Origin of the sequence: Tunturibacter psychrotolerans, assembly GCF_040359615.1 — a bacterium.
Classification (GTDB): domain Bacteria; phylum Acidobacteriota; class Terriglobia; order Terriglobales; family Acidobacteriaceae; genus Edaphobacter; species Edaphobacter psychrotolerans.
This window is the reverse complement of record NZ_CP132942.1, coordinates 2,475,928-2,591,270: the sequence shown is the minus strand read 5'-3', so window position 1 is coordinate 2,591,270 and position 115,343 is coordinate 2,475,928. Positions and strand designations below refer to the sequence as shown.

General features: G+C 56.3%; 92 protein-coding genes, 1 tRNA gene and 2 pseudogenes (2 of these 95 only partly in view). 44 read left to right on the top strand and 51 right to left on the bottom strand.

The features are described from left to right. The 6 genes from RBB77_RS10775 to RBB77_RS10750 all read right to left on the bottom strand — a co-directional run. Positions 1-44 carry the 5' end (the start) of a WD40/YVTN/BNR-like repeat-containing protein gene (locus tag RBB77_RS10775; protein WP_353067254.1) on the bottom strand. It extends 1,984 nt beyond the left edge of the window, so the window shows 44 of its 2,028 coding nt (coding positions 1-44); the start codon lies at positions 42-44; its stop codon lies off the left edge, out of view. A gap of 117 nt (positions 45-161) precedes the next feature. Next, a complete protein-coding gene (locus RBB77_RS10770; RefSeq protein ID WP_353067252.1) occupies positions 162-1,787 on the bottom strand; it encodes an OmpA family protein in 1,626 nt (541 codons plus the stop codon). A gap of 224 nt (positions 1,788-2,011) precedes the next feature. After that, a complete protein-coding gene (locus tag RBB77_RS10765) occupies positions 2,012-2,629 on the bottom strand; it encodes an NADH-quinone oxidoreductase subunit B (RefSeq protein WP_353067250.1) in 618 nt (205 codons plus the stop codon). Between the two features lie 47 nt (positions 2,630-2,676). After that, entirely contained in the window at positions 2,677-5,325 is a 2,649-nt protein-coding gene (gene glnD / locus RBB77_RS10760) for a [protein-PII] uridylyltransferase (protein WP_353067248.1), read from the bottom strand. 188 nt (positions 5,326-5,513) lie between these two features. After that, positions 5,514-5,852 (bottom strand): P-II family nitrogen regulator, encoded by a 339-nt coding sequence (locus RBB77_RS10755; protein ID WP_353067246.1) that lies wholly within the window; start codon positions 5,850-5,852, stop codon positions 5,514-5,516. Positions 5,853-5,891: 39 nt separating this feature from the next. After that, positions 5,892-7,343 carry an ammonium transporter gene (locus RBB77_RS10750; protein WP_353067245.1) on the bottom strand — a complete coding sequence of 484 codons (1,452 nt, stop codon included), beginning with the start codon at positions 7,341-7,343 and terminating at the stop codon, positions 5,892-5,894. 231 nt (positions 7,344-7,574) lie between these two features. Here RBB77_RS10750 and RBB77_RS10745 point away from each other — a divergent pair, with 231 nt between their 5' ends. After that, on the top strand, positions 7,575-7,934 hold the full coding sequence (locus RBB77_RS10745; protein ID WP_353067243.1) for a cupin domain-containing protein: 360 nt from the start codon (positions 7,575-7,577) through the stop codon (positions 7,932-7,934). 209 nt (positions 7,935-8,143) lie between these two features. Then, positions 8,144-8,755 carry a D-sedoheptulose 7-phosphate isomerase gene (locus RBB77_RS10740; protein WP_353067241.1) on the top strand — a complete coding sequence of 204 codons (612 nt, stop codon included), beginning with the start codon at positions 8,144-8,146 and terminating at the stop codon, positions 8,753-8,755. A gap of 3 nt (positions 8,756-8,758) precedes the next feature. Here RBB77_RS10740 and RBB77_RS10735 read toward each other — a convergent pair whose 3' ends face one another. Next, a complete protein-coding gene (locus RBB77_RS10735; protein ID WP_353067240.1) occupies positions 8,759-9,079 on the bottom strand; it encodes an ArsR/SmtB family transcription factor in 321 nt (106 codons plus the stop codon). 55 nt (positions 9,080-9,134) lie between these two features. On the opposite strand from RBB77_RS10735, the gene RBB77_RS10730 reads away from it, so the two are divergent. Next, positions 9,135-9,605, top strand: coding sequence for an SRPBCC family protein (locus RBB77_RS10730; RefSeq protein ID WP_353067238.1), 471 nt, complete (start codon positions 9,135-9,137; stop codon positions 9,603-9,605). A 49-nt stretch (positions 9,606-9,654) separates the two neighbouring features. Here RBB77_RS10730 and RBB77_RS10725 read toward each other — a convergent pair whose 3' ends face one another. Together RBB77_RS10725 and RBB77_RS10720 are read right to left on the bottom strand one after the other, a co-directional pair. Then, positions 9,655-10,314 carry a cysteine hydrolase gene (locus tag RBB77_RS10725; protein ID WP_353067236.1) on the bottom strand — a complete coding sequence of 220 codons (660 nt, stop codon included), beginning with the start codon at positions 10,312-10,314 and terminating at the stop codon, positions 9,655-9,657. Positions 10,315-10,525: 211 nt separating this feature from the next. Continuing rightward, positions 10,526-11,083 carry a TlpA family protein disulfide reductase gene (locus RBB77_RS10720; RefSeq protein WP_353067235.1) on the bottom strand — a complete coding sequence of 186 codons (558 nt, stop codon included), beginning with the start codon at positions 11,081-11,083 and terminating at the stop codon, positions 10,526-10,528. Between the two features lie 55 nt (positions 11,084-11,138). On the opposite strand from RBB77_RS10720, the gene RBB77_RS10715 reads away from it, so the two are divergent. Together RBB77_RS10715 and RBB77_RS10710 are read left to right on the top strand one after the other, a co-directional pair. After that, complete coding sequence (locus tag RBB77_RS10715; RefSeq protein ID WP_353067233.1) at positions 11,139-12,479, top strand: zinc dependent phospholipase C family protein; 1,341 nt, start codon at positions 11,139-11,141, stop codon at positions 12,477-12,479. A 105-nt stretch (positions 12,480-12,584) separates the two neighbouring features. Further along, entirely contained in the window at positions 12,585-13,148 is a 564-nt protein-coding gene (locus tag RBB77_RS10710) for a hypothetical protein (protein WP_353067231.1), read from the top strand. On the opposite strand, the gene RBB77_RS10705 is transcribed toward RBB77_RS10710, so the two are convergent. Further along, the gene (locus tag RBB77_RS10705) at positions 13,105-14,085 is read right to left on the bottom strand and encodes an alpha/beta fold hydrolase (protein ID WP_353067229.1); all 981 of its coding nucleotides are present in this window, start codon (positions 14,083-14,085) and stop codon (positions 13,105-13,107) included. The genes RBB77_RS10710 and RBB77_RS10705 overlap by 44 nt on opposite strands. A gap of 62 nt (positions 14,086-14,147) precedes the next feature. Between RBB77_RS10705 and RBB77_RS10700 the strand changes: the two genes are divergently transcribed. Both RBB77_RS10700 and RBB77_RS10695 read left to right on the top strand, forming a co-directional pair. Continuing rightward, on the top strand, positions 14,148-15,935 hold the full coding sequence (locus RBB77_RS10700) for an amidase (RefSeq protein WP_353067227.1): 1,788 nt from the start codon (positions 14,148-14,150) through the stop codon (positions 15,933-15,935). Positions 15,936-16,089: 154 nt separating this feature from the next. After that, complete coding sequence (locus tag RBB77_RS10695; protein WP_353067225.1) at positions 16,090-18,249, top strand: M28 family metallopeptidase; 2,160 nt, start codon at positions 16,090-16,092, stop codon at positions 18,247-18,249. 607 nt (positions 18,250-18,856) lie between these two features. Here the strand turns inward: RBB77_RS10695 and thiC are convergent. Further along, positions 18,857-20,353 carry a phosphomethylpyrimidine synthase ThiC gene (gene thiC, locus RBB77_RS10690; RefSeq protein ID WP_353067223.1) on the bottom strand — a complete coding sequence of 499 codons (1,497 nt, stop codon included), beginning with the start codon at positions 20,351-20,353 and terminating at the stop codon, positions 18,857-18,859. Positions 20,354-20,721: 368 nt separating this feature from the next. Between thiC and RBB77_RS10685 the strand changes: the two genes are divergently transcribed. Then, the gene (locus RBB77_RS10685; protein ID WP_353067221.1) at positions 20,722-21,255 is read left to right on the top strand and encodes a ferritin-like domain-containing protein; all 534 of its coding nucleotides are present in this window, start codon (positions 20,722-20,724) and stop codon (positions 21,253-21,255) included. A gap of 110 nt (positions 21,256-21,365) precedes the next feature. Here RBB77_RS10685 and RBB77_RS10680 read toward each other — a convergent pair whose 3' ends face one another. Next, positions 21,366-22,334, bottom strand: coding sequence for a hypothetical protein (locus tag RBB77_RS10680; protein WP_353067219.1), 969 nt, complete (start codon positions 22,332-22,334; stop codon positions 21,366-21,368). A gap of 21 nt (positions 22,335-22,355) precedes the next feature. Next, positions 22,356-23,075, bottom strand: coding sequence for a hypothetical protein (locus RBB77_RS10675; protein ID WP_353067216.1), 720 nt, complete (start codon positions 23,073-23,075; stop codon positions 22,356-22,358). A gap of 109 nt (positions 23,076-23,184) precedes the next feature. On the opposite strand from RBB77_RS10675, the gene RBB77_RS10670 reads away from it, so the two are divergent. After that, positions 23,185-23,763, top strand: coding sequence for a TetR/AcrR family transcriptional regulator (locus RBB77_RS10670; protein ID WP_353067214.1), 579 nt, complete (start codon positions 23,185-23,187; stop codon positions 23,761-23,763). A gap of 107 nt (positions 23,764-23,870) precedes the next feature. Then, complete coding sequence (locus RBB77_RS10665; protein ID WP_353067212.1) at positions 23,871-24,656, top strand: alpha/beta fold hydrolase; 786 nt, start codon at positions 23,871-23,873, stop codon at positions 24,654-24,656. 74 nt (positions 24,657-24,730) lie between these two features. On the opposite strand, the gene RBB77_RS10660 is transcribed toward RBB77_RS10665, so the two are convergent. Further along, positions 24,731-25,366 carry a hypothetical protein gene (locus tag RBB77_RS10660; RefSeq protein ID WP_353067210.1) on the bottom strand — a complete coding sequence of 212 codons (636 nt, stop codon included), beginning with the start codon at positions 25,364-25,366 and terminating at the stop codon, positions 24,731-24,733. Positions 25,367-25,777: 411 nt separating this feature from the next. On the opposite strand from RBB77_RS10660, the gene RBB77_RS10655 reads away from it, so the two are divergent. From RBB77_RS10655 to RBB77_RS10630, 6 genes are all read left to right on the top strand, one after another. Beyond that, positions 25,778-26,233, top strand: coding sequence for a cytochrome c maturation protein CcmE (locus RBB77_RS10655; RefSeq protein WP_353067208.1), 456 nt, complete (start codon positions 25,778-25,780; stop codon positions 26,231-26,233). A gap of 16 nt (positions 26,234-26,249) precedes the next feature. Further along, positions 26,250-26,999 (top strand): ABC transporter ATP-binding protein, encoded by a 750-nt coding sequence (locus tag RBB77_RS10650; RefSeq protein ID WP_353067206.1) that lies wholly within the window; start codon positions 26,250-26,252, stop codon positions 26,997-26,999. Further along, complete coding sequence (gene ybaK, locus RBB77_RS10645) at positions 26,996-27,496, top strand: Cys-tRNA(Pro) deacylase (protein WP_353067203.1); 501 nt, start codon at positions 26,996-26,998, stop codon at positions 27,494-27,496. Before RBB77_RS10650 ends, ybaK begins: the two co-directional genes overlap by 4 nt. Next, a complete protein-coding gene (locus tag RBB77_RS10640; RefSeq protein ID WP_353067201.1) occupies positions 27,493-28,182 on the top strand; it encodes a heme exporter protein CcmB in 690 nt (229 codons plus the stop codon). Before ybaK ends, RBB77_RS10640 begins: the two co-directional genes overlap by 4 nt. Positions 28,183-28,206: 24 nt before the next feature. Beyond that, the gene (ccsA, locus tag RBB77_RS10635) at positions 28,207-28,944 is read left to right on the top strand and encodes a cytochrome c biogenesis protein CcsA (protein ID WP_353067199.1); all 738 of its coding nucleotides are present in this window, start codon (positions 28,207-28,209) and stop codon (positions 28,942-28,944) included. Between the two features lie 329 nt (positions 28,945-29,273). Next, positions 29,274-30,494, top strand: a complete 1,221-nt coding sequence (locus tag RBB77_RS10630; RefSeq protein ID WP_353067197.1) for a beta-propeller fold lactonase family protein — start codon at positions 29,274-29,276, stop codon at positions 30,492-30,494. 317 nt (positions 30,495-30,811) lie between these two features. On the opposite strand, the gene RBB77_RS10625 is transcribed toward RBB77_RS10630, so the two are convergent. The 3 genes from RBB77_RS10625 to queG form a co-directional block, all read right to left on the bottom strand. After that, positions 30,812-33,049: a PP2C family protein-serine/threonine phosphatase gene (locus tag RBB77_RS10625; protein WP_353067195.1), complete on the bottom strand. Its 2,238-nt coding sequence runs from the start codon at positions 33,047-33,049 to the stop codon at positions 30,812-30,814. Then, complete coding sequence (locus RBB77_RS10620; RefSeq protein ID WP_353067194.1) at positions 33,033-33,998, bottom strand: YihY/virulence factor BrkB family protein; 966 nt, start codon at positions 33,996-33,998, stop codon at positions 33,033-33,035. The genes RBB77_RS10625 and RBB77_RS10620 overlap by 17 nt, the downstream gene beginning before the upstream one ends. 81 nt (positions 33,999-34,079) lie before the next feature. Then, positions 34,080-35,270: a tRNA epoxyqueuosine(34) reductase QueG gene (gene queG, locus RBB77_RS10615; protein ID WP_353067192.1), complete on the bottom strand. Its 1,191-nt coding sequence runs from the start codon at positions 35,268-35,270 to the stop codon at positions 34,080-34,082. 369 nt (positions 35,271-35,639) lie between these two features. Between queG and RBB77_RS10610 the strand changes: the two genes are divergently transcribed. From RBB77_RS10610 to RBB77_RS10585, 6 genes are all read left to right on the top strand, one after another. Then, positions 35,640-35,731: transfer RNA gene (locus RBB77_RS10610), tRNA-Ser, on the top strand. Between the two features lie 371 nt (positions 35,732-36,102). Next, the gene (locus RBB77_RS10605) at positions 36,103-36,267 is read left to right on the top strand and encodes a hypothetical protein (RefSeq protein ID WP_353067190.1); all 165 of its coding nucleotides are present in this window, start codon (positions 36,103-36,105) and stop codon (positions 36,265-36,267) included. Continuing rightward, positions 36,260-36,460 carry a hypothetical protein gene (locus RBB77_RS10600; protein WP_353067188.1) on the top strand — a complete coding sequence of 67 codons (201 nt, stop codon included), beginning with the start codon at positions 36,260-36,262 and terminating at the stop codon, positions 36,458-36,460. The genes RBB77_RS10605 and RBB77_RS10600 overlap by 8 nt, the downstream gene beginning before the upstream one ends. A gap of 719 nt (positions 36,461-37,179) precedes the next feature. After that, entirely contained in the window at positions 37,180-37,713 is a 534-nt protein-coding gene (locus tag RBB77_RS10595; protein ID WP_353067186.1) for a fibronectin type III domain-containing protein, read from the top strand. After that, positions 37,713-38,060 carry a hypothetical protein gene (locus RBB77_RS10590; RefSeq protein ID WP_353067184.1) on the top strand — a complete coding sequence of 116 codons (348 nt, stop codon included), beginning with the start codon at positions 37,713-37,715 and terminating at the stop codon, positions 38,058-38,060. Before RBB77_RS10595 ends, RBB77_RS10590 begins: the two co-directional genes overlap by 1 nt. Positions 38,061-38,603: 543 nt before the next feature. After that, positions 38,604-38,999 carry a hypothetical protein gene (locus tag RBB77_RS10585; RefSeq protein ID WP_353067182.1) on the top strand — a complete coding sequence of 132 codons (396 nt, stop codon included), beginning with the start codon at positions 38,604-38,606 and terminating at the stop codon, positions 38,997-38,999. 175 nt (positions 39,000-39,174) lie between these two features. Here the strand turns inward: RBB77_RS10585 and RBB77_RS10580 are convergent, their stop codons facing one another. The 5 genes and pseudogenes from RBB77_RS10580 to RBB77_RS10560 all read right to left on the bottom strand — a co-directional run bounded on the left by RBB77_RS10580 (position 39,175) and on the right by RBB77_RS10560 (position 43,894). After that, entirely contained in the window at positions 39,175-39,951 is a 777-nt protein-coding gene (locus tag RBB77_RS10580) for a sensor histidine kinase (RefSeq protein WP_353067180.1), read from the bottom strand. A gap of 182 nt (positions 39,952-40,133) precedes the next feature. Continuing rightward, positions 40,134-40,367, bottom strand: a pseudogene (locus RBB77_RS10575) (transposase); the annotation flags it as partial. A 264-nt stretch (positions 40,368-40,631) separates the two neighbouring features. After that, on the bottom strand, positions 40,632-41,927 hold the full coding sequence (locus tag RBB77_RS10570) for an RNA polymerase sigma factor (RefSeq protein ID WP_353067178.1): 1,296 nt from the start codon (positions 41,925-41,927) through the stop codon (positions 40,632-40,634). 43 nt (positions 41,928-41,970) lie between these two features. Further along, a complete protein-coding gene (locus tag RBB77_RS10565; protein ID WP_353067176.1) occupies positions 41,971-42,411 on the bottom strand; it encodes a YciI family protein in 441 nt (146 codons plus the stop codon). A gap of 526 nt (positions 42,412-42,937) precedes the next feature. Then, a complete protein-coding gene (locus RBB77_RS10560; RefSeq protein WP_353067174.1) occupies positions 42,938-43,894 on the bottom strand; it encodes a hypothetical protein in 957 nt (318 codons plus the stop codon). A gap of 223 nt (positions 43,895-44,117) precedes the next feature. On the opposite strand from RBB77_RS10560, the gene RBB77_RS10555 reads away from it, so the two are divergent. From RBB77_RS10555 to RBB77_RS10545, 3 genes are all read left to right on the top strand, one after another. Beyond that, positions 44,118-45,044, top strand: coding sequence for a cupin-like domain-containing protein (locus RBB77_RS10555; protein WP_353067172.1), 927 nt, complete (start codon positions 44,118-44,120; stop codon positions 45,042-45,044). A 51-nt stretch (positions 45,045-45,095) separates the two neighbouring features. Continuing rightward, the gene (locus RBB77_RS10550; protein WP_353067170.1) at positions 45,096-46,907 is read left to right on the top strand and encodes an ABC transporter ATP-binding protein; all 1,812 of its coding nucleotides are present in this window, start codon (positions 45,096-45,098) and stop codon (positions 46,905-46,907) included. Between the two features lie 506 nt (positions 46,908-47,413). Further along, positions 47,414-48,490, top strand: coding sequence for a hypothetical protein (locus RBB77_RS10545; RefSeq protein ID WP_353067168.1), 1,077 nt, complete (start codon positions 47,414-47,416; stop codon positions 48,488-48,490). A gap of 122 nt (positions 48,491-48,612) precedes the next feature. Here RBB77_RS10545 and RBB77_RS10540 read toward each other — a convergent pair whose 3' ends face one another. From RBB77_RS10540 to RBB77_RS10525, 4 genes are all read right to left on the bottom strand, one after another. Further along, a complete protein-coding gene (locus RBB77_RS10540; protein WP_353067166.1) occupies positions 48,613-50,283 on the bottom strand; it encodes a hypothetical protein in 1,671 nt (556 codons plus the stop codon). A gap of 152 nt (positions 50,284-50,435) precedes the next feature. Continuing rightward, complete coding sequence (locus RBB77_RS10535; RefSeq protein ID WP_353067164.1) at positions 50,436-53,027, bottom strand: beta-glucosidase; 2,592 nt, start codon at positions 53,025-53,027, stop codon at positions 50,436-50,438. A 196-nt stretch (positions 53,028-53,223) separates the two neighbouring features. Continuing rightward, positions 53,224-53,787, bottom strand: coding sequence for a dihydrofolate reductase family protein (locus RBB77_RS10530; RefSeq protein WP_353067162.1), 564 nt, complete (start codon positions 53,785-53,787; stop codon positions 53,224-53,226). Between the two features lie 243 nt (positions 53,788-54,030). Beyond that, positions 54,031-55,401: a glycerate kinase type-2 family protein gene (locus RBB77_RS10525; protein WP_353067160.1), complete on the bottom strand. Its 1,371-nt coding sequence runs from the start codon at positions 55,399-55,401 to the stop codon at positions 54,031-54,033. Between the two features lie 192 nt (positions 55,402-55,593). Between RBB77_RS10525 and RBB77_RS10520 the strand changes: the two genes are divergently transcribed. The 3 genes from RBB77_RS10520 to RBB77_RS10510 all read left to right on the top strand — a co-directional run bounded on the left by RBB77_RS10520 (position 55,594) and on the right by RBB77_RS10510 (position 60,048). Beyond that, positions 55,594-56,493, top strand: a complete 900-nt coding sequence (locus tag RBB77_RS10520) for an NAD(P)-dependent oxidoreductase (protein ID WP_353067158.1) — start codon at positions 55,594-55,596, stop codon at positions 56,491-56,493. Positions 56,494-56,601: 108 nt separating this feature from the next. After that, on the top strand, positions 56,602-57,948 hold the full coding sequence (locus RBB77_RS10515) for a Gfo/Idh/MocA family protein (RefSeq protein ID WP_353067156.1): 1,347 nt from the start codon (positions 56,602-56,604) through the stop codon (positions 57,946-57,948). Between the two features lie 246 nt (positions 57,949-58,194). Beyond that, positions 58,195-60,048, top strand: coding sequence for a hypothetical protein (locus RBB77_RS10510; protein ID WP_353067154.1), 1,854 nt, complete (start codon positions 58,195-58,197; stop codon positions 60,046-60,048). Positions 60,049-60,169: 121 nt separating this feature from the next. Here the strand turns inward: RBB77_RS10510 and RBB77_RS10505 are convergent, their stop codons facing one another. Together RBB77_RS10505 and RBB77_RS10500 are read right to left on the bottom strand one after the other, a co-directional pair. Next, entirely contained in the window at positions 60,170-61,225 is a 1,056-nt protein-coding gene (locus RBB77_RS10505) for a HoxN/HupN/NixA family nickel/cobalt transporter (RefSeq protein WP_353067152.1), read from the bottom strand. Positions 61,226-61,345: 120 nt separating this feature from the next. Further along, on the bottom strand, positions 61,346-61,858 hold the full coding sequence (locus RBB77_RS10500; RefSeq protein ID WP_353067150.1) for a cupin domain-containing protein: 513 nt from the start codon (positions 61,856-61,858) through the stop codon (positions 61,346-61,348). 70 nt (positions 61,859-61,928) lie between these two features. Here RBB77_RS10500 and RBB77_RS10495 point away from each other — a divergent pair, with 70 nt between their 5' ends. Then, positions 61,929-63,242: an NCS2 family permease gene (locus RBB77_RS10495; RefSeq protein ID WP_353067148.1), complete on the top strand. Its 1,314-nt coding sequence runs from the start codon at positions 61,929-61,931 to the stop codon at positions 63,240-63,242. 24 nt (positions 63,243-63,266) lie between these two features. Here the strand turns inward: RBB77_RS10495 and RBB77_RS10490 are convergent, their stop codons facing one another. Further along, complete coding sequence (locus tag RBB77_RS10490) at positions 63,267-66,365, bottom strand: sensor histidine kinase (protein ID WP_353067146.1); 3,099 nt, start codon at positions 66,363-66,365, stop codon at positions 63,267-63,269. A 37-nt stretch (positions 66,366-66,402) separates the two neighbouring features. Then, positions 66,403-67,488 carry a hypothetical protein gene (locus tag RBB77_RS10485; RefSeq protein WP_353067144.1) on the bottom strand — a complete coding sequence of 362 codons (1,086 nt, stop codon included), beginning with the start codon at positions 67,486-67,488 and terminating at the stop codon, positions 66,403-66,405. A 461-nt stretch (positions 67,489-67,949) separates the two neighbouring features. Here RBB77_RS10485 and RBB77_RS10480 point away from each other — a divergent pair, with 461 nt between their 5' ends. After that, positions 67,950-68,414, top strand: coding sequence for a single-stranded DNA-binding protein (locus RBB77_RS10480; RefSeq protein WP_353067143.1), 465 nt, complete (start codon positions 67,950-67,952; stop codon positions 68,412-68,414). A 282-nt stretch (positions 68,415-68,696) separates the two neighbouring features. On the opposite strand, the gene rbsK is transcribed toward RBB77_RS10480, so the two are convergent. The 5 genes from rbsK to RBB77_RS10455 all read right to left on the bottom strand — a co-directional run bounded on the left by rbsK (position 68,697) and on the right by RBB77_RS10455 (position 74,784). Next, the gene (gene rbsK, locus RBB77_RS10475) at positions 68,697-69,641 is read right to left on the bottom strand and encodes a ribokinase (RefSeq protein WP_353067141.1); all 945 of its coding nucleotides are present in this window, start codon (positions 69,639-69,641) and stop codon (positions 68,697-68,699) included. Between the two features lie 25 nt (positions 69,642-69,666). After that, positions 69,667-70,656 (bottom strand): GRP family sugar transporter, encoded by a 990-nt coding sequence (locus tag RBB77_RS10470; RefSeq protein ID WP_353067139.1) that lies wholly within the window; start codon positions 70,654-70,656, stop codon positions 69,667-69,669. Positions 70,657-70,821: 165 nt separating this feature from the next. Then, positions 70,822-72,429, bottom strand: a complete 1,608-nt coding sequence (locus RBB77_RS10465; RefSeq protein WP_353067138.1) for a glycerol-3-phosphate dehydrogenase/oxidase — start codon at positions 72,427-72,429, stop codon at positions 70,822-70,824. Continuing rightward, positions 72,426-73,922, bottom strand: coding sequence for a glycerol kinase GlpK (gene glpK / locus RBB77_RS10460; RefSeq protein WP_353067136.1), 1,497 nt, complete (start codon positions 73,920-73,922; stop codon positions 72,426-72,428). The genes RBB77_RS10465 and glpK overlap by 4 nt, the downstream gene beginning before the upstream one ends. A gap of 52 nt (positions 73,923-73,974) precedes the next feature. Beyond that, entirely contained in the window at positions 73,975-74,784 is an 810-nt protein-coding gene (locus tag RBB77_RS10455; RefSeq protein ID WP_353067134.1) for an MIP/aquaporin family protein, read from the bottom strand. A gap of 230 nt (positions 74,785-75,014) precedes the next feature. On the opposite strand from RBB77_RS10455, the gene RBB77_RS10450 reads away from it, so the two are divergent. Both RBB77_RS10450 and RBB77_RS10445 read left to right on the top strand, forming a co-directional pair. Further along, the gene (locus RBB77_RS10450) at positions 75,015-75,656 is read left to right on the top strand and encodes an O-methyltransferase (RefSeq protein ID WP_353067132.1); all 642 of its coding nucleotides are present in this window, start codon (positions 75,015-75,017) and stop codon (positions 75,654-75,656) included. Between the two features lie 15 nt (positions 75,657-75,671). Next, positions 75,672-76,991 (top strand): ArnT family glycosyltransferase, encoded by a 1,320-nt coding sequence (locus RBB77_RS10445; RefSeq protein WP_353067130.1) that lies wholly within the window; start codon positions 75,672-75,674, stop codon positions 76,989-76,991. Positions 76,992-77,018: 27 nt separating this feature from the next. Here RBB77_RS10445 and RBB77_RS10440 read toward each other — a convergent pair whose 3' ends face one another. Then, positions 77,019-77,822: a glycosyltransferase family 2 protein gene (locus tag RBB77_RS10440; RefSeq protein WP_353067128.1), complete on the bottom strand. Its 804-nt coding sequence runs from the start codon at positions 77,820-77,822 to the stop codon at positions 77,019-77,021. A gap of 163 nt (positions 77,823-77,985) precedes the next feature. On the opposite strand from RBB77_RS10440, the gene RBB77_RS10435 reads away from it, so the two are divergent. The 3 genes from RBB77_RS10435 (at position 77,986) to RBB77_RS10425 (ending at position 83,055) form a co-directional block, all read left to right on the top strand. After that, positions 77,986-79,701, top strand: a complete 1,716-nt coding sequence (locus tag RBB77_RS10435) for a multicopper oxidase family protein (protein WP_353067126.1) — start codon at positions 77,986-77,988, stop codon at positions 79,699-79,701. A 231-nt stretch (positions 79,702-79,932) separates the two neighbouring features. Continuing rightward, positions 79,933-81,876: an alkaline phosphatase family protein gene (locus RBB77_RS10430; RefSeq protein WP_353067124.1), complete on the top strand. Its 1,944-nt coding sequence runs from the start codon at positions 79,933-79,935 to the stop codon at positions 81,874-81,876. Positions 81,877-81,966: 90 nt separating this feature from the next. Continuing rightward, positions 81,967-83,055 carry a YncE family protein gene (locus RBB77_RS10425; RefSeq protein WP_353067122.1) on the top strand — a complete coding sequence of 363 codons (1,089 nt, stop codon included), beginning with the start codon at positions 81,967-81,969 and terminating at the stop codon, positions 83,053-83,055. A 59-nt stretch (positions 83,056-83,114) separates the two neighbouring features. Here RBB77_RS10425 and RBB77_RS10420 read toward each other — a convergent pair whose 3' ends face one another. From RBB77_RS10420 to RBB77_RS10375, 10 genes are all read right to left on the bottom strand, one after another. Next, positions 83,115-84,215, bottom strand: coding sequence for a radical SAM protein (locus RBB77_RS10420; RefSeq protein ID WP_353067120.1), 1,101 nt, complete (start codon positions 84,213-84,215; stop codon positions 83,115-83,117). 130 nt (positions 84,216-84,345) lie between these two features. Next, positions 84,346-85,470 (bottom strand): alkene reductase, encoded by a 1,125-nt coding sequence (locus RBB77_RS10415; protein WP_353067118.1) that lies wholly within the window; start codon positions 85,468-85,470, stop codon positions 84,346-84,348. Between the two features lie 215 nt (positions 85,471-85,685). After that, positions 85,686-87,263 (bottom strand): lipase maturation factor family protein, encoded by a 1,578-nt coding sequence (locus RBB77_RS10410; RefSeq protein WP_353067116.1) that lies wholly within the window; start codon positions 87,261-87,263, stop codon positions 85,686-85,688. Between the two features lie 387 nt (positions 87,264-87,650). Beyond that, a complete protein-coding gene (locus tag RBB77_RS10405; protein ID WP_353067114.1) occupies positions 87,651-90,290 on the bottom strand; it encodes an ABC transporter permease in 2,640 nt (879 codons plus the stop codon). A gap of 22 nt (positions 90,291-90,312) precedes the next feature. Further along, positions 90,313-90,651 (bottom strand): PadR family transcriptional regulator, encoded by a 339-nt coding sequence (locus tag RBB77_RS10400; protein WP_353067112.1) that lies wholly within the window; start codon positions 90,649-90,651, stop codon positions 90,313-90,315. A gap of 230 nt (positions 90,652-90,881) precedes the next feature. Continuing rightward, positions 90,882-92,012 carry an NAD(P)H-dependent flavin oxidoreductase gene (locus tag RBB77_RS10395; RefSeq protein WP_353067110.1) on the bottom strand — a complete coding sequence of 377 codons (1,131 nt, stop codon included), beginning with the start codon at positions 92,010-92,012 and terminating at the stop codon, positions 90,882-90,884. Between the two features lie 57 nt (positions 92,013-92,069). Beyond that, positions 92,070-92,558, bottom strand: a complete 489-nt coding sequence (locus RBB77_RS10390) for a RidA family protein (RefSeq protein ID WP_353067108.1) — start codon at positions 92,556-92,558, stop codon at positions 92,070-92,072. Further along, positions 92,552-93,274, bottom strand: a complete 723-nt coding sequence (locus RBB77_RS10385; protein WP_353067106.1) for an SDR family NAD(P)-dependent oxidoreductase — start codon at positions 93,272-93,274, stop codon at positions 92,552-92,554. Before RBB77_RS10385 ends, RBB77_RS10390 begins: the two co-directional genes overlap by 7 nt. 228 nt (positions 93,275-93,502) lie before the next feature. Continuing rightward, positions 93,503-94,747 (bottom strand): alpha-amylase family glycosyl hydrolase, encoded by a 1,245-nt coding sequence (locus RBB77_RS10380; RefSeq protein ID WP_353067104.1) that lies wholly within the window; start codon positions 94,745-94,747, stop codon positions 93,503-93,505. Positions 94,748-94,758: 11 nt separating this feature from the next. Continuing rightward, positions 94,759-95,616 (bottom strand): alpha-amylase family glycosyl hydrolase, encoded by an 858-nt coding sequence (locus tag RBB77_RS10375; protein ID WP_353067102.1) that lies wholly within the window; start codon positions 95,614-95,616, stop codon positions 94,759-94,761. A 158-nt stretch (positions 95,617-95,774) separates the two neighbouring features. Here RBB77_RS10375 and RBB77_RS10370 point away from each other — a divergent pair, with 158 nt between their 5' ends. The 6 genes and pseudogenes from RBB77_RS10370 to RBB77_RS10345 all read left to right on the top strand — a co-directional run bounded on the left by RBB77_RS10370 (position 95,775) and on the right by RBB77_RS10345 (position 99,181). Then, positions 95,775-96,143, top strand: a complete 369-nt coding sequence (locus tag RBB77_RS10370) for an ArsR/SmtB family transcription factor (RefSeq protein WP_353067100.1) — start codon at positions 95,775-95,777, stop codon at positions 96,141-96,143. Then, complete coding sequence (locus RBB77_RS10365; RefSeq protein ID WP_353067098.1) at positions 96,143-96,598, top strand: SRPBCC family protein; 456 nt, start codon at positions 96,143-96,145, stop codon at positions 96,596-96,598. Before RBB77_RS10370 ends, RBB77_RS10365 begins: the two co-directional genes overlap by 1 nt. A gap of 141 nt (positions 96,599-96,739) precedes the next feature. Further along, entirely contained in the window at positions 96,740-97,498 is a 759-nt protein-coding gene (locus tag RBB77_RS10360; RefSeq protein WP_353067096.1) for a DUF899 domain-containing protein, read from the top strand. Positions 97,499-97,952: 454 nt separating this feature from the next. Next, positions 97,953-98,225, top strand: a pseudogene (locus RBB77_RS10355) (amidase family protein); the annotation flags it as partial. A gap of 163 nt (positions 98,226-98,388) precedes the next feature. Next, positions 98,389-98,514, top strand: a complete 126-nt coding sequence (locus RBB77_RS10350) for an amidase family protein (RefSeq protein WP_353067611.1) — start codon at positions 98,389-98,391, stop codon at positions 98,512-98,514. A gap of 124 nt (positions 98,515-98,638) precedes the next feature. After that, a complete protein-coding gene (locus RBB77_RS10345) occupies positions 98,639-99,181 on the top strand; it encodes a hypothetical protein (protein ID WP_353067094.1) in 543 nt (180 codons plus the stop codon). A 570-nt stretch (positions 99,182-99,751) separates the two neighbouring features. Here RBB77_RS10345 and RBB77_RS10340 read toward each other — a convergent pair. Continuing rightward, complete coding sequence (locus tag RBB77_RS10340) at positions 99,752-109,063, bottom strand: immunoglobulin domain-containing protein (RefSeq protein WP_353067092.1); 9,312 nt, start codon at positions 109,061-109,063, stop codon at positions 99,752-99,754. A gap of 1,159 nt (positions 109,064-110,222) precedes the next feature. Between RBB77_RS10340 and RBB77_RS10335 the strand changes: the two genes are divergently transcribed. The 3 genes from RBB77_RS10335 to RBB77_RS10325 all read left to right on the top strand — a co-directional run bounded on the left by RBB77_RS10335 (position 110,223) and on the right by RBB77_RS10325 (position 111,043). Beyond that, a complete protein-coding gene (locus tag RBB77_RS10335) occupies positions 110,223-110,543 on the top strand; it encodes a hypothetical protein (RefSeq protein ID WP_353067091.1) in 321 nt (106 codons plus the stop codon). Between the two features lie 179 nt (positions 110,544-110,722). Next, the gene (locus tag RBB77_RS10330) at positions 110,723-110,851 is read left to right on the top strand and encodes a hypothetical protein (RefSeq protein WP_353067089.1); all 129 of its coding nucleotides are present in this window, start codon (positions 110,723-110,725) and stop codon (positions 110,849-110,851) included. 12 nt (positions 110,852-110,863) lie between these two features. Further along, positions 110,864-111,043, top strand: coding sequence for a transposase (locus RBB77_RS10325; protein WP_353067610.1), 180 nt, complete (start codon positions 110,864-110,866; stop codon positions 111,041-111,043). Between the two features lie 59 nt (positions 111,044-111,102). Here RBB77_RS10325 and RBB77_RS10320 read toward each other — a convergent pair whose 3' ends face one another. The 4 genes from RBB77_RS10320 to RBB77_RS10305 form a co-directional block, all read right to left on the bottom strand. Continuing rightward, entirely contained in the window at positions 111,103-111,240 is a 138-nt protein-coding gene (locus tag RBB77_RS10320; protein WP_353067087.1) for a hypothetical protein, read from the bottom strand. Positions 111,241-112,486: 1,246 nt separating this feature from the next. After that, on the bottom strand, positions 112,487-113,299 hold the full coding sequence (locus tag RBB77_RS10315; protein WP_353067085.1) for a family 1 encapsulin nanocompartment shell protein: 813 nt from the start codon (positions 113,297-113,299) through the stop codon (positions 112,487-112,489). After that, complete coding sequence (locus tag RBB77_RS10310; protein WP_353067083.1) at positions 113,292-114,377, bottom strand: Dyp-type peroxidase; 1,086 nt, start codon at positions 114,375-114,377, stop codon at positions 113,292-113,294. The genes RBB77_RS10315 and RBB77_RS10310 overlap by 8 nt, the downstream gene beginning before the upstream one ends. A 76-nt stretch (positions 114,378-114,453) precedes the next feature. Beyond that, a protein-coding gene (locus RBB77_RS10305; protein WP_353067081.1) for a tetratricopeptide repeat protein crosses the window boundary here: on the bottom strand, positions 114,454-115,343 show its 3' portion. 904 nt of this gene lie beyond the right edge of the window; 890 of the gene's 1,794 nt are visible here — the last part of the coding sequence; its start codon lies off the right edge, out of view — the gene reads right to left on this strand; the stop codon is at positions 114,454-114,456.

Genomic DNA, 115,343 nt, shown 5'->3' with positions numbered 1-115,343 from the left:
ACAAGAGTAACGAGCCTGACGGATAAACGAAGAGATCTGTTCAAGGGAGGGTTCCTATTCTGTACGGATTATCGAACTTACACACGAGGTTGTCCATAACACAAAGGGCTGACTGGGAAGGTTCCCAGTCAGCCCTTGTGCAGGACTACGGCTAATCGTTACTACTTCTTCTTGTGGTGTGTGGCTGGCGCCGTCCTTGGCTTGGCGGTTACTGCACTTTCATCCACGGGGGTGAGGCCAGTGTTACTCAGGGTTGCGCCGGCTGGGATCAACGTCGTCGTCACAGTCTTGCCGTTGTCAGTACCGGTGTAGACCGAGATACGGCTGGCATCAATGCCCTTCTCCGTAACCAGGTATGCCTTGGCGTTGACGGCACGCTCAGCAGCGAGCTGATCGCCCTTCTTCTCTGCGCTGTCCTTATCGCCAACCACAGCCAGCTTCGCATCAGAGGTGCGCTGCAGGTTGAGAGCGATATCGTCCAGGCAGGCCTTGGCTTCGTTATCAACGCGAGCCGGCCGCTTCTTATCGCGATCGAAGTTGATCGAGCAGAGTTGGCTGGTTGTCGGTGCTGGCGGCGGCGGCGGTGCATTCACCGTAACCGTCGTCGTGCACGAAGCACTCTGGCCCTTGTCATCAACCACATTTGCAGTCACCGTTATCGTTCCTGGCGCTGCGCCTGTCGTGGTCAACGTGGCGGTCGAGGTGTTTCCAGTGACCGAGCCGGCCGTCGCGCTGTAGCTATAAGTCAGAGGACGATTCTGCGGGCTCACACCAGTTGCGGTGATGGTCGAAGAATCTCCAGGAGCAACCGTGGAGGGGTTCGCCGAGCAGCTTACCGTCGGAGGATCAAACTGCTTCACGGTGTAGCTGGCCGAGCAGTCTGCCATCTCGCCAGGCTTCGCACCTTCCGTGACGTGGCCCTTTACCGTGTAGGTGCCGGGATTCGCCGACTTCGTGTCGATGTTGGCTGTCGTCGATGTTCCCGAGATCGTGCCACCATCAGCTGTCCAGGAGTAGGTCGCCGTCTTCTTCGGGTTCAGGTTCAACGGTGTTCCTGTGACCGTAATCGGATCCCCGGGGTAGACCGTGGCAGGAGAGACTGCGCAGGAGTAGGTCACCGGCGGAGGCGGAATGATATGACCGAAGTGAGCCACAATGCCTGTGCTCAACTCAGCTCCGCCCAGGTTCGTTCGTCCACCGATCGCTCCACCAGTCGGAGGGAATACTGGTGGGCCGTAATCCGCATGAACGTAGCGATAGTCTGCCTGGAACAACCGCAGAGAAAACTTATTGTCGAAGAATGGCAGATCATAGTCCATACCGCCGCCGACCGTCAGGGTTGGTCCCCACTGATAGGGGTTGTGATACCCACCCGTTTCAGAGTTGGGTCCGCCCAACCGAGCGCCGCCCGCATGGGCGTGCGCAAACAGCGTGAAGTTCTGCAGCGGTGCACGGAAGATTGGTCCCGCGGACGCCGCGTACAAGCCATCATTATTCCCGTCAGGATGGGCCGCGAACATGATCTCGCCGCCAACCCACTTGTTAAAGTAGTACGCGCCGCTGCCGATCGCACCTATATCGATTGACGAATAGTTGATGTCTTGCGGCTTTACCGAGCCGTGAGCGCCGAAGTACGAATAGCCAAGAAATACATCGACGCGTGAAGGGTTCGGCCCCACCGGGGCGGCTGTGCTGGAAGTCTGCGCGCTGAGACTGGCAGCTCCGAGGCCGACTGCACATGCAGCCAGTACAAACCGGCGTGTACTACGAAACGGGCGATAAACCATACGAGTTCCTCCACTCAAGTCTTACGTTCTACGAGCCTTCACGTCATCTACAGGGATCGTTTTGTTGGTTCGATTCCTTACAGCTTACTTCAGTTGCTAATGCATCCGGGAAAAAAAATACTCTTTGGTGACACTATTTTCAATAGGTTACCAGCGAGAAAAGCAAAACGCCCTTAAGGCGGGCAAGAGGAACCCATCCAGTAAACCGCACTTTTCTTGGTGCGTTAACTCAAATTCAGGGTTTTTCGCATACTGCCGCGCTCTTGCTGGATCTTTTCCTGCAAAAGAGTGATCGCGTAGAGCAACTGCTCCGGGCGAGGCGGGCACCCCGGAACGTACACATCGACCGGAATGACCTGGTTGACCCCCTGAAGCAGGGCATAGTTGTTGAAAACCCCGCCCGAGGTCGCACAGGCACCCATCGAAATCACCCACTTCGGCTCCGGCATCTGCTCATACAGCCGGCGGATCACAGGCGCCATCTTCTGCGAAACCCGCCCGGCAATAATCATCAGATCGCTCTGCCGAGGCGACGGCCGAAAGACCTCCGCCCCAAACCTCGCAATGTCGTACCGCGACCCCCCCATCGACATCATCTCGATCGCGCAGCATGCCAAACCAAAGGTCATCGGCCAGATAGAGTTCTTTCGCACCCAGTTGATCGCAGCGTCCATCGAAGCCAACACGATGCCCTCTGGCTGCTGTTCCCCCCAGCTCACCTCGGTCACCTTCTCATGGTTTTTGGCGGAGCTGTCGAGGGTCCCAAAGATATAACGATCGTTCCTCTGCGGAGTCCCTGTCGGACGGCCGTTGCTCGTGTTTTCGCTGCTAGGTGTGCTCATACCGTTAATATAAAACTCCTCACAGCAGTCCGCGCAGCTTATTTCATCTAGCGCGCGTTATCCTCTATCGCCCGCAACATGGCTTCGAGCAACTGCTTCTCCTCGCCTCTATCCAGTTTTGCGCCATTTCGCGTCAGGTAAAAGACGTCGATCGCCGTCTCACCCTCCGTATCCACCAGAGCCACCTCAATATTGCAGCCCTGCGCCGCCAGCGTCAGGCTCAAAGCACGCAGCAACCCCGTCGTGTCCTGCGCCACCACCTCCAGCAGCGTACTGTGCGACGAAGCCTCGTCGTCGAACTCCACCCGCGTCTCCACCACCACGAGTGGCGCCTTCCGCCTACCTCTCCGTCTTCCGCTCAGCAGCTTCTCCACCGACACCGCCCCGGTCATCACATCATGCACGCTCTTCACAAACGCCTCATGTTCTGAAGCGTTCATCTCCAGCGTCCGAAAGCTGTCCGTGAACCGGAACGTGTCCACCACAACGCCCTGCCGGTTCGAGAATGCATCCGCGGTAACGATGTTCATCCCCCACGCCGCCAGCACCCCCGCCATGGTTGCAAACAGCTGCGGCCTGTCCCGCGTCACCAGCGTCAACTCGCTCACCGCAGGCGCATAACGAAAATCCAGCTGCACCGGATCGCTCGCAAATCCCATCGCCATCTTGAAGTGCGTTCGCACCTGCTCAGGAGTTCTGGTCAACACATAGCGTTCAGGAAAACCCTCCAGATACTCCAGAACCGCGGCCTTCTGCCCTGGCAGCAGCGCCACCACCCGATGCACCAGCTCGCGCTCCTCCTGGGCTCCCAACCGCTCATCATCCACGCTCCGGTCCAGATAATTCGCCGTCGCGATATAGAGCCGCCAGAGATTTTCCGCCTTCCACGGAGTCAGCGCATCCGGATGAACCGCATTGATATCCGCATACGTAAACAACGTCAGCATCCGCAGAGCCTCAGGCGTCTGCATCTTCCCCGCGAACGCGCTCACCGTCTCCTCGTCAAAGATATCTCTCCGCAGCGCAGCAGACATCTCCAGGTGATTCGCGATCAGATTCACCACCAGCCCGCTCTCATAGGTATCCAACTCCAGCCGCTCCAGAACACTCTCGGCCATCCGCGCGCTCTCCCGCGTATGATCGCCCGTGCTCCGTCCCTTGCCGGTGTCATGCAGCAACGCCGCCAGATACAGCAGCTCCGGATGCGGCAGCTCCCTCAGCACGCCGCCAAAACGCGTCGCCCACTCCGCCATCCCACCCGACTGCGCACTCTCCAGTCCATGCAGCGTATCGATCAGCACAAACGTATGTTCATCGACCGTGTAGCGGTGATAAGCATCCCGAATCACCAGCGCATCGATGCCATGAAACTCTGGAATCAGCAGCTCGAGCACGCCCAGCGCATGCATCGACCGCAGCGCATCCCCAGCATAGCCACCCTTCAAAACTCCCTGCAGATGATGCCAGAGCGCAGGCCCTTCCTCCAGATGTGCCGACAGCAACGGCAGCCCCTGTGAGAGACGCTCTTCCGCATCTCTTCCCAACGTCACTCCCGTTCGCGCCATCGCCGCAAATACCTGCAACACTACATCCGGATCCTCAGCCGGATCATGGCCAAACTCGGCCGCAGTCTCCAGCACGACCCGCCCGCGCTCCAAACGAAACCCGTGCTGCACAACCTCCACCTTCCGGTCGCGCTTCGATCCAAGCAGTCTGGAGGATGAAGACGCCGGCAGTTCCTCCAGCATCTGCCTCACCCGCCGCTCCACGCTTCGCGCATGTCGAAAGTAAAGTCGCATCCAATACGCCGCATCCGCCTTCTTCGGTTTGCGCCCCGTCATTCCAACCATCGTCTGCGCTGCGGCATCCTGAGCCTGCCAGTCCAGCGTATTGTCATCGCGTTCATGCCGATAGTGCAGGAAACACCGCACCAGCCAAAGAAAATCCACCGCCTTGCGAAACTCACCCACATCCACCAAAGGCGTTCCGTCGGCCCCTAAAGCGCCCTTCTTCTGCGCCGATGCCGCGACCTCACGCAGCTTCGTCATCCATCCAAAAACATGCACATCCCGCAGCCCACCCGGACAATCCTTGATATTCGGCTCCAGGTGAAACAGCGTATCTCCGTACTTCGCATAGCGCGACCGCGTCAGCTCCAATAGTCGAACCATCATTGCCTTGTGCTCCCGCTGCAGCAGCTTAGGCACACACTGTTCCGACAACCCGTCGTACAGCGCCGCGTCCCCCGTCACCCAGCGATGATCCATCAAGGACAGCGCAAACTCAGCATTCTCCGGATCGAACTTCTCGCACTCCGACAATCTCCGCGTCGCCGGCGAGACACGAATCCCACAATCCCACATCTCCTGGTTCACTCTCCGGAGTGCGTCTTTGACGTCCTTCTCCGGCAGCTTTTCGTTCAGCAAAAAAAGCAGATCAACATCCGAATAAGGGAACGACTCCCGCCGTCCGTATCCACCGATCGCGACCAGCGCGATCCCTGTCGCAAGTCTCGAATCCCGCTCCACCGCCTGCGCCCACAGACCACGCACCAACTCATCGAGAGCCGCGGCCCGAGCCGCAATCGTCACTGCCCCCGACGCGCCTCCCGCCTCGAACGCACCACGAATCCCCAGCATCTTCCGCTGGTACGCCGCGCGCCCTCCGCTGCTCCCTGTGGATTCTGTCTCCTGCATGGCCATTTTTGCTCGAAAGAACCTTAAGCATACAGCCAGATCACTTCAGGACTTCGCCCTGGGCCTCCCCATGGGTGGTGGAAAGATCTTTCATCGCGACCAACGGGAGCGTCGACCGAAGGGGTACACAAGTCACGATGTGACCGCAAGGCGCGTAGCGGGCCCGTCCGGCAGGACCTATCTTTACCCTAAAGCGCAATCTCGCCACGCTCATCGTTACGAATCCGAATCGCCTCATCGATCTTCGAGATAAAGATCTTTCCATCCCCGATCGCCCCAGTCCGCGCCGCACCCGTAATCGCCAGAATTGCCTTATCCAGCATCTCGTCCGCGACCACAACTTCGAGCTTCACCTTCGGCAGCAGATCAACCGAGTACTCCCGTCCACGGTAGAACTCCGTATGCCCCTTCTGCCGGCCGTGTCCCCGAGCCTCGGTGATCGTCATCCCTTCAACGCCAATCTCCACCAACGCATCCTTCACCGCGTCCAGCTTCGACGGCTGAATCACCGCTTCGATCTTCTGCATATCTCTCTTCCTCTCAACCCGTCGTTCTACTGGCCAATTTTAGTGCGCCCAATCGTATCCTTCTTCGCCGTGCTGCGAAAGATCCAATCCCTCGCGCTCATCTTCCTCGCTCACTCTAAGCCCGATCAGTTTATCGACGATAAACAGAATCACCAGCGTCCCCACAATCGACAGAACCCACGCAATCACCACACCAACCAACTGATTCAGCAACTGGTGACCATTCCCCTCAAGCAACCCCGTCGGCTTTCCCGCCCCAAAGATCGGATTGACCACGCTGCTCGCGAACACCCCAGTCAAGAGTGCTCCCATCGTCCCGCCTGCACCATGCACACCAAACGCGTCCAGCGAATCGTCATACCCAAACGCCGCCTTCACCTTCACCACCATGAAATAGCAAAACACCCCAGCGATCAGCCCAATCCATAGCGCCGACATCGGCGTAACAAATCCCGAAGCCGGAGTAATCGCCACCAGCCCCGCCACTGCGCCCGAAATCGCACCCAGCGCCGAGGGCTTACCCTGTCGCATCCACTCCGCCACGCTCCAGCCAATCGCTGCTGCAGCCGCGCCAAAATGCGTCGCCACAAACGCCGAAGTCGCCAGTGTCCCCGAGCTCAGCGCCGAACCCGCATTAAACCCAAACCAACCCACCCACAACAAACACGCCCCAATAAAACTCAACACCACCGAGTGCGGCGGCATCGGCACCTTTGGATACCCCAGCCTCTTGCCCAGATAAAGCGCAGTCACCAGCGCCGAAACCCCTGACGTCACATGCACCACTGTCCCGCCCGCAAAGTCGAGACAAGGAAACCGTCCGCCCAGCGAAGCATTCAACAACCCACCCTTACCCCACACCATATGCGCCATCGGGCTATACACAATTACCGCCCACAGCACCATGAACACCAGCATCGCCGAAAACTTCATCCGCTCCGCAAACGCGCCTGTAATCAGCGCCGGCGTAATAATCGCAAACATCAACTGATACACCATGAACGTCTGCAGCGGAATCGTCGCCGCGTATTTCACATCCGGCGCCAGTCCCACCCCACGCAGAAACACATTGTGCAATCCGCCGATGAACGCATTCCCCTCGCCAAACGCCAGCGAATACGTCACCAGCGCCCACAGCACCGTAATCACCGCCATCATGGCGAAGGTCTGCATCATCGTGCCTAGAATATTTTTCTTCCTGACCAACCCGCCGTAAAACAACGCCAGCCCAGGCCCGCTCATCATCAACACCAGCGCCGCCGAAACCAGCATCCACGCGTTGTCGCCCGAGGTCTGCGCCGCCGCAATCAGCGCCGCATTGTCCGCATTCTGCTTCTCGAGCGCCGCAATCCTGTCGGTCTGGCTCAACGTCGCAGTCGACGCCGCAGCAGGAGCCGTTTGCGCCATCACCCGCACTCCACCCAACACCGATCCGCCCACTATCAGCGCAAACAGAAACGCCAGAAACACCTTCGCTACTGGAAGACGCATGGTTCAATCACCCGTTTCAAAGTTAGTCATTTCAAAATAAACGAAAGTAGCAGGAGAGAAGAGATACGCCGTCAATTCGCCAAGCTGGCAGCCTACGACTCAATCTTCACACATCAAAAGAAGCGAGGCACCTCTGCACCGCTCCGGTTCGCTTTACTCTACACAAGGCAGCGCGCAACACAAAGCAAGAAATTCATCCGCAGCAGTCACTTCTTTCGAAAGGCACTCACCATGTCGACCGCAACCCTACACAGCTGGAGCAAAATAGAACCCGAACAACTCAATCCACTCCTCACCCGTCAGTTCGTCACCGGCAACCTCGCCATGTTCGCCCGCATCATTCTCAAAAAAGGCTGCGTCGTCCCGCGCCACTCTCATCCGAACGAACAGATCACCTTTATCACCGAAGGCGCACTCCGCTTCGACTACGACGACGGCACCTCACACACCGTCAAAGCAGGCGAGATCCTCGTCATTCCCGGCGACCTCCACCACTCCGCCACCGCCCTCGAAGACACCATCGACTTCGACATCTTTGCCCCGCCCCGCCGGGACTGGATCGACAAAGACGACAGCTACCTCCGCAGATAAAGCTCTGCGAAAGACTCCACCGGTTACAACAAATAAATCGTCATCTCGACCGAAGCGACTCACAGTCTCATCGTGAGTCGCGAAGTCGAGAGCCCCCGTATTTCCTCTTCGTCGGATTCGCCGCGCCCAACTCGTCCAGACTCCATCTTCGACATCTTCACCACCAATCCCGTACCCTTGATCAGCTTTCAACGCGCATCGGAGACTTCATGAAGGACCTGGTCCAAAAGCAACTCGCTCAATCCATTGCAACCCTGCAAGCTGTCCTCGCCGACGAAACCATCTCCCACACTCTCGTCTCCATCGCCAAACTCACCGCCGAAGCCATGCAATCCGGCCACAAGCTACTTGTCGCTGGCAATGGTGGCTCCGCAGCCGACGCCCAGCACCTCGTCGCCGAGTTCGTCGTCCGCCTCACCGTCAACCGCGCCGCCCTCCGCGCCATCGCCCTCACCACCGACACCTCCATTCTCACTGCCGCCGGCAATGACTACGGCTTCGACCATCTCTTCTCCCGCCAGATCGAAGCCATCGGTCAGCGCGGCGACGTCTTCCTCGCCATCTCCACCTCCGGCAACTCGAAGAACATCGTCAAAGCCCTCCACCAGGCCAAAATGATCGGCATCGCCACCATCGGCTTCTCCGGCAACGACGGCGGCCTCATGACCCCACTCTGCGACTACAACATCGTCATCCCCTCAGCCGTCACCCAAAACATCCAGGAGTCGCACCTGGCGCTCGAGCACATCTTCTGCATGCTCGTCGAACGCTTCACCTTCGGCCACGACCTCGACAAGAAGCCCCAAATCCTCAGCGAATAAGCTCTACTCCAGATCCCGCTTCAGCCGCGTCAGCAACTCCACCGAGGGCCGCGCATACTGGCTGATCCAGCGGTCATAGATCTCCTGCACGGGAACCACATTCAGATAATTCCACCGGTTACGCCCACTCCTCTTCACGATCACCAGATCCGCACCCTCCAGCACCCCCAAGTGCTGCATCACCGTGCAACGGTCCACCCGCTTGAAGCACCCACAAAGCTCCCCCGTCGTCTTCGGCCCATCCTTCAGCAGATCCAGAATCTCCCGCCTCCGGTCATCGGCCAGCGCTTTGAACACCACGCCCTGAGAGTCTTTTCTTGACATGTTACAAAAGCATAACATATAAATATCGCCAATCCACCACGAGGTGAACCAACCCATGCAACTCAAATTTCAAGTCCAGACCAAGATCCAGAAGCCCCTCGCCGAGGTCTTCGACGCCGTCTACAACCCCACCAAACTCAGCGCCTACTTCACCACCGGCGGTGCCAGCGCACCACTCGACGAAGGCACCACCGTCATATGGCGCTTCGCCGACTATCCCGGCGACTGTCCCGTCACTGTAAAGAAAGTCACTCCCAACCAGCAGATCATCTTCGAATGGCCCGCGTACGAGCCGCCCACCGAAAACAAGCTCCCTCCCCCAGCCGACTACAAGACCACCGTCGAGATGACCTTCGAATCCCTGGGCCCTGCCAACACTCTCGTTCGCATCTCCGAATCCGGTTGGCGCGAAACCCAGCAGGGTCTCGACGGCTCTTACGGCAACTGCCACGGATGGACCCAGATGAGCTGCGCCCTGAAAGGCTTTCTCGAGTACGGCATCAACCTCCGCAAAGGCGCCTACTAAACTTCAGCATTTAGCTTGCTCAGCGATCTTCCGACTCGAACCCTCCGAACTATTGCGGACCGCGCTCCATGGCCTTTACTGCTTCGTCCGTCGTCGGAACCGCATGTGCAATAAACGCATAATTGATGAGTGCCGCCGTGTACCCATAGCCCCACTCCGGGTGCTTCGGCCCTGCCGTAGCGTCTTTCACCACGGCAACCTCGAAGCCTTGTTCGACCAACTCTCGAAGGTGAGATTCTACGCACATATTAGCCAGCATTCCGCCCAGAATGATCTTGCTGATCCTGCGTTTGCGCAGCTGTAGAACAAGGTCATTACTCTCCGGACCCCACACGCGATGTGGCGATGCTACGATGGTTTTGCCATCCTCGATGTAAGGCTTGAATCGCTCCAGCCAGTCTGCACCCGATCCTTTGAAGCCCTCGAGAGTCAAGACCCCTTTGCGACCAAACTCGTTATGAATAACCTCATCGGTTTCGAGTGGACCGTTGAACTTCCATCCTCTATCGGTCGGATAAAAATAGTGTGGAGAGATGAAGACCTCGTATCCATAGGCCTTCGCGGCCTTGAAGATACGTTCCATATTCTCAATCGTGTTGTTCTCTTTGAGACTTTCATGGAGCAGCGGCCAACTAAGTCCCGTTTCACTCAACACGTCATTCTGTGGGTCGATAAAAACTACCGCGGTGTCGTTCTTGTCGAAGTTCATGGTTCGCCTCTTTGCATGAAAGATGTCCGTCGGACGGCCCGCCACGAATCGAATCGTGTCATGGCGTCCACCGGTGGGAATCTGTGCATGGGCCCATAGGAGGAATCTATGATCTCGTTGACTCGATACCAACCTGGTCAACTTACTTTTTCTGGCAATCTTGCCACAGTACGCCTTCTTGCCTCAGATAACGGTTAAAAACTATCGCCGTCTATCGCCCAATCGACGAGACAACCTTCGTCTCGCCTTCCCTCAATAACTCCTGCACGTCCTTCTCGAAGTCGTCCTGCCGCACCGCTCCAACATAAGTCTTCGCCACTCGACCCATCCGGTCTATCAAAATTGTCGTAGGCACACCCGCCATTCCATAGGCCATCTGCGATCCCGGCTCCGGCAACGCCACTGGATACGGCACGCGAAACTCCTCCACAAACTTCTTCACCTTCGCCGTCCCACCTTCATCCACCGCCACGCCCACCACTGCCAACCCCTGCGGCCCCAGTTCCTTCGACAACCGAATCAACCCCGGCGTCTCCTCCCAGCAAGGCCCGCACCAGCTCGCCCAATAGTTCACCAGCACCACCTGCCCCCGATGCTCCGCCATCCTCCACGTACCGCCATCGAGCTGTCTCATCACCAGCTCCGGCATCACCCTCCTCTCAGCCGCAGGCGCGATCTCGCCCGACCGCCCCGTCGCGAAGTACCACGCCCAGCTCACCCCCGCGAACGCAACCACTCCCATCACATACCGGATCCACCTCGACCGCATCCTGACTCCCCCAGCCAGCCTACCTCTTTCCTCTCCACGCCGAGCTATGTACAGTGTGAGTGCAGCACAACAGCAAGAAGGGACAGACATCATCCGCACCCATCCCCGCAGCGCTTTCTTCAAAACGATAGCTCTACTGACCCTGTTCTTTACGGCCATCCCTGCCGTCCCCTACTCCGTCCAGACCCACCAGGAGCTCATCGATCTCGCCTGGAAGCAGACCATCCGCCCTCTCCTGCTCAAAAAATTTCCCAACCTGACCGAAGCCCAACTTCAAGAGGCCCACGCCTACGCCTACGGTGGCAGCGCCATTCAGGACTTCGGCTACTACCCATTCGGCAACGCCTTCTTCTCTAACCTCACCCACTACGTCCGCTCCGGCGACTTCGTCCTCTCCCTTCTCCACAACGCCCAGACGCCAGACGAACTAGCCTTCGCCATCGGCTCCCTCTCCCACTACATCGGCGACAACTTCGGCCACAAGTACGCCGTCAACCAGTCCGTCCCCGTCGAGTTCCCCAAGCTCGAAAAGAAATACGGCCCCTCGGTCAACTACGCCGAAAACCCACACGCCCACGTCCAAACCGAATTCGCCTTCGACATCAACCAGCTCAGCAAGCTCCGTTTCGCGCCCTCCGACTACACCAAATTCGTCGGCCTCGAAGTCCCCGCCCCACTGCTCCGCAAAGCCTTCTTCGAAACCTACGGCCTCCGCCTCCCCGACATCATCGGCAGCAAAGAAACCTCCATCCGCATCTATCGATACGCCGTCCGCCGCTTCCTCCCCAACATCGCCCGCGCCGAAACCATCCTTCACAAAAAGGACTTCCCAACCGATCTCCCCAGCCCCGATCTGGACACACTCGCAGCCGATCTCCGCCAGGCCTCCGCCGACAACAACTGGGAGGCATACCGCAAAAAGCCTGGCGTCCGCAGCCACCTTTACGCCGGCTTCATCTACATCCTGCCCAAAGTCGGCACTCTCAAGCTCCTCGCCATCAAAGGCCCCACCCAGCAAACCGAAGACCTCTACATTAAGAGCGTGAACCATTCCATCCAGGCCATGCGCCTGGTCCTCACCAACTACGACACCATCGACCACTACATCGCCAACCGCGATCTCGACACCGGCGACGTCGTCAAGCCGGGCGCATACCGCCTCACCGACGAGACCTACGCCAAACTCCTCGCCACCATCACCAAAAACCCCGCCAACGTCGTCCCCTTCCAACTCAAGCACGACCTCGTCGCCTACTACGCCGACCCTCAATCCCCAATCGAGACAAAGAAAAATCCGGAAAAATGGGCGCAGGTCCAGATCAACCTCCAGACCCTCGCCACCATGAAGACCATCGGAGAGCTCGACCCCGTCCCCGACGAAGTCCTCACCGACTAGCTTTCCTCCCCCGCGATCGAAAAAGAAAACAACTGCAACATCCACAGATACAAACACTCATCCACGGCAACTGCATCCAACTAGCTAGACCAAATAGGAGAAGCGATGAAAATCGTTCAAAGCAAGCCAGCCCTTACTACCCTCGCAGCCGCTGCTCTAACCTTCGCCTCCCTCGTCTTTACAGGCTGCAACGATACCGGCAAAGCTGCCGCCACCCCCGCCAACTTCACCATCGGCATCAACAACCACTACCTTGACCACCCCGAGTGCCTGTTCACCGACACGCGCTTCCCTTTCGAAACCGGTGACGCCGAAAAAACAAAGCAAATGGACACACTCGTCAAAAGTCTTCTTCTCGAGAAGTCTGTTGAGACCAGCATCCACGTCAGCCGCTATACCGTAGCTACTGCCGGAACTCGCTACGCACCACGCTTCTGCTACGGCCACCGTGAAGTCACCGGCATCAACAGCTTCACTCCCGTCGAAGTCACCAACGGCTTCAAAGAAACAAAAGTCACCTACAGCTACACGATGAAGGAAGTCCCCGTCTGGGCCGAGAGCCACGACGTTCAGGCCGCCTTCCCAGCGATGGCCCGTGCCACCACCAGCCAGGCCACCGACACCATCACCCTCGCCCAAAGCCCCGTAGGCTGGCAGGTCCCCGACTAGGGGACAACCTGTTCATCCAGGTCGCACTCACCCTTGCGACGAAAAAAATTGTGCCAAAACAGGTGCCAACACCGTTGGATTCGCCCCATGCATCTGCCCCTCGAGTACGTGAAGCCGCGCCCGCGGCATTACCTTGCTCAATCTCCGCGCCGTCTCCGCCATATACGGATAACTCGCCCCGCCATACATCACCAGTGCAGGAGCTTCGAGCAGCACGCTCCACCGGCACGCGACCCGTCTCGCCCAAAACATCCGCATCATAAGCTAGCGTAGGTGCGGCTGCCTTGAACTCGTCCCATAGAGGCAGCCCACGCATCATCTCCACCTGCGGCGCCGGTATCTGCAGGTGTCCCAGAAAGAGCAGCACCGCATCTTCTCTGCGCCCGTCGGCCAACAGAATCTCAAGCTCACTCACATACTTTTTCCGTCTCTGTTGCCCCGCCTCATCGTCATTGAAAGGAGCCTCATACATCGCCAGCGCCTTCACCTTTCGACCTAGTGCCAGCGCCGCCTCCAGCCCAAGCGCCGCACCCGAAGAGTGACCATACATAAACGCCGTTCCACCCGCTGCCACAATCAGAGCCTCAATATCCTCCACCTCCCGCACCACAGCATACGGTCCGGTGTCTCCGCTCTCCCCGCGTCCTCTGCGGTCATAGTTGTAGACCGTAAACCTGTGCCCCAACAACCTCATCAGCTCCGGCTTCGTAAAAGTCGAGCGTGTACCCAGAGCGCCATCAACCAACACCACTGCCGCCCCCGCCCCCTCGCGGTCATACACAATCTCCGTCCCGTCCTTCGACACAACCATCGACATAGCTAACCCACCCCGCCTTGTTCGGTTTCGCACCACCAGCAGCAAGAAGAGCCAGTGTATGACGCTGCCTGCGGTCTCGCCACCCGCCGCTCTTTCCCGAAACCCACAATCGAACGTCATCGGCTCTTGCTCATGACATCTCCTCGCAACTCTCCCGTTACAATTCCTCACCAGAGGAACCAATGTCGAAATCACGCCGGGAATTCCTGACTCAAAGCACCCTCACTCTGCTCGCCTCCGCCTCCGCACTCGCCCAAACTCCCGTCACACCCCCAACTCCCGGCGCACCACCCGCATTCGGCACCTCTCCCTCTGTCGGCCCCGAGGTCTCTCCCGCCACCGTCGCCGAAGCTGAAAAGCTAGTCCAGTTCCCTCTCACCGAAAAAGATCGCGCCCAGGCCGCCGGCAATTGGCGCGCCGCCATGGCTCCCCTCTACGAACGCCGCACCGGCCCCCGCAAAGTCGCCATCCCCAACACCACCGCACCGTACTCTCTCATCAACTCCATCCTCCCCGGCCAGCCCACGCTTCCGCCAAAAAACGAATTCATCCGCACCAAATCCGAAGCCCCACTCCCCACCACTGACGAAGCCATCGCCTTCGCTCCCGTCCACCAACTTTCCCGCTGGATCGAGACCCGCAAGCTAACCAGCACCCGCCTCACCGAGATCTACCTCGCACGCATCGAGCGCCTCAATCCCAAGATCAACTGCATCATCACCCTCACTCGCGATCACGCCCTCGCCCAAGCCAAAGCCGCCGACGCCGAAATCGCCGCCGGCCACTACCGCGGTCCGCTCCACGGCATCCCCTGGGGCGCAAAAGATCTCCTCGACACCGCCAGCATCGCCACCACCTACGGCGCCGAGCCCTTCCAGCACCGCATCCCCACCGCCGACGCCACCGTCGCCGAACGCCTCAACGCCGCGGGCGCAGTCCTCATCGCAAAACTCTCTCTCGGCGCACTCGCCCTCAACGACGTCTGGTTCGGCGGCCAGACCATGAACCCCTGGCTCCTCGAAGAAGGCTCCAGCGGCAGCAGCGCAGGCCCTGGCGCCGCCACCGCCGCAGGCCTCGTAGCCTTCGCCATCGGCTCCGAAACCGGAGGCAGCATCGTCAGCCCGTCCATGCGTTGCGGAGTCACCGGCCTTCGCCCCACTTACGGTCGCGTCCCGCGCACCGGAGCCATGACCCTCTGCTGGTCTCTCGACAAACTCGGCCCCATGGCTCGCAGCGTCGAAGACACCATGCTCGTCCTCAACACCATCACCGGCCCTGACGGCCACGACGTAGCCTGCGTCCCCAGCAAACTCGACTTCGACGCACAGTCCTCAATAAAAAATCTAAAAGTAGGCTACTTCCCCCAGTGGATGAAAGAAGCCCCCGCCACCGACGTCGACCGCGCCGCCCTAGCCGCCATCTCCACCCTCGGCATGACGCCAGTCGAAGTCACTCTCCCCGACTGGCCCTACGACAACCTCGACCTCATCCTCTTCGCCGAAGCCGCCGCCGCCTTTGAAGAGATCACCCTCAACCACCAGCTCGACCAGCTCAAAGCGCAAGTCCCCGACGCCTGGCCCAACACCTTCCGCCAGTCCCGCTTCCTCTCCGCAGTCGACTACGTCCAGGCCGACCGCCTCCGCCGCATGGTCGCCCTCGAGATGGCCCGCATCATGTCCGAAGTCGATCTCCTCCTCGTCCCCTCGCTCCGCGACGAGATTCTCACCATCACCAACTTCACCGGCCACCCTTCTCTCACCCTCCGCGCCGGCTTCGTCGAAGTCTCCGAGGCCCGCAGCGATTGGGCTCCCGACCCCGCCAAGCCGCTCCCGAAATTCAACCCCGCCCGCCGCGTCCCCCACGGCGTCACCCTCATCGGCCGCCTCTTCGACGAAGGCACCATCGCCAGCGCAGGCCTCGCATTCGAGCGCCACTTCAACGTAGCCCAGGAAAATCCACCCGGCTTCTAGTGTCGATAGAAAACTTTTCGCCGACCATCGGGAGGCCCAGTGGCGAAACCGGTATACAAGTCACGAAGTGACCGCCGCCCGCGCAGGGCGCACCCAAGCAATTTGCGATACCCTGTCTGATATCTCAATCACTCAACCTCTGAGGCCCCGCGACTTGATCCGTCTCCGCACCGTAGCCTGCTTGCTTCCTCTCGCCGCCCTCACTCTCGCCCAGTCCCCCGCCCCACAGGTCTTCGGCTACCGCGACTTCTCGCAGCAAGCCAAATTGGACAAAGCCTTCATGGCCGTCCCGGACGCCGCCCTCGCCGGCCAGCATCTCAAGACCCTCACCGCCGCGCCCCACTGGGCTAGCTCGCCCGAGGACTACGCCACCGCCGTCTACGTCGCCGACAAGTTCAAAGCCGCCGGCCTCGAAACCGAGATCGTTCCGTACAAAGTCCTCCTCACCAAGCCCATCAAAATCGAGATCGAAGCCTTTGACGCCGACGGCAAAAAGCTCATGTCCGGCCCCACGCCAGAGCACGTCGACCCTAACAAATTCGGTGGCGACCCCTTCCAGGACGATCCCCGCATCCTCCCCGCCTTCAACGGCTCCTCCCCCTCCGGCGACGTCACCGCCGAAGTCGTCTACGCCAACTACGGCACCCTGGCCGACTTCCAACAGCTCGCCAAACTAGGCATCAGCGTCAAAGGAAAGATCGTCATCGTCCGCTACGGCGAAAACTTCCGCGGCATCAAGACCTACATCGCCCAGCAGTACGGAGCCGTCGGCGTCATCATCTACTCCGACCCCGCCGATGACGGCTACTTCCGCGGCGACATGTACCCCAAAGGCCCCTACCGCCCCGAAACCGGCGTCCAGCGTGGCTCCGTCCAGTTCCTCCCCATCTATCCCGGCGACCCCACCACTCCCGGCACCGCCTCCACCCCCGACCTACCCGACTCCAAACGCATCCCCGCCGATAAACTGCAAAACAATCAGCCCAGTATCCCCACCAATCCGCTCTCCTACCACGACGCCGCCCCCATCCTCAAAGCCCTCGGTGGCGAAGAGTCTCCCCGCGACTGGCAAGGCGCCCTTCCCTTCACCTACCACCTCGGCGCAGGCGGCAATCACCCCGACGCCAACAAAGTCACCGTCCACATGCACCTGGATCAGGACATCGCCCTCCGCACCATCTGGGACGTCACGGGCACCATCAACGGAACCGACGCCTCTCAGAAAGACAACTGGGTAGTAGCCGGCAACCACCGCGACGCCTGGGTCTACGGCGCCGTCGATCCCAACTCCGGCACCGCAGCCATGCTCGAAACCGTCCACGGACTAGGCCAACTCCTCAAGCAGGGCTGGAAACCAAAGCGCACCATCGTCATCGGCAGTTGGGATGCCGAAGAAGAAGGCCTCATCGGCTCAACCGAATGGGCGGAGCAACACGAAAAAATCCTCGCCCACGCCGTCGCCTACTTCAACACCGACGTAGGTGTGGCCGGCCCCAACTTCGACGCCGCCTCCGTCCCCTCCCTCAAACAATTCGTCCGCGAGGTCACCAAAGAAGTCCCCAGCCCCAAGGGCGGCACCGTCTACGACCAGTGGAAGGCCGACCAGAACGCCCCTTCCCCCACCCGCAAGCGCAACCGCTCCTCCGAATCCACCGACTCCGACGTCCGCATCGGCACCCTCGGCTCCGGCTCCGACTACACCCCCTTCATCCAGCACCTCGGCGTCCCCTCCACCGACATCGGCTCGGAAGGCCCCTACGGCGTCTATCACTCCGTCTTCGACAACTACAACTGGTTCACCAAATTCGCCGACCCCAGCTTCGTCTACGAACAGCAACAAGCCCGCGTCTTCGGCCTTGAGATCCTCCATATGGCCGACGCCGACGTCCTCCCCTACGACTACCAGCTCTACGGCAAAGAGATCGTAGGCTACCTGGAGGCGGCGCAAAAACTAGCCACCACCAAAGCCCTCACCCTTGACTTCACCGCCGCCGTCGCTGCCTCCAACCGCTTCGCCGCCGCCGGCACAGCCATCCGGGCCGTCCAGTCCGCGCCACCCTCCAACCCCACCTCCCTGAACGAGGCCCTTCGCAACGCTGAAGAAGCCCTCCTAAACCCCGAAGGCCTTCCCAAACGCCCCTGGTACAAACACACCATCTACGCCCCCGGCGAGTTCACCGGTTACGCCGCGGTCGTCATCCCCGGCGTCAACGAGGGTATCGACGCCCCCGACGCCCCCCGCGCCCAGGCCCAGCTAGCCGCCCTCACCGCAGCCCTAAACCGCTCGGCCGCCATCCTCGAAGCCGCCAAATAACCAGACTCCGACCAACGGGAGGACCACCCTAAGGGATACAAAAGTCACGAAGTGACCGCCCTCCGCGCAGGAGGCCCGTCCGGCAGGACAGCCTGAAGAGAGAACATCCCCCAAAGGATGTATCTTTCAGTGCCGAAGTGGGATATTCCCAGTTAGTTACCTGCCGCATGATTACTCTCAAGACGGTCAAAGCCGCCAAAAGGAGACTCCCCAATGGTCCATGATCTGGTTTTAGCTTTGGTATTTCTCGCAATGATTATTGCTCCTGCACTTCTTGCCATGCGATCCGACAAAGAGGGGAACGATATTCTCTAGCCTCACCCCTGTGCTGCCGCCCCACGGGGTCCGTTGTTGCCAGCCCACACCAACCCGAATCCTCCACCGCATTGCGGGCCTGGCCTTCAACTTCAGCGCTGACCAATTCGAGCCGTCCTTCGAACCCAGCTCCGAACCACCCCTTGCCGCCCCACAGCTCAGTCTCGTTCGCCCCCGCCGCAATAAACTCTCAGCCAACGCTAAGAGCCAACCCAACAAGAAACCCTCCCCGCAAAAATAAAGGCCGACTCTCAAACCAGAGATGCGGCCTTCATCCTTTAGCGTAGAAACCCTACCCGCGCAACGCCATCTGCTCCGTCACAATCTGGGTCAGATCCTGCTTATGCAGTCCATGCTCCTTCGCATTGAACTCATCCACCTTGCTCGACCAGTTCATGCTGCAGAACTTCGGCCCGCACATACTGCAGAACGCCGCTTCCTTGTAGTAATCATCCGGCAGCGTCTCATCGTGCATCCCACGCGCCGTCTCCGGATCCAGCGACAACGCAAACTGCTTATCCCAATCGAACGTGTACCGCGCATGCGAGATCGCATCATCCCGATCCCGCGCCCCCGGCCGGTGCCTCGCCACATCCGCCGCATGAGCAGCAATCTTGTAAGCGATAATCCCGTCCTTCACATCCTTTTCATTCGGCAGCCCCAGGTGCTCCTTCGGCGTCACATAGCAAAGCATCGCCGCACCATGCCAACCAATCATCGCCGCGCCAATCGCCGACGTAATGTGGTCATAGCCCGGAGCAATATCGGTCACCAGCGGCCCCAGCACATAGAACGGAGCCCCATCGCAAAGCTCGACTTCCTTATCCACCTGCAGCTTGATCTGGTCCATCGGAATATGTCCCGGCCCCTCGATCATCACCTGCACATCGCTCTTCCACGCCTGCCGCGTCAACTCACCCAGCGTCTTCAACTCCGCAAACTGAGCCTCATCGCTGGCATCCGCCAGACAACCCGGCCGCAGCCCATCCCCCAGCGAATAGCTAACGTCATACTTCGCCATCACCTTCGTGATCCGGTCAAAGTTCTCATACAAAAAGTTCTGTTTATGGTGCGAGGTCATCCACTGCGCAAGAATCGCCCCGCCCCGGCTCACAATCCCCGTAATCCGCTTGGCCACCAGCGGCACATATTCAATCAGCACACCCGCATGAATCGTAAAGTAGTCAACTCCCTGCTGTGCCTGCTCCTCAATCACCTCAAGATAAAGATCAATATTCAGATCCTCCACCCTCTTCACCCGGCTCAGCGCCTCATACAACGGCACCGTCCCGATCGGCACCGGCGAATGCCGCAAAATCTGCTCCCGAATCATCGGAATATCGCCGCCCGTCGAGAGATCCATTACGGTATCCGCGCCAAAGTGCACCGCAGTATGCAGCTTCCGGAGCTCTTCATCCACATTCGACACCAGCGCCGAGTTCCCGATATTCGCATTGATCTTGCACAGCGACTCCACCCCGATCGCCATCGGCTCCAGCTCAACGTGATTGATGTTCGCAGGGATAATCATCGTCCCCTTCGCCACCTCGCTCCTCACCAGCTCTGCCGAAATCTTCTCCCGCTGGGCGACGTAAGCCATCTCCTCGGTAATCATGCCATTCCGCGCAAAGTGCATCTGGCTCATATTCGTGTCGCCAGTCCGCGCCGCCTCGGCCTTGCGCTTCACAATCCACTCCGCACGCCCGGTCGGCACCTTGTAGTCGTTACCGTGCGAATGCGCCCCATTGCCGTTGCCATTTGAAGCTGCGCCGTTCCCGTTTTCGCTCATGTCTCTCCCCTGCCGTCTTACAGTGTTATCGAGTAAGTATACGATGCACGCGCAGTCGATTTGATGTGCACCTTTCAGCCATCCGGACTCCAGCCATCCACCAGACCGCAGGAAATCTGCCATTGCACCTCCTCTTACTTCAATCAACGCAACACTCCACACCGACACAGTGCATCGCTCCCACGACACATCCGCCGAGCAGCCAACCATCCTCACAACACCGCATCCAATCCATCAGCAAGCAGAACGACCGTGAGCCCCCCGGCTGGAACGTTCGCCGCTCTCACCCACATCCAAGGTACCCATCACACCACGGCGTAATCTACGCCGGCGGGACAACGCGCAAATTTTTCAAGGAGAACCTCCCCATGAAGTTTTTTTCCGAAAATATCGAAGACCTCCGCACCCTCTACATCGCCAATCTCAGGAAGGCGCTCGACATGGAGCAGAAGATCACCAAGGCTCTGCCCACCATGATTGAAAAAGCGACCGACCCCCAACTCGCCTCCGCCTTCAGCAACCACCTCACCGAAACCCAGGGCCATCTCGCCAAGGTCGAAAGCCTTCTCCGCAACGTCAACAACGGCGAAGCCGACACCTCCACCTGCAAAGCCATCTCCGCCCTCGTCACCGAAGCCGAAGACAACATCAAGGACGCCGCTGACACCACCATCCGCGACATCACCCTCATCGCCAGCGCCCAGCAGGTCGAGCATCACGAGATCGCCGTCTACGGCACCCTCCGCACCTGGGCCGAGCTCCTAGGTGAAGACGAAGCCGCCGAGATCCTCGACAGCATCCTCGACGAAGAGAAGAACGCCGACGAACTCCTCACCGCCATCGCCGACGGCGTCAACACTGCCGCCGCAAACACAACGAACGCTGTCCCCACTCACGTTTAGGCTGCGAGCGTTCACGCGCAATGATCTTTCTACTCGGCTGAGATCTCTTTGGGATCTCAGCCTCATTTTTTGCCACCACACTCCACGGCCACAAACCCGCAAGTGAATCACTACGGCTTCTCTCCCACAGGCAAGAAAGCCGATTCATCCACCTCAGGTAACGAAGCCAGCAGGTTCCCCAGATCCCTCTTCAAAAACGAGATCCGCGCACGCACATCCTGCAACATCGCCGCCCGGTCCTCCAGATCGTCGATGCTCAGCTTCAACATCTCCGACGGCTGGCTCGTCACCCTGTCAATCTTGTCCACGTTCGACAACGACCCGATCCGCTGCACCACGACCCACGTCTTCAACAACTGCGCCTTGCGCGTCAGATGTTCCGGGCTGGTCGGCGAAGGCTCATTCAGAAACGCCCACACCGTGGCAGGATACTGACTCGTCGGCAACGTAGGCCGGTCGAAGAACTCCGCAAGCATGTTCGAGTTGAAATCGAACCGCGAGCTCCCTCCCTTTTGCGCATGAATCCCCATCAGCGCAAAGCCCACCGAGGCCGAACCACCAGCAATATCGAGCGCAGACGAAACCGTATCCAGATTCGTCGAAAGCTGCAACACGGAGCTCGTCGCGCTTAGCCCTCCGCCCAGCAGAATGCCAAACAGATTCGCACGATTCACCGTCTTGTCACGACGGTCCGAAAGGTAACCGTGCACCTCATCCGCAGTAGCAATCTCATTATCGATCTGCGCAATCGTCGCATCCACCTGCAGCGACGCAGCCATAATCCGCTCCGAGATGTGCTGATGCAGCCAGAGAATCTCCCAACGATCCACATGGCCACCGACAGAACCGCGATTCGTCGCAAGTTCCCTCAGTCGCGAAACCTCCGACGAAACCCCCACCAGACCTTCCACGCTCTCCATGTCCGGTTGCTTCGTCTGCACCTCTTTCGGAGCGACCTGCGCAGCCACCGTCACCGAGAAAGCAACCACACCCGCAGCACACGAACAACGAATCCAACCCGCCCAACGGCACGCACGCCATCCGACCAGCCCCAGCACGCGTTCGTCTGCTCTGTTCATCGCAGCGATTGTAAACGTCACTCAGAAATTGAGTGTGATCTCGCCCATGTCGATCGCAACCAGCAGGGGCTCCTTCACCACCTGGTAGTCCCCTTCATACGCATACACCCGCCGCTTTGTCGGAAAGACAATCCCGTCAACATTCCGGTAATCAGACGCATAATTTAGTCCCGTCGCGCCCCCAAGAACATCCACCGTATAGTCGTGTCGCCGCAGCAGGCCATCCGGACCGAAGCAGGAAATCTGCTCTCGCGTATGGCTCTTCACAGAATCCGGGAAGCTCACCTTCAGCCGCCTCCACGTCTCGCCCTCTACCTCAATCGACGCGATCTCCTCGCTCTTGAAACCCGCATAGGTATAGAGAAAAGGAGTAGTCAAGTAAGTCCACAAAGCCTCGCCGCTGAAGTATGCAACATGAATATCGTCCCACGGCTTCTCTCGCTGATCCCCCTCAAAGGCCTTCTCCGGATCATCGCGAGCCTCGATCAACGTCCCGTCCGCCTTCTCCATCACGATCCGCTCCGGCTCAAACACCGACCGCTTATCCTGCCCCGGAAAATCCATCACCAGCCGTTCAACCTTCGCGTCGCACGTCACGACGACGTTCTTCAGATAGTCAAGCTTCCCCTTCACATACCAAAGCCCACCGCCAATCGAAGCCGCAACCTTCACCGACTTCACTTTGTTCCAACGCTCAAGCCCACCATGTGCTCTTACAGCCAAATCCAAAAGTTCGCTCATAACCCGACCTTACTCCAACCACCCCACCGTGAGAAGTGCACCAAAGCAAAAGCAAGCCTCCGTTTTTCTTTTAGTTGCATCGATATCTACTAGTTGGTAGTATCCCGCCGTGCAAGGTGATACCGCAGACCGAATCCTGGAATCCGCTCACGCCCTCCTCGCCGATCGCGGCTACTCGGCGTTCAGTTATGCGGATATCGCGGAGATGGTCAAAATCCGTAAGCCAAGCATCCATCACCACTTTCCTACCAAAGAGATTCTGGTCACTGCCGTCCTCAAACAGCATCGCAACAAGCTCGTCGCAGCCCTCAGCGATCTCACCCGGCGCGTTGACAGTCCGCTCAAGCGCCTCGACGCCTACGTTCTCCATTGGGAAAAATGCATTCGCGACAAAACCGAGCCCATCTGCATCGCCGCCCTGCTGGGCGCAGAACTTCCCACACTTCCGGAAGAGGTAAAGCTTGAAGTCAAGCGTTACTTCCGCGAACTCAAAGTGTGGATCCAGCAAACCATGGAAGAAGGCCGCGCCAAAGGCATCATTCAGCTCGAACAATCAGCCTCGACCGAAGCCGAAACATTCATCGCGCTGATCAACGGTGCCATGATCTCGGCCCGCACCTATGGGACGAGCAAAGTCTATACATCGGTCATGCAAGGCGCCCTGCGCAAGCTCTCCGCACAACTCTAAATTCAGATAAAGATAGTCAGGCGCTGACAATCACCTTAACCTTTTAGCGTAGTCTACCAACTAGAAGGTAGCCTACTTCCAATGCAACGCAACTCGAAAGGACCACTATGAAGTTCAGTCTCTTATCCACCCTCAGCGCCGCGCTCCTCTTTTCCGCAGCAGCCACACCCACCCCAGCCCAAACCCCATCGGCAACCGGCCCCACTCACAACGTGATCCTCGTGCATGGTGCCTGGGCAAACGGCGCGAGCTGGTCCAAGGTCATCCCTCTGCTCGAAGCCAAGGGCCTCAACGTCGTCGCCGTAGAGCTTCCCCTCACCTCACTCGAAGACGATGTCGCCACCGTCAAACGGGCCATCGCCATTGAAGATGGGCCGGTGCTTCTCGTCGGCCACTCCTACGGCGGCGTCGTCATCACCGAAGCAGGCAATGACCCCAAAGTCTCCGGCCTCGTCTATGTCGCCGCCTTCGCACCCGGCGACAACGGATCCATCAATCAGCTGAGCCAGGGCGGTACACCACCTCCCGGCATCGCAGAGCTTCGTCCCGACGCACAGGGCTTTCTCAAGCTCACGCAGAAAGGTGTCTCCGAGGACTTCGCTCAGGACCTCACCGCTGCGGAAAAGGCCAACATCACCGCCACCCAGGGCCCAACCAACGCCAAAGTGTTGAATGGAACCATCACCACTGCAGCCTGGCATCAAAAGCCCACCTGGTACGTCGTCTCCGCCAACGATCGCATGATCCCACCCGACGCCGAGCGCGCCATGGCCAAGGCAATGCATGCCGAAACCATCACGCTCCCCTCCAGCCACGTCGCCATGCTGTCGCATCCCGCACCCGTCGCCGCCCTCATCGAGAAGGCCGCAGCGTCCACTGGATCCGCCAAATAACCGTCTCTACCAACCGCAGGGCTGTCTCGCAACTCAAACGAGTCAGCCCTGCAAAAAATGAGCTCGTTCGATACTCAATGTTTCGTGCCGATACAACCTGCATAGGTGGAAAGAAATCGATCTCTCGCCACGCGATATCCCTCAATCGTCTGATAGCTTCGGTCCTTCGGCTCCTGATTCAAAAAATAAATCGTAGTCACCATCCTCGAGGCATCGTTCAACAGCACATAGATGCCTAAGACGCCACCTTCCAAGTTGTCTTTATCCAAACCACGAATATCGAGACCGTTAAGCTTCGGCTTCAACTCATAGTTTCGTGTGCTGTCCTTACTCGTCGCCAGCATATAGTCGAAGTTTTCGACCAAAATCTGCCTCATCTCCGCATAGTCCTTCTCCGGCAGAATCTCCACCTTCACGTTCGCGTAGAAGTCCTTTCCTGGATAGGCGAACATCACCCTTCGTCCCTCCACCATCCCTACCTGTTTTGGCCCCTTCGAGGTCTGAACCGTGCGCTCATGAACGCCTGGCGCAAGCGGCGATGTCTCCACAACCGACAACTCATCACTGAACTTGCAGCCGGTGTAACGATCGAATGTCGAACTGTCCGAGCGTGCGCTACCCTGCGCCACAAACTTGCTCTGCGCCGCCAACAAAGACAAAACCGAAAACAACATCAACCCGCTGCGAACCAGGATCGCCCTTTTGCTCATGGGCGAACCATATCTCGAATACACCCTTGAGCGGGCAAATATTCGACGTCTCGAAAAGCTAATTGTCAAAATCCTGTCAAGGCCCTCCCATGCGAAAACCCGCGCCCAGTAAGGCTTTTGTCGTGGCGTATTACCCCCAGTCAAACGTCTAAAATAGAAGAGGGAGCCAAATTTAGGACGCGCAAAACTCATCGAAACATATAGAGATCACAGGGTATCGCAACTACAACAAAACAAGTATTTTGCACGCAAGCCCTTTGAATAGAATATTTTACAGACACACCCTGTCCATAAACTAATCATTCTAAGCAACTTAGGCGCAAGATACCCCACAGGGGGGGAGGGGGGGTATCCCACAAAGGGATGGCTACCCAAATCGAACCCGTAACCGTAGACTGAAAGACGAAGAACATGGCAAATGCTTCTCAGAAGAGCCCGATCAAATTCATCGTCGCCACCGTCATCATCGTGGCCACGATCGCCTATCTCTCGTTCACCGGCGGACGCGACAACAAGAGCTACTACGTCACCATCGGCGAGCTGCAGGGCATGGGAAACAAGGCCTACGTCCGCCATCTCCGCGTAGCCGGGAACGTAGCCCCCGGTAGCATCCACCGCGTAGGCACCAACGCCACCTTTGATCTTCTCGAACAAGGCCACAAACTCTCAGTGGTCTATCAGGGCTCCGAGCCGCCACCCGACACCTTCAAGGATGACGCCCAGGCCCTCGCCGTCGGCACCTACGGCCACGACGGAGTCTTCCACGCCACTCAACTCCAGGCCAAATGCGCCTCCAAATACGCTCCCGCCCCAGCCTCTACAACCCCAGCCACCACCGCTGCCGCCACACTGCCTGCAATCAAATAACGCGAAGCGCAAAGATATGACGCAGACGGCAGAGACAACTCGTATCAGTGCTCCTCCATCCGCCGCCAGCACGGACTGCATCTCGCTCGAGTCAGTCTCTAAGATCTATGGCCGCTTCGCCGCGCTCCGCAACATCACCACCAGCTTCTGCACCGGCTCCTGCACCATCATCCTCGGCGAAAACGGCGCGGGAAAATCCACTCTCCTCCGCATGATCGCAGGCCTCATCACCCCCACTCGCGGCCGCGTCACCGTCTTCTCCGAAGCCCCGCACCAGCAGCGCCGCCGCGTAGCCTACATGAGCCACTCGCCCATGCTCTACGACGAGCTCACCGCGATGGAGAACCTCAACTACTTCTCCTCTCTCCATCGTGATGGAGGTTGCGCCTGCGTCGGCAACCCCGAGATGGCCCTCCGCGCAGTAGGCCTCGACCCCAAACTCGACCGCCCCGTAGGTCAATACTCCCAGGGCATGCGCCAACGCACCTCCCTCGCCCGCGTTCTCCAGACCGACCCAGAGATTCTCCTCCTCGACGAGCCATTCTCCAACCTAGACGCCGCCTCCGCACGCCACATGGTCGAACTCCTCGCCGACTTCCGCACCTGGCCCGTAGCTCCCGTCAACGGAGTAATGGGCGCCCGCACCCTCCTCCTCACCACCCATCAGTCCTCCCTCGCCGAACCCCTCGCGACCCGCACCCTGACCATGCGCAACGGCGAGATCGTAGACTCCCACTCGGACTCCAGCACCGAGGCCGCCGGGTGAAGCCCCCCGCCGCCGCCAAAACCAACGCCGCCCGCCTCCTCGACACCCTCGGCATCCCCTACGAGCTGCGTACCTACGAAGTCGATCCCGAGGATCTCACCGCCATCTCGGTAGCCCGCAAGATAGGCCTCCCCCCCGAACAGGTCTTCAAAACCCTCCTAGCCCACACGAACACGGGCGAACACGTCTTCGCCATCATCCCGGGCGACGCCGAACTGGACCTCAAAAAACTTGCCCAAGCCGCGAAGGCAAAAAAGACCGAACTAGCCTCCCTCAAAGAAGTAGAGCCGCTCACGGGCTACATCCGAGGCGGAGTCACCGTGATGGGAGCGAAGAAGACCTTCCCTGCCTACGCGGACGAGACCATCGAACTCTTCGACCAGATCTCCGTCTCCGCCGGTCAGCGCGGTCTCCAACTCCTGCTCGCACCCTCCGACTACATCCGGGCCGCCGACGCTACCCTCGCAGATCTCACCAAGGACATCGCGAAGGCATGAAGTATCTCCGGCACGTCTGGGACCACCTCCGCAAAGACCTCCGCCTCGAGTGGCGCTCCCGCGACTCCATCAACGGCATGCTCTTCTTCGCCCTGCTGGTAGTCGTGGTCTTCGGCCTCGCCTTCGACCCCACCAGCTACCCCACCATGACCCGCCAGATCTCCGGTGGCATCCTCTGGGTGGCCCTCCTCTTCGCCTCCATCACCGCCCTCAACCAATCCTGGGCACGCGAGCAACGCAACAACGTCCTCGAGGCCCAGCGTATGGCCCCCTCGCCCGCCTCCGCCCTCTTCCTCGGCAAAGCCCTCGCCAACATGCTCTTCGTCCTCGTTGTAGAGGCGGTGCTGGCCCCCATCTTCATCGTATTTTTCAATCTCCACGCCCTCGGCAACGTCTGGCTCCTCGCTCTGATCCTGCCTCTTGGTACCTGGGCTCTCGTCGTCAACGGCACCTTCTTCGCTGCTCTCGGCCTTCGCGCTCGCAACCGCGAACTTCTCCTCCCGCTCCTGCTCCTGCCCATCTCCCTCCCGGCTCTGCTGGCCATGGTCCAAGCCACCACCGGAGTCCTGACCGCCGACCTGGACCCGATCCAGATCGGCACCTGGATCAAGCAACTCCTCGGTTACGACATCATCTTCACCACGGTCTGCATTCTGCTCTTCGAGACCGTCCTGAACGCCGAATGACGACATTCGGGATAAACTAGGTCTATGGAGCAGCGCACCCCCACTCTCCGCAATGTCGCCTGGCTCTGGTTCGGGATCAGCGTCGCCGTGCTCGCTTTCGGCTTCCGCCAAGCCATCTTCCTTGTCCCAACGGATGCGGCGCAAGGCAACGTCGGACGCATCTTCTATTACCACGTTCCGATCGCGATGTTGAGTCTGATCTTTCCCTACGTCAACTTCGCGGCCTCACTCTTCTACCTTTACTGGCGACGTCGAGACCCCTTGAAGGCTCTTATGGCGGACGCCTTGGCTCTCGCTACTGCCGAAGTGACGGTCGTCTATTCGAGCATCTGTCTGCTTACCGGCATGCTCTGGGCACGCGCAACTTGGGGCATCTGGTGGACGTGGGATCCACGCCTTACCAGCATGCTTTTGCTGTGGCTCCTCTATGTCAGCTATCTGATGCTGCGCAGATTTTCCTCTGCCGGCCAGACCCACACTCTTGCTGCCGTCCTCTCCGTCTTTGCCGCGGTAGACGTCCCCATTGTCTACATGTCCATCCGCTGGTGGCGCACCCAACACCCAGCCCCAGTATTCGGTGGTGGCCCTGACTCCGGCGTTGACCCCTCAATGCTTCCCGCTTTCTATTGGAATCTTGCCGGCTGGACTATATGGGGAATTTGTATCGTCTTATTCCGTTTCGCACTTGAGCGCCGCCGCCAATTCGCAGAGCAGGAAGCCGCTCTGCAGGCCATCGAAGCTTCTTTGGAGATTCCACAATGACCTGGCGTTCTTTTTTTGACACGAGCACAATGCCTCATCGGCATTTGCTCTTCGCTTACATCGCTGTGTGGGTTATTCAGGGTGGGTACTTCGCATGGACTGCGTGGAATTGGGTTCATGTTCGGCGAGTCCGCCGCTAAAAAATCAACGAAGCCGCAGGGGGACCGCAGCTTCGTTGTCCGAGTAGGAATTGCACGTGATGCTATCGACCATCAGCATCGATCCCATAAACACTGGATGACGCATAAAAGTTTCGGAGACGTAATTTAGAATTCTCACGATCGCACTTCCTCTTGCCGCCCTTGCACCACCTCGATAGACTCCGAACAGTGCCAACGCCCCGCCGCTCTTCATTTCGGATCTCAATCGTCGCAGCATTCGCGATCCTCCTCGCCCTCTTCGGCTGCCATAGGAACCGTTTTCCTGACGTTCCAGCGGGTTATCGGGAGTACGCATACGTCAGCAATGCGGGATCGAATACGGTCACCGTACTTGATCTTGTCTACCTTCGTCAGGACCGCACGCTCCAGGTGGGCACGGACCCAACCAAGATGGCCGTCAATCCAACTCGAAATGAGGTTTATGTCGCCAATGCTCAGTCGGGCACGATTTCAGTCATCAACGCCGACGCGAATCGTGTTGTTGCGACGATCGCGGTCCGTCATCGGCCATCTTTCATCACCGTTGAACCTACCGGACACCGTGCTTATGTTGCCAACTACGGCTCAAACAGCGTCAGCATCGTTGACCTTGACCTCCGGCGCGAAGTCTCCGTCGCAGGGGCTGGCGAACAACCCGTTCAGGTGCATATCTCTCCTGATGGCCGCACTCTCGTGGTCACGAATCATGGGAGCAACAGCGTGTCCGTCTTCGATCTGATTCCCTATAGCGCCGGTTCCCCAGCGTCTGCTTCAGTTACACATCTTCGCTCGACATTTTCCGGCTGTCCGGGAGCCGCAGACACGGTAATTTTGCCCGACTCCTCAAAGGCCTTCGTGGCCTGCTCCGCAGGGCATCAGGTGATGGCGCTGGGTCTGGCGGCAGCGCCTGGATCGTGGGCTGCCAAACAAAATCCTTCGCTTACGGCGGACCGCATGCTTGCGTTGCTGGACGTTGGGAAAATGCCGGTTCATCTTGCGATGAAGCCGGATGGCGGTGAAATTTTCGTCTCAAACTTCGATTCCGACAGCTTCTCGGAGATTGCTACCTGGACCAATGAAGTTGGGGGAACTTACTCGATTGGTAACAAGCCGGTGCGGGGGATCGTCAGCCGCGACAACAGCACGCTATGGGTCGCGAACTCGGGTGCTGATTCGATTGGGCTTTATAGCATTGACGATGGGAAGCTGGCTGGCAGCGTTCGTACGGGATCTTCGCCGGATGCGCTTGCGTTTTCGGCGGATGAGCATCTTTTGCTGGTTGCAGATACACATTCCGGGGATATTGCGGTGATTCGGACGGAAGGAAAGCAGGGGCCAGCGCTTTTTACTATTCTTCCGGCTGGAATTTCTCCCAACGACATCGTGGTTAAAGCGCTTCGAGAAAAATAGTAATTTCAAGAAAAAAAATCTGGTGTGGTGGAGTCTGGTTTTTTGTTGTTTTGCTGGTTTTTTGAGGGGTGTTTTGCGAAAAGCGGGTGTTTGGCCGTGGTGTTTTGATGGTGTGATCGTGGTGGGATGCGTGGTTGAGATGGTGTTCTGACAGCGTGTTTTTGGGCGCTGAAAAATACGCCACGGTTTTGAATTATTTTTTATCGGGTCTGGTCTCTGACGCGTAAACAGGCAAAGACAAAATACAGGGATCCTTCCCCCTTCGACTTCGCTCAGGGTCAGGATGACGACTCCTTTCTATTTGGAAAGGGTTGATGTCAGACCTGGCGGGCTAGTACGAGGGTGATGTCGTCGGGTTGCTCGTCGGCACCGATCCAGGCGTCGAGGGCGAGCATGACCTGGCCGGAGATTACGTGCAGGGGCTGATCGCGGTAACGGGCGACCACCTCCATCATGCGTTCCTCGCCGAACTCGCCGAAGTCGTTCTCGGGTTCGGTGACGCCGTCTGAGTAGGCGACGAGAATATCTCCCGACTTCATTTGGAAGCGGTCCTCCTCGTACTGCATGCCGTCCATGAGCCCGACGACTGTTCCCCCTTTGTCGAGCCGTCTGATGTGTCCGTCCCGGCTCAGAACGAGGGGTGGAAGTTGTCCTGCGTTGGAGTAGGTCAGCATGGAGGAGGCGACGTCGTAGTGGGCGAGAAACAAAGTTGCATACTTTTCAGGCTGCGTACTTCGGTAGAGGTGACGATTGAGAAGGGAAAGAATGCGTCCCGGGGACTGGAAGAGCTCGTCGCAGTCTCCGCCACGGCCTTCCCTGCTGGCTGTGAGTCCTGCCACCGTGGACTCGCTGTAGACAAGCTCCTCACTTGCGAAGCGGTAAGCTCGCACGGCCGAGTGAAGGGTTGCCATGAGCAGGGCGGCTGAGATTCCCTTCCCGCTGATATCGCCGATGGCGATGCCTACGCCGGTCTCACGCCGGTCGACCATGCCGGCATGGGCTTCTTCGTGGAAGACGAGAAAGTCGTAGTAGTCGCCGCTTACGGATCGGGCTGGGCGACAGATTCCGTGCAGATCGAGGGTCGCGAGTCCCTGCGCGTGTAGCGGGAAGAGATTGGCCTGAACCTCCTGGGCGATGGAGATCTCGTTCTGCAGACGCTCCTTCTCCTTCTGTTCTTCGAGGAGCCGCTGCAGGGATCCAGACATGGTGTTGAAGGAGCTGCTTAGCTCGGCAAGCTGGTCATCACTCTTAACGCCGATACGGTAGTTGAAGTCGCCGCGGTCGATGTGCTCGGTTGCGCTGTAGAGATCAGCCACGGACGAGGTGATGGAGCGGCTGAGGCCGATGGCCATCCACAGCGCCAGCAGCTCAATGAGGGCAAAGACAACGCAGAGGAGGATGATGCCAATGCGCAGAACGCTGGTTACGATTCCGCCTAGCGAGGAGCCGAATAGCTGGTTATAGAGGAGAGAGGGCCGGGATTGGACCGCGATGAGAACGTTGTCCCGCTCTCCTGTGTCCCAGTCGGTGATCGGTTCGGTCGAAGTAAAACTGACGCGGGTGTCTGCGACGTTGACGGCTGGGGGCTCGGTTCCACCGACGATCCAGGACGACCCTGCATCGATCCCATCGGCTCCGACCGCGAATCTGACCTTCTGACGCGATTTCTGGGAGGGAGCGGGCGTTCCCGCATTGTTCTCTCTGCTGATCTCATTGGCGGTTCTTCCGGCGCGCTGGGGCAGCAGGCTGGCCTGTCCAAGTCCCTCCGAGATCAGTTTGAGAACAGCGCTGTCAACCGGCAGGCTCGACATAAGAGTGAAGACGCGTCCGTCGTTCCACTTTTTCTGATGAAGGGTCACGAGATAGAGTTCGCGTCCGTCGAGAACGAGACCTGAGAACTCCCCTCCCGGCAGTTCGGTCGCCCAGGGAGGAAGACCGAAGGGAGCTTTGCCACGAATTGGACCGATGTCGACTGCGGCGCCGTTAAGAAAGGCGCGGATTACGCGATGCAAGTGCAAGCGAGGCATATCCAGTCGTGTGACCTCTCCGGCCTGTTCGATGGTCTGGATCTCGCTACCGATTTGTTGCCCGCTGTCCTTTGGACGTTCGGCGACGAGCGCAGTGGTGAGATCGGCGCGATGTCCGGTCTCGTTTCTCATTTGGATCAACTCAGCCTGTAGCCGGGAGTCTGTGAGGTGAATGGCGAATTGACCTGCTGCTACGTAGGCCAGGACGCCCACCAGGGTGAGAAACAGAATCACCGGGGCAAGACCGATGAGGAGATAAGTGAGGATCAGCTTGTTGCGAAGGCTCCAGAGGAGATGCTTGCGTATGAGCTGCCAGGCTAGGGGGATGGCGACGGAGACGAGAGCGATTCCAACAAAGAACTGGAGGATCCCTAAAAAGGTTCTGAATCCGCCTGAGAACAAGTGGCGAACAAACAACACGCAGAACCACAAGCCAAGCCAGACCGCTGCGCCGGCAAGTCCTGTCGGAATCCGTTCTCTGAGCTTGGTGAGAACGCGCGGCCCGGTAGGGCTATTCGCGTCTTGCATCGTTCGCCGCCTCCAGCTCCGCCTGACTTGCCAGCTTTAAGGTATAACGCGTTGCCGAAAAATGTGCCCCGGCCAGCAGGAGCAGACCGGAGAGAAACGCCCACATCATCAACCCTACCGAAATATAAAACGGCCCATAGACGGACTGGAAGTCCAGCCAGGGGAGCGCCCTGATATAGAGATACTTCGCCGCTTGCCATAGCAGACCGATCACGATGGCGGTTGGCAGCACGGCGCGCGCCGGAATCTTTCTGTAGGGCAATACCCAATAGATTAGAAAGAAGAGCAGTATGCTGGCAAACCCGGCGCAGAGCTTGAGAAAGCCGTAGGAGACGAAGTGATAGACGACGTTTTCGGTATGGCCGAAGAAGAGCCAGGAGAGAATCGTCTGCTGGCTTGCGGTGGAGGCGACCGACGCCATGGCCAGGACACCAACGGCGAATGCGAGTCCCAGAGATACAGCCTGGTTGTGGAGGTAGTTTCGGTTCTGGCGAACTCCCCAGACCCGGTTTAACGCTACCTCCAGAGGAAGAAAGACGCCGGTTGAGGTGACGAGTAGCATGACGAGCGAAAACAGCTGGGTTCCTTTGTGAGGGTGGGCCAGCAGCTGCATGTTTCGCATGACGAAGTCCTGACCGACCGGCAGGAGATTCTTCATCATGTCACCGACGATCGCCTCCATGGAACGGGAGTGAAAGACGCTGCGGGACAGAGTCAAGAGCAGTACGATGAAGGGGAAGAGCGAAAGGATCACGTTGGCCGCGACGCTGAACGCGTAGGTATGGACCTCAGTCCGGGCCATGTAGCGGGCCAGGGCGGCGATCTGCGCCGCCAAACCATACTCCCGAACGACGGGGGCAACGTCTTCGATCGGCTTTGGCGGCAGATCGTGCTGATCGGTCTTCGACGACGCGGCTGCTTCGTGTTTACCAGGGAGAATCGATGGCATAGGAGAATTCGATGCAATATCGGCGAGGGGCGACCGGTGACGCACTCCGATGCTAGCAGAGGGTGTCTGCTTTGGTGGTAGCTAATCTTTGCTTATGATTGCTGGCCGTTCTGGAGCGGTTGTAAGGGTGTGGATACGCGCCAGGGCCCACTGGGATGACTCCGCGAGGACGGGATCTTCGGCGGTGCTCCATTGCTGGAGTTGGGGGATGAACTGCGTTTCGCCACTGTTTCCCATTGCGATGGCGACGTTGCGGTGCAGTCGCTTTAGACGGGTTCGTTCCAGGGGCGAGCCTTTGAACCATTGCTTAAATGTTGCGGAGTCCATCTCTGCGAGCCACGCCAAGGGTGGATTGATCAACTGTTTTCGTGCGAGCATGCCCTCGTTTTGAGAGGTTGGAGCGCGGCGGTTCCAGGGACAGACGTCCTGGCAGATATCGCAGCCGAAGACCTGGCGGCCCATGGGTTCGCGCAGCTCCTCTGCGATAACACCTTTTTTTTCGATTGTGAGATAGGCGATGCAGCGTGACGCATCCATCTCGCGCGGCGCCACCAGTGCGTTTGTGGGGCAGGCGTCGATGCAGCGGGTACAGCTTCCGCAGCGGTCCGCAGGGAGTTCGAAGGCGAGCTCGGACGACACGGGAATGGAGGTGACGATGACGCCGAGGAGAAGCCATGAGCCTAGTTTTTGATCGAGGACGCAGGTGTTCTTGCCGATCCAGCCTATGCCGGCTTTCGCAGCGGCGGCGCGCTCGACGAGGGGGCCAGTGTCTACGTAACAGCGTGTCTGGCAGGCGAAACGCTCTTGAAGGTTCGACTCGATTTTTCGGAGGCGGCTTAGGAGTTCGTCGTGATAGTCGGTGGGGATTAGGTCGTCGGTGTCTGTGGAGCTGTTGCGTCCGCTCCAGGCATAGCGGGCGATCCATCCGGTTCCGGGGCCGGATTGGTCGATGGATAGTGGGGCGGCTACGTTATAGTTCAGGGCGCAGACGATGACCGATCGCGCCCAGGGCATCGCGATCTGGACGTGACTGCGTAGCAGAACTCCTTGCTCGTTGCGGCGCTTGAGATAGTCCATCTCACCGGCTCTGCCGGCTGCGATCCAGGCTTCGAATCGATTCGCGTCGAGATGCGGCTGCGTGATTTCGGGGTCTGGGGAGGCGACGGCTGCTACTCCTGCAGTGTCGAAGCCGGAGCGCAGGGCCAACTCACTCAGCCAGAGCTTGAGGTCGGAGGTCCATGCCGCAGCGTTTTGTGCTGGCTCTACGAACAAACCCGTTTCCTCGAGGATGACTTTTGTCTGCTTGCGTCTAGAGTAATTCGCGGAGGGTGTTGCAGAGAATACTTGGCTCGAGATCAAACTGTTTCATCGTCGCGTGGATCGGCGGGGATAGATGGCATTGCACCAGACACACCTTTGCCGGTAAACTTGTCATAGCTGGGGAGGGCTTTCGAATCATCGGAAGACTACTCGGTCACAAGTCACTATCAACGGACGTGCGCCATTCGGATCTTGCGACTGCTGGTAATGCAGCTGCCGTCGATAGGTTAGTTACAGTTTCCTCAGACTGGAATTAACACCACAACTGGCGCCGCTGCTTCGGTCAAGCTGAAGAGTGGTCCAGGTGATTGATGAAAATGCGGAGAGTTGGCAGAGCCCGGTTGAATGCACCTGACTCGAAATCAGACATAGGCGTAAGTCTATCGGGGGTTCGAATCCCTCACTCTCCGCCATTCCTTTTCTAAACCCTTATCTTCCAACGCTATCCGGTAAACAACCCCAATGAAATCTTGGATATAGCGGCTTCGGCTTTAAGTCTTCTTAAGCCACCTTAAGCGTTCGTTATACCTCACCGAGCCAAAAAACGGGTACGAAAACGGGTACGAGACGTGGAAAAGTTTCGCTTTTATTTCGCCTGCACTATTCCCATGCCCGTCGTGCGGATGTTCTATTCGGAGATGGCGTTCACGTACAACGTCTGCTTCCTTCAGGGACAGACCCTAAGGACGGTGTCTCTAACTGGGTCAGCTTCTGGGACCTCGCTCGTAAGAAGAACTGGCCGAAGAAGTATGGCTCGTCCACCGTCACTCGCATCAGGAAGGCGATGGTTGAGGACAAGACTTTGATGGAAGAGGTCTACATCTCGGATGAGAAGAAGAAAAAGCCTCCTGGCTATGTCCGTCTTCCGAACAAGGCTGGTGTCCGGGTTGAAACCTCAGCGAAGTACAAGAAGTTCGAGGGTGCTGCTAAGGAAGTGGACTGTGAATAACCCACCTGACATAGACACCCTCAACCTCGATGAAGTGGTGTCGTTCCCTGTGGACGGCTCTCCTTCTTCACTCCCTGACCTACCAAAGAGACTCCGTCTGCGTGGACTCATCATGACTGACGACTCTATTACCGAGGTTGACCTCACCCGCAAGCGCACAGCTAACAGTCTTCAGGACAGCAGGCAAACTTAGCCATCCTGAAGACAAATCATTCATTCATTAGTTATGCATATATGGGTTCTGGTGCCTCTTCGAAAACTAGTTTCTTTGAAGCATTGACTCGTGGGGTGATAGTTGCCGTCAATCGCACCACGTAAGCACCGGGACCCGGCTGAGGGTCATGGTAAACGAGCGCGAGCATACCGTTTCCATCCATAGGAGCCAAGTTCACAGGATTACGACCGCCGAGCAATAGAGCTGAGTACTGAACGTCTTGAGTATTGTTAGGTCTCTGAAACGCAAAACTTGCAGGGAGAGCAAATGAGTCCGACCCATTCCAGTCATTTGGGGCCGAAGCTCCAGTGAAGGCTGGGTTCCAAGTAAATATTTGGCTGGGACTAGGTAGGTCATTGTCTTGCTGAACGCTAATGTTGAATGTTGTGGTTTTGGGTAACCCAGCTGTGGCGTTTCCCCACTGAGCGATGTTGTTTTGAAGATAAAGGTTTCAAGCTTCATCAACCTCGGCAACAGATATTTCATAAATGATTCTAGTGACTGACATCTTGTTATTCCTCTGCTTTTGAATTGTTGTTACTGGCCCGTGTGCTTTTTGACTCTGCGCGTGAGGAAAGTTAGCGAGATTTGTAAATTTAATTTCGTCTCTTTTTGATGATCAAACTCCACTACTGAAGAGGGGTAGATTAACTCGAAAGTATTAACGACTGTTGCCCTGAAGGTAGGACAAGAAAAATATGAGCACCAAGTTCCAAATCAATCTAGACATCAGCAGCACCGCAGTGCTAACCGACGCTCTCGGCATCATCCGTAAGTTTGAGACGGATTCCAAGTTTGACCCTTGGGGTATTTTCATCGACGCTCGTGGCCAGCGTGATCCAGCCGTAGTTCATGCTGCGGTGACGGGATGTCTCGCTCCCCATAACAAACCTGCAACACCAACTAACCTTTCGCTTACGTCTGGACCAAACGTGGCTCAGATTAACCCTGATGGAACAGTCAACAATCTCATCGTGGTTGAGTGGGACTCTCCGAAGGACAAACTCTCTGTCGGTGTTGACGTTCAGTATCAGCTATGCGGGACAACATACTGGATATCGGTTGCTCGTACCTCACCTTACCAGAACCTCCAGTGGATCGGTAACACTGTCCCGGGTAAAAGCTACGACGTCCGCATTCGTTCCGCTCGTGCTGATGGATCAACTTCCTCATGGCTCACCTTCCATAACTACACCGTGTCTGGTGTCCAGAAGTCCGCAGGAGGCAAATAATGTCTGACTCGCGACACACCGACTTCACACTCGATGATGAGAGCCGCTACCACCTAGCAGCTTTCTTTCTGCTCGTCCGTAAAATCTCGGAAATATTCCAAGCCGCGTTCCCGCTGGAGATTACGAATTGGGACCCACTTGGATATGCGGAAGAGTTGAAGCGATATACCGATTACTCCAAGTATTCCCGCAAGCTGGCATTCATCGCAACAGAGGCTAACAAGAATTTCAGCGACCTGACCTTCGGAGACACACCTCCCACCGACCCGCTCTCCGACTTCATGGACACACTCCTCCCTCATCAACAGAGCGAACTGAAGCGCATCTTGGCTGGTGAGCAGAGCTAATGGGCGGCGCTCAGCACACCTTACTGCTGTTCTGGAATTGTCATGAAAGCAGGTGGTGCGTGGCCACCCGATACACACAAGACAGAAGCCGTTGAGCCATTGGGCACATCGGAATTCACAGTGAAAATCTCACGGTCATAAGCATTCGCATACTGATCCGTTGGTGTTATCACCCAAATTCTCGGGCCTATGGCAAGTTCGAACTTATACTGACCCGACCCCGTCAGCAGTGTCTGTACTTCGGTTTTACGAGGTACTCGCCACTTAACTCCGTCTGCATTGAGATGGTATTACGTTCTGGTGAGCCAACTCATATATCGGTTTCTGATCGGCATCAGCCCCTGGAAGTGGTGTCTTTGGATATATTTTCTCTTCCGTCTCTCGCGACTTGGGTTGGAGCTTATTCCGACAGATCCCGATCAGCACGGCGGAGTCGGCTTTTTGGGGATGTCTCCCCTGGCGATCGCCCCTACCGCATTCGTTGTTTGTGGGTCGATCGGATCAACGTGGCGAACTGAAATTCTGCATCACGGAGCGCATCTGATGAATTTCAAAATCGACGCGATCGTGCTGCTGGCAATCGTGCTTATAGGCGCTATGGGACCGCTTATCCTGTTCGTTCCAAAGTTTGGGCGCCTTCATCGTCAGGGCATTCTGCAATATGGAACCCTCGGTCAACTTCACAGCGTCGATTTTCACAAAAAGTGGATTCTCAATCGAAAAGGACACGACGAGGAGTTTTTGACTGCGCCTGAGATAAGCACTCTCACCGATTACGACAGTAGCTATGAGAATGTCGAGAAGCTTCAGCCGTTTCCAGTCGACCGCGGCGCGACGGTCGGCCTCGTCTTGGCAATCGTAATCCCACTTCTCCCGGTGGTCCTCGCCGAGATCCCTTTCGTAACGGTCGTGAAAGGACTTTTAGCCGCGGTAAAGTAGTGGTCCCTCACGGAGACAGTTGGAAACTCGCACCCGGCCTTTCGGCGTTGAAGGTCATCCTTACAACAATCCGGTTTAGCCCGGCGCTCTCCGGGTTGCCCGTCACTCGGACGCAATCTCGAGACGGCCGTGGCAATCTGCGCGCTTCCAACCGGAAGACTTCCGTTGAATTCTCCTAACACTCTGCGAATTTCTCGACCATTGGGGATTCGAAGGCGATGGAATTGGGGACGGACAACGCGGCTTCTGTTCCCGCCGCGGCGCGGCTCCAAACTCTGAGCCCGGCGCCAACTCTTTCTGCCCGTTCGCACATCCGAGGGAACCCCCAACGTTCCTCGCGTCCCGTACGCAGCACTTGAGGATCGATCCCGCAACCGTCGTCGCGGACGACTATCCTGAAGCGCTTGGATGCATACTCAAGCTCGACTTCGATGCGCCTGGCTCGGGAGTGGCGGAACGCATTCACCAATAGTTCCCGGCCGATGCGATAGACCTCGTCGCGAATGAGCGGATGTAGTTTTCGGGCCGCACCTAACACGATGACCTGAAAATCAATTTGCAGTTCGATGCCCAAATCTTGCGAGATTCGGAAAAATGCCTGCCCTAAGTCGTCGAAGTCTGAATCGGAGTCTGAATTAGATGAGCGGAGTCCTCGAAGGGCGTTGCGGCCTTCTTCCATGACGTGTCTCATCAATTCGAGAACGCTTGACGGCAGCTTCGCGGGCGAATTCGCGGGTAGCTGGTCCACTGCAACATCTAGCTGCATAGCTGCGCTGACAATATCTTGCTGCACGGTATCGCGCAGGTCTTGGGCAATTCTCTTACGCTCAGCTGCGCGTCTCTCGAGACGGGCACCCATCTCCCCGAACGTTGGCCCCAAACTAAACGCATAGGGGCTTCTATACGCAAGAGATAATCCATCGAGCCGCATGACAGATTCTCCTTTTTTCAAGTGAAGGCCGACTTCCTGACTTTCTTACGCTCATCAGCCTGGGACCCGGGTGCAGCATGAAGCTATCAAGAACGCCCGTGTTCGAGCTTTGACTGGATCGTAGCGGCGAGGGATGCTCGTGTCCATTACATGTTCCTGCTAGGAGGCGATCGCAGGCCATCACTCGGAATGGCAGAAAAAATTTAATGGACGCTCAATCTAAGGTTCACTAGATTCAACGTCAGAACGTGGAAGCAAGAAGCGTTCCGGGCGCCATGGATCAGTATCTTGCGTAAGTAGACGTTGCTACGCTTGCTGCGAAGCAACTTGGCCTTGCCGCCGGTCGAGCACTGTCCCGGCACGATGCCGAGCCATGCGGCAAACTCTCGGCCTTTACGGAATGCAGCACCGTTGCCGATAGCGGCAACGATATTCGTCTGCCCCATTTTCATGGTGATGCTTTTGCCAAAGGAAGCGTCAAAAGGAACTTTGTCAAAGAGACCGTAAACGCCAGGAATGGAAAGAGTCCCACCCTTGCGGACGGCCTGAATCGCCTGTCGAAGCACGCTGGGCCTGTCCGTTTTCAGGGTAAGCGCGGGGTCTTAGCCGTGTGTACGGGGAAGATGGCGTCTTAATATAGGATTCCAATTCGTTTGCGGCGTCGGGAAATCGGCCGGCATGTCTGCGGGATGAGCCGTTTGTTATTTTCCCTTAGGGTCAGTTGGGTCAGTTTTGCAAGATGCTGCGCGGGCGAGCAGGAGGTCGCGCTCTCGAGTGTTGCGGGTAAGTGCGGCGGCGCGTTCGAACTCGATGCGGGCTTCGGCGCGGCGGCCTAGTTTGTAGAGGAGGTCGGCGCGGACGCTGGGGAGAAGATGGTAGCGCGAAAGAGAGGTTTCGGAAGCGAGGTCGTCTACGAGTGTGAGGCCGGCCTGGGGGCCGTGGGCCATGGAGACGGCTACGGCACGGTTGAGTTCGATGACGGGGGATGGAGTGAGGTGGGCAAGCTCGGTGTAGAGTACGACGATGCGGTTCCAGTCGGTTTCGGATGGCGTGCGGGCGCGGGCGTGGCAGGCAGCTATCTCGGCTTGGAGGAGATAGGGGCCACGGGTGGTGTTGATTTTGTGAGCGCGTTCGATTGCGGTTAGCCCGCGATGGATGAGGAGTTGATCCCATTGGGTGCGGTTTTGATCGAAGAGTAAGACCGGTTCGCCGGTGGAGGTGATGCGGGCGCGGGTGCGGGAGGCCTGGATCTCCATGAGGGCGACCAGGCCGTGGACTTCCGGTTCGGTGGTAGTTAGTTCAGCGAGGATGCGCCCGAGGCGGAGCGCGTCTTCGCAGAGGCTGGGGCGCATGAGGTCGTCGCCGGTGGTGGCGGAGTAGCCCTCGTTGAAGATGAGGTATATGACTTCGAGGACTGAGGAGAGGCGAGCGGCGAGTTCGGGGCCGTGGGGGACTTCGAAGGGGATGTGCTTGTCGGCGAGGGTGCGTTTGGCGCGGACGATGCGCTGGGCGATGGTGGGTTCGAGGGTGAGGAAGGCGCGGGCGATCTCGTCGGTGGTAAGGCCCCCGAGGAGACGGAGGGTGAGGGCGGCGCGGGACTCGGTGGGGAGGATGGGATGGCAGGCGATGAAGACGAGGCGGAGGAGGTCGTCGCTGATGGTGTTGTCGAGAGTGGAGTCGAGGTCGGGCGAGGTTTGTTCGAGGGCTTCGAGTTCGCGGGCGAGCACTTCGTGTTTGCGCTCGGCGACGGCGTTGCGGCGGAAGAGATCAATGGCGCGGCGTTTGGCGGTTGCGGTGAGCCATGCCGCGGGATTATCGGGTACGCCAGATTGCGGCCACTGTTCGAGTGCGGCGACAAGTGCCTCTTGCGCGAGGTCTTCAGCGAGGCCGACGTCGCGGGTGAGGCGCGTGAGTCCGGCGATGACGTGCGCGGACTCGATGCGCCATACGGCTTCGATGGTGCGATTTGTGGCGTGATGTGGATCGGCAGCGGACACTGCTACCGATCACACCAGCTTCGTTCTGTGGATGCAAGGGTGGTTATTTGTTGGCGGTCTGATTCGGCAGCTCAGCCCGTTTCGCTACTTTATGCTGGATCTGCTCTTCGGACAGGACAGATGCCAAGTCTTCCATCTCAAAGATCTGGCGGATTTCGACTTCGGAGTCGCTGCCCGGGTTGCAGTTGGGCGCACGCTTGACCCACTCAATGGCCTCTTCGAGGGACTTGACTTGCAAGATCGAGAAGCCGGCGATGAGCTCCTTGGCCTCGGTGAAGGGGCCGTCGACGACGGTACGAGACTTGCCGGAGAATTTGACTCGTGCGCCTTTGGAGCTGGGATGGAGGCCATCGAGGGCGAGCAGCACGCCAGCCTTGCTGAGCTCTTCGTTGTACTTGCCCATCTCGAGCAGGAGCTGTGGATCGGGGAGGGCGCCTTCTTTTTCTGACTCCGGGGTTGCTTTGACGATGACCATGAATCGCATTGCGAAATCTCCTTTGGGTTGAGCGATGGTGTGGCTTGTTTTCGGGTTAGCAATTCGTGAACTAACCGGTGACTCAGATCAAGAGCCCAGATGGATCGCTGTTGGTCGCTATCGTACTGGCTCTCTGCTGATACGTCGAACGGGGTGTGGCCGAATCGACATGAGAACGGAATTTTAATTAATTATTTTTCGGGGAGACGAAGGGTGGCCCAAATTACGGATTTTGTTGAGGCAGCCTTCGCGGCTGGGGCTTGGCCTGAACTGTCCGAACTCATCGGTCAAATTCTGCATGAGGTAGCCACTGTGTCGCATCCTGATTGGTTGAGGCATTACTAGACATCCGTCATCCCCCCAAAAAACGATACTTCAGTCGGCCAATGACAAACTGCACGGCTAGATATACGGCCCGGTGCTGATCCGCCTGCGTCGGTTGTGCGCATCGCAGAACCGACCAGGTCTCCCCAGAGGACTCTCCACGGCCTTCTGCGGATATTGCAGAGAAGACAGGCAACTGCCCGGGCTCGTCTTAGCGCGAGCCCACAATTTCCGCAATGCGGTAATACTGCCGCCGAGCCTCGTTGTGCGAAAAAATAACCGGGTTATGTTTGACCTTGCGCCGGATGTCTTGAACAGCCGTATAAGCATATTTTTTGAAACGGTCCGCGACCGGGTGCTTGCCGGGAGAAGAGGGTGTAATTCCCGCCCGGCGCAGGTAGTAGTTAGCTTTAAAAAGATTCTCCCAGACGCGTTCATGAAACTGGAAATTGATATTTAGGCTTATAGAGACGTTGTCTCCGTTTTGGAGCCAGTGCGGTGTGTTGACAGGGCTGTGTACTCCGACGCCCGGGCGCAGATGGTAAACCATGGCGCGCGGTTCATACTGTGGTTTGTATACCGCCGAAAGGTTGTCGACCATCCAATATTTTTCCAGTTCGGCATCCGGGAGCACGTCCTTGTCGGCGCGATCGAAAAAGTGAATATCCTTGTCGCCCTTGATTTGAAACAGCCATGAGCATTCACGGTCGATGTGGTATTCGGTGACTCGGTTAGGTGAAGTGATAAAGAGAATTGCTTCAAACCACTTGATTTGTTCAAGGATCTCTTTGCCAGCAAGATCCAGGATTTCGCAGATGCAGTTTTCGAAGACTTCACGGTAACCAGGTTCGCGCTCAATGTGCTTTAGGATGATCCAGGTTTGCCCCGTTTCAATCTCATGTATCAGACTGTTGAGATCAATCTTTGCCCAATCGTGCAGATCAAGCCTGGAATTCCCCACTGACGCGCCACGCTCGACGTGAATGTCGCCCTTCGGATGATGCGGCTTTTCGCGCGTGGCTATTCGCTGGGATAACTCGGCCAGCGCACCAAGTTCAAATAGTGGATTCCCGGAGAGAGTGTGCTGAACTTCATGGGGAAGTCGATTGAAATTCTGCGAAAACACGTCGCGATCACAACGAACGATAGATTCTTGCTGAACCAGCATTGGACATCCTCTCTTGAGCTAACTCGCACGAATCGCGACCTAGTCCTAAGGCAAAACAGCTACTACAGGATCAATCATCTACCCCCACATCACTGCCTGTCATTGCTTCCGATCCCGTTGGACATCATTTGACAATCGGATGACAAGCCAATGACAACTGTGGACTGCAGACGGGGTCTCCTTATCGGTAGGGATAAGATCATCTCGTTTCAGAAGGGAGTTTATGTCAGCCCAGAGTGCTATCACCTCGGACCTGAAATCGGAAGGCACAGTTTTCGGCTTTGACACGCCTCGATTCCGAGAGGACTTTGACGAAAAGTCATTCGAGTTTAGACATATCTTTAGCGTCGGACATCCCCTCTTTACTCGGGAACGCATGCGTCATCTGCTGACCAATCCCGCAACAAAGAACAATGTTTATTACAATGCTGGCGACATTCGTGTCGACCAGCGCTGGGATTCTGTGCCCGCGCGAACAAAGCCGGTGGAAGAGGTCTTCGATTCAGTCCACAACTCGGGTGCATGGATCGCACTGTTACGCGTGAACGAGGATCCTGAATATAATTCGCTGCTAGCAGATTGCTTAAATGAGCTGAAAAAGCTGAGCGGACGGCCTATCGACGATGACAAAAAAACTCAGGAAGCAGATATTTACATCACCTCACCGCGACGAGTGACCATGTATCACATCGACCCTATCTGCAATTTCTTGATGCAGATCAGCGGAGAAAAACAAATCCACATCTTCGATCGTAGGGACCGAGACGTATTGCCCGAAGAAGAGTTGGAACGATATTGGTCGCTGAGCGACTACTCAGTCACTTATCCACGGGAGCTGGAAGATCGCGCAGAAGTGTTCACTCTACGTCCCGGCACAGGTGTTCATATCCCCTTGAACAACCCGCATTGGGTGCAGAACGGTGATGAAATCTCCGTCTCACTAAGTATCAACTACCAATATAAAGATGATCGACGCAAAAATATTTACTTGGCCAATTACTATCTACGGCAAGCGGGCCTAAAACCGAAGCCTCCAGGAAGCTCGAAAATAACAGACCACATAAAAGCTTCCGCCGTAGCTGTGGGTCGAAAAATAGACAATCAATTAAAAAAGCTGAAACCGACAAATCAGAGTGCAGCGAAGATCTGATCCTCCGACTCTGCGGTCCAGGCATTTTCCATCACACCTGACATCAAGAAGATGAAGACACAAGAATTCATTTCGCGCCCAGAACCACGCCGACGCAAAATGATCACCGAGGTATGGGCACTGGTCCGACCGCGCCAATGGCCTCTTGCAGGCACATTTTTCTTGATGATTGTGGAACGATGCTGCAGTTTTTTTGTACCCGTCTCGTCTCGCTTTCTGATTAACGATGTCATGTACAGGCATCAGACCAGTCGACTACCTCTGATCCTCGGAGCCGTTGTCACCTCTACCTGTATCAGCGCTACCATAACCTACTTCTTAGATCGATATCTTGGTGTTACCGGCCAGCGCCTTATCGCAGAACTGCGGGCTCAGGTTCAGGCTCATGTCGGGCGCCTGCCTATTTCCTTCTATGATAAAAACCGCACCGGTACCCTGGTCGCCCGCATCATGACAGACGTTGAGAGCGTCCGCAACTTGGTTGGCGCCGGCCTGCTGGACTTTGTGGGGGGAATCCTCACAGCTGTCATCGCTCTAGCGATATTGATCCACATCAGCACTCTTATGACCGCGCTCACAATTGGTCTCTTGATTTCTTTTGGTTGGTTTTTGAAGAGGGCCCTTGGGGTAACGCGCCCCCTCTTTCGTGAACGTTCTCGCATTAGTGCAGAGGTCACGGGTCGACTTACCGAATCGCTCAACGGGATAAGGGTTGTTAAGGGCTATCACGCCGAAGCCAGCGAGGCCCGAATTTTTGTGGAAGGTGCAAATCGCATCCTCAAAAACATCACTCTTTCGATTACTTCTCAAGCCTTTTTGTCGCTTTGTAAAACCATGGTCCTAGGGGCTGTTGGTGCGCTCATCATGTATCTCGGAGCAAGGGAGGTCAATACGCATCGCCTCGACGTTGGCGGCTACGTAGAATTCACCATGCTTCTGGCTTTTATGGTCGCGCCTATCGCGATGTCAGTCAGCATTGGTACTCAACTGACAGAAGCTTTCGCCGGACTCGACCGCACCCTAGAAGTCCTCAACGAACCTGAAGAAGACGAAGGGGCCGGTCGCACCGCGGTACTCGAACCGATCATAGGGCACATCACATTCAAGAACGTAGCCTTTGCTTATACTCCGGGTGAGCCTGTGTTGCATGGCCTCACCTTCGACTCTGAGCCTGGCACGGTCACTGCTCTAGTGGGTTCATCCGGATCGGGGAAATCAACTGTCATTTCGCTCATCTGCGGTTTCCACACTGCAGGCTCGGGCCAGGTTTCAATCGACAATGTGGACCTCAGCACGATCCGACTTAGCAATCTTCGCCAACAGCTCGGCGTTGTGCTCCAGGAAACTTTTTTGTTCGATGGCACCATCCGAGAAAATATTCTCTTTAGCCGTCCGAACGCGACCGACGAGCAACTGTACCAAGCCTGCCGAATAGCCCGGGTGGACCAATTCACTGAGTGTTTTCCCGGGCGATACGAAACTATCGTTGGTGAGCGAGGTATCAGATTGTCTGGCGGCCAGCGCCAGCGGATCTCCATCGCTCGTGCAATCCTCGCCAACCCTCGTATCCTAATTCTAGATGAGGCCACCAGTTCCCTCGACTCAGAATCCGAAGCCCTGATCCAGAGCGGCTTGGACTATCTCATGCAAGGTCGCACGACTTTTGTTATTGCCCATCGCCTCTCAACCATTCGGCGTGCCGACCAGATCCTCGTGCTGGAGAAGGGACGCATAGTCGAGCGTGGCAACCACGAATCGCTCTACCGGCGCCATGGGCGCTACTTCGATCTTTACACTCGTCAACATGGCCTCGAGGCCAATCTTTTTTTGGCGCCCGGTGAAGGCGACAAGGTGCTTCAATGAGCCAGCAAGCTGCGGACATGTCAGACTCAAGGGTTGAAAGCGCAATGGGCGAATTCAACATGACTACCGCAAAGTCACAGTTTCGGTCGAGTCCTCCCATACCACGATGGGCTCTATTATTGTTTTTTGTTTCGGCAGTATTTCTTTACCTAAGAACCTTTCTTCTTCCCACCGTTCCCCTTCTTACAGTGGGCGACGAGTCACACTACTTTCTTCACGCTCTTCGCATGATGCATGGACAGTTGCCTTACAGAGACTACTTCACATTTGTCCCTCCAGGGACCGATCTACTCTATGCTGGGATCTTCCGGCTTTTGGGGGTTCATCAATGGGTAGTACAAGGCCTGCTAATCCTTTTGGGCCTCCTTCTTAGTTCGATCGTAATGTGGGACGCCCAAAAACTGCTGCGTACCTCTTCCGTAATTCTGGCAACCCTCATATTTCTCGTATTCGACATCAACAGTGCTCTCGATGCGACGCACCATTGGTGGAGCGTTCTTCTCGTGATGGCGGCGATTGGCATGTTGCTTGGCGGAAGATCGTCGGCAAGAATCGTTCTGGCAGGATCTCTGTGCGGCTTTGCCACGCTGTTTACGCAGACGTACGGTTGCCTCAGCCTGCTTGCAATCGCTCTCTATCTTTTTTTGACAACCGACGGCGATGGACGACATAAACCGAATTGGTTTCGCGAACTCCTCTTGCTGTTCCTACCTTTTGCCTCTGTCGTGATTCCTGTCATTGGGTATTATGCTCATCTCATCGGATTCCGAACACTTACATACTGGACAATCTACTATCCATTAGTTTTTTTTCGCGCACAAGAAAACAATCCCCTGGCATTCTTCAGAGCGCCAAGGGTCCATGGAATCAGTGGCATTCATCTCCTTATTTCCTTCATCTTCATGCATACCGCCGCGCCACTTATCTACATTCTGTGTACAATTCGCCTAGCTCGAGAAAAACGAGGAATGGACTCACTCCAGTGGAGAAAAATTCTTCTTCTCACTCTCGTGGGTTCGGCGCTCTTCGTCTCGATTGTGAGTGCGCCCACATTCCTTCGTCTATGTGCAGTGGGGCCTCCCGCCATCATTTTGTTCGTCTGGTATCTCGATGGATCTTCCAGACTGCACTACTGGTCAACCATTGCACTATGGACTGCAGCGACTACTTCCATTTTGTACCTGCCCATTAGTCGTCAATTACATCAACATGTCACAGTCAACCTCCCGACGGGGCGAGTTGCGTTTATCAACGACAAGCAATATGACAAGGTGCTGTGGCTCGCCCAACACACACATCCAGGTGAGACTTTTCTAAACGACACTAATGCCGCTTTTGCTCTATCCCTGGAGAGTCCGGGCCCTTTAGATTTTGTTACGACGACAGAATTTACCCGACCACAGCAGGTTGACGCACTGCTTTTATCGATGACAAATCATCGAACGCGTTACATCTACCTCTACCCCTCGCTAACTGCTCCCATCCTTACGAAAAATAATCTGGAGCCATTTCTCAAATACCTGGGCCAGAACTATCATTTGGTTGAAGTCTTCTCTGATGGGCAAATCCTGGAACGGAACTGAAGAGGATACCGAACGGCTAAAGATTGTTGGTGAAAAAGTTCGCGGCGAGAAGGAGTCTTCCCGCCGCGAGTTCGTAGCAAATGATGTAACCGGTCGTTTCGTACGTCGAGTCGGTCGACTCGCTACTTGGATCCGGGCGCGAAGGAGACGCCGCGGAGCACCTCCGCAAATTCGGCCTTGTGCACAACGGTAAACTTCTCCTTGGCCGCCTTTGTCGGATCGGTGTTGCTGAGTGTGTCGGTTATGGCGATAAGGCGGTTTGGATCTGCACCTTGATCTCCACCACCGCTGATGGTTGAAGTGATTCCGTAGATTGTGGCTTTACCGTATCTGTCTACGGCTCCAGTAATGTTGCGGATTCCATCGGTCGCAGGCGCCCACGGGAGGTTCGTGGCTGAGTTGTTTCCGGTGGGATAGCGATTCACCGTATATGGAACACCGAGCTCCAGGCCAGTCTGCAGCGTGTAGGCCAGGTTCCACGTCTGGGTGGAGGCGTTGAAGATCCACTTCTGAATACCGGCGGCGGTTTGTGCAGCGGCGTGAGTGTAGAGGGTGGTGTCGCTGGCGAAACCGTCGCCTTCATCCGCGACGTAGAGGGTGTCGGCGTTGGCGAACCAGATGCCGAAGGGAGCGGCGACCGGGTTGGCGGACTTCGCCAGCGCGGTTGGGAAGCCTGCGAGTATGCACATGTTGCTCGACAGGCCCGTGGTTTGCAGTGTGCTCAGATTGACGGGGAGAGGAGAGATTGGGAGGGGTGCTCCAACGGCCGGGACGCCTACGCCCTTGGGGCAGGCGGTGCCGGTGGTGTCAACGAAGTAGACGGTGTCAACGCCATTGCTGCCGCTTCCCTTTGTGAAGTAAACGACGTTGTTGAAGATAGTCAGGCCACGGAAGTTGTCATCCTTGCCGATCTTGTCGGCTTTGTCGCCAAGTTGGGTGACGGAAAAGCTGGCGAGCGGCGTGGGCACTACGGGTGTCTGGAAGCTCTCGTGTGCGGTCGAAGGCTCGATGAACTGCGCGCCCGCGCCCAGAACGACGCCGCTAGGCTGCGGGTTCGAACCATTGCCTGCATTCCCTGCGGTATAGAAGAAATTCTCGCCATTACTGTTGTTGAGAATTGCGGCGCGGCCATTATTGCCACTATAAGCGTTGGTCTCGGTGAAGGTGAACTTGCCATTGCGGCTGACGGTGGCAACGGCGCGGTAGAAGTTGATTCCGACGGGATTGGTGGGATCAATCGCGCCGGGAGTGTTGGAGTTCGAGGCGTCGATGGTGTCGATCGGGGCGACGTAGCCCATGAAGGTAAGGAACTTGCCGTCGGTGGAAAGGTTGAGCGCGATCTCGGACTTGGAGCTGAAGCTTGTGACGACCTGGTCGCTCTCGGTGCGGATATTTCTCAGGGAGCTATTGGGGACTTCAAGACTGTCCAGAACGAATCCGGAAGGAGTGAGCTGGTCGAGGAAGATCTTCGCCGTGACTCCAAAAGACGGGTCAGGAATGACGTTGTTAAAGACGAAGGGGTACTTTCCGTTGTTGGTTGCGGCGGCGCAGGGTCCAACGGTGTTGGCGCAGTTCGGCGGAAGCAAAGCCCCGACTTTTACGTTGTTAGCATTGTCGTCGTAGACACTGCGGCTGACGACCAGATTGCCCGGAAAGAAATGAATACCGGCTTCTAGCTCCGGCTCTTGGGCAGCGGCAGAAATGCTAACCGCGGTTGCGCCGAGAGAGAGCGTGGCCAATACTTTTAGGAAGAGGTGTTGTGAGTTGCAGACCTTTGAAAAGGAAAATCGCATTGTGTCTCCGGTGAGTTGAAATACGTCGTTCGAGGTACCAGACGACTCTATGCCCGGAGTATTAGAAGCTTGTAAATTCATCAGTTACTGTTGTAAGTAACATCTATCTGCTATTTCATAGCTGCACGATAGTATCTTGTTTCATTAACCTATCAGTTGCCATTGACTTTTAAATTCACATCCGTCTTCAACGGAAGCGACTCCACCGAATCGCCCACGGAAACCGTGAATCGATTCGATCCTATCGCCCACCTCTTGGCCGCGACGTCGTAGTAAGAAAACGATCGCGCATCCAGCGGAATCTCCACACGCTTCGTCTCGCCTGGCGACAGTTCTATCCGCTCGAAGCCTTTCAGTTCGTGCTCTGGCCGCGGCACCTTAGGATGCTCTTCTGTTACATACAGTTGAACGACTTCAGCCCCTTTACGTGCGCCTGTATTGGTCACATCGAAGCCGGCAACCGCGTGAATCTCGCCGCCTTCATTCTTCTGATCGACCGTCAGGTTTGCAAATTTGAATGTCGTATAAGAGAGGCCAAATCCAAAAGGAAACAACGGCTTGATCTGGTTCCTTTCATAACCTCGATATCCGACGAAGATGCCTTCTCTATAGTCAACACGCTGGGAGTCGCCTTCAGGGTAGTAATTAGCAAACGTCGGATTATCCGCTTCTTTTCGCTCAAACGTTGCCGGTAGATGTCCGGAGGGGTTAACGTCACCGAATAAAATCTCTGCTAACGCCTGGCCGCCCGCCTGCCCTGCATACCATGTCTCCAACACCGCGGGCACGCTATCAATCCACTTTGTGAAATCCACATTTCCGCCCGATGTGATCGCGACCACGACCTTTGGGTTCGCTGCGGCCATCTCACGAATCAGTTCACTCTGTCCGTAGGGCAGCGAAAATGTCCTGTCGCCGCCTTCGCTCTCACTTTCCTGCTGAAACCCAGCCGTGACGAGCACGACATCAGCTTTTGCAGCAAGCTTCACAGCTTCCGGATTCACCACCTTGTTTTCCGGTACGATCGCAAGCGCCACATGCCCGCCAATGGGAGTTTTCTGCCACTCCTCTACAACTACTTTATGTGGACCAGCCGGAAGGTCCAACGTCACATGCGGCTGAAACGCGCGCACGATCTTCCAGTTGTCGATCACGAGCTTGTCATCCACATACATGCGATTTCCGGAACCCTCGCCAGAATCCTCCAAAGCAAAGATGTATTTAGTCGCAGTAGCGGCGTTATAAAAACCAGTGAGGCGATGCGAGATCTGCGCTGGCGGCGAGTTGAAGAGCATCTCCATCACAGCATCAATATCTGCGATGGCCTGTTTGATGGTGAGCCCGGCCAACACAGCATGGCGCGTAACTGTCGTTGATGTGGGAGATCCGGAAAGGTCAAGATTATTGAAGCTTTCAAGCGAGAGCCCCGCTTTGCCGCCCTTTGCCTCTGTCGTAAACTCTGTAGCGCTCGCCAAAGATGACAACGTAGGAACACCGCTGTCGTACAGCACAGTCGCCGACGCGCCAAGCTCATTGGAGATGCCCTCAAGCGCGCTCACTTGGTGGAATGGAACCACACCCGCGCTTCCTCCGCCTACAGGAACGCCCGGATAACCATCTGGCCCAACAATCAAAATCGTCTTCACCGCCAACTTATCCAGTGGCAGCAGATTGCCCGAGTTTTTCAACAGCACCGCTCCCTCGCGAGCCGAATCGAGCGCAATCGTATTATTCTTCGCATCGACAAACGAGATGGATGTATCGCGCTGATCGCGAGTTAGCCATCCATACGAAACTGCCGTCTCGAGAATACGTCGCACCTTTTCGTCGATCGTCGCCTCGGACACCTTCCCTGCTTGAATCGCCGGTGCAAGGTTCGCGTTGTTCATGAACTTCCCAGTCGGCTCCTCGATATCGAGCCCGCCATTTGCTGCTCCAACCGCGTCGTAGGTGGCGTCCCAGTCCGACATCATCACGCCTTTAAATCCCCACTCCTTGCGCATGATCTCGGTATTGAAGTATCCGTTCTGTGTTGCATGCAGCCCATTGATCAGGTTGTAAGAATCCATCACCGCGCTCACGTGCCCTTCCTTTACCGCCGCCTCAAATCCGGGCAGATAGATCTCGCGCAGCGCTCGTTCGTCGATCTCCGAATCTGAGTCATGACGTAGAAACTCGCTGTTATTGCCCAGATAATGCTTCACAGTGGCACTGACACCCTGCTCCTGCATCCCGGTGATGTAACCTACGGCAATCTTCCCCGTAAGAAACGGGTCTTCGCCGAAGTATTCGAAGTTACGTCCATTGTGCGGAGAACGATAGATGTTAATTCCGGGCCCAAGCATAAAATGAACACCACGGGCACGCGCATCCCGTCCAATTCCCGCTCCTATCCGCGCCGCCAGCGTTGGGTCCCACGAAGCCGCCATGTTGATTCCGGCCGCGTACGTAGTAGATGGAAACCCAGAGTTCGATCGCGTGCCGTAGGGGCCGTCTGACATCTCCAGCGGTGGAATTCCAAGCGACGGAACACCTCGCACCCCGAAGCCTGTCCCACCGATGTAGTCGAGCTTTTGCCGAAGCGTCATCTGCTTCACCAAAGAATCCACCTTCTGTTCTTCAGCCGCATCGAGCGTATGAGGAGCCTGGGCGAATCCTGGACGGTAAGCGACCAAAACAGCCGCACTCAGAGTAAGCCTCATTAGAAGATAAGAACGAAACGGGCCGACGCGCTTTGAGTTCATAGAAGTGTCTTCCTTTTTGTTGCCAAATTGTAAATGCAACATTGGGTGTCCCATCCAGCCTCGCCACATGGGTAAGCATTCGAGTCATGCACGAATGTCCCTTTTCACCGGGTTGACTCCGCTCAACCGTGAAATTCTACCGAACGTGCGCCAGCATGCGCAGTCGGATGCTTCACGCCTTTTGTAACGCGAACAACTATACTGCCTTTAACCAGCCCCCGTCCGTGTTGTGCGGATCGCGGTCAAGCTCGTATTCACTCTGCACCAGGTCACCCTTATAGCAGCGCGTCGCAACGTGGCGGAGACTGATGTCGCGTGGCACCGGACCGAACAACGGGATACCTGCACCAATCAATAATGGTACCCGTGTGATCACCATTCGGTCGACCAGGCCGGCCACTAGAAACCGCTGAATAGTGATGCCGCCATCTACGTAAGCGTGTTTGAAGCCGCGATCTTGGAGCTTCGCCACGATTTCGGCGGGTTCACCCGACATCTGTTCGACCACTCCGCCTTTGACGGATGAGAAATTGAGCATGCCGCTGCTAAGCACGACTACTGGCTTGTTCCCGTAAGACCATCCGCCAAATGTCAGCACCACTTCGAGAGTTTTGCGGCCGATAACAACCACATCGACGCTGCCATAGAATTCTTCGAAACCGTGCGGCTCCTGTCCCCCAGTATCCAAAAAATCGAGCGTGTGATCAGGTCGAGCCAGAAAGCCATCTACGCTCACTCCGCAGAATACCGAGATCTTCACGGTGCACCTCCCGATTCAAATAGATGAGTCTAGTTATCCGAATTTGGCTCCGTCAACATAGCGCTTCGTCAGTCCGCACAGTCTCGGTCCTTACTTCTTCGGAGGTCGCGCTGCAGGAGTAACTTCTGATTGCTCGCTTTCGCGTAGAGTTCTCCGAGTTACATGCTTGAGGCACCGTTACAGTCTGCCTATAGCAAGCATCAAGTGAACACCTGACAAAGGTCTCCGTCATTTCTTCAATATTTAGCAGTCGGCCGACAACAAAATGCGCAGATCACGCAGATTGTTTCCAGTTACGCCTATTACGATGCACAAGCCAGCTTTCTCTAAAAAAGTACCAGAGTCGAATCGTTGTAAAGCATCCTGAGCCTGTGACAACCGTCTCTCCTCACCAAAAAGAGTCTTCTCGTCGACAACTGCACCCGCGGCGAAGCTGTTTCCATCGATGCCGTCTGTACCTGCGGAGAGAACGGCAACGGAAGCATCCGACGACCTCAACAAAGTTGCCGCATAAAGCGCGAAGTGCTGATTGCGTCCGCCGGTTCCTAATCTCAGGTCAGATTCCTCTGGCAGCTCAACCGTCACCTCTCCTGACGAGATTAGGCAGGCGCGACTGTGTTGTCGCCTGAGCTCCTGCAGGCGCCTAAATAAATATTCCGCGGCATCTTTGTAGTTCCAATCATCACAGGCATTGTCCACGACTGCATAAAATCCAAGATCCCCCGCACGTTGTCTCACGATCGCTGACAGATCATCGGGCGATAGGAGCGTCACCGCCTTTGAGACGAGATATCCGGGTTTAGGAGTTTCAACAAGTTGGGCCGATGAAAAAAATTGCTTCACCGAGGCCGGAAATCTCTCCATCAACTGATAGCGCGCCAGAATCTCCTTACACTGATCGACGGTAGAAGTATCAGGCAGCGTAGGCCCGGACCCTAAGGCGTCCAGATGGCCCAATGGCACATCTGAGATAAGCAGGGAGTAACTCAGAATCCCCTTAGCCTCGAGGGCCAGCCGGCCCCCCTTTACTGCGGAAAAATGTTTGCGAACACAATTTATCTCAGCAATCGAACCGCCGCAATGTACCAGTTCTCGATGGAACTTCACCGTATCTTCAAGCGAGATCCGGGTATCAAGTGGCAACTCCATCATCGCAGAGGCGCCGCCGCTTATAAGAAACAGACACAGCGAGTCGTCGGTCATCGCAGCCTTTGATCGTAGCGACCGGACCAGCGCCAGCACCGCTTCCGCTCCATCGAACGATGCTTGATTCGGTGTCGGGTGACCTCCAACAAAAAACTGAAAGCCCGGAGGAAGATCCGGCTGCTCATCGTTTGTAATCACTACTCCAGACAGATCACATTGAGTCAGCCCCCGCAGCGATGGCAGCAATGCTTTGAGCATCGCAGACGCGGCTTTACCCACAACCACCACTCCAATACGGCGAACGCAGTCAAGGTCAATCGCATCGTCGCCAACAGTTAAAAATGCCTTACCTGCTCTTGCCTCTCGTTTCACCCAATGATTAAATGCCTGTTCGACGCTGCAATCCCCGAGAGACTGCAGGAAGAGACTATAAGCAACTTCTCGTAACCCCGACTCAGTCGTTATCATGCAGCGACACTCCAGCACCTCGACCGTAGTAGAACAGCACTCGAATTGATTCCCAAATGAAGACGCAGCTGCGTCACTCTAGATGCTCACAAAATTTGCTGCATTATGGAGCAAAGCTGGCGACGTAGACGATACTAGTCAGAGGTCACACTATCGTCAAAACTTCTCCATCTTCAAGAGGATCAAAAACCGATGGCAAAACTTGGATTTCTTGGTTTGGGCATTATGGGTGGCCCAATGGCCCTTCATCTCATTGAAGCGGGGCATCAGGTCGCTCTATGGTCGTTCAGCAAAGCAAAAGTCGAGACGCTCGCAGCCAAAGGTGGCATTACGTGTGCTACGCCCGCAGAAGTAGCACGGCAAAGTGACTTCATCTTCCTCTGTGTCGGCAACACGGAAATGTCGCGAAAAGTAATCCTCGGCAAAGATGGCCTTGCGGAAACCGCCGCCAAAGGGTCCATCATTGTGGACTGCAGCACAGTCTCGCCGTCTGCCAGCCGCACCATCGCGGCTGAACTCGCCGAGAAAGGCATCCCATTCCTCGACGCTCCCTGCACCGGATCAAAAGGCGGAGCGGAAGCAGGCACCCTCACCTTCATGGTCGGAGGACCAAAAGACGTATTCGAAAAGGTGCGCCCGTACTTCGAGGCTATGGGCAAGCAGCTATATTATTGCGGCGCGTCCGGCAAGGGGCTCCACGCCAAACTCTCTCAGAATATGATCCTCGGCAATCTCCTTCAGGCCTTCAACGAGAGCCTGATCCTCAGCACCAAAGCCGGGGTGGATCCCGAGATGATGCTCGACATCCTCAACAACAGCGCCGCCAAATCAGGCTTGATCTCCATCAAAGCGCCTCTGGTGTTCGCCCGAGACTTCACTACGAACTTCTCCGTAAAGTGGCTTGAAAAAGACATGGAGTTGATGCTGGAATCCGCAGCAGAACTGAACGTCCCCGCGCCGCTCACAGCACTTTCACAACAGCTCTTTCGTGCAGCGATCGCAAAAGGCTACGGCGAAGAAGACATCTGCGGCTCCATCCGTGTCATGGAAGAAATCGTCGGCTGCACCGTCGCCAGCAAACCAAAGGTGTAGCAAGCCTGGTCGCCAAGAGCTGTGATATCTGAAAAACAAGACAAACTTTCTGACTAAGAATATGGTTGCAGACAGCGGTTTAATTTCATGACACTAGGATCGGTACACGTGCTGAATCGTAGAAACTTCCTGAAAGTAGCGGGAACAGCAACCGCGGAAACATTGCTGGGGCCAAAGATCTACGCTCTTGCTGCAGTCCAAACCACACCTCCCGCGCCCATTACGACAAACGATCATATACAGTTCGCACTCATTGGAGCCGGCATTCAGGGCCAAGCCGATACGAAGGTCGCCGTTCAAGTTCCAGGCGTGAAGCTGGTGGCGGTGGCAGACTGCTACGACGGCCGACTCGAACGCAGTAAGGAGCTCTGGGGCAACGACATCTTCACTACTCGCGACTATAAAGAGATCCTCGCTCGCAAGGATATCGACGCTGTCCTCATTGCCACGCCGGACCACTGGCACAAGCAGGCGGCCATCGACGCAATGAACGCCGGCAAGGACGTCTACTGCGAGAAACCGATGATCCATCTCTATTCCGACGGCCCTGAAATTATCGAAACAGCCCACGCTACTAACCGTATCATCCAGGTCGGAAGCCAGCGTGTAAGCTCGATGATCTACGCGAAGGCGAAGGAACTCCTCGCATCCGGCGCCATCGGCCAACTCAACATGGTGACAGCGCGCTGGGATCGCAACTCGTCGCTAGGCGCATGGAACTACACCGTCCCTCTGGACGCGTCCACTGAAACCTGCGACTGGCCACGTTTCCAGGGATCTGCGCCCAAAATTCCGTTCGACGCAGATCACTTCTTTCAATGGCGCAAGTGGAAGGCTTACGGCAGCGGCGTAGCCGGAGATCTCTTTGTGCACCTCTTCAGCGGCACGCACTTCATTACCGGAGCAAGCGGCCCGACGCGGGCTATGGCAACTGGAGGCCTCCGCTTCTGGAAGGATGGGCGCGATGTCCCAGACGTAATGCTGGGCCTCTTCGACTACCGGGAAGGATTTAACCTCAGCCTGCGCGTCAACTTCGTCGATGGTGGCGAAGAGAGTGAAGGTCTCATCTTTACCGGATCGGAAGGCACCATGGAGATTGGCGGCAACGCAGTCAGCGTTAGCCGAACGCCGCTCCAGAAAGAACCTGGCTACATCCTTGGGACATTTACCGAAGCTATGCAAAAGCGCATTTATGAAACTTACCGAGAGAAGTACCCAGTCTCACATCCCTCGGGAGCCCCGTCACCTGGGTACGAAAAATATGTGGCCCCCGCCGGCTATAGCGACAGCTACGACCACTTCACCAATTTTTTTTCATCTGTTCGCACACGACGGCCCGTAGTAGAAGACTCAGTGTTCGGTTTCCGCGCCGCCGGAGCTGCCCTGCTGAGCAATCTAAGCATGGAACGTGGAGGAGTAGTGAAGTGGGATCCGGATTCAATGAAACTAGTGTGACGCAAGATATTCTCTGCAGCCGCAAGAGATGGAGAATCACGTGCATTCAACCCAAGTGCCGATGCACATTCGCCAACCCCGTTCAAGGAAAAGTCAATCTGGATTCTACAAAATATTTGGAAAAAAACAGACGAGACAACGTTCGCTCGTGACCGAAAGTTACAAGCATTCGCTGTTTGACAAGCCAATAGAACGCGGCATATCGTTTCCGGCGCAATCCACCCCACGCGTACCGGAGTTGCAAACGTGAAAAATAAAACCAACGCCTCTCTCTCTGCGAGACCAGCCTTCGCGCGTCTCGTCGGAACACTTCTCTTAGCAATAGCTGCTCTGAGCGCTTCAGCCAACGCTCAGAGCCCTGCCGATCTTGCATCGCAACTTGGCCCCAACGTCTACATCTTCGATCCGGGCATGTCGACAAGCCAAATCCAGGCAACTGTCGACTCCATCGCCAACCAGCAAGTAAGCAACCAGTTCGGCACACAGCGATACGCTCTGCTCTTCAAACCTGGTACCTACGGCAGCGCAGCCACCCCACTCGATTTCCAGGTAGGCTATTACACGGAAGTGGCCGGCCTGGGCGCGTCACCAGCCGACGTCACCATCAACGGGCACGTCGATGTGTACAACCAGTGTTTCGCCGCCGATAACTGCATCGCGCTCGATAACTTCTGGCGCTCGCTGTCGAATCTGACGATCAACGTCATGGGTCTCTCCGGTTGTCAGTCTTCAGCCGACTTCTGGGCTGTCTCGCAAGCGGCACCCATGCGGCGTGTAAACATCACCGGCGCCAACCTCTCCCTCCAGGACTACTGCAGTGCCGGTCCGCAATTCGCAAGCGGGGGCTTCATCGCCGATTCACAAACCGGCTTCGTCATTAACGGATCTCAGCAACAGTTTTACGTTCGCAACAGCAGCGTCGGCGGATGGTCCAACGGAGTCTGGAATCAGGTCTTCACCGGCGTCGTAGGTGCTCCTGCGCAGAGCTATCCAAGTCCGACCTACACCACCCTCCCCAGCACGCCGGTAAGTCGCGAGCGGCCGTTCCTCTATACCGACGCCAACGGCAACTACAGCGTATTTGTACCCACGCTCCAGAAGAACTCCTCAGGCGTCAGTTGGTCCAGCGGCAATACACCCGGTCGTTCGAAATCAATCAACGACTTCTTTATCGCGAAACCGACAACCAATGTGGAAGTAATCAATCTCGCGCTACTCCTGGGCAAGAACCTCATCCTCACCCCAGGCGTCTACCAACTCAAAGACTCCATCCGCGTCCTCTACCCCAACACGATCGTGATGGGACTCGGCTTCGCGACGCTGGTTCCGCAAACCGGAAGGCCCGCTCTCACCGTAACGGATGTAGATGGAGTGCAGATCACCGGCCTGATCGTCGATGCAGGCCCCATCAACTCTTCGACGCTGGTTCAACTTGGCAACTCGAGGTTGAGAAGCTTGGCTGATCGCTTCGGAATCAACCTCTTCGGTAATCACGCCTCGAATCCGTCCTCCCTCAGCGACGTCTTCTTCCGCATCGGCGGCGCCACCGCTGGAAGCGCAACGACCAGCCTCGAAATCAACAGCAACGACGTCCTGCTCGACGACATCTGGGCGTGGCGCGCCGACCATGGCGCCGGAGTCGGCTGGATAATAAATACAGCGGATCACGGCCTGGTCGTCAACGGCGACGATGTCACCGCGCTTGGTCTCTTCGTCGAGCACTATCAGAAAGAACAGGTGCTGTGGAACGGCAACGGCGGCGAAACCATCTTCTATCAAAGCGAGCTGCCTTACGATCCACCCAGCCAGAATGCATGGACGGACGGGAAAGCCAACGGTTATCCATCCTACGTGGTATCGAATTCAGCGACCACGCACCAAGCCTATGGCTTCGGTATCTACTCCTTCTTCAACCAGGGGATCAACATCATTGAAGATAACGCGATGACCGTTCCCACCACCAAGGGAATCCAAATCAACGACGTTGGCACAGTCTTCCTCAATGGCAGCGGTCAGATCACACACGTCATCAACGGACAAGGTACAACAGCAAGCGTCGCTAACGGCGGTTCATTGAATCCCGTTGTGCTCTACCCATAGACCTGCATCTTCAACCACAGCAAACTAAGAGGGCAGCGAAATTCAAGCTGCCCTCTTAGTTTGCCTAAGTCATCTCAAGAATCGGAAGACGAATCGCAACTTCAGCCACTAATATTCTCGATCAGGTTCTCACTTCCAATTCGTCGAAGCGACGCCATTTGTAAAACCAGATCGAGGCGATCCAGCTCATAGCAAAGAGTCCAATGATTGCGTAGCCTAATGTCCCAAAATTCTCGTTGAGAGTTTCAATCAAATCCCAAAAAGTTCCATGAAAATGGAACTGATCTGCGATTAATCCAAGCGCTTCAATCCCTCCGACCAACACCGCGACAACCACCGATATCAAAGTAATTGTCATGTTGTAGTAAATCTTGCGGATCGGTTTCACAAAGGCCCACCCATACGCACCAAGCATCAAAACATTGTCCGTGGTGTCGACCAAGGACATCCCCGCCGCGAACAGCACTGGAAAAACCAGAACCGACCAAAGCGACAATCCCCGGGCAGCCTCTGAGGCCGAGAGGCCGAGCACCCCAATCTCCGTCGCTGTATCGAATCCAAGTCCAAACAGAATTCCAAGCGGATACATATGCCAGCTCTGACGGATCAATGCGAACATCGGACGAAACAGACGAGAGAGAAATCCTCGGCTACCCAGCAGCAAGTCAAAGTCTTCCTCAACGTAGCGCTCCCCACGACGAACGCGTCGGAAGGCAAGATACACCGATCGCAAAACGATCATATTTACGATGGCGATTCCAAAAAGAAAAAGTGTTGAGACTAAGGTCCCCACCACCCCTCCGATATGTTTCGCTGCATTCAGGCGATGTTGCAGCGACAGCGCCGTAGCAGAGAGAGCAATAGACCCTAACACCACGATCGTCGAGTGCCCAAGGGAAAACATCAATCCCACTGCAACCGGACGCTTCCCTTCCTGCATCAATTTTCGCGTCACATTATCGATAGCTGCGATGTGATCGGCATCCACCGCATGCCGAAGACCAAAACTGTAAGCCAGAAATGCAGTACCCAGTAAAACCGGATAATGTCGAAATGCGATAAGCGCCCACCCCCAGGCGGACACATTCATCATCAGCAAAACCACGTAAATAGCCACGACCCTGCGCCTCGTATCGGACGCGACATGGTTAAGCGCACTACTCAGCAGACGTTTCATCTAATCTTTGACGTAACCTGCACGTATCCAGTTCTGAATCACAGTACAACATTCTATCGAGCGACGTTGATAGTTCCCTTTCGCGGTCACAATATCCTTCAATACGCAGCTTCCGACGTCTTAGGAATTCTCCCTAGTCAAAGCCGTAATCTCCGGCGCAAACTCGGGCCACGCTCCACACAGCCCCTCTCGCATACCGGCCTCATAATCCTCAAACTCAAATCCCGGACTGACCGTACATCCCAACAGCGCCCAACGTCCTCCCTCCACCAAACGCGATCCCTGCCACACTCCCCGCTCCACAGTCACCTGTGGCCGTTGTCCGTGCAAGAGATCGTTCCCAATCACCACCATCGCGCCCTTCCCGCTCTCGGTTAACTGCAGCATCTCCACCGCGTCCCCCGCATAAAAATGAAATACTTCATCCGACTTCAGACGGTGCATCTCACTGAACGTATCTGGCTCCAACAGGTAGTAAATTGCAGTCCCAGTCCGCCGCGCTCCTTCATATCTCTTATCCTCAAAGGCCTCAATCCCGACCTTCTCGGCGGCCTCATACGTCCTCAAGAACCACCCGCCCTCTCGAGGATGCGGCTGCAACCCGAGTATTTTTTTGATATCCTCTGCCGTCATCGACGTCCTCTCACGCTATTCTGAATTACTCCACCCATTCTAGTTTCTCGCCTCACAGGAGCCTGACCTGATGCCCATTCGCACTCGCCTGGAGCACTACTTCGGCTTCTCCTCCCACGCCACGAACTGGCGCACAGAAATCCTCGCCGGCTTCACCACCTTCATCACGATGGCGTACATCATCTTCGTGAACCCTTCGCTCCTCAGCAAAACCGGCATGCCCCTCGCCGCCATCACCACCGCCACCTGTCTCTGCGCGGCCTTCGGCAGCATTCTCATGGGAGCGCTCGCCAACTATCCCCTCGCCCTCGCTCCAGGCATGGGCCTCAACGCCTATTTCACCTACACCGTCGTCCTCGGAATGGGCGTCCCCTGGCAAACGGCACTGGGCGCCGTCTTTCTCTCTGGAATCATCTTTCTCGCCCTCACCTTCACCGGCATTCGCCAGCGCCTCGTCGCGGCCATTCCTCACCAACTCCACGCGGCAGTCGGCGGAGGCATCGGCCTCTTCATCGCCTTCATCGGCTTCCGTAACGCAGGCATCATCGTTCCCAGTGCCGCCACCACCGTCACCCTCGGCAACGTCCGCGCGCCGCAAACTGCACTCGCGATATTCGGCCTCTTACTCATCGCGCTCCTGCAAGTCCTCCGTGTCAGAGCCTCCATGCTCATCGGCGTCCTCACTATCATGTTCGTAGGCGTACTCTGCCACCAGGTCCATTGGCAACCCGCCACCTACGATCTCACTGCCATCAAGGCAACAGCCTTCCACCTCGACATCCTCGGCGCGCTCCACGTCGGCGCCTTAGAGATCATCTTCGTCTTCCTCTTTGTCGACCTCTTCGACAACATCGGCACGCTCGTCGCAGTCACCCAGCGCGCCGGACTCATCGCGCCCGACCACACGATCCCTCGCCTCAACCGCATCTTCTTCGCGGACGCATCCTCCACCATCCTCGGCTCACTCGCTGGAACTAGCACCGTCACCAGCTACGTCGAATCCTCCGCCGGTGTCGCCGCAGGAGGCCGCACAGGCGTCACCGCCATCGTCACCGGAATCCTCTTCTTCCTCTCCCTCTTCATCGCGCCCTTCGTCGGAGCAATCCCCACCTTCGCTACCGCACCCGCTCTCATCCTGGTCGGTGGCCTTATGCTCACCGGACTCGGCGAAATCAACTGGGACGATCCGCAGATTGGCATCCCCGCCTTCCTCACCGTCGCGACCATCCCCCTAACCTGGTCCATCGCCGACGGCCTCAGCTTCGGCCTCACCAGCTATGCTCTCCTTCAACTCCTCACAGGCCGCGCCCATCGCCGTGATTGGATGCTCTATCTCCTAGCGGCCCTCTTCCTTCTTCGTTTTATCTATCTCGTTCGCAAATAGCCCAGCAGCCGCGCCAATCCATCACTAGCTTTTATCCCTGGTTCCGTTCCTGCGGAAGAATCGAAGCAGAAGTTGAGAGGAAGCCGATTCGTAAACAAGCGACCCAGGAAGATTTAACTCAACCTCGGTTCCCACTCCGGGCTCGCTCCACACCGCCAGCTGTCCACTAATCCGTTTGGCGCGCTCCCGCATCCCAGGCAGTCCCCAATGCCCGGCACGCTCTCCTTCCTCAAGAACCTTTCGATCAATGCCCTTGCCATCATCCCGGATTCGCACGCGAAGCAGCCTCTTCCCATACGTAATCTCCGCTTCGATATTCTGCGCTTCACTATGCTTGAAGGAATTTCGCAGCGCCTCCCGAACAATGTGATAAACATCGTCTCGAAAGATCGGATCCAGCGGCTTCGCTGTGCCTTCTTCAACAACAGAGAAGTTCGGCGAAATCGCTCCTGCCCGGCTAGCCCTAAGTTCATCCCCAAGAGAGGTGATCGTATGAGCAAGATCGTCATCGACCAGCGTAGACCCTCGTATGTCATAGATCGCGTTCCGTCCTTCCACCATCGCCTGATCCGCGCTCTCCAAAGCGGTGTCGAGACTCTTTCCAGCCTCCGCGGGATCTTTGGGAAGCATATCCCGGGCTGTCTGAAAATGAAGAATCAATCCTTGGAAGCTCTGCAACAGCGTGTCGTGTAGCTCTCGAGCGATCCGCGTTCGTTCCGAGAGACGCTCAATAAACTGAATGTCCATGCGAGCCGTAACCTGTCCGACATGCCACTGATACACAGCCCATGCAACAGTCGCCACCACTGCCGCGCATAGCAAAAGAAACCAGTTCGTCTGGTAAAACGCGGGAACGATTGTCAGGTTCAAGGAGGGTCCGTCCCGATTCCAAACTCCTTCGCTATTACTCGCAATCACGCGGAACGTATACGAACCAGGGTCGAGATTCGTATACACCGCTTCCCGCGCCGCAACCGGTGCACTCCAGCCTCGATCGAAACCATCTAGATGATATCGATACAGCACCCGCTCAGGCATCGAAAGGCTCACACCCGAAAAGTCAAACGTAACTCGCTGACGAACAGACGGAATACGAACAGACTCGGCTACGTCGATCGGAACACCATCCACAGAGACAGCATCGATCTTCGCAAGAACGGGCGCTCCGCCCTTCGCAGCTCGAGTGGGATCTACAACCGATATGCCATGATTCATGGAAAACCAGATGCGCCCTGACGGATCCGCAATAACGGATCGCTGCCTCTTGATGCCCTCGACACCATCCAATCCATCGGCTAGCCCATACTCTCGTACATCCTCCTCCTGGATCTTGCCGCTCAGAACACTGTCGCGCTTCACTCGTAGGACATGATTGGACGTTGCAACCCAAAGCCAGCCAATCCTGTCCTCTGCAATGCCGAAGACCTGCTCCTGTAGCGATGGGGGTACGTCACGTGGAACATGCACGGCATTGGAGACGAGAAACGCAAGACCAGACGTCGTTCCGATCCACAGCACGTGGGTCGAGTCTTCAAACAGGCAATTTATATCGCGCGACGGCAGCCCTTCGGTCTCGGTATAGTTTCGCCATCGCCCACCAGACAACGAAGTCAGACCGACCGGCGTTGCAAACCACATGGTCTCGTCAGAACCTTCCGCCATCGATGTCACATTATTCGACGGCAGCCCATTCGCGGTCGTGTACGAAGTGAATTTACCACCTCTCAACTCACTTACGCCGCCGCTCAGTGTTCCGGCCCAAACCGATCCGTCCCGATTCCGATTAACAGCGTACACACTGTCCTGAGGCAGCCCCTCCGCTTGAGTATAAGTTTTAGTCTCCAAGCCACCATTGCGAATGCGCAACTGCGTGAGGCCGCCTCTTTGTCGCCCGACCCACACCTCATCGCCGCTTCCCGTGATGGAGTAGACCACATCCTTATCCAGACCAGCTGCACTCACGCTCTCGATATGTCCATCCTTCAGCCAGTGCAACCCACCATCAAGAGGAGCGAACCAGGTGCGTCCCTCCCCATCGACATACACAGGTCCACCACTCTCCTGCGGCGAACCCTTCGCGATCGCATAGCTCACAAAGGGACTGTCTCGTAGTCGTTCAATACCTTGCGTCGTTCCAATCCAGATATCTCCCTCTCGATCCTCAAAAAGAGAGTTCACTGCGAGCCCTGACTGAACCGTCGCCCCATTGTCGTACGAAACACCATGCGAATTGAGCCGGACTAGCCCATGACCGGTCCCCATCCAGATGTTTCCGTCTCGGTCGCGAATCCCCGAAAGTATCTGTGTATTCCGGATCTCAGAGGGCATGCCTTCACGAGTGAGCGTCGATCCCGCCCAACGTAAAACGCCTTTGTCGGTGCCAATCCACAATTCGCCATTCTCCATCGGAAGTAGACAGTTGATCCTCCCGTCGTCTACTCCCTGCGGAACGTGGTAAACCCGTCCCCCCTTTAGGTAGAAGAGACCTCTATCGCTTGTCCCCAGCCATATGAGCCCATCCGTAGTCTCCACCACTGCGACCACCGCTGTACTCGGTTTGGCTAGGCGGTGTGTAGCCACGCCGGTGGCCCAGCTCAGGCGGCTGGAGAGTTCATCATTGGTCACCGATGGCGAAGCAGGACCCGAACTCGCTTCCGGAGTCGAGAGAACCTTAAAGCTTCCAGCACCATAGCCCAGAGGACCAAGTGTCAGCGAGGAGAGGAGCGCAGAGCCATCTCTTGCTCGTCCGAGTGAGGTAATTCCGACCTCTGCTTCATTGCGGCCCTGATCGAACTTCCCATCGTGATATCGCAGAATCTTCGTGTTCTCCAGAAGAATCCACAAATTCGATTGAGAGTCAGCAACCAAACCCTGCACCGGTCCAATCGGGATTGACATTGGGCTCTGCTGATAGATACGAAAGCCCATTCCATCGAAACGAATCAAGCCCTTCGCAGTCCCAATCCATAGATACCCATCAGCGGTCTGAGCAATCGAGCTCACAGCGCCGCCCACAAAACCCCTTTCAAGACCCCAACTCTCCCGCCTGTACTGCGAAATAGTCCGATTCGGGTCGACCGCATGCAGCTCCTGAGCAAAGCAGATCGCGATAAACACGGCCATCAAATTTCGAACGAGCCGATCTACTCTCATAGCCCCATCACGGAAGATACTCAAACTTATCTAAGACGACTTCGCTATCTTTCTGCAGAGGAGACTTATCGCTGGCGACCACGTAAAACAGAAACTGCATCTTCTCATGTCCGGAGGAAGGTACTCCCGACGTGAAGACGTGTTGCGACACAACAGGCGCGCCCGCGTGCATTGAGCTTCCCCGAACCGCAACAAACTCCGCGCGTCCCGGCTCCCAATGAAACGAGTAAGTCATCGTGCCCGCAGGCGCGGTAAACCGGGCCACGTTTCCAGGAACATAAAAAGGCTGAATCCCGAATTGAGCGTTGTATTTACTGTCTGCATCGCCCCATTTACTCAGCTCGACATCCACCTCGCGGTAGTTTTGCTCCCCTCCAAAATCGTCAAAGGTGTTCAGACTTAGAACTGCGGCCGGCTCCAGATGCGATGTGTCAGCCACCGTAACAATGTAGGTCCCGTATCCCAGGCTACGATCCATCACGACCTCTGCGCAGGCCCACTTGTTCCCTTTTTTCTTGATGCGAAGATGTAGCGCGCCCTTTGCATCGGTCCATCCATTATCACCGTCATAGGGAGAGTTCAGTCCCCCGCGATCCCCTGCAATCGTGCGAATCCCCCAATCATATCCACTGAATTTAATCGGCACCGTAGGCGCGATCTGAGGCTTGCCAACACCATCAACGATCTTCACCGCGGCAACTGCACCGCCCGGTACGGGCGCAACATCCATGGTCGCCGGCGGTTGATACCCTGGGTCAACCAGCAAAGCAGCGTACTTAAATCCGAGGTGGCTGGTCGTACTCCAGCTCGAATCCGGCTGTATGGAAAGGAAGGGCTGGTCGGGCCACGGCTGAACCCACCACGGCCCGCTCATCGCATAAATCACAACTCGCTGGCCCGGCTTCGCGCCCGTGACACGCCCCGAAATCGTATCCACTCGCTCACGACCGCCCTGCGCGGCCGGAGGAATCTTCGTAAATTCAACTATCGGACCAGTCACCGCCTGCTTGGCGTGGCAGCCGGCAAGCCAAAACAGAGATACGGTAAGACAAACCGCAAGTCCAGTCGAACCCAACGAGGCAGCTTTCCACATCGGCCGCAATCCACACCCCAGTCGATGACGAAGTCGGAAGCCGTTCGTTGAAGCAGTCGCGTGATCTTGCACCACAGAAACCCTCCGGAACTATTGCAGTCTTCTACGTTGAGATAGCAATCATAGTCCATCCAACCCCCCTCCCATCAACAAGTGCGGCCGTCGTTAAGTCCACTTCCAGCAAAAGAAAAACTCCGGACCTCTGCCTCTCCCGATGCGCGAACTTCATCTGCAGCAACGAATCCAATCCATCGAAAAGCCATGCTCCTCATGGTGTAAGATATGGTCTTCCGCCAGCAAAGATGCGGCTGGATCTTTGCAACATAGATCTGAAGCAGCGGAGTTTAAGCACCGAAGTCCCTGCGGACAACGTTCCAGGGGGCCGAACCTGAGGCAGTCCAACCAGCCCACCTTGGGCAGCGACACCACTTTCGTAAAGCAACACCACCGGAGTTCTTCACATGGCAAAGGGCGTCAATAAAGTCTTCCTCCTCGGCAACGTCGGCAAAGACCCCGAGATTCGTTCCACCACCGGCGGCATGACCGTCGCCAGCTTCTCTCTGGCCACCGCCGACCGGCAGAAAGATGCTCAGGGCAACTGGGCAGACAAGACCGAGTGGCACAATATCGTCTGCTTCCAGCGCACCGCCGAGGTCGTCCGCGACTACGTCAAAAAGGGCTCGCAGATCCTCGTCGAAGGCAAGATCCAGACCCGCTCCTGGGACGACAAAACCAGCGGCGAGAAGAAGTACAAGACCGAGATCCTCGTCAACGAACTCACCCTCCTCGGCGGAAAACCGGCTGGCGAAGGCGCCTCCAGCGGCGGCTACTCCAAATCCAACACGGCCAGCTACGACCAGCGCGCCCCATCCAGCCAGCCCGACTACGCAGACGTAGGCATCACTGACGACGACATCCCCTTCTAGAATCGGACCTTGCATTCGGTGTCCATTTACTCCGATACAACGGCTTGTACGCGGGGGACGAGGTGTGGAGAAGCGGGTTGCAGCCCCTTTCTCCACCCCGCCTAAAGAGACCTTGAGCTCTCTTTAGGCTCCCAATCTCTTCGTGCTGGATGAAACTCCATTGAGCACACTGCAGCGCGTGAAGTTCATACCATGATCCGTCGTAACCGACGCGATTGCTTCCTTCTCGTCAAAATATCCACTGTTACGCCTCGACCTTGCGTCCGGCTGGTTGTCTTCGTCCTATAACTTGTTCGCTCCGAAGACCGCCAGTATCTGTTCTACTTCGGCCATTCGCGGCATGGAGGTTTGAGCTCCTGGCCGCGTCACCGAAAGTGCTGCGGCAGCGGTTGCGAAGCGTGCGCTTTCGACCGGATCTTTTTTCATCAGCAGAGCCGTCGCGAACGCACCATTGAAAGCGTCTCCCGCAGCCGTTGTATCCACCGCCTGAACCGTGAAGGGCTCGAGGCGAGCACCTAGTCCGTCGGCCGATGCAAGATAGGCGCCACGAGATCCGAGCTTTAGGACTACTCCTCTAGTACCCTTGGCCAATAAAGTCTGCGCCATCACCGCAGGTTCGTTAAGGTTGGCCGCTCCGTTCCCGATGAAGAATGTGGCCTCCGTCTCATTCGGAGTAAACCAATCCACCTTGTCGAGAAGTCCTTCTGGCAATTGCGTCGCAGGCGCCGGATCGAGAATCAGCGGCACGCCCTCACGCTCGCAGATCGTCGCCAGATGTTGAACTGTCTCGGTCGGAATCTCCAATTGAGTCAGCACGATCCCGGCGCCTCTCAGGACCTCGATGTTCGCATCCAAATCTTCAGGCGTCAGCAGTGCATTTGCGCCCGGGGTGATCACGATGCAGTTCTCCCCCGCTTCAGACACTACGATCACGGCAACACCCGAGCTGCATCGAGAAGTCGAGACACCGTCGACATTCACGCCCGCATCTTCTAGGTGCTCCCTCAGCTGCACACCGAAGACATCATCTCCGATTCGTCCAATCATCGCGACCGGAGACCCCAGACGCGCTACAGCAACCGCTTGATTTGCCCCTTTCCCTCCGTGATGAGTCTGGAAGGATGTTCCGATGACGGTCTCTCCCTCGGTGGGAATCCGCGCTGTGTACGCGACGAGATCCATGTTGATGCTCCCCACCACGACTACTCCCCTCTTTTCAACGGACATAGACCTCCTAAGCTCGTAAACACGATCAATAAATAGGAGCGAGCGCAATCGCACTCAATCCGCAGAGGAACAGAACAAACATCCAAAACAAGTATGTTTTGGCTCGAGCGGGCGCGGTTGCAAATTCCTTCCAGATGAATACTCCCCAAGCGGCAGAGATCATAGTTGCCCCCTGACCGATCGAATAAGAAACCGCTGGCCCTACGATATGTGCACGCGACGCCACAAAGTTGAAGGTTGCACCCGTACACCAGATCACTCCGCCGAGGATCCCCCAAAGATGCCACGATCCGCGCGCCGCAGAGTACCCACTCATCGAAACCGGCTCGCTTTTATCCAGCGGTTTGCGCATCAATAGGTAGTTGAAGGGAACCGCGCAAAGCGCTACGCCGATCGTGAAGAAGATGGCCACAGCATAGGGGCCAGGAGCGCCCTCGCCCAACATGGATCGTGAGACAAAGGGATAGAAGCTCCCCATCAAGAGGCCCGCAGCCACGCAGATGATGAACCCGCGCATGCTCAGTGATCTCCTCTCCGTCTCGCGCATCCGGTACGCCATCGCGTCAAGAACAATCGCTCCCACGACGAGCGCGATGCCGCCAAAGAGCATCAACGCATTGCCGCTTGGCGAAATGATGTAACTGCTGATAGCCCCTACAACAAGTGCAAGCCCGATTCCAACGGGAAATGCAACGGCCAGACCGGCGATCTCAATGGCGGCGACCAGCAGCAAATTGGCAACATTAAAGAGAATCCCTCCGGTCACCGCAAGCGCGATGTGGGAGGAATCCGCAGCCAGTAGGTCGGCGACGAAGGGCCTGCCGACGCCTCCCATACTTCCCAGCGTAAAGCCCCAAATCAGTGCGGCCAGGATCAACCCGATCACATAGTCCCAGTAGAAGAGTTGGAACCGGTAGCCCGGACACAATTTCATTGTGTTGGCCCACGAACCCCAGCAGACCATTGTGACGAGCATCAACGAAAGAGCAACCGCATAAGTTTGGGGCTGAAACAATGGTTGGGCTCCTTCTAAATCTCTGCAATCATCGGCTAACCTCTCCAGCCGCTCCAAGTGTGCGGAGGCATTTATCTACATCAAAATAAGATACTTACGTCCAGATATAAATCCTTACTCAACATTTGAAATGTCGGTACGAGCGTCAAGGGAAGCCTGAAATTACTAAGCTGAGACCAAAGGGCGGATGGCCGGATATTTTGTACCCTGTGGTATGTACTGAGCGGCCATCGCGCTAAAGATTTTCACCTGCTCCGCGGCCCACGTGGCGTCCTTTCCGAGTTCCGTGGCGAGTAGAGACGCGACCACAGGCGCTACCTGGATTGCAGCGCGTGCGTTCAACAGGAGAGCACGAGTGCGCCGCGCCAAAGCGTCATCCAGGGTGCGAGACATCTCGTTGCGTGCGGCCCAGACGACCTCTGCCGCAATGTAGGGCAGATCAGAATGCAGGGGTTTGGCGAGTTCAGGATTCTCTTTGGACAGTTGTTGAATCGCTGCAGCATCTGCACCATACACGGATAGACTTCCGAGTTCTTCAGGGTGTTGATGGTAGCCGTGAATGTGCATGGTAGCCGTGACACAGGGTTTCTCCTCAAGTCGGCCAAGGGTGGTGGCATGGTCGACGCAATCCTCTGCCATATGCCGATAGGTAGTCCACTTGCCTCCAACGATCGTGAGAAGACCGGAGTGGTCAATGTGAATCGTGTAGTCGCGCGAGAGAGAGGAGGTTTTTCCATCGCCGGCTCCGGCGGCCTTGACCAGCGGCCGGATTCCTACATATACGCTGAGAATATCTTCGCGGGTGGGCTTGTGGCTAAGATAGCGACCGGCGGTCTCGAGGACGAATTCGATTTCTTCTTCGAAGGGGAGCGGTTCATAGGAGACCGATTCGATCGGTGTGTCGGTAGTGCCGACTAGAGTTCGGTTGTGCCAGGGAACGGCGAACAGGACACGGCCATCATCGGTCTGAGGCACGAGAAGCGCCGTGTCGCCGACTAAGAAAGAGCGGTCGAACACGAGATGAATGCCCTGGCTGGGAACCATCATCTGTTGGACCGTCGGCTCGGCGAGTCGACGGATTTCGTCGGTGAAGATGCCTGTCGCATTCACCACTGAACGGGCCGCGATTTCAAAACGCTCTCCGCTTTCGCCATCAATCGCAGCTACCCCTTGAATGAAGCCACCATCATCCTTCTTCAACTCAACGACACCTGCATAGTTCAACAGGGTCGCCCCGTGTTCGGCGGCGGTCGTCATCAGATTGATCAGCAGGCGTGTGTCATCAAACTGCCCATCGTGATACATCACACCACCGCGCAGGCCGTCCTGACGGATCGTTGGCAGCAGCTTCAGCGTCTCTTCGAGAGAGAGCACTTTGGATGCACCAAAGCTGTATTTGCCTGCGAGGAAGTCGTACACTTTCATCCCGATTCCGTAGAAGGGAGCTTCCCACCATGAATAGTTTGGGACGATGAATTTTAGGTCCTTCACGATGTGCGGAGCATTTCGGAGGAGAATCCCCCGCTCTTTTAGGGCCTCCATCACGAGCGAGACGTTTCCCTGCTCGAGATAGCGGACACCACCGTGAACCAGCTTTGTGGCACGGCTGGAGGTCCCTTTGCCGAAGTCTTCACGCTCCAGGAGCAGTACATCGTAGCCACGTGACGCTGCGTCGACGGCAACTCCGGCACCCGTCGCTCCTCCTCCGATCACGACAATGTCCCACGGTTCTTTCCGATTGCGTACACGAGCCACCATATCATCGCGATTCATTTGCTCTCCTTGTTCCAATGGCGAGAACGTTCGACGGCTTCTCTCCAATTCTCCTGTAGCTTTTGCATCTGTTTTTTGTCTGTCTTTGGCTCGAAGATGGTGTCAGCTTTGCGATGTGCCTTCAACTCGTCGATGCTACTCCAGAATCCGCTGGAGAGACCGGCTAGATAGGCGGCGCCGAGGGCAGTAGTTTCGAGGACAGCAGGACGGCGAACCGGTACGCCCAGCAGGTCTGCCTGAAATTGCATTAGATCGTCGTTGGCGGCGGCGCCTCCGTCGACACGAAGTTCGGTGAATGGATCTTTTGTATCGGAGTCCATTACCTGAAGAACGTCCGCAACCTGAAAGGCAATGCTCTCTATTGCCGCCCGGGCGATATGGGCGATTTGAGTGCCTCGTTGTAGACCGATGATCAGACCTCTTGCCTGCGCATCCCAGTATGGAGCGCCAAGACCTGTAAACGCAGGGACGAAGACCACGCCATCGGAATCGGGCACTGAGGCGGCAATTGCCTCGACCTCGGACGACCTGCGGAAAAACTTCATGTTGTCCCGAAGCCACTGCACCACAGCTCCGCCGATGAAGATGCTGCCTTCGAGGGCGTAGGCAAGTTTTCTTTCCGTGCTGCATGCCAGCGTTGTGATCAAACGGTGGCTTGAAAGCGTAAAACTGCCGCCCGCGTGCTGCAGCAAAAAACAACCCGTCCCGTAGGTGTTTTTCGCGTCGCCGGGAGAGACGCAGAGTTGTCCGAACAGCGCCGATTGCTGATCCCCTGCGATGCCCGTGATCTCCACTTCGCCAAGGCCAAGCGAGGTTGTCACCTGTCCGACCTCTTCGTTAGACCAGACGACTTCGGGCAAAAGACTTTTCGGAATGTTGAAGAGCTTCAGCAGATCGTCGTCCCATCGGTCTTCAACGATGTTGTAGAGCAGAGTGCGCGAAGCGTTTGTGCGATCCGTAATGTGCCGCTTTCCGCTGGTCAGATTCCACACAAGCCAGCTATCGACGGTCCCGAAGGCCAGTTTTCCTGCCTCGGCCCGAGAGCGCGCTCCGGCGACGTTCTCGAGAATCCATGCGACCTTACTTGCGGAGAAGTACGGGCTCAACAGAAGTCCGGTCTTCTGACGAACGGTCTCTTCAACGCCATCGTTGGCGAGTCTTTTCATCAGGGCACCAGTACGGCTGTCCTGCCAGACGATAGCGTTGTAAACGGGCTTGCCCGTCTCGCGGTCCCATATGATCGTAGTCTCCCGCTGGTTGGTGATACCGAGCGAGATTACGTCTCGCGGACGGACCACCGCTTTGCCTAGTACTTCGACTGCTGAACTGAGCTGCGAGGTGAGAATGTCGAAGGGATCGTGTTCAACCCAACCACTGTTGGGGTAGATCTGCGGAAATTCGTGCGAAGCAGTCCCCGCGATTTGCCCGTCATGGTCGAAAAGGATGGCGCGGGAACTCGTCGTTCCTTGGTCAAGCGAGAGTACGTACTTCATCTTGTCTCCTTAGATGCTCAGGACTTGAAAGATGATTTATTTGCGTCGAACACTACGCCTTCGCTGCTTCGAGCAGGGCTTTTTCTCGGGCCGGCAAGAAGGGCCGGATAAGAGTTTGATAGGCTCCGCCCCCAACGATTGCGCCTAACAGCGGTGCGACAATAGGTATCCACCAGTAGCTCTGTGGCGAAGGCAGCGCTGCGGGACCCCAGCCAGCAAGAAAGCAGAACAGCCTGGGTCCAAAGTCGCGCGCGGGATTCAGAGCCCATGCCTCCAGATAGCCCATCGATGCGCCAATGAGAGCGACCAGGAAGCCGATCATCAATGCTCCGAAGTTGGCGCCCGGGGCCATCTCGTTGTACTGTTCGGTGATCGCGAAGATACCGAAGATCAGGAATGCGGTGAGAATGATCTCGTCGCCAAAGGCATGCATCGGCGTAACTGCGAGGCCGGGGTGTGTGAAAAAGACCCCCGCAGCGCCACCGGCGGCTCGGGTGAGATGGTTGGTCAAGTTGAAGTTGTCGATTACGGGGGCGAACAGCGTATACACAACGCCTGCGCCGAGAAAGGCTCCGGTAATTTGCGCGAGACAATATGGAAGCACCTTGCGCCAGGAGAATCCACGATATACCGCGAGCGCGAGTGTAACCGCCGGATTGCCGTGGCAGCCACTCACCGACGCGGTTGTGTAGATCGATATCGTGACGGCCAATCCCCACGCGATGCAGACTCCCCAATACGCCTGCTGGTAGGGGCTCGGGCTATAGAGCGTGTACATTGCCGCGACCGAGTCGCCGAACGCAATGACAATAAACATCGCCATTGCTTCTGATATCAGTTGCCCCACAAACGTCTTGCTCATGCAGCTCTTTTCTCCCGGTTGCCGTTCGGTTTGACTTGCTCGTTCGAGGGCCAACGCGATCGGGACTACAGCAGTTCACTCGTTCGCCATTATCTACATTTTTTTCATTTCGTGGAGCGTTTCGTCAGACGAGCGATATATTTCGCAGATCAGGTGGAATTCCCCGCCATATCTGGCGCGGACTCCGCGGTCCATCGATATCCCTCATAATGGAAGATTAGGAGTTTTGCATGGGATTATTCAGTAAGAAACTAAAACAGGAACATAAGGTCATGCTCCAGCATGATCGCGCCGCCGGTACACTTCAACCTGAATCGCACCGCGCCACTCCAGAATGCCCCCATCCCGAGCATTGGAGCATGATCGATTCGATGACTGCCGAACTCGAGGTTCTTGAATTCCTTGCGACGCTTGTGACAACCATTAAGCCGCGCCTGGTCGTTGAAACTGGCTCTTTTCTCGGAGTTTCCACCGAATGGATCGCGAGGGGTCTCGAGCGCAACGGCTTCGGCAAGGTTATCAGCTGCGAGTTCGACCCGGTCGTCTATGCGCGCGCAAAAGAACGTCTCGAAGCGTCTCCGCTCAGGCCGTGGGTTGAGCTCCGCAATGAGTCCAGCCTCGAGATGAAGGTCAATGGCCGCATTGATCTTTTTTTCTCCGACTCCGATATGCCGATTCGCGAACAAGAGGTCAAACGCTTCCTTCCTCAGATCAACCCGGACGGCCTCATCCTGATGCATGACGCCAGTTCGCACCACAAGGTCGTCCGTGACGCGGCGAAATCGATGGAGTCGGAGGGCCTTCTCTCGGTCGTTTTTCTGCCTACACCCCGAGGGCTTGTCGTTGCCCAGCCTCGCGCCGGCCGCAGCTAAGCGCAGGAATAACGAATGACAGGTTTTCATGACCAGGAGAAAAATTCTTCCTTTCGCGCGCCGTGGTCTATCTTCTGGATCGGGTCGCTGATTCGCGTCGCTTATATTACGTTGGCCCACACTTATCGCATTCGCGTCTCGGAAGATCACCTGCAGTTCGGCTGGGAGATGGGACGCATCGCGCGCGCGCTGGTGACTGGCTTCGGCTACGCGGACCCCTTCACGGGTCACTCCGGACCGACCGCGTGGGTACCGCCCCTGTATCCGCTGTTGCTTGCTGGCGTCTTCAAGGTGTTCGGTGTCTACACGGCGAAGTCAGCTTGGGTGATCCTTAGTATCAACAGCATCTTCTCTGCTGCGACTTCCCTTCTGATTTATGAGATCGCTGCCAGATGTTTTCAGACTAGCGGTCGAGCACATAAGATCGCCATTTGGTCGGCGTGGCTCTGGGCTCTCTATCCTGCGGCGATGCAATATGCGGTTCACTGGGTTTGGGACATGGCCCTTACGGCGTTTCTGTTCTCGGCTGTCATTGTTCTTGCCCTGCGTGTGCGAAGCATCGGGGAAGACCATCCGGGGGCTAATCCTCAGACTCTTCTTCGGTGGTCGCTCTTTGGGCTGTTCTGGGGCATGATTGCTTTACTCAACTCGACGATTCTTCTCTTTCTTCCAGTCTGTGGCGTCTGGATGTTGCTGGGGGTTGCAAAGGAAAAGGGTGCACTCAGTCCTGCCATCGGCAAATCAATCCTTGCCGCAATTATTTTCCTCGCCTGCCTCATCCCGTGGATGGTGCGAAATGAGAAGGTCTTTCACGCGTTCATTCCGATTCGCGGAAACCTGGGCGCGGAGCTGCACGACTCCGTGCTTGACTCCTATAACGGATTCACCGTTGGTACTCGGGTGCCTGTCTGCGATGTTTGCCCCGATTATCTCGAATACAAGAGTATGGGCGAGTATGCCTACGTCCGGCGTGAAGGCGAGCTTGCGCGCGAACACATCCGTACTCACAAACTGCGTTTCTTCGAGCTTGCCCTGAAGCGCTTCTACTTCTACTGGGTCAGCGTCCCCAAGCCGGTCGAAAAAGGGGTCCTGAACGAAGCTTTCCGTGTTCTCAACTACAGCTTCGTGAGTTTCGCTGCACTTCTCGGACTTGCGCTTGCGCTAAAGCAAAGGATCCCAGGTGCCAACCTCTTTGCCTGGGCCTTCGTGCTTCTCCCACTTACTTATTACTTTGTTACTGTTCAGGCCCGCTTTCGCCATCCGCTCGAGCCCCTGATGACCATCCTAGCGGTCTATCTCTTTCAATCTGCTACACGCTCCAGCCCTGTAACTTGAGTTCCACGTTAAGATCGCGAAGAGGGATTACATTCTGACGGCGCGGCTCCCACGCTGCCATGCCTTCGCATATTTCCAGCTGATGTAGGCCGAATGATAAAGGTGGAGCAACAGCCCTTCACGTCCATCCAGAAATCCGAGACGAAAGATAAAGTTCCAGACAAATGTCAGAATCGGAACCAGAAGGATGTTCCAGCAGAAAGCCGGCCACGAACGACTAGCTTTCCCTTTGGCGGCGGCGATTTGACCACCGAGGCTGCTGTATCGGTTCATATGCTCCAGATAAATATTCAGGTCAGGATAGCCGTGATGGAGGAAGTCATTTTTCAATGTCTCCACCCTTCCCGCGACCTGAACCGATTCGTGCACCGGTCGATCAGTAAAGCAAGCAGTGCCAGAAGAAGTCAGGTGGCGAAACAAGCGCAGCTTCAGATCTGGGTAGTAACCTCCGTGCCGCATCCAGCGTCCGAGAAAGACATGCCTCAGCCGAAGCCGATAGCCATCTATTGGGGGCACGTTCGTAGCATCGGCTTCAAGCATAAGGCTAATCTCTCTCTGAAGCTCGGCCGTTAACTCTTCATCCGCGTCCAGGGAAAGAACCCAGGTGCCGACGCATTTTTCGATAGCAGAGTTCTTCTGCCTTGCAAACCCTTTCCACGGCTCTGCGAAAACTTTTGCGCCGAACGACTTCGCAATCTCCAACGTACGGTCCGTAGAGCCTGAATCGACCACAACCAGTTCATCCGCAAACCGCACACTGGCCAGGGTCCGCGAGAGATTCGCCTCTTCATTGAGCGTGATGATGGCTACGGAAAGTGTCGTCCTCGGCATGCCTCTTCATTCTATTTGTCCTAATGCCTAATCCGACCTCTTCATCGTGTCGTAACAAGATCAGACTAGTGTTTTTCCTGAGTTGTCAGATCGCTAATATCCAAATTGAATACTTAATGAACCCTCCCCTGCCTGAGATCCCATCCCGTTCCGGCTGTAAACGATGCTAAGCAGACGTCGCCTTCTTCAGCGTGGCCTCACTACCGCTGCTGGCCTCACTCTCAGCAAAACGGTACCGGCGATGCAACAGGCTATGGCATCGCCCGCGCAGGTTCGCAGCGGAGTCAGACTCAAGCCGTATGTCGATTCTCTTCCCGTCCCGCCCGTTATCCGCGCGACGGGAAAACCGCGCGAAACCATTGATATTGAAATGGGCCAGTTTCAACAGAAGGTGCATCGAGACCTCCCTCCGACGACCCTCTGGGGATATAACGGTTCGTGGCCTGGTCCTACCATCGAAGCTCGGAGCGGCCAGCCTCTCAGTATTAACTGGGTTAGCAAGTTACCCACTACGCATTTGCTTCCCATCGATCATTCCATCCACGGCGCCGAGTCGTCTCTGCCTGCGGTCCGCAACGTTGCGCACCTCCACGGAGCCTGTGCGATGCCCGACGACGATGGTTACCCGGAAGCCTGGTTCACTGCGCAGGGCGAACACGGTCCTCATGGTCCAAAGTTCAATCCACGGCCGTCGTCTTATCCCAATTGCCAACCTTCCACAACGCTTTGGTATCACGACCATTGCCTTGGCATCACCCGATTGAACGTCTATGCAGGTCTGGCCGGCTTCTATCTCATTCGTGACGAAGCAGAGAAGGCGCTCAATCTGCCACAAGGCGAGTTCGAGATTCCCCTGATGCTGCAGGATCGCTTGTTCCATCGTGACGGCTCGCTCTATTACCCCAAGGTCGTCAATGGACCCAAAGAACACCCCATCTGGATTCAGGAGTTCTACGGCGACTATAACTGCGTCAACGGAAAAGTCTCACCGTTTCTGGAGGTTGAGCCGCGTAAATATCGATTCCGGATTGTCAACGCCGCAAATGCGCGCTTTTACCACCTTCGACTTTTCATCTCCGATGCAACCGGCAAGATACAGAACGACTCCTTCGATGTTCCGGCCTTTCAGCAGATCGGCACTGACGGCGGTCTCCTCCCGGCCCCTCTACAAATTCGCTACCTACTCATTGGACCGGGGGAACGGTTTGATATCGTCATCGACTTCGCCGATTGCGAAGGTAAATCCTTCTCGTTGGTTAACGATGCCCCTGCACCCTATACGATGGGCGGTCAATATCTTCCAGAAGACGTCTTGCTCTTCAAAGTGACCAAGACTCCCTCCGGCAAAGATACAAGCGTCGTACCTGAAGCTCTCGTTCCCTTTGAGCCGCTTGTCCCTACCTACGCGACCCGTGAGCGTCTTCTCCTGGTCTCAGAAAAAGAGCGACCGTCCGACGGCTATGTGATTACGGGCCTTCTCGGGAACGCACGCTGGCACGAGCCCATCACCGAAGATCCGAAGGCGGGTGCTACCGAGATCTGGTCCTTCGTCAACATCACTGGTGACGTTCATCCACTACACGTCCATCTTGTTAGGTTCCAGGTTTTGAATCGCCAGACCTTTGACGTGCAAACCTACCAGCAGACCGGCAAGCTAGTTTTCACGGGCAAGCCAATGGCTCCCGAAAGCAATGAGCGCCCCGCGCATAAGGACACCATCAAGTCTTACCCTGGTTACGTCACTCGTGTTGTTATGCGCTTTGACCTTCCCCACGGAGCGCAGATGTCGCCCGGCGACGAACTTCTCTACGTCTGGCACTGTCACATACTCGAGCACGAAGACAACGAGATGATGAGACCCTACAAAGTCGTGGTCTAGCTCGTACGCACCAATAATCTACAACGCCGAAGTGTGAATTGACACCAACAAGTCATTACATCCAAAAGAAATTTGCTGGCGACGAAATTCAGCCAGTAACGTAAGCGTAATTATTGGTCATTTCATTTGCGCGTGACACGTTATCACCACCCCTGCCTCTACGGTTATCCCACTGAGGTTGTACTCCCCAGCGGCTCCAAACCGCATCCTCAGTTTTCTGGAGGTATCACTTTGAAACGTACTGTCAACGCCCCTAACGGGACTTTGAAGTGCGGCGCCATGATGTTGATTGCGCTGCAAGTGTTTGCGGGACTGCCACAATCCGCCTACGCCCAAACTGCCGTCCCCGAAACAAAGACCCCCATTAAACACGTCATCATCATCATCGGTGAGAACCGCACGTTCGATCACGTCTATGCGACCTACAAGCCGAAGGCGGGCCAGACCGTCTCGAACCTCCTCTCCAAAGGCATCGTCAATGCCAACGGCAAACCGGGCCCCAACTATTCCCTTTCTGCACAGTTCTCGGCCGTTGATAGCACCACCGCCGACAATGGTAAGTTCTCTAACAGCCCCCAGGAAAAGAGCATCTACAGCACGCTTCCCCCTTCCTTGGCTGGCGGTCCGAAAACGACCAGCGCAACGAGCGCGCCCTTCACCACTCTTAAGGTTGCGGAGCTTGCCGACACAGGTCTTGCGCCGGCCTATAACAAGTACCTCGTAACTGGTGCCACCGGCATTACAGGTGGTCAGGTCGACACCCGCATTGCCGATGCAACCTCCCTGCGTGAGGGCGTCTACCAGCTCACCGGTCCCAAGATGCCTTACGATGCCTATACCAACAGCCCTGTGCACCGCTTCTTCCAGATGTGGCAGCAGACTGACTGCAACGTTGACTACGCGACTCAGGACAACCCCAGTGGATGCTTGAATGACCTCTTCCCCTGGGTTGAGACAACTATCGGAACCGGCGGCAACGGCGCTGCACAGCCCAAGAACTTCAACGACACCACCACTGAAGAAGGTTCGACTTCTATGGCCTTCTACAACGTGGCGCAAGGTGACGCTCCCTACTTCAAACAGCTTGCAGATGACTACACGATTAGCGACAACTTCCACCAGTCCGTCATGGGCGGAACGGGTGCGAACCACATCATGTTCGGCTTCGGCGACTCCATCTTTTACACCAACGGTAAAGGCGCAGCCGCGGTTCCACCGAAAAACGAGGTTGAGAATCCAAACCCACAGCCCGGGACCAACAATTGGTGGGATCAGGACGGCTACAGCGGTGGCAGCTACGTGAACTGCGCCGACATCAGCCAGCCTGGCGTTCCGGCTGTGACCAACTACCTCCAGTCCCTTTCGCGTCCAGTCAAAGCGAACTGCGCCGCAGGAAGCTACTATCTGGTCAATAACTACAACCCTGGATACAACGGCGACGGCACGCTCGCGTCGCAGTACTCACCCTTCACCATTCCTCCCACCAGCCAGAAGAGCATCGGTGACGACCTCGTCGCTCACAATGTTCCCTTCAAATACTTCGGCGAGAACTGGGATCTATATGTAACCGATCCCACCGAGTCGAACTCGTTCGATGAATACTGCAACATCTGCAACCCGTTCCAATATCAGACCCAGTTCATGGGAACTCAGGCGGCTCGCCAGACTTATATTGCGGACACGTCTGAGCTCTATGAGGATATTGACACGGGTAACCTACCGGCAGTCTCCATCGTCAAGCCCAGCGGCTTCAACGATGGTCACCCCGCGTCTTCCAAACTCGACCTCTTTGAGGGCTTCACCAAGAAGATCATCGATGGAGTCAAAGCCAACCCAGCACTCTGGGCCGATACTGCCATCTTCGTCACCTGGGATGAGGGCGGCGGCTACTATGACTCGGGTTACATCCAGCCGGTTGACTTCTTCGGCGACGGTACCCGCATTCCTCTGATTGTGGTCTCGAAGTACTCCACGGGCGGCATCGTCTCCCACGAGTATGGTGATCACGTGTCGCTGATGAAGTACATCGAAAAGAACTGGGGCCTGCCGACGATCACTGGCCGCAGCCGCGACAACCTGCCGAACCCGATCCAGAAGGCCAACAACCCCTACGTTCCGACGAACAGCCCAGCAATCGGCGATCTAACGGATGACTTCCATTTCTCTTCCAAATAACAATCAGTTTTGGCTGGTTTCAACCCTTCGACGGTCAGCCACGCTGGCCGTCGAAGTTATTTTTCAGCGAACGACTCTCGGATAAATATAATGATCAATTTTTTCCAGAACATGCAGAAACTTAACTCAAAGATTCTCTCTTCCGCCCTCCTTCTCGCGCTTAGTTTCGATATCTACTCCGCACCAGTGGTCCATGCCGCCAGCCCAAAAGTGCTACCGCAATTTCATGTTCAAGACCAATGGAATCTAGGTGGCAAAGGCGGATGGGGTTTTCTCGTGCTCGACACCCCTGCTCATCGTCTGTATATCCCACGAACCGATCGCGTGATGGTCGTCGATACGGATAGCGGCAAACTTCTCGGCGAAGTCGAAGGAATGAAAAACAATCGCGAGCTCACGTTGGACGACTCCGGCAAGTACGGCTATGTCACCGATCCCACGGACGGATCAGCCGGTTATGTCCGCGTCTTTGACCGCACCAACTTCAAAGTGGTCGCATCTGTGCCGACAGGCGCGGTTCCCAATGCCATCGTCTTCGACCCCACTTCAAAGTCGGTCGTCGCCTTCAACTCACACAGCCATAGCGCGACCATCATCGATAGTGCGAATAATCAGGTCACAGCCACCGTTCCACTTGCCGGACGCCCCGGTTCAGCAATCTCTGATGGAACCGGCTCTGTTTTCGTGACGCTCCCTGCCAGCGGCGAGATTGCGCGCATTGACGTTGCCGCCAAGAAAGTCTCTGCTACTTGGCAATTGACGCCCTGCACTGGACCTAGTGGACTTGCCGTCGACACTGGCCGCCATCAACTCTTTACCGCCTGCGAGGACCACAAACTGGTGAGCGTCAGCACAGACACAGGTGAGGTTGTCGTCCTCGGAGATGCTCCGCTAAATGCTGGCGACATCGACTTCGACGTGCAGCACAATCTGCTCTTCGTTGCCGACGCCACTGGAGAACTCTCCATCTTTCGTCGCGACTCAGCTCTCAAATACTCCCGAGTCCAACAGGTGAAAACTCAGCCCGGCGCTCGGACGATGGCCGTCGACCCGAAGTACGTAAAGGCCTATCTAGTAACTTCGAAATTCGGACAGAATACCAGCGCAGTCTCTGAGGAGTTACAGTACCGTCCAACTCCGATCCCCGGCACTTTCTCAGTCATCATTGTGGGACGCTAATTGAGGAGCCGTACCTCAGCCATCGAGGTTACGGCGTACTCTCTAGAATCCTTAATTAGCTAAGGCCCAATGTTCCACGGTGGCCTCCCCAACGACACATGCCGATACGCAGGCGAGTATCCGAGTTCTCGCGCATAGCCCAATATCCGATCGAAGTCTAGGCTGATCGTCGCACCAGCCTTCTGAGTCACCTCATCTTCGATCGGCAGATCAAAGTCATCTGCTCCGTAGTTCAATCCTTCGAGCGCCTGTTGATTTTGAGTAAGCACTGAGGTCCGAATCCGCGGGATATTGTCGAGGTAGATCCGACAAAGGGCAAGATGGCGCAGGTATTCCGCAGTTGTAATTTCGATACCACCAATCTGCGTGAAGTAGGGTTTGAACGTCCAACAGAGAAAACTCGCCAGTCCGCCGGTTTCATCCTGAAACTGACGGGTGCGTTCGAGGTGCTCAAGCCTCTCCTCCAGGCTCTCGTCAAACCCAATCACCATCGTTGCTGTCGTCTTCAGACCCGCGTCAACGATCGCCCGCTGTGCTTCGAAGTATTGTGCGACTGTGTACTTGAACTTTGAGTGCCGCACACGAAAATCCTCGGTCAGAATCTCCGAACCACCTCCGGTAATCCATCTCACCCCAGCATCCTTCAACCGCTCCGCGGCCTGGGCATAGCTCAGCTTAGCGTGGTCGGCAAGGTACATGAACTCAGCAATCGTCAACGCGTAGAACTCCAACGCGTCACCATATCGAGCACGGATCGCGGTGAACAAATCGCAGTAATAACTTAGAGGCAGATGCGGATTGAACCCCCCGTTGAACGCCGCCAAATCCCCGCCTAGCGTCAGCAACTCGTCCAGTTTTGCGAATACAGCATCCTGACTTAGCACATACCCTCCGTCCTGGCTGGGCAGCTTGTAAAAAGCACAATAATCGCACTGCGCAACGCAAACGTTCGTATAGTTGATGATCCGCATCACCATATACGTGCAAGAACCAGGGGCATGAAACCTCCCGCGCACACTTGCAGCAAGCGAGGACAACTCGCTGTCGGATGCATTGAGCCAAAGCCAACGCGCGTCGTCCTGACCAATGCGCGTCCCTTCGACGACCTTAGCGGCGATTTCGGAAAACGTCCCCCGGATGGACGCAGGAGTCTGGATCATCCCTCTAGTGTAGTGCGCCAGACTCCTCCAGACCACTCGCCATCCCGAAGATCGGCCATTATGTCGATCAACTGGGAATAAACCACTTCAGCCAACTGCGAAATCGATTTCCAGATGCTTCGCGCATCCATCAAGCAGCCGTGTTTTCGAGTTCCTCGTAGAACGGATAGTCACTATAACCGCGATGATCTCCGCCCCAGAAGGTGTTGCGATCATAAGGGTTGAGCGGAAGTCCGAGCTCGATGCGTTTGGGCAAGTCCGGGTTGGCGGCGAAGTGACGACCGAATGCGACCAGATCAGCGTCACCCTTGCCGACAATATCCGCAGCTCCCTCAGGTTCAAACCCTCCTGCAGCAAGGATTGTTCCTTTGAAGATTTTGCGCAACTGCGCGGCTGCGACTGGAGGTTGACCCTCCACAGGAGCTTCTGCGCCTACGATCCGCGGCTCGACAACATGCAGATACGCCAGATCCAAGCGGTTCAGTTGTTCAGCCACATAACCGAAGGTGACCTCTGGGTTGCTATCCGACATGGAAGCCCATGTTCCGCTCGGCGCTATACGAACGCCGACACGGCCTGCCCCCCACACAGACACAACTGCTTCTGTGACCTCAAGTAGCAGCCGAGCTCGATTATCTACCGACCCTCCATAGGCGTCGGTACGTTTGTTGCTACCATCCTGAAGAAACTGGTCAAGCAGATAACCATTTGCTCCATGAATTTCGACGCCGTCAAAGCCCGCTGCCTTCGCCCGTTCGGCACCTCTGCGAAATTCTTCGATGATGCCCGGGATCTCTTCAATTTTGAGAGCGCGGTGCGGAGAGACCGGTACCGATCCGTCACCTGTCACAACAATCTGCTCGAACGGAACAACTGACGGCGCCACAGGTGCAGCTCCGTTGGTCATGTCAGTATGCGACTGACGCCCAACGTGCCAGAGCTGAAGAAATATTAGTCCGCCCTTTCGGTGGACTGCTTCTGTAACCTTCTTCCACCCAACGACCTGTGCATCCGAATAGATGCCAGGCGCACCAAGATAGCCGCGACCGAGGACCGACACTGTAGTCGCTTCAGCGATGATAAGCCCTCGCCCCGAGGCCCGTTGCCCATACATCTTCGCCATCAGGTCGCCCGGAATGTCACCAGGTTGTTCAGAGCGTAGGCGGGTGAGGGGAGCCATCACAACACGATGCGACAGAGTGAAAGGGCCAATCTGAATAGGAGTAAACAACTTAGATTTTTGGGGGGTGCTCATAGAATCCTCGAAAACAATATGATGGTGTGTCCCGCTCGCACCAACTCCGATATTGCGTCCACTCGGAGTGGGCAACGGAACAATCACTTGTTAATGAACTAGATGGTTCATAATAATAAAACGATGCAAAAGCTTTGCAAAGAGCTTGATTCAAGCTTCCTTGGCACCGAATACAAGGAATTGGAAGACCTTGTTTTCAGCAGACGTCATTCGATTTAGTCAGTGATAACTTGGATATGGCCATCAGGTAATCGCGCGAGAGTCGGAGCATAGGCGCCAAGGAACTGACGCCGCCACCATACACCTTCGGTATCCTTCTGTTCCGGCGTGCTGAACCAGTATTGCCACAACACCGCGCGAACAAAATGAGGCGGTGCATTCCAAAATGGATTACCGGCGAAAAGTTCGAGCGCATCGCGGTCGTTTTCAAGAAGCAACTCTTCAGTTCGTGGAACAATAAGATTCTGTTGCCATAAGCAGAGTGAGGCGAACCAGAGGTTCCAATCGAAACGTGGCTGATAAGGTGCGTAGACACGAGGCCGTTCGGACAAGTCCTGCGGCTTATAGCGAAAGGGATAAGCCTCCCATTGCTTACCGTCGTTGGATCCCTGAAATTCAATCTCGTAGCGATGTGGGGTCATAACAGCAAATAGTCCATATTGGTTCGCAACGCGGAAAGGTTCAAGTGCAACTACGAGTTTCAGAGGAAGCGGAGCACCGCGCCAGAACATATGCACAAGAGGAACTAAGGTCGCGTAGAAGATCCAGACAAGTACGACTGCAGCGATCGCAGTGCGGAAGAGGGACAGCGGACGTGTTCTTGCAGAAGTCTCATTCTCATCATTTGAATGGGCGGCGTTATCGATTCTCGAAGCAGGAGCGTTCAGACCGTCGTGACTTAAACTATTCCGCCTACACAAAAATGTGTCATCCAAAAGAAAGAATGCGAGGGCGAGGACGAGATATTTCAGAAAGGCATAGTTCGCTGTCGCGATGACTCCAATTTGCCAAAAGGTCACGATGAAGAAGCAAAAAGTCTTCCATCGGCGTGGAAGTACTGCTAACCAAACGAGGGCGAGTTCCATCGCAAGCGTCAGTGCGGCTGTGGCGATATGGAACCAATGCGGCAGGTGTTGAAGATACCAGCCGATCCATGTAGGCAGAGGCCCGTTCTGATAGTACTCATACGTCGCCGTCAGATTTCGCCACGTGGGATCTCCGCTCTCCAACTTGATAACGCCTGACTGAAAATAGATGCGAAACCATTCCCACAACAATAGAAACATCGCCGCTCGCATCACTGGCCGTTCCCTTCCCCACCCGGGGAAAATACCAGAAGGGGCGAGGAAGATTGACAGGACTCCGGCCTCAAGCAACATGCCGTCTGATTGGTAGCCTGAAAACTCCTGTGCGACGCTGACGAATGACAAAAAGCAACAGAAGCAGATCACGAGCATGGCGCGTGGCCAGAGATTGGCCACAAGGGCCAGGGATGCAGCGAGACCAGTCCAACAAAGAGCCACAATCATGTGGTTGCTGCTGGAGAACCATAGGACAGTTGGCACGTACCAGAAACGCAAAGCTCCGAGACCCTGTGCGGCCTGCATGTATTCCGCGGCGGGAAGAATTCCTCGCGCTCCGATGAGGCCGCGCACCTGATAAACAAGCGAAAAAAATGCGGAAAAATAGACCAGTCCAAGGGAGCGGAGAAAGAGCCAACGCGCGATGAAGTGATCTGTTGATCCCTGAGATGAGTCGAAAAGGTAGTGGAAGGATCTTTTGGTTGCCTGCATCACAGGTCCTTTTTCTGCAAGGCTTAAAATGCTATCTGTGAGGGCTGCGACAGTGATCCAGCGTGTCTCTACGACAACGCGTGAGTTATTTCATGAAGAAGAATATCTACCGCGGCCATTCGAAGAAACAATAGCCCGATGAAGTGGAACTGTCATCATTCTTCGGGGTCACATGATCCATCGTACAAACAGTTCCGGAATCCTCAACTATACCAACAAGCACTATCGTCAGCGCCGCTTTGCATTTGCCGCTACCGGCTTATCCCACGGATCAAGCTTGCATTATGGCACAAGAGGTATGCACGTCGATGGCGCGGTAGTTTAAGCAAGAGAGCAAGTGAGTCACGGGAGGCGAAACAGTCGCACAGACGTGTCCCTCGACAGCCTTTATTCTGTGCGCAACGCTTTCATCGGGTCGACTCGAATTGCGTTGCGAGCCGGGATCGCGCAGCCGATCAGCGCAACGACGGCGAGAAGAATCGCGATACCCCCGAGCGTCAGCGGATCGTCCGGCTTAATCGTAAACAACATGTTGGCCAGAAATCTCGTTGAAAATATTGCCGCTACTGCCCCCGCGGCGATTCCTGCAATTACTGGGGACATGCCACGCATCAGCACACTGTGCAGGATCTCCTCCTTCGGAGCGCCAAGGGCGATTCGTATTCCTATCTCTTTCGTTCTATGAGCGACCGCGAGTGCAAGTGTTCCACTTACCCCCACGACGGTGATGAACAATGCCAAGGCCGCGAATAGGCCCAGCAGAATCGTTGTGACTCGGGGCGTTCCCAACTGCGCGCTTCGCAACTGATCCAACGACCGCATCTCTGTTACGGGTTGGTGTGGGTCGATCTGGTGAATGACATCGGCAATTTGGTTTGCAGCGCGCATCGGTTCGACACGTGTGCGTACCAACAGATGGGCGTCTGTGAGAGAAGGAGATTGATCCTGCGGTAGATAAATTCCTTCCCTCAAATCTTTGTCAAGCCCATATTGATGGACGCTGCTTGCCACGCCGACAATAGTGATCCATGTCTTGCCATTGTCTATGGACACATGACGGCCAATTGGATCTTGCGTGGGCCAGAAACGTTTCGCCATACGTGCGTTCACGATGCCCACTGCCGGAGAGTTTTGATTATCCCCGTCCGTAAAGGCGCGCCCTGCGAGGATGGGCACACCGAGCACGTGAAAATAGTCGGGACTAGCGAGTTCAAAGTCCACTTGCGGCATCATTTCGCCGGGGTCCACGGGCCGTCCCTCTAAGAGTATTCCGCCGGTCATGGTCCCCACGTTACCGTTTAGAGGAACCATCACACTGACTGCAGCACTCTCGACTCCAGGCAGCCCCGATACGCGACCCAACACCTGATGGAAAAATTGATTGAGCTCTGCGCGTTTCGCATATTTGGTCCAATCCAAACTGATCCGCATGGAGAGCACATTCGCAGTCTTAAATCCCGGATCAACAGACAGCAGTTTATGCAAACTCTGGAGCATCAACCCTGCACACACCAATAAAACGAATGAGAGAGCTACCTGCACTGCAACAAGCACCATGCGGGCCTGCGTCACTTGGCCACTTCCGACTGATCTTTCCCCGGAGCCAGTCAGGACACTCAAACGGTTACGGCTCGCCACAAACCCCGGAAGCGCTCCAAACAGCACTCCAGCAACGATGGAAAGAGCGGCCACAAAGAACAGCACTCGACCATCAAGGTGTATTTCTCCCGATAGCGGTGTCATTCGTGCGGCGTAATCAATCAGCAGCTTCGATCCAACCGCCGCAATGCCAAGTCCTAGTACACCGCCCGCAAGAGCGACAACCATGCTCTCGGTCAAAAGTTGACGAAAGATGTCCCAGGCGCTCGCGCCTGTAGCCATGCGGATCGCCATCTCCTGAGATCGGCGCATTTGCCGCGAAATGGCGAGATTCGCCAAGTTCGCACACGCCAGCAACAACACCAGGCCAGCAGCACCAAGCAGTGTCAGAAAAGTAGGCCTCGCCGCGTGGGTCAGTTCGTGCTCCAACCCCGCGATCTGCGCTGAAACTCCGGCAGCGGCTGGATACGATTTCGGATAGATAAGCGCGAGCCGATTTGTGATCGTGGCCAAATCCCTCCGTGCTTGCGCTTCTGTCACGTCCGCTTTCATCCGGGCAAAGACCGTGAACATCCGCATATCCCTGTCAGCGATCATCTTCGGGTTGGAGCGAAAGGGACATGACGTTGTTGGCATATATACATCATTTGCGTCTGGATACTCCGGAAGCGGAGGCAGCACCCCCACTACCGTGTGGACGCGATCGTTCATCACGAACGTTCGGCCCAGTATCTTCGGATCCCGGCCAAAATTCTTTACCCAATATGCATAGCTGAGCACTAAAACCGGCTCAGCCTTCTGAGTCTCGTCTGCCGGTGTGATTAGCCGCCCCAGGACGGGCTTCACGCCCAGAACATCAAAGAAGTTCGCAGAAACCACCCCGGTACTGACACGCTCCGGAACCTTTGATCCGAGCAACGTAAAAGTCATTGAATGATATTCGGCCAGATCGGTGAATACATGGTTCAGCTGGCGATAGTCCGCGATCTCCTGCACGGAGAATCCAATCGGATCTGCTCCAACGCGCGACGCGGTTTGTTCCAGATGTACGATCTGCGTCGGATTCGCATACGGCAGCGGGCGCAGTAGTATTCCATTGATGACAGTGAAGATGGCGGCATTCGCGCCGATACCCAGCCCGAGCGTCAGAATCGCCATAAATGCGTATCCTGGGCTGCGACGTAGCGTTCGCCATGCATATCGAATATCGCGAAGTGCATTTTCAAGCGGTGCGATGCTGTTCCTCTTCCAAACTTCCTCGCGTATACGCTCCGGCGAGCCGAACTTCAGGTAGGCCTGCCGTCGTGCTTCTTCTTTGCTCATCCCACGAACGAGGTTTTCATCGGACTCCAAGGAAAGATAGCTCTCCATCTCGATACTTACCTCTGCGTCGTTACGTCGTCTTCTGAAAAATCTACGTAAGCTCATGCGACCTCCCTTCGTGTGACCACTATTCCCCCATCACGAGCCCGATTGCACGTGCCATCTGTCGCCAGCGATTCGTTTCCAACACCAGCTGCTTCTTTCCCGCTGAAGTAAGCCGATAGAACTTTGCTTTACGGTTGTTTTCGCTTGCGCCCCAATAAGACTCGAGCCACCCGCGATCTTCCAAGCGGTGAAGTGCAGGGTACAGTGATCCCTGTTCTACCTGAAGCACGTCCTCTGACGTGTGTTCGATAACATGCGCGATGGTGTGGCCATGGGCTGGCCCCATCACGAGCGCCCTGAGGATCATCATGTCCAACGTTCCCTGAAGCATCTCACCATCTGATTTCTTCATTCGATCCATCGGCAATCTCTCCACTCGAGTGTCTATGGGTACAAAGAGTACACCACTCGACGCTCTATGGGAAGAGATGGGAATCAGCCTCGATTGAGCAAGAGATCGCGTTTACCGCGGAGCACCAGGAGTTTTAGTTGCGTCATCTGTAACCATGCCTGCCACTTGGGTTATGCAGCGACGCCCAGCGCTGAATATGCCAATATTTGTTCGAATGAGTTCCTTCAGCCACAAGGCAATCACCTGTTCCGCTTGAAGTTGTTATGCACCGATTCCGTAACGGCAAAAACCCCCGATATCAATGTCTGTAGCAACGTCTTTGCGTCGCTCTGCCGAGAAAGGTTGGCACTCTGCCCGGCCCAAAGCTGAAGGAACTCCGGCTTCACAGCTTTTTCGGCGACGACGGTCAGGTTCTTCATCAGAATCCGCTGCAAGGGATAGGGGAGAATCTCAATTCCTGGACGATTGAGCTCTTCAAGCAACTGGTTATGTATTCCCCTGGCCAGCCTTCCAGTGAACCCCCTGGTCAATCCTGTTCTGCGAGCGTTTCCCCTGAGGAGCGCGTTGCGATGAAGCGGACTCGCACCGGACTCTTCGCACGCCAAAAAAGCTGTCCCTATCTGTACGCCCTCAGCGCCAAGAGCAAATGCTGCGACAACTCCGCGAGCATCGGCGATACCTCCGGCGGCAACAACCGGAACTGAAACTGAGTCTACAACCTGAGGTACGAGCGAGAACGTTCCGGTGAGTGATTCTTCGGAGGGGCGCAGGAAGGAGCCACGGTGACCGCCCGATTCAAAACCTGAAGCGGCGACGACATCGACTCCTGCCTGCTCAAGAACCACGGCTTCGTCCGGTGTCGTCGCAGTTCCAATCGTAACGATTCCCTGCGCACGACACTCGTCGAGAATCTCCTTCGGGGGGACTCCGTAGATGAAGCTAAAGACGGGAACCTTTGCATCGAGCAAGACCCGCACCTGGTCCTCAAACTTGATTGGGACATAACGTGTGAAAGTCGGGAGCGTCCCTCCCAAAGCTTGGATGTGCCCAGCGAGAGATGCCAGGCTTCGCGCAAATGCCTCGTTGCCGGAAGTGCGTGCACCCTCATCTTCCATCGAGACCCACAAGTTGATCGCGAACGGTTTGGAGGTGAGCATACGAATTTCAGCGATCACATCTCTAATTGCTGAAGGGTTCAGGCCATGCGCCCCGAAGGACCCCAGGCCGCCAAAGTTTGAGACCGTTGCTGTCAATCGCTGCGTCGACAAACCACCAAGAGGTCCCTGAATGATTGGGTATTCGATACCCAAGGTTGAAGAAATACGAGTCATGTTCCATTGCGGTGACGAGTTAGTGGACTGCTGTTTCATAACTGCCTCTGAAAGCGACCTTTAGGCATAGACCCGTTGGCCTCTGCCTAAAATTTGCTACTCTGCGACTTCGAAGATGACATCGAGCTCTACTGGCACACCGAGGGGGAGGCTGGCGATCCCGATTACCTGACGGACTGATGTCTTCTCGATACCAAAAACGTCTCGAAACAGATCCGACGCAGCGTCTGCGACTCTGGGCTGGTCAAAGAAGTCTCCTGAGGTCGCTATGAAGACACCGAGCCGAATGACGTGAGTCACCCTGTCGAGTGAGCCCAAATGCTCCTTGGCCGCGGCAAGCACATTCAGTGCCGCAATATAGACGGCTTCCCGTCCGGCCTCGGCGTCGAGTTCTTTCCCAAGTCGGCCAACGAACTTCGGCTTGTGATTGACGATCGGGAGCATTCCGCTAAAGAACAGCAGATTGCCGGTCTGCACCGTCTCGACGTAACTGCCTAACGGCGTCGGCGTGGCTGGGAGTTGAATACCAAGGTCCTGCAACCGGCGTTCTGCACTGCCCGGCTGCGAACCTTTATTGCTTACCATTTGCCTGCGTGCGCACCGCCGTCCACGTGCAGCACCTCCCCAGTGACGTGACGAGCTTCCGCGAGATATACAACAGCTTCTGCAATGTCCCTCGAGTCAGACACTGTTCCCATAGGGGAAAGAGACTTCATAAAATCCTTCGGACTCTTATTATGAAGTGGGGTGTCGACGACACCAGGTGCGACAGCGTTGAAGCGGATATTGTTCTTCGCGTACTCGCTCGCGAGACTTAGAGTAATCGCCTCAAGTCCGCCCTTCGTAATCATCGGGATCGAGGCCGAAACGCCCGAAATGGGGTTCTTAACCAACGAAGACGTGATGCTTGTCACGCTGCCACCGGTGCCCTGCGACAGCATCTGCCTGACTGCGGCTTGAGTGATGAAGATGAACCCTTCCAGGTTAGTGGAAACGAGACCGCGAAAATCCTCGATGGTGAAATCCGTGAAAGGCTTTGCTGAGAAGATCCCTGCATTGTTGACAACATGGTCGATCGAGCCGAATTTGTCTATCGCAGTCTTTGCAACGTTCTCTGCCGTCGCGCCCTGGCCGACGTCTCCATCGACGAGTGCGAGGTTCGGTGACGGCTTAGTGCTGCCCTTGGAGACGCTACGCGAAGTTGCAACTACGTTGTAATCGCGGTCCAGAAAAGCCTGTACAACCGCTGCTCCGATACCTTGCGATGCACCTGTTACGATGACTGTCTTGTTTTTTCCCACAGTTACCTCCTCTTGTTTCTGCCGATGCCTCAACGAATTCGGCTGTAACCGCTAACGCATCATGTCAAACGTTACACAAGAGCTGATTCTTTGAACTTCTACTAAGATTCTTAAAAGATTGCACTTGATGTGAAAATCTTAGGGCCTCTTAAAGTCGATTCCAGCACGCTACGAGGAACCACTATGAAACACACATCCTTCGAATCTGTTAACTCGCGTTGACAGACCTCAAACGCCTTCCCCCAGAACCCCAGGCTCCTTCAAGTCGGCATACAGCATGACCACCGACCGGGGTCCCGCGCGGTAGGTAAAACTAGGAACTCCTGCCGCTGCCCGCCAGTCCACGATATCTTCCGGGGAATCAAGCGTCGTATCTATCCACCGTCGCCACGGGCGTTCGCCTCCACCGTCCAGGCGAGGCAGCTCAAAATCGAGCGGCTCCCAGTAGGCGTTCAGAATCCAGTGAATGATGAGTCCCTGATATGTTAGTTCCGCAGACAATGCCAGACTGTGCGAGCAATCACTCCAGTCTGGCTGGTGAAGCCGCGTACCATGCCACTCCCGTTGTGCGCTTTGCAGCAGTTCGGCAAGAGTCAAAGTACCATTTGGGTCAAGATTGCGCGTTGCACGCCTCGCGTTCAGAAGACTCACGAAACGGTGGACATCCGCGTGTTTTTCCGACAGCGTCCAATCCAGCCAATTGGTTTCATTGTCGTGGCAGTAGGAGTTGTTGTTGCCTTGTTGCGAGCGGCGAACTTCATCGCCCATCAAAATCATCGGCAGCCCAATAGCCATTAGAGTCAGAGTGAAAAAAAATTTCACCTGCCTGTTGCGAAGGCTCTCGATCGCGCGGTCATCGGTTGGACCTTCAACACCACAATTCCAACTGCGATTGTCGTTCCCGCCGTCTCGGTTGTCTTCGCCATTCGCTTCGTTGTGTTTCCCGTTATAGGAGACAAGATCGTTCAGTGTGAAGCCATCGTGGCAAGTGGCGAAATGGACGCTCTGTTCGGCCTCGCGACGTTTATGGCTGTAAAGGTCGGGGCTTCCAAGCAGGCCGTCTGCAAGGGCTTTGACAGTACGCTCGTCCCCGCGGACGAATGCCCGCACATCGTCGCGGAACTTGCCGTTCCATTCTCGCCAGCTGTCACCAACGAAACTGCCCACCTGATAAAGCCCCGCCGCGTCCCAGGCTTCAGCGATCATCTTGGTCCCCGCAAGTGCCGGGTCCGACTCGATGTCCCACAGCACCGGTGGATTGGGCAATACCCGGCCAGCGGAGTCCCGCGCCAGAATCGATGCAAGGTCGAAACGAAAACCATCGATATGCATCTCCTTCACCCAGTAACGCAGACTATCGACAATCATTCGCCGCGTAACTGGATGATTGGCATTAAGCGTATTTCCTGTGCCGCTGTAGTTAGCGTAGTCTGAACCGTCCCCTTCAAGGATGTAATACGCATCATTAGCCAACCCACGAAAACTCAAGGTCGGCCCGTCTGACCGCCCTCGGCGGTGTGGTTATAGACCACATCTAGGATGATCTCGATTCCCGCGCGGTGCAATGCCTTGACCATGTCACGGAATTCATCCTCCGGACCGACCGGGTCGCAACGGGAACTGTAACCACGATGGACTGAAAAGAATGAAACCGGAGCATATCCCCAATAGTTGACGCGGCCTGGCGGGCAATCCAGGCTATCGAACTGAAACACCGGAAGAAGTTCCACCGCCGTGACTCCCAGTTGTTTCAAATAGGGGATCTTCTCGATTAAACCTGCGAATGTCCCTCGCTTGTGATTGGAAACTCCAGAACTTGCATGGCGGGTGAAGCCACCAACATGCATCTCGTACACAATTGTTTGCGAGGCGGCCCGACGCAGAGGCGCATCGCCCTCCCAATCATAGGCGCTCACATCAACGACGACACTCTTCATGGCGGTGGAAGCGTTATCTCCCTCGCGGCCTGCAGCATCGCGGCTATAGTTTGCCGGCACTGCCACTCCTCGGCCATAAGGGTCGAGCAGCACCTTCTCGGGGTCGAATCGCATCCTCTTGTCCGGATTAGCAGGGCCGCGAGCGCGGTAACCATAAGTCTGTCCAGTCCGGAGTCCCGGAACGAACAAGTGCCAATAGTGATAGGTTCGGTTTACGGATTGACTGAACGGGATGATGTGCGTTGGAGTGGAATCCGCGTCATCAAAGAGCACTAATTCCATTCCGATGGCATCGCGTGAGTAAACGCTGAAGTTCACTCCTCCGTCGACGCAGTGGGCGCCAAAAGGATCGGCCAGACCGGGTAGTACTACCTTACCCGTGTTCGCAGCTGCTAGATTCGGCATCGTTTTCTCCGACTGTTCGCGAGAAATATTACTCCTCAAGATCAACGGTGCCCACCTGCTCCCGGCGCATCAGTCCTGATTGCCAAAAACTAGTTCAACGGCAACATGACTGTAATAAATTCACTTGACATATTCTTATATAGGAATATGTTAACGACATGGCACGAGCAGCAACAACAACAGACGTTTTTAACGCAATCGCCGAGCCCCGCCGGCGCGAGGTCATTGCGGTGCTGGCAGACGGCAAAGAGTATGCGGTGAATGAGGTTGTGGTGCGATTGCGGATGTCGCAGCCGACCGTTTCGAAGCACCTCGGCGTGTTACGTAAGGTTGGCGTGGTGTCGGTCATAAGGCGCGGTCAACATCGGATGTACCGATTAAATGCAGCCGAGTTGAAGCCGGTGCACGACTGGGTAAAGACGTTTGAGCGGTACTGGATGCACCAATTGGGCCAGATCAAGGAGCGTGCGGAGCGAAAGGCTCTGGAGCGGATCATTTCAAACACCATCGGAGCAAAGGAGGAGTAATGGCAGCAACGATTCAGGAACAGGTTGTTCAGGCCTTCGAGATTGTGAAAGATGAGCAGATTGCGGCGCCAATCGAGATCGTATTCGAGGCAATTCTGGAGCAGATGGGGCCTATGAACTCGACCCCGGAGAAGCCGATGCCGATGAAGCTCGAGGCGTGGCCAGGCGGCCGCTGGTTTCGCGACCTGGGAGACAACACGGGACACTTCTGGGGCCTTGTACAGGCGATCAAGCCGCCATCGCTTCTGGAGATATTTGGGCCGCTGTTCATGTCGACCCCGGCAGTCTCCAACATCCAATATCGGCTCACCGAAGAGAACGGATTGACCCGCCTCCGTTTTATACATCGAGCGATGGGGTGGATTGGCGAAGCGGACCGCGGAGTCGACGTCGGCTGGACAGATCTGATGGTCCGAATTCGCACGGCCTCAGAGACAAAACGGGACCGCAGGTAGCCATGTGCCCGGTGTGTCTCGCAACCGTGGCATGGATCGCAGCGGGAGCCTCCTCAACTGGCGGCATCTCCGCGTTAGTCGTGAACAACCTTCGCGGCAAAAACCAACGCCTACCGACAGGAACCGAGAGGAAGGAGAGACATGGACAAGAACAAGGAAACTCGCCCAAACATGAAGATACCCCCGATCGTGTCGCTGCAGGAGTGGGAGGCAGCGCGTCAGAAACTGCTCATCAAGGAAAAAGAATTGACCCACGCACGTGATTCGATGGCCGCCGAGCGTCGGCGTATGCCGTGGCTGGCGGTTGAGAAGGAATATGAATTCCACGGACCTAAGGGCAAAAAGAGCCTGCTCGATTTGTTCGACGGCCGCCGTCAACTAATTGTCTATCGCGCCTTCTTCGAGCCCGGAGTCTTCGGCTGGCCCGATCATGCCTGCCGCGGCTGTTCTTTGGGAGCGGACCAGGTCGGCCACCTCGCCCATCTGAACGCCCGCGACACCACGCTCGTGTACGCTTCGCGTGCACCGCAGGCTGACATCGCGCGGCTGAAGAAGAGGATGGGCTGGGCGATGCCGTGGTACACCATCACCGACAGCTTCGACGCCGACTTCGGCGTGGACGAGTGGCACGGCACAAACGTGTTCTTCCACCACAACGACCGCATATTCCGCACCTACTTCATCAACAACCGTGGCGACGAGGCTATGGGGAGCACATGGAGCTATCTCGACGCGACGCCGCTAGGGCGCCAGGAGAAGTGGGAGGACTCGCCGGAGGGCTACCCCCAGACCCCGCCGTACAAGTGGTGGAACTGGCACGACGAATACGCTGCATCGCCCGATCCGAAGTGGGCAAAGGTGCTAGACCAGGCACTGGAGGAGCTGAACCTAGACAAATAGTGGCCTAAACGCTCACGTTGACTTCGTCGTTCCCAGATCGCGAGGCACACATAGACGTGGGTGCGGCCTTGCTCTGACTGAAGCCGGAGTAGTCGCACTCACGTATGGCCGCCGTGTTCTCACCCCTCCATGAATTGCTGGACCATGCAGGGGGCGACTGTGGGCGGCCACATTCGAGACGACTGCACGCAAGATTTTGCCACGAATCTACCTTCGATGCTGTCGCACTTTCCACCCTCTACCCACGGATGCAGATCGACCTCAAGTTTACAAACTTCATCGCATTGACATGGTGTCTGCTGTTCCGCATTGTTTTCGCGGCAAAGAGTCTCCAGGCAACAGCCCTTAGCTACAGAGATGCCTTGCTACGAGGCATCAAAAATCTGCAGCAGCAGTTTGCGCAGGGGTCACTCACTGCCCGGCAGCTCGCAACGTTGTTCATAGAACGCATCCACGCTTTAGGTCAGCAGGCCCTGCTATACATTCGGTGCTTGAACTGAACCCTGACGCCCTGGCGATCGCCGCGAAGCTCGATGGCGAGTCCACGAACGACCCTCTGCACGGCATTCCAATTTTGGTGAAAGATAAGATCGACACTGGTGATCGCATGCTTACCAGCGTAGGCTCGCTGGCTTTGACCGAGCCTGCGCCCCATGATGCAGAGGTTGTCACACGCCTGCGTACTGCGGGTGCATTGATCCTCGGTAAGACAAATCCAAGCGAATAGGTCAACTTTCGTGGCCAAACGGGATAAGCGGATGGAGTGCACGCGGCGGCCAGACTCACAATCCATAGTATTGGAACTGAGCCCTTGTAGCTGCGCGGGTTCTGCTCCGGCAGTGGCTGCCGGTTTTGCTGTGGCGGCAATTGGTACGTAGACCGACGGGTCGATCCTCTGTCCTGCCTCGATGAACGGCATGGTTGGCATCAAGCCGACGTTGGGCTTGGTCATCCGTGCGGGTCTCGTCCCGCTCAGCCCAAGCCAGGATACAGCGGGCCTAGGGCACGCAACATGACAGATGCTGCCACAGTGCTCAGTGCGATTGCCGGGAGTGATCCTCGCGATCCCAACAACCGATGCCGACCGACACGCAGAAGATTACCGTCGTTCCTCGATGCTAATGGGCTTAAGAGGAAACGGTGCTGAGGTACGAATTCAAGGACGCGATTCAGAGCTATTTCTCCAATCACCCGAGGCTGAAAGTAAGAAGTCTGTCGGACGTGATTGCGTTCAATCGAGGTGATGCGTCCCGCGAGATGCCACGGTTTATCCAGGATTTGCTGGAGCAGGTACATACAGACCAGGCTTATATCGATGCCCAGGCAAAAGCCAAGCGCTTGTCCGGTTCGAAGGCATCAATGCAGCATAGGGGAGGCACCATCTGGATGCATTACTCGCACCTACGGTGGGGTCCAGCCTTCGTGATAGATCCTGTGCTCGGCGATCCGGCCATTCGAAATCCATCTCAGGCCGCAGCGATTGCCGGGTATCTATCAATTCCCGTGCCCGCCAGCTTCGTGCACGAACTACCTATTCGCATTATCTTTTTTGGCGCAAAGTGGAGTGAACCGACACCAATCTCGAATGCTTACGGATTCCAGCAACATGCAAAACCATGGCAGACACTCCGCTATATAGACTCTGTCGCTGGAAAGCCGTTCGCCCACTCGACACGGCGATGAAAGGCGAAAAAGATGAATCCCCCGAAAACCGGGATCGATAAGTAACGGACGTGGGTACGGGAAATAAATATCGACCATTCGTTACTCACGCGATGGCTGAACAAATTGATCGCTCCAAGAGTGACTCCTACAATCTTCGAATCGGCAGGTTTGAGAATTGAGGGCTGTCAGCATAACGTCCACCCAGCGTATAAGGCGCGCAGTAAACCCTGCCAAAGAATATTGAAACGATCATGAAAGTATGATCGACGCGAAGACCGGAGCTATCGATGGAGCGAGGGTTTGAGTACCCTCCAATGAATGTGGCCAGTCCATCGCCAAAGTCGGTCCCGTTTGCGCTGGGCAAAGGAAACGCGTTGAGGATCTGCTGGAAGCCGGCAGAGGCATTTTGCCGCACCGCCAGGAAAGTGCCGAGCCGTTGTTTTCTGGAACTTGATGTGGTCGTCAACTCTATAGCGTGACGCGACTGGCTTCTATTGAGGTTGGAATGAAATTTTACTCATCCTGGAATAAATGCGCCGACTTCCGCATTTCTCCACCGATTCTGAAAAAAGACAGTGGAGGTTCAGGTTACCAGCCAATCGCTACGAGTAGCGTCTTGGGCGAGTTGCAGCTTACGTCGGATGAGTATCCACCATTATCATCATAGGGAAAAGTGTACTGCTGGCCGTTGATGGCAATCTGATGGAGGAACTTCCCGTAGTAGCTGAAGGGTTCTGTTTGATAGAACTCACTCGGGTTGCCCCACAAGCCCTGATTCTCGAGTGAGCCGTTCGGGTTGAAGGTTCCGGCAACTCCTCCCACATGGCGGTAGATCGCCGCGGAGAGGCCAGGGAAGGCACCCAAGCCGTCGCCATTGGGAATCGCCGGTGGAGTAGCGGTAATTCCATTGACTGCCCATAGCTGGTCGATCCAGTCGTTGTAGTAGGTTACGTATGGACCGCCGGTATCGAACCCACCGTCGCCCGGAGAGACAATCCGATAAGGAGCTTGTACCTGCGCGAGTGTTTGGAAGTTTGCGGGTACAGCATTGAGATAGCGTTGGAACGTACTCGCTCGTGATTCCGCAAATGCTCCAGCATCCTCTCCGATCGCAATATTGGTGCCGTCGCCACAGGTCAGCTTAAAGGCATTCTTAATGCCAAAATTGTCGACTCTGGTCGTGTCCATATTGATGAAGTAGGTCGTGGTGCCGTTCCCGGCTAGACCGATGGTGTACTCCAAGAAGTCAGAATAGTTGTTTTCGTTCTGGCCCGGTGTCCCGAGATAGATAGGGATTCGCCCGGATGCGCCGGAAGGCAGCTGCAAGATAGGTTGTGCGGCAATCGAATTTGTCACAGTAACGCCATTAATAGTCGCGCTCCAGAACACTTGATCGTCAGGGTATTGGCCATTGGTCCGATTCAGGAACTTCACTACGAGCACCGCACCAGCAGCAGTTGGTGGCATGTTGCTGGCATCCCAGAATGGCGTGGCATTTCCGAGAACCAGAGATGTTGCGCTCACGGGGCCACCTACAGTCGTTCTGCCGTTCGGGCTGTTTGCCTGAACGATGTAGTAATAGGTCGTCGCCGCTGTGACTACGGCGTCATTGTAAAAATTGGACTTTGTGGTGCCAACCAGGGTCGTACCGGATGGAGTGAAGTTCGCTGTGGTGCTGCGATAGACATTGTAGGTCACCGGCGCGGGCGCGGTGCTTGCAGGGAACGTGAGGTCGATCTCATTGGGGGACGTTGCAGTCGCTATCAACTGAGTTGGCGGCGCGAGCGTCGTGGAGCTGATTTGAGGGGAGAACTGCGATGAAACGCCATCCTCATCTGTCGCCTGAACGACGTAGTAATAGGTAGAAGATGCCGGAAGGATAGTGTTGAAGAAGACAGGATTCACCAGGTTGACAGCGATCTCGTTGCTCAGCGAGGGAACAAACCCGCTCCCAGTGCTGCCGTAAATATTGTAGGTGATGTTGGTGCAGTTTGCTGGCGGTGTGATCGCGGCCCAACTTAGTCCGATGGCGCTCGAAGATGCAGCAGTTGCCATAAAACCGGCGGGGGCCACAGTGGGTACTGAGATACAGGAGTTGGCCGGATTTGTCGTAGCACTTACCTGTGCCGAGGGCCCCGATGCGCCATCTACATCCACCGCTTCTACGACGTAGTAATAGGTCGAAGAAGCAGCGAGTCCAGTGTTCGAATAAGACAAGTCGGTAAGGCCGCTCGCGATGAGATTGGATGTGGAAGGAGTAAAACCGCTCGTTGTACTTCCGTACAGGTTGTACGTGACGGGGCAATTCGGCGGAGGAGTGACCGTCTGCCATTTCAGGTTAATGATGCTGGGAGACGTTGCTTGCGCGGTGAGCCCAGTGGGTGCAGCCGCGGGTAGCAGCGTGCAACCACTGGGTATTCCGCGTATCTCAACGCCGCTGGATTTAGGTTGATCCGCGGACCCTCTTATGTACTTGATTACGATCTGTCCCTGCGGATTCGCCGTTGCCGTGAAGGGTTCGACCAGAGCGATGTTCTGGCCACCGGCCTCTTGAAAGATATCCAGACTGGAAAGGACCGTGGTTCCGTTGATCGCGACACTGAAGACGCGGTCACCAACGGCAGGAAAATAGGTTTCTGCAAAGTGCAGCAGAACGGTATAAGAGGCACCGGACTGCAGACCGGGAATTGTATAGCTAAATGCGCCATTCCTCTCCGTCTGGTACACCGCTTCCGGAGCAGCGTTGGTTACTCCAGCGACCGTAACGGCTGCACCTGAGGCCGATGTCCCGCCAGTGTCATAGAACTCGTCGGCAACGAAAGACGCATCACCACCGTTAGCGTTGCTTACAGCCGGCCCCCCTGAGTGGATCGCAATAATCTCCGATAAAGCTGCCGCGGTAGTCGTGTCCTTAACCTGAGCAGAAGGCGCCGAGTTCCCCGCACCATCGACCGCTTCGATGACGTAGAAGTAAGTAGTCGACGCAGCCAGGCCAGTACTGGTGTAAAGCGTCGAGGTAATTCCGCTGGCCATGAGATTGGCCTGCGACGGCACAAAGCCGCTCGTCGTGGCGGCGTAGACGTTATAGGTGTTGGTGCAACCAGCCGGAGCTGTGTCCGCTGTCCAGGCCAAGCTGATGCTGCTGACAGAGGCAGCATTCGCAGCCAACCCATTAGGCTGCGCAGGCACAGTAGTGCAAGCCGGAGGGGGCGACGAGGCTGACAGAGTCGTCGCACTCGCTTGTACAGAAGCCGCGGAATTGCCAGCAGCGTCCACTGCCTCCACCACGTAATAATAGGTCGTGGAAGCCGTTAGGCCGCTATCGGTAAACGAAGTGGCCGTCTGGCCGGACGCGATCTGGTTGCTTGACGTGGGCGTGAAGCCGGACGTTGTGCTGCGGTAGACGTTGTAACTTATGGTGCATGAAGATCCAGCAAAGCCGACACTCCAACTCACACCGATCTGGCTGGATGAGTTCGCTGTTGCGACGAGGGAACCGGGAATATTCGGGGCGGCGCTGCAACCAGTACTGCCGCCTGCGGTGACAGTCACGGTCGCCGTTGGACTGGTCGTGGAGCCAGCTGCATTTGTCACTACAACTGCAAAGCTGTTGCCGCTATTCTGTGTCGTGAGGGGCGAGGTTGTATAGGTTGCGGCGGTCGCCCCGGAGATGGAACCGCCACTGCTCTGCCACTGGTATGTTAGCGGCGCGGTGCCTGCCGCCGTCACGCTGAAGGTCGCCGTCTGTCCAGTTGTAACGGTGATCGAGGCAGGTGGGACAGTAATGGTGGGTTTTGTTGGTGGTTCGGTTTGAGAGCCGCCTGTTGAAGGTCCGCCGGTAGAAGCACCCCCACCGCAACCGCTGAACAGAGCCACGCCGAACGCGCACATCGCCAACATGAGCTGTACGGGATACCGCCTCTTCCTGCTAAAAAAGCACAGCGCTACCGCCAGCATTGCCCCTGGGAACAACGGCCCCAGGTTGTTGTGTAGTTCAGCCGACCCCGGAGGAAGGTTCGGCGTTTCCACAATCAGCGAAAAGGTCGTGGTGTGATTCAAAGAGCCAGTCGATGCAGTAACAGTAATCATTGAAGTCGCCATTTGAGGTGGTGGAGGCTGCACACCACACCCAGTGAGCAGTGTCAGGCAGGCTACGCTTACCGCAAGTAGCATGAGCTGCAGACCGCGCCGCTTTCTTCTGCCGAAGAGATACAACGCTACTGCCAACACCGAGCCTGGGAACAACGGACCGGATTTATAGCCGGCAGTCGAGGATGCCGTGGTGGTATTTACGGTCAACGTTGAGACCATATTGCCTGTCGACGTAACAGTGGTGGGAGAGAAACTGCAGGTGGCGTCGCTGGGCAGATCAGAGCAGGTGAGGTTAACAGTTGCGGTGGGGGTAAATCCGTTTTGCGGCGTCAACGTGACCGTCTCTGTCCCGCTACTGCCTGCGTTCACCGTAAGCGATGCTGCAGAGACACCGAGCGCAAAGTCCGGCGTTGCAGGCGCAGATCCGGCGGCTGTCATAGCACTGGATTGATTCGAGGCCGTCGATGCGCCGTCCCCGTCGACTGCCTCCACCACGTAGTAATACGTCGTCGACGCAGCGAGGCCGGTGTTGGAGTAGCTGGTTCCCGTGACTCCGGCAGCAAGCAGATTAGTCGCAGACGGAGTGAAGCCAGCGGTTGTGCCGCCGTAGACGTTGTAAGAGGCGACCGAGCAGTTAGTCGGTGCGGTCACTGCCGTCCAGTTCAGTCCAATGGAGCTGGACGAAGTCGCAGCAGCCGTCAACCCCGTCGGTGCTTTTGGAACACTGGTGCATGACGTCGGGGCCAGCGTCTGCGCGCTGACCTGTACAGAAGGAGCCGAGGCGCCCGCAGTGTCATCCGCCTCCACAATGTAGTAGTAGGTTGTCGCTGCTGTCAGTCCCCGGTCTGTAAACGCGGTACCGGTCTGGGACGTATTCACCTGATTGCTCACTGCAGGCGTGAACCCGGCGGTCGTGCTGCGATACACGTTGTAACTCACCGGACAGGCCGATCCAGCCATGCTGCCACCCCAGGTCAGAGAGATCTGGCTCGGAGAGGTCGCAATCGCTGCCGGCATTCCTGGTGTAGTTGGTATCGCACTGCAACTGCCGCCGGTACCTCCGCCGCCGGTGGAGTTGTTGGTCACAGTGAGGACAGCGGAGTTGCTGGTTACAGTGCCACTTCCGTTGGTAGCCGACACCCTGAAAGACGAGTCGTTATCAGTAGCGATGGTTGGCGGCGTGGTATAGGTAGCGTCCGTCGCGCCAGCGATTGCGGTTCCGTTCCTGAGCCATTGATAACTTGGCGTCGGCGTACCGGCAGCAACTACCGTGAACGTTGCTGCTTCTCCTACGGCTACCTTCGTGGATTGCGGGTCTGTTTCGATGACGGGAGCCTGAGTTCCTGACGTACCCGAGCCGGTGGCCTCAGTGCAGAGGGTAGCGCCGGGAAAGTTGTTGGTTACGTTGAAGGTGCTACTACCGTCAAAGTTGACGATCGCGGTCTCGGTCGCATCGTTCGGATCCACGGTGGAGGTCCATGTGCTCCAAGTACCCGGGAAGGCGCAGGACGCGTTGTTGTTGCCGCTGATGCCAAGCGCTTCCGCCTGCGTGGGAATGCGCATATTGATGCTCTTGCAATAGGTAGCAGCACTGACACCGGTGAACTGCGAACCAATCGCGCTATCGGTCTGGATGGTGCGGGTCCAGGTCAGACCAAGCACGTTGTCCATCACCAGTAAGGGGTTGGCAGAGCTGACGGTATAGCGCTCGGTCGGGCCTCCGCAATTAGGGACGTTGTAGACCTGGAACTCGAAGATCGAGTAGCCGAAGTTACCGCTTCGCACCGTCCCTAATATCCGGATATAGCGTGCCTGAACGGTACTAAAGGTGAGGGTCTCGGTGCCGCCCACGCCAGAGTTGTTGGTGGTTGCCACGTTCCACGTCGGATTGGTCGAAGGATCATCATTGGTGTACTGAATCTGGTACTGCGCCGCGTAGGCATTCTCCCAATTAATGATCACCGTGTTGAAGGACTGCCCGGATCCAAGATCCACCTGCAGCCAGGAAGGATCGACGCCTGGGACAGAAGTTGTTGGAGGCGCACCCGCGGTCGCCGATCCCCAGCGGGTGTTCAGGTTGCCATCGACGGCGTTCTCCGCTCCCAGACAACCCGTGCCAGAAAGTGGTGGCGTTGTCGTTGTATCCCTGCATGCGTTTTGTGAGGAGCTGGAAGTTGCTGTCTTATTCAGTGCGAGATTGACGCCTGGAGGCGCAAGCGTCAGCTGCGCTGCTGCACTCGTGACCGGAGCGGCAGCGGCGTTGTTGACCGTCACCGTGTATGCGCCGACATTGGCCGTACTCATGGTGGGGATCGTGTAGGTGATGATGTTGGAGCTCTGCGTGTTGCTGAGAAGGATGGTCGCCGAGCCGCCTTTGGGAGTGAACTGCCACTGATACGTGTAGGGCGCAGAGCCCGCGACCACGGCGGTAAACTGCACCGGCTGATTGGCCGCAACGATCTGATTGGCAGGTGGCGTGGTGATAGTTACCGGCACCGGAGCGTTGACGGTGAGCGTCACCGTTGCTGATTGAAGTTGGTTAACGGGATTGCTGACGACGACATCAATGTTGGCCGTACCGACGGCCGTCAGGATGGGCGTGGTGTAGCTGGGCTGCGGACCGGTTTGGACCTGCACGCCATTCTGAAACCACTGGTAGTTGAGCTGCGGGGAACCAGTCGCAGCTACGGTGAAGGTCGCCGACTGTCCGACGACGACGGTCTGCGCGGCAGGTGGCGTCGTTATGGCGACGCCGGCCGCCGCGTCCACGGTCAGCGTGACCGGAGTCGAGGTAACGTCGCCAAAGTTGCTGTGAATCGCAACTGTGACACTCTCGCCGTTTTGGGCGATAGTAGTCGCCGGTATGGTCAAGGTCGGGCTGGTTTGTCCCGTGACCTCGCTTCCTGCCACAGCCCATTGGTAGCTGAGCGTTCCGGAGCCGCTGGCCGCAACAGTGAAAGTTGCAGGTTGACCCGCCGTTACTGCCGTGTCGACCGGAGGCACGATGATCGCCGGCGGTTGCGACTGAGGAGGAGCCGCTGGCGTAACTGAAGTCAGTTGAACGCTGCCGCTTACAAGCCCCGGCGCCGTCGCCGTCACCGTCACAGTTCCGGGTGTGAAGGTGCTGCGCAGCGCGATCTTCTGCAATCCTCCTTCAAAGTTCAGCTCCGGGTCGCCGGGCGCGTGAAAGAATACGTACGGCTCTCCGTTAATGTCGTTACTGTGCTGCTTCGAAAACGCATCCTGGTAATAAGTGGTCCACGAGGGATCCGCAACAAGCTGCTGTGTGCCGCCCATGTACGTAGCTGGCCCGGACACCGTGAAGGTGACATTGTCCGCTGCGGTCGGTACGACATTGCCGTTTGCGTCCTGCACCTCGGCCTTTACAAAGGCCGCGTCAGAACCATTCGAGGTCCACTGGAAGCTTGTCCCGTCTGGCTTGACTACCTCTGGAACAACGCTAAGGACTATCTTGTTCTCAGCTCCTGCCGTCGTCACCGAGTGGGTCACACCCGGAACCACATTGCCATTCGTGTCCAGACACTCGGCCGTCACCGTGCCCGGTGCCCAGTTCACCATCCAGTGAACCTGGCCAGGCATCACAGTGCTGCTCTGACTCAGATCGGCGTGCGAGTTGATGTTCCAGGGATTGGGAACCTGATCCGCGAGGATCGCTCCCGTCACCGGATCCTTGGCCACGCCGCTAATCAACAGGCGAACCGAGGGACAGTTGCTGAACGCGTTCACCTGAATCGGAGTGCCCGGGGTGTACTCGTAGGCGCGATTCCAATGATGCGCCAGGTGAACCACTGGCTGGATCGCGTAAGGAACCCAGTTTGCCTGGTAGATGTAGTACAGCAGCCGCGGGAAACGGTTCTGATCGACCGACGAGTAACCAAGCGAACGCACAAAGTGCTGCATCGCAGGCTGATTTTGAAACTCCGCCCAAAGACTATCTTCTCCCGGCGTATCGGCAAAGTACCACTGTGCCATCCCAAAGGCATTCGCAGCTTTGCCTTGGCGCCAATCGTCCAGGTACGGCGCAGCAAACGCCAGCTCATAGTCGTACGCGTAGACCGTATTGGCTCCGGTGCCCGTCTGGGTCCCGCGCCCTGTGCCCATATTGTCCCAGTACTCGGCACCAAAAGACGGGTTATTCGGATTCTGATTCTTGACCCCCGTCTCGCAGCCGGCACCGTCGCACTCGCCCATAAAGGCGTACGAAGGCGAGTAGGTGCGATCGGACTGCACCCGCGGATTAATGTTGTCCCACGACGTCTCGATTGACGCAAGCTCATTCGCCAGCGGCTGATTCATGCCACCGTTGTCTTCCTCCCAGTCCAGAATCGAAGGATGGCTGCGATCGCGGATAATCATGTCGCGATGCACCTCCTGCTTTAGTTGAAGATCATCCGCCGACGGGTTGGAGGAGGCATTCCAATGGCCTTCGCCATCTCCGCTGGGTTGGTCGATCATGATGCCGTACGCGTCGGCCGCCTCCACCATCTCTTCACTGCTGGTCGAGTGGCCCGGCCGCCAGACGTTGCCGCCCTGGGCCGCAATCTGCGCCATGTCACGCCACCACTGCTCATCCGGAACCGAGGAGCCGAGCGCCGGATAGTCGTACCGGCTCGAGCCGCCCCACAGATACATCGCATGGCCATTGAAGTAAGGGAAGTTCGCATCCCATGTAATCGTTCGAATTCCCAGCGGGCTCTGGAATGAATCCACCACCACGCCGTTCACACTGACGATGTGGTAGACCTTGTACATATATGGCTTGCCGTAGATCGAGTTATTCGGATACCACAGGGTTGGATTCGGCACCGTAATCAACTGCTGGAACATCGGCGTCTGCGTCGACGGAAACGTGCTCGCAATCATCGCCGCCACCGATTGCGTCACCGGCGGCGCAGTCACCACTACGTTTCCAGTCGCATCCACAATCTGCGTTGTCAACGTGACTTGCTGGGCCGTCGCCGTCTCGTTGACAACGTTCGTCTGCACCTCGACTACCGCCGAAGCCGCTGTCGCCGTGCCCTCCGCGGCCGGCACCTCGGAGACCGTGCCAACATACGTCCCCCAGGTCTTCGTGTTGGAGTACACGTTCAACGGAATATGCACCGGGTTGGTTACATACAGAAACACATTGCGGAACAACCCAGCCATATCCTGGCCGAAACGAAAGGAGTTCGAGAACTGCGGCGTCTCAAACCACGAATCCCCTCTCGACACATCAATCGCAATCACATTGTCGGTAGTCCCGTCGGCCTTTAGATACGGCGTCAGATCAACGACCACCGGAACAAATCCAATCACGTGCGTCGCCTGCGAATCAGCAGCCACCGCGCTGATACCTGGCAACAACACACCATTGCTAAAAACCTGTACTCCGGTGTGCGCTCCTTCAAGATTCAGCAGGAACTTTTGGCCCGCATACTTCGGATCCACCTTGAAGTGCAGCCGATACCAGTTTTCCTGCCCCGTATCAGAGCCTGCCCCGCCCCCCGAGTCTTGATTAATAAACGTTCGCGGTACGTTCGCGTCATAGGGCAGCCCAACCTGCCGCCACGCAGGATCCGTGCTCTCCACAAAACTCGCCGTCGCATACGTCGCTGAGTTCTTCGTATTTTCAAACCACCACTGACTTTGCGGTGCATTCGAGGCCGACGCAGCGTCGCCAACATACTCCGGAACCCCAGCCGATAAATTAATCGTAAGTCGCTGCGACAATGGCAACGTAGCCTCCACCTGTTGCGCGTCCGACCTGCGCGAACAGAACGTAGCCACAAAAAAAAGAACCATCATCAGAAAGAGGAGTGGCCTGGCAGCACTTTCAAAGCGGCTGGGAAGATGTCGATTCTTACAAGTTTGAGAACTGAGTTCTGGATTTGCAAATATCACAATCGAACAGGAGGGGCTTTCGACAACTTCGTACAGGCTAGACATTCAATTCCTCTTTCACCGGATGCGATTGCCCGGACTCTACCTCTAACCAACAGTTACTTGTTGGAGTAAAACAACTAGGGAATGCGCAACACTATGCAAATAGGGACAAGACGGTCCTGGCTTGGTGATGCTAACGAGAGATCAACTGGCAAAGACGGCTGCAACTGCGTGATTGCGGCACTCAAGTACTGTGGAATCTCACCAGATCGATAAAACCACACTCATGGAATGACTTTGAAGAGAGCTCAAAGGCTTTACCTCACTGCCTTTCGCAGCCGCAAGTTTGTAATCCATGCAAGCCGAAGCAAACCTCATCTTCGGCCGAATAAGGTTTCAAAATCTTTAAGCCAAACGAAGACTATGGTTACATTTGGGGACGGTCAAGGATACGAAAGTTGTAGCCTCAAACATAGCTCCCGGACGCGTCTAACGAAGACGTCCTCAATCGTCCGACACCACATGCAGCAGCGAAGCATGCAACCGTCGTCAAATCGGACAATGGATGCCGAGATCCTTGAAGACCATGCACCGCACCATCTGCTTTCGCCGGAGCGAAGCGCTCCTCCTCCACATGAACTCGCCGAAGACTTACCTGGTCAGGGATGATCTGAAGTGAAGGTGTCTTTCAATCGAAAACTTGCGATGTCCTAGATCCGCACGCGAAAGTTTATGGAGGTACAGCCTATGTCTGAAGTTGACGCAGCTACTCTAGTGTGACCGAGCTTCGAGCCGCCGATCACCTGGCCTTGCTCATCTTTGCTCTTGGTGAGACGTTGTGTCTCAAAATGCTCGATGCGCCTATCAGCACGGACACTCTCCGAAATTGTTTGTTCTTCATCTCTGAGCGTTTCAGGGATGAGCTTCAGGGCAGAAACATCTTCGTCGCTTCGGTTGCACAACGCGAGACCTGCGTGAACCGGCTGAGTGGCTCAGAAGCTTTGACGTTTGACCTGTCGCTATGGAGTCGACAGGCGTTTATTAGAAGCCTGTCTGGAACGTGCTGGAAGAGCACTACCATATGGCGCTTGCCAACGCTCAGCACATCAAGGCGATCCCCGACCGTAAGACCGATATGATGGACTACCAGCGGATCGTCGAGTTGCTCCGCCATGGTCTGGTGCGTGGCAGCTATGTTCTATCTCCGGTGATCCGCGACCTGCGTGATCTGACGGAACACGTGGAGCCATTACTGCACGCTCAACGAAGATGGACAAGTAGTGGGCCGGGGCCGATTTCGTACCAGTCCCTCGGGAGTCGAGAAGAGGTTTACCGATCTGCCTCGAGTACGGATCGCGATGGAAGCGGGAACCCATTCGATATGGATCAGCGAACAGCTTGAGGAGCTGGGTCACGAAGTAATCGTGGCGAACGTGAGGGAGCTGCGGGCGATCTCGCACAGTGATCGGGAGAGCGATCAGGTGGACGTGGAGAAGTTGGCGCGCTACGCACGACTCGATCCGAAGATCCTGCGGCTACCGACTTCCGGCATCGTCCACGTTGTGCTTCGCCAAGCGGTGCATGGCAGTGCTGCCGTCAAGTCTAGTTCAGGCACTCGGCCCTGTCCTCGAACAGATCGCCACGATGACGGTGAAGATCAAGCACAATGACCGACTGATCCAGCGGCTTACGGAGACGGAGTGCACCTAAACGCAGGCTCCGATCAAGGTCTGCGGCGTTGGCCAGCTCACGGCACTGACCTATCTTCTGACGCTGGGTTCCAAAGAACGGTTCCAGCGAAGTCGCGATGTCGGCTGCTACCTCGGCCTGCGGCCAAAACGCAGCCAGTCCAGGGATCGAGAGCGCAGCTCGGAATCACCAAAGCTGACAACATCTGCTTAGGCACTCTGCTTGTCGAGGGCGCCAACCGCGTTCTCGGACCGCACGGAAGAGATTCCAGCTTACGACAGTGGGGTCTGCATCTGGTCTCGCGCGGAGGCAAGCAGTCCCGCAATCGGGCCATCGTCGCCGTCGCTCGCAAGCTGGCAGTACTGCTTCATCGCATCTGGATCACCCAGGAGCCATCCCTCCCGTTCCATGGAGTAGCAGACTGAGGAAGGAGATCATGTCGAATTCTTGTGACTGCCCCGCGTCCCGATGATTGCGTGTCGGGTTAGGCTCTGAACGAGGCCGACCGAAAACTGGCAGCATCTCCTTCTCCTTCTGACCCAACCGACACAGGGCTTAGCGGCTCACTTAAGTGCGAATATAAACACGGTGGAGAACAATATGCGGACGAACTACAGAACAACAGGAGCAACTTCTACGCTAGGAAAGAGAAACGGAAAACCCCTTGACGTAAATAACCTGCTCATAGAAAGCAGACTTTGCAGGTAGTTCTGGAGACGGCCGCGACATCCGATCTTCATGTGCATGCCTTTGCCGTCGATGGTCGCCAACCTGGGCGATTCACATGACCGACATGTTTGGATGGATAAATCGGGGGGTTTGAGGAGCATTTGATGTACAAGGGCTGAACTCAGCGGTGACCCGCTGATTCAGAGACATCCAAGGAGGCTCCTCGTGACCAGTATGCCCATCATCGGGTTAGACATCCACAAGGGAGACGATCAGCTATTGCGTGAAGGACGTGAGTGGCACGGTCTTTTCTGAGGGGACTGTTGCTGCGACGAGAGCACAGCTCGACGAGTAGATAAAGAACTGGCCGACGCCCTGGACCGTGGCCATGGAAGTGACCATGTTCACCGGGCTGGATCTATGATCACCTGCTGCCTCATGCGGGCAGCCGTGAAGGTTGCGCATCCGCTGATGCTGCGGGCCATTGCGGCCCAAGAAGAAGAACGATCGCATCGATGCCAGCAAGATCTGCGACTGCCTTCGGTTCGACTTCCTGCCTGAGTGCTATGTGGTCTCCAGCGAGGTTCGTGAGCGACGCAGAACGTTGCGTTACCGTAAGCTGCTGGTCCGGCAGAAGCCGACTGGGCGACGGAACTACGCTCCCGATGCCTCCTTCGAAATGTTTCGGGACTGGCAGGAAACACTCACTCAATCTTCTGTGACGGTCCAAATGACTGATACAGCGAATGGATGTCTGGTTCTGCGTTATACGCAGGAACCGCCGAGAGGCACAAACGCGAGTTGATGAACAGCCCAGCCGAACAACCAGGCGCTCTCTTGAGCGCGACCCGAAATCCTGGCCCCGCTTGACAAAGACTTATCTTGGAAGTCGGCTCCTCGGACACTTGGCAGATGAGCACTGACAAATGGGCATTGGTTCCGCTATGCCTATTTTCCCATTGCTCCTGCGCGTGGCCATATCTCCGATCAAGAAGATTTCTTGGACGGCGACAGCGCGACTGAAGCTTCACTGGTGAGCACGCGGAAGACGAAAGTCTCCTGAAGATACAGTTGCACGGCGGAATCGGTATGGTTGAGATAGCCGATCGAAACATCCTGCCCCAGGTTCAACTCAAAGTCGCCGCCTCGCGTCGTCAGGACGTATGCGCCTTCAATCGCAGGCGCCCAGATCAGGTTGCCGTCTACGATGCGCTTCACGTGCTCGAGCACGGGATATCCGTGATCGCGGGTTTCGGCGAGCGCTGTGTATTCCTCGGCTCCCAGCACGACTGAGTAGGGCCCGTTGACGCCCATCAACCGCAGTTGGCTCAGCGCATGCGCCACTGCATCCGGATAGTCCCGCACATCTGTGGGTAGGGTATCGATGGGGTTGCTGGTGCCTTCGCGGATGCCCTGGATATCCGCGTCATGGTATCCGTTGAAGATAGCCCGGTCTTCGGCGAAGGCTAGCTTCTTCGCGGCGTCCTTCGCAGGCTGCCAGTCAGAGTCATCGGAGCCGCGGTCCACATCGTCGATCGTCTGACGTGACAGTTCGAACGGAACACGCAGCTCCACCAGCGGCTTCACCTCACGCTGTCTTGCGAGAATGCCTTCTGCGGGAGCGGAGATGTTCTTCAGGTGTCCGGTCCCGACTCCAGGAAAAGCGACCCCTCCCGGCGAAGGAACATCCACAACGCGTCGCCCGGCCAGATACCGCTTCAGTGTTCTCGTCGTCTCTTCTTCAATCTCTGCCCATGCCGCGTCAGAGATCGGTGCCAGCTCCCGATGGAGGTTATTCATCTTTCTCTCCCTTTAGTGATCCTATCCTGAGTGATGTGTCGTGCACGTCGCCGGGTGCCGGTGAAGGTGGCGACGAAGGCGGTTCGGTGGACGGTGCTTTTGCATCTTCCGCTGCGACGGGCGCGTCGGGCGTGACGTTGTCGAGAAATGTTGCAGATGGCACGAAGAATAGGCTGCCGGTCACGGGGCGGCTGAAGTCGAGAAGCCGGTCGTAGTTTCCGGGTGGCCGGCCCACGAACATGTTTTCCAGCATGGTCTCGGTGACGCGCGGCGTGCGGCTGTAGCCGATAAAATACGTTCCGAATTCACCGTGGCCGGGACGGCCGAACGGCATGTTGTCTCTCAGAATCTGAAGCTGACGTCCGTTCTCCTCGATGTTGGTGAGCGCGTTGTGCGCATTTGCGGGCTTTTCCGCGTCGCTCAGTTCTATGTCCGAGAGCTTGCGGCGGCCGATGATTCGCTCCTGCATCTCGATCGGGAGCGAATTCCACGCCTTCAAGTCATGGAGGTACTTCTGCACGATGACGTAGCTGCCGCCTGTGAAGGCCGGATCTTCGCTGCCGACGACCGCTGCCTCGCGCGCCGCATCGCCTCGTGGATTCTCCGTTCCGTCGACGAAGCCGATCACATCGCGATCGTCGAAGTAGCGGAAGCCGTGCACCTCATCGGCGACCGAGACTATATCTCCGATGCTATCCATGATCTGCGTCGCCAGCTCGAAGCAGAGATCCATGCGTTTGGCGCGAATGTGGAAGAGAATGTCTCCTGGCGTGGAGACGGCATCTCGCCCGCCAGAGCAAATCCTACGAAACGGATGAAGCTCAGCGGGACGAGGCGCTCCGAAGAGCTTGTCCCATATATCCGACCCGAAGCCGGCGACGCACGTGAGGCCCGCCTCTACGTCGCGAAACTCCACCGCGCGAATCAGCCCGGAAAGACCGGCGCAAAAGTCGCGCAGGCGCGTGTAAACATCTTCGTCCTGTTGGGCGCATAGCACCAGAAAGATCGCCGACCGCGTAAGCGGACCAACCACAGTCTGCGGAAGAACAATTTCGTTGAGTTCGCCAGGGGCGTCCATTGTTTTCTTTATTCCCGATCTGCTTTAGTTTCATCTGAGTATCGCATTTTTTTTCGCACCGAATGTTGCGGGAGCGTTAGTGCGATTGTTCGAGGACCTTGATATTTTCGAGTGTGTCTTCATCGTTCGGCTTCAGCTCAAGAACTCTTTTGTAGAGAGTGAGGGCCTGATCAGGGTGGCCTGACTGCTGATACAGCACCGCAAGGTTGAAATAAGGAATCGGGTCTTTGGTCTTTTGATCGATGGCTATCGTAAATTGATGCGCGGCGTCGTTCGATCGATTCTCCTTCATATAGAGGACGCCGAGGTTTACATGAGCGGCACTGCTGGAGGGGTCGAGTTTCAAGACCCGCTGGTAGGTGGCCTCAGCCTCACTCATCGCGCCGATACTCTGATCCACCGTGCCGCTGTTCAGGAGTGTTGGAATGTCATCGGGAGCCTGCACCAAGGCCTGCTTGTAGGCTGTTTGAGCTTCTTTGAACGATCCGAGCTGGAGGTATACATCGCCCAGGCTCGCGTACGCATGGGGATAGTTGCTGTCGAGTTGAATGGTGCGCTGGTATTCATCGAGCGCTGCATGAAGATCGCCTTTCACCTTCTGCGAGTAGGCGAGATTGTAGTGAAGGGATGGGCTTTGCGGCGTCGCCTGCAACGAGTGGGCGAAGAGCTGCATTGGGTCGGCCCAATCTGCAACCCTCGTGGTGGTTCTATAGAGATTCCACACCGCCCATAACGCGACGGCGCCCGCGAGTACGTTGCGCAGGCGAGGCTGGTTCGGTATGGAGCAGCCGGCAATGATAGCTGCAACGATTCCGATGGAGGCGAGGTAGGCGAACCGCTCCGCCAGTCCTTGATAGTTCGTGAGCACGATGAAAGGTGCGATGCAGATAAGGAACCACGTGAGACCGCCGAGAAGAGCGGGATGATTCCGACGTCGGAGCACCGCGTAGCCGAATGTAAGTACGA

Bases quoted from the DNA above. Each gene is read 5' to 3' on its own strand.
- RBB77_RS10770 (WP_353067252.1), bottom strand. From the start codon at position 1,787: ATGGTTTATCGCCCGTTTCGTAGTACACGCCGGTTTGTACTGGCTGCA.
- RBB77_RS10765 (WP_353067250.1), bottom strand. From the start codon at position 2,629: ATGAGCACACCTAGCAGCGAAAACACGAGCAACGGCCGTCCGACAGGG.
- glnD (WP_353067248.1), bottom strand. From the start codon at position 5,325: ATGCAGGAGACAGAATCCACAGGGAGCAGCGGAGGGCGCGCGGCGTAC.
- RBB77_RS10755 (WP_353067246.1), bottom strand. From the start codon at position 5,852: ATGCAGAAGATCGAAGCGGTGATTCAGCCGTCGAAGCTGGACGCGGTG.
- RBB77_RS10750 (WP_353067245.1), bottom strand. From the start codon at position 7,343: ATGCGTCTTCCAGTAGCGAAGGTGTTTCTGGCGTTTCTGTTTGCGCTG.
- RBB77_RS10745 (WP_353067243.1), top strand. From the start codon at position 7,575: ATGTCGACCGCAACCCTACACAGCTGGAGCAAAATAGAACCCGAACAA.
- RBB77_RS10740 (WP_353067241.1), top strand. From the start codon at position 8,144: ATGAAGGACCTGGTCCAAAAGCAACTCGCTCAATCCATTGCAACCCTG.
- RBB77_RS10735 (WP_353067240.1), bottom strand. From the start codon at position 9,079: ATGTCAAGAAAAGACTCTCAGGGCGTGGTGTTCAAAGCGCTGGCCGAT.
- RBB77_RS10730 (WP_353067238.1), top strand. From the start codon at position 9,135: ATGCAACTCAAATTTCAAGTCCAGACCAAGATCCAGAAGCCCCTCGCC.
- RBB77_RS10725 (WP_353067236.1), bottom strand. From the start codon at position 10,314: ATGAACTTCGACAAGAACGACACCGCGGTAGTTTTTATCGACCCACAG.
- RBB77_RS10720 (WP_353067235.1), bottom strand. From the start codon at position 11,083: ATGCGGTCGAGGTGGATCCGGTATGTGATGGGAGTGGTTGCGTTCGCG.
- RBB77_RS10710 (WP_353067231.1), top strand. From the start codon at position 12,585: ATGAAAATCGTTCAAAGCAAGCCAGCCCTTACTACCCTCGCAGCCGCT.
- RBB77_RS10705 (WP_353067229.1), bottom strand. From the start codon at position 14,085: ATGACGTTCGATTGTGGGTTTCGGGAAAGAGCGGCGGGTGGCGAGACC.
- RBB77_RS10700 (WP_353067227.1), top strand. From the start codon at position 14,148: ATGTCGAAATCACGCCGGGAATTCCTGACTCAAAGCACCCTCACTCTG.
- thiC (WP_353067223.1), bottom strand. From the start codon at position 20,353: ATGAGCGAAAACGGGAACGGCGCAGCTTCAAATGGCAACGGCAATGGG.
- RBB77_RS10685 (WP_353067221.1), top strand. From the start codon at position 20,722: ATGAAGTTTTTTTCCGAAAATATCGAAGACCTCCGCACCCTCTACATC.
- RBB77_RS10680 (WP_353067219.1), bottom strand. From the start codon at position 22,334: ATGAACAGAGCAGACGAACGCGTGCTGGGGCTGGTCGGATGGCGTGCG.
- RBB77_RS10675 (WP_353067216.1), bottom strand. From the start codon at position 23,075: ATGAGCGAACTTTTGGATTTGGCTGTAAGAGCACATGGTGGGCTTGAG.
- RBB77_RS10665 (WP_353067212.1), top strand. From the start codon at position 23,871: ATGAAGTTCAGTCTCTTATCCACCCTCAGCGCCGCGCTCCTCTTTTCC.
- RBB77_RS10660 (WP_353067210.1), bottom strand. From the start codon at position 25,366: ATGAGCAAAAGGGCGATCCTGGTTCGCAGCGGGTTGATGTTGTTTTCG.
- RBB77_RS10655 (WP_353067208.1), top strand. From the start codon at position 25,778: ATGGCAAATGCTTCTCAGAAGAGCCCGATCAAATTCATCGTCGCCACC.
- RBB77_RS10650 (WP_353067206.1), top strand. From the start codon at position 26,250: ATGACGCAGACGGCAGAGACAACTCGTATCAGTGCTCCTCCATCCGCC.
- RBB77_RS10640 (WP_353067201.1), top strand. From the start codon at position 27,493: ATGAAGTATCTCCGGCACGTCTGGGACCACCTCCGCAAAGACCTCCGC.
- ccsA (WP_353067199.1), top strand. From the start codon at position 28,207: ATGGAGCAGCGCACCCCCACTCTCCGCAATGTCGCCTGGCTCTGGTTC.
- RBB77_RS10625 (WP_353067195.1), bottom strand. From the start codon at position 33,049: ATGCAAGACGCGAATAGCCCTACCGGGCCGCGCGTTCTCACCAAGCTC.
- RBB77_RS10620 (WP_353067194.1), bottom strand. From the start codon at position 33,998: ATGCCATCGATTCTCCCTGGTAAACACGAAGCAGCCGCGTCGTCGAAG.
- RBB77_RS10605 (WP_353067190.1), top strand. From the start codon at position 36,103: ATGGTTGAGGACAAGACTTTGATGGAAGAGGTCTACATCTCGGATGAG.
- RBB77_RS10595 (WP_353067186.1), top strand. From the start codon at position 37,180: ATGAGCACCAAGTTCCAAATCAATCTAGACATCAGCAGCACCGCAGTG.
- RBB77_RS10590 (WP_353067184.1), top strand. From the start codon at position 37,713: ATGTCTGACTCGCGACACACCGACTTCACACTCGATGATGAGAGCCGC.
- RBB77_RS10585 (WP_353067182.1), top strand. From the start codon at position 38,604: ATGAATTTCAAAATCGACGCGATCGTGCTGCTGGCAATCGTGCTTATA.
- RBB77_RS10565 (WP_353067176.1), bottom strand. From the start codon at position 42,411: ATGCGATTCATGGTCATCGTCAAAGCAACCCCGGAGTCAGAAAAAGAA.
- RBB77_RS10560 (WP_353067174.1), bottom strand. From the start codon at position 43,894: ATGCTGGTTCAGCAAGAATCTATCGTTCGTTGTGATCGCGACGTGTTT.
- RBB77_RS10555 (WP_353067172.1), top strand. From the start codon at position 44,118: ATGTCAGCCCAGAGTGCTATCACCTCGGACCTGAAATCGGAAGGCACA.
- RBB77_RS10550 (WP_353067170.1), top strand. From the start codon at position 45,096: ATGAAGACACAAGAATTCATTTCGCGCCCAGAACCACGCCGACGCAAA.
- RBB77_RS10545 (WP_353067168.1), top strand. From the start codon at position 47,414: ATGGCGGCGATTGGCATGTTGCTTGGCGGAAGATCGTCGGCAAGAATC.
- RBB77_RS10540 (WP_353067166.1), bottom strand. From the start codon at position 50,283: ATGCGATTTTCCTTTTCAAAGGTCTGCAACTCACAACACCTCTTCCTA.
- RBB77_RS10535 (WP_353067164.1), bottom strand. From the start codon at position 53,027: ATGAACTCAAAGCGCGTCGGCCCGTTTCGTTCTTATCTTCTAATGAGG.
- RBB77_RS10525 (WP_353067160.1), bottom strand. From the start codon at position 55,401: ATGATAACGACTGAGTCGGGGTTACGAGAAGTTGCTTATAGTCTCTTC.
- RBB77_RS10520 (WP_353067158.1), top strand. From the start codon at position 55,594: ATGGCAAAACTTGGATTTCTTGGTTTGGGCATTATGGGTGGCCCAATG.
- RBB77_RS10505 (WP_353067152.1), bottom strand. From the start codon at position 61,225: ATGAAACGTCTGCTGAGTAGTGCGCTTAACCATGTCGCGTCCGATACG.
- RBB77_RS10500 (WP_353067150.1), bottom strand. From the start codon at position 61,858: ATGACGGCAGAGGATATCAAAAAAATACTCGGGTTGCAGCCGCATCCT.
- RBB77_RS10495 (WP_353067148.1), top strand. From the start codon at position 61,929: ATGCCCATTCGCACTCGCCTGGAGCACTACTTCGGCTTCTCCTCCCAC.
- RBB77_RS10490 (WP_353067146.1), bottom strand. From the start codon at position 66,365: ATGGCCGTGTTTATCGCGATCTGCTTTGCTCAGGAGCTGCATGCGGTC.
- RBB77_RS10485 (WP_353067144.1), bottom strand. From the start codon at position 67,488: ATGTGGAAAGCTGCCTCGTTGGGTTCGACTGGACTTGCGGTTTGTCTT.
- RBB77_RS10480 (WP_353067143.1), top strand. From the start codon at position 67,950: ATGGCAAAGGGCGTCAATAAAGTCTTCCTCCTCGGCAACGTCGGCAAA.
- rbsK (WP_353067141.1), bottom strand. From the start codon at position 69,641: ATGTCCGTTGAAAAGAGGGGAGTAGTCGTGGTGGGGAGCATCAACATG.
- RBB77_RS10465 (WP_353067138.1), bottom strand. From the start codon at position 72,429: ATGAATCGCGATGATATGGTGGCTCGTGTACGCAATCGGAAAGAACCG.
- glpK (WP_353067136.1), bottom strand. From the start codon at position 73,922: ATGAAGTACGTACTCTCGCTTGACCAAGGAACGACGAGTTCCCGCGCC.
- RBB77_RS10455 (WP_353067134.1), bottom strand. From the start codon at position 74,784: ATGAGCAAGACGTTTGTGGGGCAACTGATATCAGAAGCAATGGCGATG.
- RBB77_RS10450 (WP_353067132.1), top strand. From the start codon at position 75,015: ATGGGATTATTCAGTAAGAAACTAAAACAGGAACATAAGGTCATGCTC.
- RBB77_RS10445 (WP_353067130.1), top strand. From the start codon at position 75,672: ATGACAGGTTTTCATGACCAGGAGAAAAATTCTTCCTTTCGCGCGCCG.
- RBB77_RS10440 (WP_353067128.1), bottom strand. From the start codon at position 77,822: ATGCCGAGGACGACACTTTCCGTAGCCATCATCACGCTCAATGAAGAG.
- RBB77_RS10435 (WP_353067126.1), top strand. From the start codon at position 77,986: ATGCTAAGCAGACGTCGCCTTCTTCAGCGTGGCCTCACTACCGCTGCT.
- RBB77_RS10425 (WP_353067122.1), top strand. From the start codon at position 81,967: ATGATCAATTTTTTCCAGAACATGCAGAAACTTAACTCAAAGATTCTC.
- RBB77_RS10420 (WP_353067120.1), bottom strand. From the start codon at position 84,215: ATGATCCAGACTCCTGCGTCCATCCGGGGGACGTTTTCCGAAATCGCC.
- RBB77_RS10415 (WP_353067118.1), bottom strand. From the start codon at position 85,470: ATGAGCACCCCCCAAAAATCTAAGTTGTTTACTCCTATTCAGATTGGC.
- RBB77_RS10410 (WP_353067116.1), bottom strand. From the start codon at position 87,263: ATGCAGGCAACCAAAAGATCCTTCCACTACCTTTTCGACTCATCTCAG.
- RBB77_RS10405 (WP_353067114.1), bottom strand. From the start codon at position 90,290: ATGAGCTTACGTAGATTTTTCAGAAGACGACGTAACGACGCAGAGGTA.
- RBB77_RS10400 (WP_353067112.1), bottom strand. From the start codon at position 90,651: ATGGATCGAATGAAGAAATCAGATGGTGAGATGCTTCAGGGAACGTTG.
- RBB77_RS10395 (WP_353067110.1), bottom strand. From the start codon at position 92,012: ATGAAACAGCAGTCCACTAACTCGTCACCGCAATGGAACATGACTCGT.
- RBB77_RS10390 (WP_353067108.1), bottom strand. From the start codon at position 92,558: ATGGTAAGCAATAAAGGTTCGCAGCCGGGCAGTGCAGAACGCCGGTTG.
- RBB77_RS10375 (WP_353067102.1), bottom strand. From the start codon at position 95,616: ATGCCGAATCTAGCAGCTGCGAACACGGGTAAGGTAGTACTACCCGGT.
- RBB77_RS10370 (WP_353067100.1), top strand. From the start codon at position 95,775: ATGGCACGAGCAGCAACAACAACAGACGTTTTTAACGCAATCGCCGAG.
- RBB77_RS10365 (WP_353067098.1), top strand. From the start codon at position 96,143: ATGGCAGCAACGATTCAGGAACAGGTTGTTCAGGCCTTCGAGATTGTG.
- RBB77_RS10360 (WP_353067096.1), top strand. From the start codon at position 96,740: ATGGACAAGAACAAGGAAACTCGCCCAAACATGAAGATACCCCCGATC.
- RBB77_RS10340 (WP_353067092.1), bottom strand. From the start codon at position 109,063: ATGATGGTTCTTTTTTTTGTGGCTACGTTCTGTTCGCGCAGGTCGGAC.
- RBB77_RS10335 (WP_353067091.1), top strand. From the start codon at position 110,223: ATGGCGCTTGCCAACGCTCAGCACATCAAGGCGATCCCCGACCGTAAG.
- RBB77_RS10330 (WP_353067089.1), top strand. From the start codon at position 110,723: ATGGCAGTGCTGCCGTCAAGTCTAGTTCAGGCACTCGGCCCTGTCCTC.
- RBB77_RS10320 (WP_353067087.1), bottom strand. From the start codon at position 111,240: ATGGAACGGGAGGGATGGCTCCTGGGTGATCCAGATGCGATGAAGCAG.
- RBB77_RS10315 (WP_353067085.1), bottom strand. From the start codon at position 113,299: ATGAATAACCTCCATCGGGAGCTGGCACCGATCTCTGACGCGGCATGG.
- RBB77_RS10310 (WP_353067083.1), bottom strand. From the start codon at position 114,377: ATGGACGCCCCTGGCGAACTCAACGAAATTGTTCTTCCGCAGACTGTG.